General features: G+C 50.6%; 120 protein-coding genes, 2 tRNA genes and 1 other RNA gene (2 of these 123 running past the window's edge). 51 read left to right on the top strand and 72 right to left on the bottom strand.

Annotated features, from left to right (window positions below):
* The 5 genes from AR333_RS02280 to AR333_RS02260 all read right to left on the bottom strand — a co-directional run.
* Window positions 1-522, bottom strand: partial view of a GTP pyrophosphokinase family protein gene (locus tag AR333_RS02280; protein WP_068773725.1) — the 5' portion only. Its footprint begins 282 nt before the window's first position; only the first 522 of its 804 coding nucleotides appear in the window; the start codon lies at window positions 520-522; its stop codon lies beyond the left edge, outside the window.
* A 21-nt stretch (window positions 523-543) separates the two neighbouring features.
* Window positions 544-1644, bottom strand: a complete 1101-nt coding sequence (locus tag AR333_RS02275) for a quinone-dependent dihydroorotate dehydrogenase (RefSeq protein WP_068773724.1) — start codon at window positions 1642-1644, stop codon at window positions 544-546.
* 530 nt (window positions 1645-2174) lie between these two features.
* Window positions 2175-3689: a L,D-transpeptidase gene (locus tag AR333_RS02270; RefSeq protein ID WP_068773723.1), complete on the bottom strand. Its 1515-nt coding sequence runs from the start codon at window positions 3687-3689 to the stop codon at window positions 2175-2177.
* Window positions 3690-3913: 224 nt separating this feature from the next.
* The gene (locus AR333_RS02265; RefSeq protein ID WP_068773722.1) at window positions 3914-4156 is read right to left on the bottom strand and encodes a ferredoxin; all 243 of its coding nucleotides are present in this window, start codon (window positions 4154-4156) and stop codon (window positions 3914-3916) included.
* Window positions 4157-4307: 151 nt separating this feature from the next.
* Window positions 4308-5633 (bottom strand): DNA polymerase IV, encoded by a 1326-nt coding sequence (locus AR333_RS02260; protein ID WP_068773721.1) that lies wholly within the window; start codon window positions 5631-5633, stop codon window positions 4308-4310.
* Window positions 5634-5829: 196 nt separating this feature from the next.
* Between AR333_RS02260 and cimA the strand changes: the two genes are divergently transcribed.
* The gene (gene cimA, locus AR333_RS02255) at window positions 5830-7446 is read left to right on the top strand and encodes a citramalate synthase (RefSeq protein WP_068773720.1); all 1617 of its coding nucleotides are present in this window, start codon (window positions 5830-5832) and stop codon (window positions 7444-7446) included.
* A gap of 99 nt (window positions 7447-7545) precedes the next feature.
* Here cimA and AR333_RS02250 read toward each other — a convergent pair whose 3' ends face one another.
* Window positions 7546-8082, bottom strand: a complete 537-nt coding sequence (locus AR333_RS02250) for a TlpA disulfide reductase family protein (protein WP_068773719.1) — start codon at window positions 8080-8082, stop codon at window positions 7546-7548.
* 176 nt (window positions 8083-8258) lie between these two features.
* Between AR333_RS02250 and AR333_RS02245 the strand changes: the two genes are divergently transcribed.
* Together AR333_RS02245 and AR333_RS02240 are read left to right on the top strand one after the other, a co-directional pair.
* On the top strand, window positions 8259-9563 hold the full coding sequence (locus tag AR333_RS02245; protein ID WP_068773718.1) for an MFS transporter: 1305 nt from the start codon (window positions 8259-8261) through the stop codon (window positions 9561-9563).
* Between the two features lie 31 nt (window positions 9564-9594).
* A complete protein-coding gene (locus AR333_RS02240) occupies window positions 9595-10080 on the top strand; it encodes a M67 family metallopeptidase (protein ID WP_084783464.1) in 486 nt (161 codons plus the stop codon).
* A gap of 109 nt (window positions 10081-10189) precedes the next feature.
* Here AR333_RS02240 and AR333_RS02235 read toward each other — a convergent pair whose 3' ends face one another.
* From AR333_RS02235 to AR333_RS02225, 3 genes are all read right to left on the bottom strand, one after another.
* Complete coding sequence (locus tag AR333_RS02235) at window positions 10190-10921, bottom strand: exonuclease domain-containing protein (protein WP_068773716.1); 732 nt, start codon at window positions 10919-10921, stop codon at window positions 10190-10192.
* A 64-nt stretch (window positions 10922-10985) separates the two neighbouring features.
* Window positions 10986-12080, bottom strand: coding sequence for a DUF294 nucleotidyltransferase-like domain-containing protein (locus tag AR333_RS02230; RefSeq protein WP_068773715.1), 1095 nt, complete (start codon window positions 12078-12080; stop codon window positions 10986-10988).
* 40 nt (window positions 12081-12120) lie between these two features.
* A complete protein-coding gene (locus tag AR333_RS02225; protein ID WP_068773714.1) occupies window positions 12121-13557 on the bottom strand; it encodes an ammonium transporter in 1437 nt (478 codons plus the stop codon).
* Between the two features lie 324 nt (window positions 13558-13881).
* Here AR333_RS02225 and AR333_RS02220 point away from each other — a divergent pair, with 324 nt between their 5' ends.
* Both AR333_RS02220 and AR333_RS02215 read left to right on the top strand, forming a co-directional pair.
* Window positions 13882-14313 carry a MerR family transcriptional regulator gene (locus AR333_RS02220; protein WP_068773713.1) on the top strand — a complete coding sequence of 144 codons (432 nt, stop codon included), beginning with the start codon at window positions 13882-13884 and terminating at the stop codon, window positions 14311-14313.
* Between the two features lie 40 nt (window positions 14314-14353).
* Window positions 14354-15040 (top strand): zinc metallopeptidase, encoded by a 687-nt coding sequence (locus tag AR333_RS02215; protein ID WP_068773712.1) that lies wholly within the window; start codon window positions 14354-14356, stop codon window positions 15038-15040.
* A gap of 84 nt (window positions 15041-15124) precedes the next feature.
* Here AR333_RS02215 and AR333_RS02210 read toward each other — a convergent pair whose 3' ends face one another.
* Window positions 15125-16021: a LysR family transcriptional regulator gene (locus AR333_RS02210; protein ID WP_068773711.1), complete on the bottom strand. Its 897-nt coding sequence runs from the start codon at window positions 16019-16021 to the stop codon at window positions 15125-15127.
* A 190-nt stretch (window positions 16022-16211) separates the two neighbouring features.
* Between AR333_RS02210 and tpx the strand changes: the two genes are divergently transcribed.
* A complete protein-coding gene (tpx, locus tag AR333_RS02205; RefSeq protein ID WP_068773710.1) occupies window positions 16212-16730 on the top strand; it encodes a thiol peroxidase in 519 nt (172 codons plus the stop codon).
* A gap of 89 nt (window positions 16731-16819) precedes the next feature.
* Here the strand turns inward: tpx and AR333_RS02200 are convergent, their stop codons facing one another.
* The 4 genes from AR333_RS02200 to AR333_RS02185 all read right to left on the bottom strand — a co-directional run bounded on the left by AR333_RS02200 (window position 16820) and on the right by AR333_RS02185 (window position 19456).
* A complete protein-coding gene (locus AR333_RS02200; RefSeq protein ID WP_068775092.1) occupies window positions 16820-17230 on the bottom strand; it encodes a DUF1499 domain-containing protein in 411 nt (136 codons plus the stop codon).
* Between the two features lie 274 nt (window positions 17231-17504).
* A complete protein-coding gene (fsa, locus tag AR333_RS02195) occupies window positions 17505-18161 on the bottom strand; it encodes a fructose-6-phosphate aldolase (RefSeq protein ID WP_068773709.1) in 657 nt (218 codons plus the stop codon).
* Between the two features lie 206 nt (window positions 18162-18367).
* A non-coding RNA gene (gene ssrS / locus AR333_RS02190) (6S RNA) lies at window positions 18368-18547 on the bottom strand.
* A gap of 108 nt (window positions 18548-18655) precedes the next feature.
* Entirely contained in the window at window positions 18656-19456 is an 801-nt protein-coding gene (locus AR333_RS02185; RefSeq protein ID WP_068773708.1) for a YesL family protein, read from the bottom strand.
* Window positions 19457-19598: 142 nt separating this feature from the next.
* Between AR333_RS02185 and AR333_RS24105 the strand changes: the two genes are divergently transcribed.
* On the top strand, window positions 19599-19691 hold the full coding sequence (locus AR333_RS24105; RefSeq protein ID WP_084783462.1) for a sporulation protein YjcZ: 93 nt from the start codon (window positions 19599-19601) through the stop codon (window positions 19689-19691).
* 116 nt (window positions 19692-19807) lie between these two features.
* On the opposite strand, the gene AR333_RS02180 is transcribed toward AR333_RS24105, so the two are convergent.
* Window positions 19808-21436, bottom strand: coding sequence for a DEAD/DEAH box helicase (locus AR333_RS02180; protein ID WP_068773707.1), 1629 nt, complete (start codon window positions 21434-21436; stop codon window positions 19808-19810).
* 304 nt (window positions 21437-21740) lie between these two features.
* Between AR333_RS02180 and AR333_RS02175 the strand changes: the two genes are divergently transcribed.
* Together AR333_RS02175 and AR333_RS02170 are read left to right on the top strand one after the other, a co-directional pair.
* The gene (locus AR333_RS02175) at window positions 21741-22274 is read left to right on the top strand and encodes a DUF4178 domain-containing protein (protein WP_068773706.1); all 534 of its coding nucleotides are present in this window, start codon (window positions 21741-21743) and stop codon (window positions 22272-22274) included.
* A gap of 110 nt (window positions 22275-22384) precedes the next feature.
* Entirely contained in the window at window positions 22385-23077 is a 693-nt protein-coding gene (locus AR333_RS02170; protein WP_068773705.1) for a DUF4247 domain-containing protein, read from the top strand.
* Between the two features lie 141 nt (window positions 23078-23218).
* Here AR333_RS02170 and AR333_RS02165 read toward each other — a convergent pair whose 3' ends face one another.
* A complete protein-coding gene (locus tag AR333_RS02165; RefSeq protein ID WP_301336116.1) occupies window positions 23219-24373 on the bottom strand; it encodes an MFS transporter in 1155 nt (384 codons plus the stop codon).
* 265 nt (window positions 24374-24638) lie between these two features.
* On the opposite strand from AR333_RS02165, the gene AR333_RS02160 reads away from it, so the two are divergent.
* The 5 genes from AR333_RS02160 to AR333_RS02140 all read left to right on the top strand — a co-directional run bounded on the left by AR333_RS02160 (window position 24639) and on the right by AR333_RS02140 (window position 28103).
* Window positions 24639-25067, top strand: a complete 429-nt coding sequence (locus AR333_RS02160) for a DUF2188 domain-containing protein (RefSeq protein WP_068773703.1) — start codon at window positions 24639-24641, stop codon at window positions 25065-25067.
* A gap of 159 nt (window positions 25068-25226) precedes the next feature.
* Window positions 25227-26048 (top strand): YitT family protein, encoded by an 822-nt coding sequence (locus tag AR333_RS02155; RefSeq protein WP_068773702.1) that lies wholly within the window; start codon window positions 25227-25229, stop codon window positions 26046-26048.
* A 151-nt stretch (window positions 26049-26199) separates the two neighbouring features.
* Entirely contained in the window at window positions 26200-26394 is a 195-nt protein-coding gene (locus AR333_RS02150) for a hypothetical protein (protein WP_084783458.1), read from the top strand.
* Between the two features lie 164 nt (window positions 26395-26558).
* Window positions 26559-26774, top strand: a complete 216-nt coding sequence (gene tatA / locus AR333_RS02145; protein ID WP_068773700.1) for a twin-arginine translocase TatA/TatE family subunit — start codon at window positions 26559-26561, stop codon at window positions 26772-26774.
* A 147-nt stretch (window positions 26775-26921) separates the two neighbouring features.
* The gene (locus AR333_RS02140) at window positions 26922-28103 is read left to right on the top strand and encodes a putative glycoside hydrolase (protein WP_068775091.1); all 1182 of its coding nucleotides are present in this window, start codon (window positions 26922-26924) and stop codon (window positions 28101-28103) included.
* A gap of 183 nt (window positions 28104-28286) precedes the next feature.
* Here AR333_RS02140 and AR333_RS02135 read toward each other — a convergent pair whose 3' ends face one another.
* Window positions 28287-29183, bottom strand: coding sequence for an aldo/keto reductase (locus tag AR333_RS02135; protein ID WP_068773699.1), 897 nt, complete (start codon window positions 29181-29183; stop codon window positions 28287-28289).
* A gap of 108 nt (window positions 29184-29291) precedes the next feature.
* Complete coding sequence (locus AR333_RS02130) at window positions 29292-29504, bottom strand: DUF3906 family protein (RefSeq protein WP_068773698.1); 213 nt, start codon at window positions 29502-29504, stop codon at window positions 29292-29294.
* 158 nt (window positions 29505-29662) lie between these two features.
* Between AR333_RS02130 and AR333_RS02125 the strand changes: the two genes are divergently transcribed.
* Entirely contained in the window at window positions 29663-30619 is a 957-nt protein-coding gene (locus AR333_RS02125) for a D-2-hydroxyacid dehydrogenase (protein ID WP_068773697.1), read from the top strand.
* Window positions 30620-30786: 167 nt separating this feature from the next.
* Here the strand turns inward: AR333_RS02125 and pfkA are convergent, their stop codons facing one another.
* From pfkA to AR333_RS02105, 4 genes are all read right to left on the bottom strand, one after another.
* Window positions 30787-31752: a 6-phosphofructokinase gene (pfkA, locus tag AR333_RS02120; protein ID WP_068773696.1), complete on the bottom strand. Its 966-nt coding sequence runs from the start codon at window positions 31750-31752 to the stop codon at window positions 30787-30789.
* 61 nt (window positions 31753-31813) lie between these two features.
* Complete coding sequence (locus tag AR333_RS02115; protein ID WP_084783557.1) at window positions 31814-32839, bottom strand: tetraprenyl-beta-curcumene synthase family protein; 1026 nt, start codon at window positions 32837-32839, stop codon at window positions 31814-31816.
* Between the two features lie 37 nt (window positions 32840-32876).
* The gene (locus tag AR333_RS02110) at window positions 32877-33515 is read right to left on the bottom strand and encodes a hypothetical protein (protein WP_068773695.1); all 639 of its coding nucleotides are present in this window, start codon (window positions 33513-33515) and stop codon (window positions 32877-32879) included.
* Between the two features lie 164 nt (window positions 33516-33679).
* On the bottom strand, window positions 33680-33994 hold the full coding sequence (locus AR333_RS02105; RefSeq protein ID WP_068773694.1) for a hypothetical protein: 315 nt from the start codon (window positions 33992-33994) through the stop codon (window positions 33680-33682).
* Window positions 33995-34362: 368 nt separating this feature from the next.
* Here AR333_RS02105 and AR333_RS02100 point away from each other — a divergent pair, with 368 nt between their 5' ends.
* The 6 genes from AR333_RS02100 to AR333_RS02075 all read left to right on the top strand — a co-directional run bounded on the left by AR333_RS02100 (window position 34363) and on the right by AR333_RS02075 (window position 40559).
* Entirely contained in the window at window positions 34363-35556 is a 1194-nt protein-coding gene (locus AR333_RS02100) for an MFS transporter (RefSeq protein WP_068773693.1), read from the top strand.
* The gene (locus tag AR333_RS02095; RefSeq protein WP_068773692.1) at window positions 35549-36307 is read left to right on the top strand and encodes an ABC transporter ATP-binding protein; all 759 of its coding nucleotides are present in this window, start codon (window positions 35549-35551) and stop codon (window positions 36305-36307) included. The genes AR333_RS02100 and AR333_RS02095 overlap by 8 nt, the downstream gene beginning before the upstream one ends.
* Window positions 36304-37710, top strand: coding sequence for an ABC transporter permease (locus tag AR333_RS02090; protein ID WP_068773691.1), 1407 nt, complete (start codon window positions 36304-36306; stop codon window positions 37708-37710). Before AR333_RS02095 ends, AR333_RS02090 begins: the two co-directional genes overlap by 4 nt.
* Before the next feature lie 17 nt (window positions 37711-37727).
* Window positions 37728-38822, top strand: a complete 1095-nt coding sequence (locus AR333_RS02085; RefSeq protein ID WP_068773690.1) for an efflux RND transporter periplasmic adaptor subunit — start codon at window positions 37728-37730, stop codon at window positions 38820-38822.
* Window positions 38823-38969: 147 nt separating this feature from the next.
* Window positions 38970-39614 carry a nitroreductase family protein gene (locus AR333_RS02080; RefSeq protein ID WP_068773689.1) on the top strand — a complete coding sequence of 215 codons (645 nt, stop codon included), beginning with the start codon at window positions 38970-38972 and terminating at the stop codon, window positions 39612-39614.
* A gap of 108 nt (window positions 39615-39722) precedes the next feature.
* A complete protein-coding gene (locus tag AR333_RS02075; RefSeq protein ID WP_068773688.1) occupies window positions 39723-40559 on the top strand; it encodes a GNAT family N-acetyltransferase in 837 nt (278 codons plus the stop codon).
* Between the two features lie 285 nt (window positions 40560-40844).
* Here AR333_RS02075 and AR333_RS02070 read toward each other — a convergent pair whose 3' ends face one another.
* Window positions 40845-43079: an MMPL family transporter gene (locus AR333_RS02070; protein WP_068773687.1), complete on the bottom strand. Its 2235-nt coding sequence runs from the start codon at window positions 43077-43079 to the stop codon at window positions 40845-40847.
* Window positions 43080-43399: 320 nt separating this feature from the next.
* On the opposite strand from AR333_RS02070, the gene AR333_RS02065 reads away from it, so the two are divergent.
* Both AR333_RS02065 and AR333_RS02060 read left to right on the top strand, forming a co-directional pair.
* Window positions 43400-44041, top strand: a complete 642-nt coding sequence (locus tag AR333_RS02065) for a TetR/AcrR family transcriptional regulator (protein ID WP_068773686.1) — start codon at window positions 43400-43402, stop codon at window positions 44039-44041.
* A gap of 63 nt (window positions 44042-44104) precedes the next feature.
* Complete coding sequence (locus AR333_RS02060) at window positions 44105-44659, top strand: hypothetical protein (RefSeq protein WP_068773685.1); 555 nt, start codon at window positions 44105-44107, stop codon at window positions 44657-44659.
* Window positions 44660-44716: 57 nt separating this feature from the next.
* On the opposite strand, the gene AR333_RS02055 is transcribed toward AR333_RS02060, so the two are convergent.
* The 3 genes from AR333_RS02055 to AR333_RS02045 form a co-directional block, all read right to left on the bottom strand.
* Window positions 44717-45460, bottom strand: a complete 744-nt coding sequence (locus AR333_RS02055) for a YebC/PmpR family DNA-binding transcriptional regulator (RefSeq protein ID WP_084783556.1) — start codon at window positions 45458-45460, stop codon at window positions 44717-44719.
* A 138-nt stretch (window positions 45461-45598) separates the two neighbouring features.
* On the bottom strand, window positions 45599-45796 hold the full coding sequence (locus AR333_RS02050; protein WP_068609986.1) for a cold shock domain-containing protein: 198 nt from the start codon (window positions 45794-45796) through the stop codon (window positions 45599-45601).
* A gap of 70 nt (window positions 45797-45866) precedes the next feature.
* On the bottom strand, window positions 45867-46601 hold the full coding sequence (locus AR333_RS02045; protein ID WP_068773683.1) for a class I SAM-dependent methyltransferase: 735 nt from the start codon (window positions 46599-46601) through the stop codon (window positions 45867-45869).
* A gap of 251 nt (window positions 46602-46852) precedes the next feature.
* Between AR333_RS02045 and AR333_RS02040 the strand changes: the two genes are divergently transcribed.
* The 5 genes from AR333_RS02040 to AR333_RS02020 all read left to right on the top strand — a co-directional run bounded on the left by AR333_RS02040 (window position 46853) and on the right by AR333_RS02020 (window position 51102).
* Window positions 46853-47095, top strand: a complete 243-nt coding sequence (locus tag AR333_RS02040; RefSeq protein WP_068773682.1) for a hypothetical protein — start codon at window positions 46853-46855, stop codon at window positions 47093-47095.
* 312 nt (window positions 47096-47407) lie between these two features.
* Window positions 47408-48232, top strand: a complete 825-nt coding sequence (locus tag AR333_RS02035; protein WP_068773681.1) for a TerC family protein — start codon at window positions 47408-47410, stop codon at window positions 48230-48232.
* 170 nt (window positions 48233-48402) lie between these two features.
* A complete protein-coding gene (locus AR333_RS02030) occupies window positions 48403-48594 on the top strand; it encodes a hypothetical protein (protein ID WP_068773680.1) in 192 nt (63 codons plus the stop codon).
* Between the two features lie 222 nt (window positions 48595-48816).
* The gene (gene pepF / locus AR333_RS02025; RefSeq protein WP_172798817.1) at window positions 48817-50607 is read left to right on the top strand and encodes an oligoendopeptidase F; all 1791 of its coding nucleotides are present in this window, start codon (window positions 48817-48819) and stop codon (window positions 50605-50607) included.
* 84 nt (window positions 50608-50691) lie between these two features.
* Window positions 50692-51102: a lipopolysaccharide assembly LapA domain-containing protein gene (locus tag AR333_RS02020; protein WP_068773678.1), complete on the top strand. Its 411-nt coding sequence runs from the start codon at window positions 50692-50694 to the stop codon at window positions 51100-51102.
* Window positions 51103-51267: 165 nt separating this feature from the next.
* Here the strand turns inward: AR333_RS02020 and AR333_RS02015 are convergent, their stop codons facing one another.
* From AR333_RS02015 to AR333_RS02005, 3 genes are all read right to left on the bottom strand, one after another.
* Window positions 51268-51756 (bottom strand): cation:proton antiporter regulatory subunit, encoded by a 489-nt coding sequence (locus tag AR333_RS02015; protein ID WP_068773677.1) that lies wholly within the window; start codon window positions 51754-51756, stop codon window positions 51268-51270.
* Window positions 51757-51772: 16 nt separating this feature from the next.
* A complete protein-coding gene (locus AR333_RS02010; protein ID WP_068773676.1) occupies window positions 51773-52993 on the bottom strand; it encodes a cation:proton antiporter in 1221 nt (406 codons plus the stop codon).
* Between the two features lie 322 nt (window positions 52994-53315).
* Window positions 53316-54155, bottom strand: coding sequence for a DUF92 domain-containing protein (locus tag AR333_RS02005; RefSeq protein WP_068773675.1), 840 nt, complete (start codon window positions 54153-54155; stop codon window positions 53316-53318).
* 126 nt (window positions 54156-54281) lie between these two features.
* Between AR333_RS02005 and AR333_RS02000 the strand changes: the two genes are divergently transcribed.
* Complete coding sequence (locus AR333_RS02000) at window positions 54282-54638, top strand: hypothetical protein (RefSeq protein WP_068773674.1); 357 nt, start codon at window positions 54282-54284, stop codon at window positions 54636-54638.
* Between the two features lie 145 nt (window positions 54639-54783).
* On the opposite strand, the gene AR333_RS01995 is transcribed toward AR333_RS02000, so the two are convergent.
* The 3 genes from AR333_RS01995 to AR333_RS24100 form a co-directional block, all read right to left on the bottom strand.
* Window positions 54784-56067 (bottom strand): CapA family protein, encoded by a 1284-nt coding sequence (locus AR333_RS01995; protein ID WP_068773673.1) that lies wholly within the window; start codon window positions 56065-56067, stop codon window positions 54784-54786.
* 47 nt (window positions 56068-56114) lie between these two features.
* Window positions 56115-56741, bottom strand: coding sequence for a fumarylacetoacetate hydrolase family protein (locus AR333_RS01990; RefSeq protein ID WP_068773672.1), 627 nt, complete (start codon window positions 56739-56741; stop codon window positions 56115-56117).
* Window positions 56742-56901: 160 nt separating this feature from the next.
* Window positions 56902-57978, bottom strand: coding sequence for a spore coat protein (locus AR333_RS24100; protein WP_084783456.1), 1077 nt, complete (start codon window positions 57976-57978; stop codon window positions 56902-56904).
* A gap of 238 nt (window positions 57979-58216) precedes the next feature.
* Between AR333_RS24100 and AR333_RS01980 the strand changes: the two genes are divergently transcribed.
* Window positions 58217-59434, top strand: coding sequence for an MFS transporter (locus tag AR333_RS01980; protein ID WP_068773671.1), 1218 nt, complete (start codon window positions 58217-58219; stop codon window positions 59432-59434).
* A gap of 120 nt (window positions 59435-59554) precedes the next feature.
* On the opposite strand, the gene AR333_RS01975 is transcribed toward AR333_RS01980, so the two are convergent.
* Window positions 59555-60277 (bottom strand): O-methyltransferase, encoded by a 723-nt coding sequence (locus AR333_RS01975; protein WP_084783454.1) that lies wholly within the window; start codon window positions 60275-60277, stop codon window positions 59555-59557.
* A gap of 262 nt (window positions 60278-60539) precedes the next feature.
* On the opposite strand from AR333_RS01975, the gene AR333_RS01970 reads away from it, so the two are divergent.
* The gene (locus tag AR333_RS01970) at window positions 60540-61700 is read left to right on the top strand and encodes a class I SAM-dependent RNA methyltransferase (RefSeq protein WP_068773670.1); all 1161 of its coding nucleotides are present in this window, start codon (window positions 60540-60542) and stop codon (window positions 61698-61700) included.
* Between the two features lie 208 nt (window positions 61701-61908).
* Entirely contained in the window at window positions 61909-62163 is a 255-nt protein-coding gene (locus tag AR333_RS01965) for a hypothetical protein (protein ID WP_068773669.1), read from the top strand.
* 204 nt (window positions 62164-62367) lie between these two features.
* Here the strand turns inward: AR333_RS01965 and AR333_RS01960 are convergent, their stop codons facing one another.
* On the bottom strand, window positions 62368-63594 hold the full coding sequence (locus AR333_RS01960; protein WP_068773668.1) for an MFS transporter: 1227 nt from the start codon (window positions 63592-63594) through the stop codon (window positions 62368-62370).
* Between the two features lie 191 nt (window positions 63595-63785).
* Window positions 63786-64760, bottom strand: a complete 975-nt coding sequence (locus AR333_RS01955) for a GNAT family N-acetyltransferase (RefSeq protein ID WP_068773667.1) — start codon at window positions 64758-64760, stop codon at window positions 63786-63788.
* Window positions 64761-64958: 198 nt separating this feature from the next.
* On the opposite strand from AR333_RS01955, the gene AR333_RS01950 reads away from it, so the two are divergent.
* Window positions 64959-65885: a TIGR01777 family oxidoreductase gene (locus tag AR333_RS01950; RefSeq protein WP_068773666.1), complete on the top strand. Its 927-nt coding sequence runs from the start codon at window positions 64959-64961 to the stop codon at window positions 65883-65885.
* Window positions 65886-65925: 40 nt separating this feature from the next.
* On the opposite strand, the gene AR333_RS01945 is transcribed toward AR333_RS01950, so the two are convergent.
* Together AR333_RS01945 and AR333_RS01940 are read right to left on the bottom strand one after the other, a co-directional pair.
* Window positions 65926-66150 (bottom strand): DUF1450 domain-containing protein, encoded by a 225-nt coding sequence (locus AR333_RS01945; RefSeq protein ID WP_068773665.1) that lies wholly within the window; start codon window positions 66148-66150, stop codon window positions 65926-65928.
* Window positions 66150-66452, bottom strand: a complete 303-nt coding sequence (locus AR333_RS01940; protein ID WP_068773664.1) for a heme biosynthesis protein HemY — start codon at window positions 66450-66452, stop codon at window positions 66150-66152. Before AR333_RS01940 ends, AR333_RS01945 begins: the two co-directional genes overlap by 1 nt.
* Before the next feature lie 319 nt (window positions 66453-66771).
* Here AR333_RS01940 and map point away from each other — a divergent pair, with 319 nt between their 5' ends.
* The 5 genes from map (at window position 66772) to AR333_RS01920 (ending at window position 70308) form a co-directional block, all read left to right on the top strand.
* Complete coding sequence (gene map / locus AR333_RS01935) at window positions 66772-67518, top strand: type I methionyl aminopeptidase (protein WP_068773663.1); 747 nt, start codon at window positions 66772-66774, stop codon at window positions 67516-67518.
* Window positions 67519-67549: 31 nt separating this feature from the next.
* Window positions 67550-68656, top strand: coding sequence for a sporulation integral membrane protein YtvI (gene ytvI / locus AR333_RS01930; protein WP_068773662.1), 1107 nt, complete (start codon window positions 67550-67552; stop codon window positions 68654-68656).
* Window positions 68657-68799: 143 nt separating this feature from the next.
* Window positions 68800-69351: a signal peptidase I gene (lepB, locus tag AR333_RS01925; RefSeq protein WP_068773661.1), complete on the top strand. Its 552-nt coding sequence runs from the start codon at window positions 68800-68802 to the stop codon at window positions 69349-69351.
* 224 nt (window positions 69352-69575) lie between these two features.
* Window positions 69576-69752, top strand: coding sequence for a hypothetical protein (locus AR333_RS24880; RefSeq protein ID WP_166541796.1), 177 nt, complete (start codon window positions 69576-69578; stop codon window positions 69750-69752).
* Window positions 69753-70113: 361 nt separating this feature from the next.
* Window positions 70114-70308 carry a hypothetical protein gene (locus AR333_RS01920; RefSeq protein WP_068773660.1) on the top strand — a complete coding sequence of 65 codons (195 nt, stop codon included), beginning with the start codon at window positions 70114-70116 and terminating at the stop codon, window positions 70306-70308.
* A gap of 219 nt (window positions 70309-70527) precedes the next feature.
* Here AR333_RS01920 and AR333_RS01915 read toward each other — a convergent pair whose 3' ends face one another.
* From AR333_RS01915 to AR333_RS25250, 6 genes are all read right to left on the bottom strand, one after another.
* Window positions 70528-70767: a hypothetical protein gene (locus AR333_RS01915; RefSeq protein WP_172798816.1), complete on the bottom strand. Its 240-nt coding sequence runs from the start codon at window positions 70765-70767 to the stop codon at window positions 70528-70530.
* 337 nt (window positions 70768-71104) lie between these two features.
* The gene (locus AR333_RS01910; RefSeq protein WP_068773658.1) at window positions 71105-71599 is read right to left on the bottom strand and encodes a hypothetical protein; all 495 of its coding nucleotides are present in this window, start codon (window positions 71597-71599) and stop codon (window positions 71105-71107) included.
* A gap of 489 nt (window positions 71600-72088) precedes the next feature.
* Window positions 72089-72298, bottom strand: coding sequence for a hypothetical protein (locus tag AR333_RS01905; protein ID WP_068773657.1), 210 nt, complete (start codon window positions 72296-72298; stop codon window positions 72089-72091).
* 102 nt (window positions 72299-72400) lie between these two features.
* The gene (locus tag AR333_RS01900; RefSeq protein ID WP_068773656.1) at window positions 72401-73609 is read right to left on the bottom strand and encodes a M14 family metallopeptidase; all 1209 of its coding nucleotides are present in this window, start codon (window positions 73607-73609) and stop codon (window positions 72401-72403) included.
* A 208-nt stretch (window positions 73610-73817) separates the two neighbouring features.
* The gene (gene racE / locus AR333_RS01895; RefSeq protein ID WP_068773655.1) at window positions 73818-74627 is read right to left on the bottom strand and encodes a glutamate racemase; all 810 of its coding nucleotides are present in this window, start codon (window positions 74625-74627) and stop codon (window positions 73818-73820) included.
* A gap of 239 nt (window positions 74628-74866) precedes the next feature.
* Window positions 74867-75523 carry a polysaccharide deacetylase family protein gene (locus AR333_RS25250; protein ID WP_253735695.1) on the bottom strand — a complete coding sequence of 219 codons (657 nt, stop codon included), beginning with the start codon at window positions 75521-75523 and terminating at the stop codon, window positions 74867-74869.
* A 19-nt stretch (window positions 75524-75542) separates the two neighbouring features.
* On the opposite strand from AR333_RS25250, the gene AR333_RS25245 reads away from it, so the two are divergent.
* Window positions 75543-75923: a hypothetical protein gene (locus AR333_RS25245; protein WP_253735694.1), complete on the top strand. Its 381-nt coding sequence runs from the start codon at window positions 75543-75545 to the stop codon at window positions 75921-75923.
* Between the two features lie 226 nt (window positions 75924-76149).
* Here the strand turns inward: AR333_RS25245 and AR333_RS01885 are convergent, their stop codons facing one another.
* From AR333_RS01885 to AR333_RS01865, 4 genes are all read right to left on the bottom strand, one after another.
* Window positions 76150-76584 carry a disulfide oxidoreductase gene (locus AR333_RS01885; RefSeq protein ID WP_068773653.1) on the bottom strand — a complete coding sequence of 145 codons (435 nt, stop codon included), beginning with the start codon at window positions 76582-76584 and terminating at the stop codon, window positions 76150-76152.
* Window positions 76585-77243: 659 nt separating this feature from the next.
* Entirely contained in the window at window positions 77244-78545 is a 1302-nt protein-coding gene (locus tag AR333_RS01875) for an ABC transporter substrate-binding protein (protein WP_068773651.1), read from the bottom strand.
* Window positions 78546-78652: 107 nt separating this feature from the next.
* Window positions 78653-79486 carry a carbohydrate ABC transporter permease gene (locus AR333_RS01870; protein WP_068773650.1) on the bottom strand — a complete coding sequence of 278 codons (834 nt, stop codon included), beginning with the start codon at window positions 79484-79486 and terminating at the stop codon, window positions 78653-78655.
* A complete protein-coding gene (locus AR333_RS01865) occupies window positions 79483-80367 on the bottom strand; it encodes a carbohydrate ABC transporter permease (RefSeq protein WP_068773649.1) in 885 nt (294 codons plus the stop codon). Before AR333_RS01865 ends, AR333_RS01870 begins: the two co-directional genes overlap by 4 nt.
* Window positions 80368-80580: 213 nt before the next feature.
* On the opposite strand from AR333_RS01865, the gene AR333_RS01860 reads away from it, so the two are divergent.
* Both AR333_RS01860 and AR333_RS01855 read left to right on the top strand, forming a co-directional pair.
* Entirely contained in the window at window positions 80581-82404 is a 1824-nt protein-coding gene (locus tag AR333_RS01860) for a sensor histidine kinase (protein ID WP_068773648.1), read from the top strand.
* Window positions 82401-84029: a response regulator gene (locus tag AR333_RS01855; protein ID WP_068773647.1), complete on the top strand. Its 1629-nt coding sequence runs from the start codon at window positions 82401-82403 to the stop codon at window positions 84027-84029. The genes AR333_RS01860 and AR333_RS01855 overlap by 4 nt, the downstream gene beginning before the upstream one ends.
* A 147-nt stretch (window positions 84030-84176) precedes the next feature.
* On the opposite strand, the gene AR333_RS01850 is transcribed toward AR333_RS01855, so the two are convergent.
* The 4 genes from AR333_RS01850 to selD form a co-directional block, all read right to left on the bottom strand.
* A complete protein-coding gene (locus AR333_RS01850; protein ID WP_068773646.1) occupies window positions 84177-84518 on the bottom strand; it encodes a YtxH domain-containing protein in 342 nt (113 codons plus the stop codon).
* A gap of 95 nt (window positions 84519-84613) precedes the next feature.
* Window positions 84614-85075, bottom strand: coding sequence for a DUF948 domain-containing protein (locus AR333_RS01845; protein ID WP_068773645.1), 462 nt, complete (start codon window positions 85073-85075; stop codon window positions 84614-84616).
* 207 nt (window positions 85076-85282) lie between these two features.
* Window positions 85283-86359, bottom strand: a complete 1077-nt coding sequence (mnmH, locus tag AR333_RS01840; protein ID WP_068773644.1) for a tRNA 2-selenouridine(34) synthase MnmH — start codon at window positions 86357-86359, stop codon at window positions 85283-85285.
* 87 nt (window positions 86360-86446) lie between these two features.
* Window positions 86447-87508, bottom strand: a complete 1062-nt coding sequence (gene selD / locus AR333_RS01835) for a selenide, water dikinase SelD (RefSeq protein WP_068773643.1) — start codon at window positions 87506-87508, stop codon at window positions 86447-86449.
* A 198-nt stretch (window positions 87509-87706) separates the two neighbouring features.
* On the opposite strand from selD, the gene AR333_RS01830 reads away from it, so the two are divergent.
* Both AR333_RS01830 and AR333_RS01825 read left to right on the top strand, forming a co-directional pair.
* On the top strand, window positions 87707-88366 hold the full coding sequence (locus AR333_RS01830) for a bifunctional 4-hydroxy-2-oxoglutarate aldolase/2-dehydro-3-deoxy-phosphogluconate aldolase (RefSeq protein WP_068773642.1): 660 nt from the start codon (window positions 87707-87709) through the stop codon (window positions 88364-88366).
* Window positions 88354-89163: an MBL fold metallo-hydrolase gene (locus tag AR333_RS01825; RefSeq protein WP_068773641.1), complete on the top strand. Its 810-nt coding sequence runs from the start codon at window positions 88354-88356 to the stop codon at window positions 89161-89163. The genes AR333_RS01830 and AR333_RS01825 overlap by 13 nt, the downstream gene beginning before the upstream one ends.
* Before the next feature lie 214 nt (window positions 89164-89377).
* Here the strand turns inward: AR333_RS01825 and AR333_RS01820 are convergent, their stop codons facing one another.
* The 4 genes from AR333_RS01820 to AR333_RS01810 form a co-directional block, all read right to left on the bottom strand.
* Window positions 89378-90010, bottom strand: a complete 633-nt coding sequence (locus tag AR333_RS01820) for a metalloregulator ArsR/SmtB family transcription factor (protein WP_068773640.1) — start codon at window positions 90008-90010, stop codon at window positions 89378-89380.
* A 111-nt stretch (window positions 90011-90121) separates the two neighbouring features.
* Window positions 90122-90553: a DUF86 domain-containing protein gene (locus AR333_RS01815; RefSeq protein WP_068773639.1), complete on the bottom strand. Its 432-nt coding sequence runs from the start codon at window positions 90551-90553 to the stop codon at window positions 90122-90124.
* Window positions 90554-90558: 5 nt separating this feature from the next.
* Window positions 90559-90732, bottom strand: a complete 174-nt coding sequence (locus tag AR333_RS24875) for a hypothetical protein (protein WP_172798772.1) — start codon at window positions 90730-90732, stop codon at window positions 90559-90561.
* A gap of 126 nt (window positions 90733-90858) precedes the next feature.
* Window positions 90859-91545, bottom strand: coding sequence for a lipopolysaccharide assembly protein LapB (locus AR333_RS01810; protein WP_253735693.1), 687 nt, complete (start codon window positions 91543-91545; stop codon window positions 90859-90861).
* A gap of 205 nt (window positions 91546-91750) precedes the next feature.
* Here AR333_RS01810 and AR333_RS01805 point away from each other — a divergent pair, with 205 nt between their 5' ends.
* Window positions 91751-92047: a hypothetical protein gene (locus AR333_RS01805; RefSeq protein ID WP_068773638.1), complete on the top strand. Its 297-nt coding sequence runs from the start codon at window positions 91751-91753 to the stop codon at window positions 92045-92047.
* 100 nt (window positions 92048-92147) lie between these two features.
* On the opposite strand, the gene AR333_RS01800 is transcribed toward AR333_RS01805, so the two are convergent.
* The 3 genes from AR333_RS01800 to AR333_RS01790 all read right to left on the bottom strand — a co-directional run bounded on the left by AR333_RS01800 (window position 92148) and on the right by AR333_RS01790 (window position 93628).
* Window positions 92148-92582 (bottom strand): hypothetical protein, encoded by a 435-nt coding sequence (locus AR333_RS01800; protein ID WP_068773637.1) that lies wholly within the window; start codon window positions 92580-92582, stop codon window positions 92148-92150.
* A gap of 159 nt (window positions 92583-92741) precedes the next feature.
* Entirely contained in the window at window positions 92742-93248 is a 507-nt protein-coding gene (locus AR333_RS01795; RefSeq protein ID WP_068773636.1) for a VanZ family protein, read from the bottom strand.
* Window positions 93249-93292: 44 nt separating this feature from the next.
* On the bottom strand, window positions 93293-93628 hold the full coding sequence (locus AR333_RS01790; protein WP_068773635.1) for a hypothetical protein: 336 nt from the start codon (window positions 93626-93628) through the stop codon (window positions 93293-93295).
* A gap of 205 nt (window positions 93629-93833) precedes the next feature.
* Between AR333_RS01790 and AR333_RS01785 the strand changes: the two genes are divergently transcribed.
* The 3 genes from AR333_RS01785 (at window position 93834) to AR333_RS01775 (ending at window position 94636) form a co-directional block, all read left to right on the top strand.
* Window positions 93834-93909, top strand: a tRNA-Ala gene (locus AR333_RS01785).
* 60 nt (window positions 93910-93969) lie between these two features.
* Window positions 93970-94053: transfer RNA gene (locus AR333_RS01780), tRNA-Leu, on the top strand.
* A gap of 130 nt (window positions 94054-94183) precedes the next feature.
* Window positions 94184-94636: a DUF441 domain-containing protein gene (locus tag AR333_RS01775; protein ID WP_068773634.1), complete on the top strand. Its 453-nt coding sequence runs from the start codon at window positions 94184-94186 to the stop codon at window positions 94634-94636.
* A 119-nt stretch (window positions 94637-94755) separates the two neighbouring features.
* Here the strand turns inward: AR333_RS01775 and AR333_RS25240 are convergent, their stop codons facing one another.
* A complete protein-coding gene (locus AR333_RS25240) occupies window positions 94756-95325 on the bottom strand; it encodes a YuzF family protein (protein WP_156430809.1) in 570 nt (189 codons plus the stop codon).
* Between the two features lie 144 nt (window positions 95326-95469).
* Window positions 95470-95955 (bottom strand): transcriptional regulator NrdR, encoded by a 486-nt coding sequence (gene nrdR, locus AR333_RS01765; protein WP_068773633.1) that lies wholly within the window; start codon window positions 95953-95955, stop codon window positions 95470-95472.
* A gap of 119 nt (window positions 95956-96074) precedes the next feature.
* Between nrdR and AR333_RS01760 the strand changes: the two genes are divergently transcribed.
* Window positions 96075-96308: an alpha/beta-type small acid-soluble spore protein gene (locus tag AR333_RS01760; protein ID WP_068773632.1), complete on the top strand. Its 234-nt coding sequence runs from the start codon at window positions 96075-96077 to the stop codon at window positions 96306-96308.
* 83 nt (window positions 96309-96391) lie between these two features.
* Here AR333_RS01760 and AR333_RS01755 read toward each other — a convergent pair whose 3' ends face one another.
* The 5 genes from AR333_RS01755 to polA all read right to left on the bottom strand — a co-directional run bounded on the left by AR333_RS01755 (window position 96392) and on the right by polA (window position 102105).
* The gene (locus tag AR333_RS01755) at window positions 96392-96976 is read right to left on the bottom strand and encodes a lytic transglycosylase domain-containing protein (RefSeq protein ID WP_068773631.1); all 585 of its coding nucleotides are present in this window, start codon (window positions 96974-96976) and stop codon (window positions 96392-96394) included.
* Window positions 96973-97569: a dephospho-CoA kinase gene (coaE, locus tag AR333_RS01750; protein ID WP_068773630.1), complete on the bottom strand. Its 597-nt coding sequence runs from the start codon at window positions 97567-97569 to the stop codon at window positions 96973-96975. Before coaE ends, AR333_RS01755 begins: the two co-directional genes overlap by 4 nt.
* A gap of 99 nt (window positions 97570-97668) precedes the next feature.
* Entirely contained in the window at window positions 97669-98442 is a 774-nt protein-coding gene (locus AR333_RS01745; RefSeq protein ID WP_068773629.1) for an MntP/YtaF family protein, read from the bottom strand.
* A gap of 63 nt (window positions 98443-98505) precedes the next feature.
* Window positions 98506-99366, bottom strand: a complete 861-nt coding sequence (gene mutM, locus AR333_RS01740; protein ID WP_068773628.1) for a DNA-formamidopyrimidine glycosylase — start codon at window positions 99364-99366, stop codon at window positions 98506-98508.
* Between the two features lie 33 nt (window positions 99367-99399).
* Window positions 99400-102105, bottom strand: a complete 2706-nt coding sequence (polA, locus tag AR333_RS01735; RefSeq protein WP_068773627.1) for a DNA polymerase I — start codon at window positions 102103-102105, stop codon at window positions 99400-99402.
* 179 nt (window positions 102106-102284) lie between these two features.
* Between polA and AR333_RS01730 the strand changes: the two genes are divergently transcribed.
* Window positions 102285-103034: an HAD family hydrolase gene (locus AR333_RS01730; protein WP_068773626.1), complete on the top strand. Its 750-nt coding sequence runs from the start codon at window positions 102285-102287 to the stop codon at window positions 103032-103034.
* 164 nt (window positions 103035-103198) lie between these two features.
* Here AR333_RS01730 and phoU read toward each other — a convergent pair whose 3' ends face one another.
* The 5 genes from phoU to AR333_RS01705 form a co-directional block, all read right to left on the bottom strand.
* A complete protein-coding gene (phoU, locus tag AR333_RS01725) occupies window positions 103199-103858 on the bottom strand; it encodes a phosphate signaling complex protein PhoU (RefSeq protein WP_068773625.1) in 660 nt (219 codons plus the stop codon).
* Window positions 103859-103880: 22 nt separating this feature from the next.
* Window positions 103881-104663: a phosphate ABC transporter ATP-binding protein PstB gene (gene pstB / locus AR333_RS01720; protein WP_068773624.1), complete on the bottom strand. Its 783-nt coding sequence runs from the start codon at window positions 104661-104663 to the stop codon at window positions 103881-103883.
* Between the two features lie 3 nt (window positions 104664-104666).
* The gene (pstA, locus tag AR333_RS01715) at window positions 104667-105524 is read right to left on the bottom strand and encodes a phosphate ABC transporter permease PstA (protein ID WP_068773623.1); all 858 of its coding nucleotides are present in this window, start codon (window positions 105522-105524) and stop codon (window positions 104667-104669) included.
* A complete protein-coding gene (gene pstC, locus AR333_RS01710) occupies window positions 105521-106468 on the bottom strand; it encodes a phosphate ABC transporter permease subunit PstC (protein ID WP_068773622.1) in 948 nt (315 codons plus the stop codon). Before pstC ends, pstA begins: the two co-directional genes overlap by 4 nt.
* Window positions 106469-106659: 191 nt before the next feature.
* Window positions 106660-107550, bottom strand: a complete 891-nt coding sequence (locus AR333_RS01705) for a phosphate ABC transporter substrate-binding protein (RefSeq protein ID WP_068773621.1) — start codon at window positions 107548-107550, stop codon at window positions 106660-106662.
* Between the two features lie 265 nt (window positions 107551-107815).
* Here AR333_RS01705 and AR333_RS01700 point away from each other — a divergent pair, with 265 nt between their 5' ends.
* Together AR333_RS01700 and AR333_RS01695 are read left to right on the top strand one after the other, a co-directional pair.
* Window positions 107816-109543, top strand: a complete 1728-nt coding sequence (locus tag AR333_RS01700) for a methyl-accepting chemotaxis protein (RefSeq protein ID WP_068773620.1) — start codon at window positions 107816-107818, stop codon at window positions 109541-109543.
* Between the two features lie 403 nt (window positions 109544-109946).
* Entirely contained in the window at window positions 109947-111818 is a 1872-nt protein-coding gene (locus AR333_RS01695; RefSeq protein ID WP_084783452.1) for a glycosyl hydrolase family 18 protein, read from the top strand.
* An 89-nt stretch (window positions 111819-111907) separates the two neighbouring features.
* Here AR333_RS01695 and AR333_RS01690 read toward each other — a convergent pair whose 3' ends face one another.
* Both AR333_RS01690 and AR333_RS01685 read right to left on the bottom strand, forming a co-directional pair.
* Complete coding sequence (locus AR333_RS01690; protein WP_068773619.1) at window positions 111908-113242, bottom strand: ABC transporter substrate-binding protein; 1335 nt, start codon at window positions 113240-113242, stop codon at window positions 111908-111910.
* A 24-nt stretch (window positions 113243-113266) separates the two neighbouring features.
* Window positions 113267-114455: the final stretch of an EAL domain-containing protein gene (locus tag AR333_RS01685; protein WP_253735692.1), read on the bottom strand. The gene runs 1493 nt beyond the window's last position; the window shows 1189 of its 2682 coding nt (coding positions 1494-2682); the start codon falls outside the window, past its right edge; its stop codon occupies window positions 113267-113269.

Below are 114455 nucleotides of genomic sequence, written 5' to 3'. Positions count from 1 at the left end.
CCGGATCCGGACTTCATCAGGCAGCATACTTTCCTTGTATTTATAATTTAAAGAATGCTCGATCGTTGCCCAGAAATTCATCGCCAGTGTTCGCAGCTGAATCTCGGCAAGCACCTTTTTCATACCAAGCGACGTTTGTACCGGATACTCAATAATGATATGGAAGCTCCGGTAGCCGCTTTCCTTCTTATTGGCGACATAATCCTTCTCATATAAGACGGTCATATCTTTACGCTGATGTATCAGCTCACGGAGTGTTTCAATATCTTCCACAAACTGGCACATGATGCGGATTCCCGCGATATCTTCGATACCGGTCTCCAAATCGTCCATAGACACATTTAATTTTTTGGCTTTTTCGAGGATGCTGGAAATTTTCTTAACGCGTCCGGTAACGAACTCAATAGGGGAATACTCTTCCCTGTTTTTCAGTTCCGCCCGTAACGTTTTGAATTTGATTTTGAGTTCTTCTGCGGTTTGTTCATAAGGAAACAAAAACTTCTTCCAATCTCTTCCATCCATTCAAACTGCCTCCACTTCCAGTCAAGATCGATGATCTGCTCCGATTGCCTGGGAAATATGGGTATAGCCATCCTTTTTAAGCAAAGCTAGCAGACCTTCATTCAGCTTTTTCAAAATCCCCGGCCCTTCATAAATAAGCGCGGTATAGATTTCAACGAGACTGGCTCCCGCTTTTATTTTGTCATAAGCGTCCTGGGCAGTGAAAATTCCGCCGGAGCCAATGATCGGCAGCTTCCCTCCGGTCATTGCATACACACGCGAAATCAGCTCTGTAGAGCGGATTGTAAGCGGACGTCCGCTAAGCCCCCCGGCTTGATCACGGTTCGGATGGCTAAGTCCATCCCGGCTAAGCGTGGTATTCGAAATAATAATACCCGATACGCCGCTGGCCTCGATTACGGATATCGTGCTTTGAAGTTCGATATCCGTAAGATCCGGCGCAATCTTAACAAGAACAGGTTTCGGGGAACCTCCATGCTCCTGATGCTGGGCGTTCATCTCGCCTACGACAGCGTCAAGCAGCCGCTGCAAATCATTGCCATGCTGCAAATTACGCAGATCCGGTGTATTCGGTGAACTGATATTGACGACAAAAAAATCGCCATGGCTATACAGCGTGCGGATACACGAGCGGTAATCTTCTTCAGCATGCTCGTTGGGAGTCACTTTATTTTTACCGATATTGACGGCCACAGGGATGGGCGTACTCTTGAGTTTGCCAAGACTGTCCGCCATTGCTTGCGCCCCCAGGTTATTGAACCCCATACGGTTGATCAGTGCATCGTCCTCAGGAAGGCGGAAAAGCCTCGGTTTATCATTGCCGGATTGGGGTTTGGGCGTAACCGTGCCCACTTCCATGAAACCGAAGCCCATCTGTGAAAATCCGGCAACGGCAACTCCATTCTTGTCCAATCCCGCAGCAAGACCAACCGGGCTCGGGAAGGACAGATTCCACAAACTCATCTGCAGCTCCGCCGCCTTGCGTACACCCCAAACTGCCTGAATGCAGGATGGAAGTCCGGGGACCTTTGAAGCAAATTCAAGACCGTGGACAGTCAGGTGATGCGCCTTCTCCGGATCCATGCGAAACAAGACCGGCTTGGCAATCGATTTATATACCATGCAGTCGACACTCCGTTCCTCTTAACTCTCATTTGTCAGTTTATCCTGTTCCCCGTTATATTGCAAAATATTTTGGATTGAGAACGATTCCAATCGCATGAAATTATATACCCCTGTGCAGCTTGTTTTATCGCGTGCTTTGAACTTCTTTCTTCTAGCCCTACGGTTTGAAAACTGTGCTGCATAAGCAATCATGCGGATACTACTGGTCGGAGACGGCTGAATGGTTGAGCTGTTATCCTGTAATTGCGGAACGGTTCCGCTGGAGTATAAGACACAAATCAAGACTTTCCTGTGTCCAGCTAAAGCAGACTAGTACCGAACGGAACTAATCACTTCACACAGCCTGTCGGGATTCCCCAAGCACATCCCATAACATCCATTAACAGGACCAGGAGAAGGGGAGCCCGGACCTTTGTTAATCTCCTATTATTCACGGCCGTCAAAAAGACCACCCGGCATACATCCCGGGAGGCCGTCAAACCTGTTACCGTTATTTCTTTCCAGGTCCGGTCACAAGACCGAACCGGTTAATTCAACCAGCGGTATATTTTGCCGGGATTCTTCTCTTGAACTTCAGCAGGAAGCTTAAAGGGCGCTTGGGGCGGGATCGAGCCTCCGGCAGAATTATTCCCCGGGCCCGATGAACCGGGTCCATTCGTAAGCCCTTTGGGAAGCAGCCCGCTCCCGATAGTTACTTTCGTCCCGAGAGGCACCATATCAAATAGTTCCTCAACCTCCGCCTGCCCCATTCTGACACATCCCAGAGACTGATCTTTGCCGATAGAAGCAAGACGGCCGGTTCCGTGGATCGCATAATTCGTTCCCGAGAGCACCATGCCCCGGGTCCCGAACTCTCCCTGTGATTTGCCTTTGGGATCGCGCACCTTCTCCGAGATAGCGAACTCTCCCTCCGGCGTCCGAATCCCTCCCAGCCCGACCTTGTAGCTGCGGACTATCGTCTCTCCGCTTACAAGCGCCATCCGGTGCGTGCTCTTGTCGATAATGATCCGCATCGGCTCCTGCAGCGCAGGGTCCGGGGAGGAAGCTGCCGCCGCAGCCCCGGAGCCGCCCGCGGGCGCATCTCCAGGCGCGCTGCTGCCAGCCGCGCCCCGCAGACCGCCCGGCGCTTCAGCCTGCTTCCTCACATGCGGGAACATCTCCCGCATATACGGCGTCATCCCGGACAGCACATTGTCCGGATAGGGCCGCAGCAGCTCCTCCGGGCTCTGCGGGACCTTGCCGCGGGTCTCGCGGTAAGCCTCCACAGCAGAGCGCAGCACGAGGAGCTGCTCCTGCCTCTGCCGCCAAGCATCGACCGGGCCCGCCAGCCGGGCCGGGTCGTCCGGTTTGCAGGCGCAGGTGGCGGCATCATAGTAGGAGATGCCTGCCGGCTGTCCCGGCTCGCCGCTCCTTACGGAGAGGAGCGGCTGCAGCGGAAGGTGCCAGGCGAGCCACCTGCCGCCGGGCCCTTCCAGACTCTTCGCCGACAGAAGTGCGGCCTCCCCGCCGCCTTTCCTGTCGCGCAGCAGCATCCGCTCGAGCGCTCCTGCGCTTTCGAGCGGATTACCTTCGCCTGCGGCCGCCAAGTAAGCACGCAGCGTGCCTTCGCCTGCGGCCGGCTCCGCTGCCGCTAATGCAGCGCCGGCCGGAAGGGAACTTGCTGCGCGCCGGTCCGGATCCAGGCCGGCGATGGTCGGCCACAGCGCCAAGAGCAGCAGAATCAGTCCGGTACGGGCCATTCTATGGCGGCGCCGGCGCTTTGCGGCCGCAATCAGCTGCGGCGGCCACGATGCCGCCGGATCCAGCGCTGACCAGTCGACGGCGATTTTCTTTTTCTCGAACGCTTCGAAAATTTCTCCCGACTGTCCGAAACAGTACGCGGCCTTCCCGTGCTCCCCGCGGGATGAATATTCTCTTCCAAGCAAATACCAGGCCATCCGCTGGTCACGATGCTCGCGAATATAATCTTTCAAATAGGAGCGGTCGTCAATCGGATTATGACGCAGGAACTCTGCGAGCTTCTCATCCGGTTTTCCCTTCATTCCCTCACCCCTCTCGGGTTTCCGCTTTCTTTCCCTATTTATCGGCAGAATGAAGTTGTTCGTTTAATCGGACCTGTATTTCGGGGATTTAAACGGCTGTCCTGTCCCCCTTTTCTTTTCTCTTTAAATGGAGAATTATGCCCCCTCTATAAAAAAAGCCTTGCTTCCTAATTGGAAACAAGGCTTCTAAGATCTTACTCGATAACTGCCAGCATGCCGGCTATTTATCCGTTCATATTAAAAGGAGTATCTGCCACTTTAATTGAATCCGTCGGGCAGCCATCCTGAGCATCCTGCAAATCGTCATAGAGCTCGTCCGGGATTACCGTTACTCCGTGATTGCCGTCGCCTTCATAGATAACTTCCGCAATCCCGTCATCGTCATAGTCATAAATGTCAGGTGCAGTTGCGCCACAAGCACCGCACGCAATGCAAGTGTCTTTCTCCACCCATGTATACTTAGCCATCGTGATTCCTCCTCATAATATCCTCCATTGTCCACTATAATATAAAGCCGGTTAAACATCAACGCGTCACAGGGGTTAAAAACCAGGCACAGCACGTGTTTCCGGCGTCCGGACGAATTATTCCGAGTATTTCCCCGGGTTTTCAGTGTTTTTAATCGCCTGATTCATTTCGGAAGCTTTCGCCATCCGGATCCCTCTCCAGAGAAGTCCCCCTTCTTTTGCGATTTCGCAGCAGAGCCGAAGGATCATCACCGATCATACCCGCCGTTACAACCGCATCTTCACCGAACTTATCCCGGAGTGCATCCATAATTTCGCTAAGTTTGTTCTTCTTCGGCTGCGCTTCGTAGCTGAACAAATCCAGCTGGATCGCAGCCTCTTCCTTCGGCGCAAGATTCTGGGCCGTCACGCCAAGCAGACGGATCGGCTTGCCTAAGGTCCATTGGCGGTCAAATAGTTCGCAGGAAGCGCGGTGGATGTCATCGTGCTGATCGGTCGGTACAGGCAGGGTGACGCTGCGCGTAATGGTTTTCATATCCGGATCGCGGATCGTAATCTGTACCGTAGAAGCCACCAGCTTCTGATGCCTCAGGCGTCTTCCTACCTGATCCGATAAATTCAGAAACACCCGGGCTATCTCCCGGCGCTCCGTATAATTATAGGGCAGCGTCGTCGTATGACCGACAGATTTGTTCGGCTCACGCTCGGGATTCACCTCCGAATGACTTATGCCATTGGCCGCTTGCTTCATCGCAGGACCGCTTATGCCGAAAGTTTTCTGCAGCAGGTCGTGATCTGCACCCGCAAGCTGGCCAATCGTACGAATTTGCAGCTTAAGGAGCTTATCGGCCGTTTTCTTGCCTATCCCGTACAGCTCCCCGCATGGCCTGTCCCATAACACCGAAGGGACATCCCGGAGTCTGAGAACGAACAAACCGTTAGGCTTCTTCATATCCGAGGCCATTTTGGCAAGCAGTTTGTTAGGCGCAACGCCTACCGAGCATGGAAGACCCAGCTCTTCTCTGATCCGCATCTGGATTTCAGATGCAATTTCAAGGGGGGTTCCGAACTGTTTGGAACCTGTAATATCTACAAAACATTCATCTATCGACATGGTTTCAACCATTGGAGAATAATCATAAACAATGCGGCGGAATCCGCGTGAATATTGCCGGTACATATCAAAATCAGGTTTGATCAGGATGAGCTCTGGACACAGCTTTACTGCTTCCCGTACAAGCATGCCGGTACGGACGCCGCGTGCTCTGGCAGGATAGGAAGAGGTGACGATAATGCCTTTACGCTGTTCGACACTTCCGGAAACGGCTATCGCCTTGCCGCGGTACAGCTCCGGCTCCGCGACTTCGTGCACCGAGCAATAAAAGGCATTCATATCGATATGAAGAATAACCCGGCCTTTTTTCGGATAACTCTCCTGCACATTCACACTCTTCCCCTCCTCCCGCAAGCGCAGCATCCGCTTGGCGCTTCTTCCTCCAGCTGCTGCTATCTACATTCAGTCTATCTGCCGGACGAGGAGGAATCAAGACGCGAAGTGACGTTTAAATTTGCGAAAACTCCTTCTACACCCGTAATATTATGGTATAATCGTGAATCATACATTCGCATAAATGAACAGACTATAGCCACATGTTTAGAGGGGGATCACCGAAATGTCCGATTCAATCAAAATCTTCGACACCACGCTTCGTGACGGCACCCAGGGTGAAGGAATCAGCCTGTCCGTTGAAGACAAGCTCAAAATTGCCCAGAAGCTTGACGAGCTGGGTGTTCATTATATTGAAGGCGGCTGGCCGGGCAGCAACGGCAAAGATATTGAATTTTTCAATCGCGTCCAGGAATTAAACCTGAAACATGCGAAAGTGACCGCCTTCGGCAGCACACGACGCAAGAACACGCGTGCGGAAGATGACGTCAACTTGAACACGCTTGTTGAATCGGGCGTCAAGGTCGCGACCATTTTCGGCAAGTCGTGGGATTTTCATGTTCACGAAGCTATCCAGACCACCCTCGAGGAAAACCTGGAGATGATTTTCGACTCTGTCCGGTTTCTCAAAAACAAAGGACTGGAAGTCATTTATGACGGCGAGCATTTTTTTGACGGTTACAAGAACAATCCAGAATATGCCTTGCAGACCATCCGCAAAGCCGAAGCTGCAGGTGCCGATTGGATCGTGCTCTGTGACACGAACGGCGGGTCCATGCCCGAAGAGGTTACTTCTATAGTAAGTGAAGTGAAGAAGCATATTTCCGTTCCGCTGGGCATTCACGCCCATAACGACTGTGAACTTGCCGTAGCCAACTCTCTGGCAGCAGTCCGTGCGGGAGCGCGCCAGGTTCAAGGCACGATTAACGGGTACGGTGAGCGTTGCGGCAATGTCAACTTGTGTTCGGTCATTCCCAACCTGCAATTGAAACTGAATTACTCCTGCGTATCCGAAGCGCAGTTGGAATCGTTATCGTCTGTCGCACGCTATGTCGGTGAAATCGCTAACATCTCCATGCCGATGAACCAGCCTTATGTCGGAAGCGCCGCTTTTGCACATAAAGGAGGCATTCATGTCTCAGCCATTCTCAAGCATGCCAGCACATACGAGCATATTATTCCGGAGAAAGTCGGGAACAAGCAGCGTGTCCTGGTATCCGAACTTGCCGGACAGAGCAACCTTGTCTCCAAGGCTGCAGAGCTTGGTCTGGCTTTTGACCAGCAGGACGGCAGATCGCGTGAAATTATTTCCCGGATTAAAAATCTGGAGCATGAAGGTTATCAGTTTGAAGGTGCGGACGCATCCCTTGAGCTTCTTATGCGTGAAGCAGCCGGAGACAGCATCGAACCTTTTGTCCTCGAATCTTTTAAGATTTTCGTGGAGAAATCCGCAGACCGCCCGGTAAGCTCGGAAGCCTTCGTCAAAGTCAGCGTAAAAGGCCAGACGATGTATACGGCCGCGGAAGGCGATGGCCCGGTTAACGCACTGGATAATGCGCTCCGTAAAGCGCTCATTCCTTTCTATCCGGACCTGCTTGCCATGCATTTGTCCGATTACAAAGTCCGTGTTCTGGACGACAAAGGCGCCACGGCTTCCAAAGTCCGTGTTCTCATCGAATCGCGTAATTTCGAGTCCGAATGGAATACGGTCGGCGTTTCTTCCAACATCATCGAAGCCAGCTGGTTCGCGCTTGTCGACAGCTTCCGCTATGCTTTAATCGGCAAGTCTTCTCTGGAGAATACGGCTTCCGATACGCGTCCGGTCGGATTGATTAATCACTGACCGGTCCCCCTTACAAAGCAAAAACCATAAAAAGCCGCACGCCTCAGTTAGTTTGACTCACTGCAGGACGTGCGGCTTTTTTTAAATGTGTGGTTTCACTCATTTGTCGCGAATTAAATCCTTGATTTTCTTTTCCCATTCTTCTTTAGGCAGCACGTTAACCATCTCCCGGACCACTCCATCCTTACCCACTAAGAAACTTGTCGGAACGACCATGAATTTATAGGAGGCGGTCACATCCCCGGGTGCATCAAGCAGAACAGGGAAGTTAATTCCATATTCCTTGGCAAAGTCCCTCGCGCTCTTTTCGCTATCCTGGCTTGTAATGTTAATCGCCACCAAGTCGACTTTGTCTCCGTATTTCCCGTAAAGTTCGATCAGATCAGGAACTTCGGCTTTACAGGGGCCACACCAGGATGCCCAGAAATTCAAAATAACGGGCTTGCTCCGTTCTCCGCCGAATTGATAGGGTTTGCCCTCGAGATCCGGCAGTGTAAAAGACGGGGATATCATCCCGGGCCGTGGACCCACCTTAGCAGGAGCAGCTGTCTCCTTATTGTCTGACTTCCCATTCTGCACGAAGGCAGCAACAGCCAGCAAAACAACAATCGCCACAATAACTGCGTTACGCTTCACTTCCAGCCCTCTTTTCTTCTAGTTCCAATTTATTTTATCACAGGAGCACAAATAAATTCATATGCCATTAGTATCGCCAAATTTGCCGGATTCCAACATTATGTACTTCCCGCGGCCGTATGAACTTCAACAACCGGGTAAACCTACTCTTACCAAGCAGAAGAGAGGTCGTCCTCATGGAGAAAACAAAAGCCCGCAGGCTGAATATAGTTTTTGAAAGTGAAATTGAAGCAGAGGAAACGGAGCAGACCGGTCACAAATCGGATGCCGGTTCCAAAAAAAACAAGTCCAAAGGACATGTATGGGAGTTTATTGCCATTGCCACCGTCCCCCTTGTTCTGGTGCTGGGGAACTCGATGCTGGTTCCGATTCTTCCGGATCTGGAGAAGCAGCTTGCTATCACCAAATTCCAGAGCAGCCTGGTTATTACACTGTTTTCCATCACAGCAGGTCTTGTAATTCCTATTTCCGGTTATTTGTCAGACCGCTTCACCCGCAAAAGCATTATCATTCCTTCCTTAATTATATACGGGGCAGCCGGAATTCTAGCCGGATTTGGAGCGGTATGGAAATCCTACACGATCCTGATCATCGCCCGGGGCATTCAAGGAATCGGGGCCGCGGGTACGGCCCCCATCGCAATGGCTTTAGTCGGAGATATGTTTAAAGGGGCTACCGAAAGCAAAGCCCTTGGGTTGACGGAGGCTTCCAACGGATTCGGCAAAGTCGTCAGTCCGATTTTCGGCGCCTTACTGGCCCTGCTGGTCTGGTATGCTCCTTTCTTTGCGCTTCCCGTCTTCTGCCTCCTTTCCCTTCTGGCTATGATGTTCCTGATCAAAGAACCAGAAGCCAAGAAAAAGCCGCCCAAGCTGAAGGAATATCTGCATAAGATCGGCTCCATTCTAAAAGAAAAGGGACGTTGGCTGATCACTTCATTCTTCGCGGGGTCATTGGCCCTCTTTATTTTGTTTGGCGTGCTTTTTTATTTATCCAACATTCTGGAAGAAGCCCCGTACCACATTGATGGGGTGAGAAAAGGTTTTGTACTCGCGATTCCGTTGCTGGGAATGGTTGTCACTTCCTATACGACCGGTGCGCTTATCAAAAAGAACGGTACACTCATGCGGTGGCTGATCAATGTAGGCCTTCTGATCATGACGCTTTCTCTTGCTTCCACTATATTCGCTTTCGATAAATTGTATCTGTTCATCGGACTGCTGACCTTGAGCGCTATCGGTACCGGGCTGCTCCTCCCGTGCTTGAATACCATGATTACGGGATCTGTCGAAAAAAGTGAGCGCGGGATGATTACCTCTATCTATAACAGTTTGCGGTTTATCGGTGTAGCATTCGGTCCTCCTATCTTCGGATGGCTGATGGATATTTCGGACCGGATGATCTTCATTACAGTCGCTTCACTCGCCGGGATAACTCTGGCCTTTGTCTTCTTCCTGGTAAAGCCCAAAGGCGAAATCAGTTGAGCCGGAATCCCGATTCCGGTATACTGGGCGCATGATCATTCGAGTAAACACAGACATATACAAGACGTGGATGGATAATTTCAAGAATTACCTTCCTGAAGAGGCATGCGGATTTATATATGGCTTTTGGGACGAAGGGGACATAATTGTCTCTTCTTTCGTCTGGGTGCCCAATGTCGCAGACGATCCGGAGCAATCGTTTCTAATGGACCCTCTGGACATTATGCGCTTGCTGGAAGACCCTGCACCAGAATCTGGAGCGTTCATTTCCAGGCATCCCAAGAAATCTTCCATCATCGGCATGTTTCATTCCCATCCTGGCCCTCCTGTCCCATCCAGAGAAGATTTGAATGGAATCCTGCTCTGGCCGCAGCTTGCGACGTATTGGATTGTTTCCTGCCCTTCCGGCAGAGAACCGGACATAGCCGTCTATGCCGTCCCTAATCTCCTCACAGGTGCTTTAACTGGAGAACCATTATGCACGATCCCCTTGTCTTTCGATTCTGAGCAGGTATGAAGTTCAATCCGAGCGACAGCAGCATGACAAAAAAACAGGTTACTGACGGCATCTGTTCGTCGCAACCTGTTTTTTATACGGAAATGGTCCCGGTGCTGCATTCGCATGACTAGGCTTTGCTCAATAAATTGTACAAATCGCCCAGCGTATCTACGTCCATTTCTCTGATTTCTCCGAGCAGCTTCTGCCAGAGAACCGCCGTCATCTTCGCATCATCCAAAGCGTGATGCCTGCGCAGCACGGGAATATCGTACTTCTTCAGTAAAGTATCCAGGGAATACTCCCTACTTCCCGGTATCAGCCACTTAGCCACCATCATCGAATCAATAACACGGTGCGTCAGACTTGTCTTGGATGTTTTCCACAAAGCTGCATTAAGGAAAGCCTTATCATGCGCAGATCCGTGCGCCAGCAAAACGCGCGCACCTACAAATTCGAAGAATTCTCTAAGAACTACGATCAACTCTGGGGCCTGATCCGTCTCTACTGCGGTGATTCCGGTCAGCTTCTCGATATGTTCGGGTATTCCCCGGTTCGGGTTTACCAGGCTGTAAAAACTCTTCCCCTCCATCTCGGCACCGGTCATTGACACGGCACCGAACGATAAGATCTCATCCCCCCCTGTTGAAGTGAAGCCTGTCGTTTCGAGGTCAAATACAACGAGCGGCAAATTGTGCAGAGGCGTATCCAGGAGCGAGTGCTTACGCTGATCTTTGAGCAGTTGCCGGATGAAGGCCATCTGCTGCGCGTTCCGCGGATTGAACATAGAGGTAATCGCCGGAGTGATGCCGCCCATCTTATACAACCGCCACATGCCTACGTCCGGACGCATCTCCTTCATCGCTCTACTCCTTCCGCCGGCCGTTTAATGTCCGTTTTTTTCATGATAACTGGAAGCGCCCGATTCAAGGTTTGTTTGGCGGATATGCGGATATGCGGACCCGCTGGACAACCTTCTTCTGAAGCTGCCTGACAAAACGGAAATCACGCCTAAGCTCCAGCCTGCAGGCTTTGGTTAATTTCTCAGCCGGCATTACGCCGTTGGCATTGAAATGCCCATTCTTATGGGTGAAAGGCGTGGCTAATCTAAACTCCATCGCTTTCTCAAAAACATCCCGGCAGATAGCTCCAAACTCATCCGGCAGCACCTTTTTCTTCACAAGTTCCTCTATTCGCATAAGCGTTGCACTCTCTGCAATGCCGCTTTCCAGCGCAAGCAACCGGACCGCATTAACAAGCGGGATATAGAGCCCGTATTTAATATCGACCCCTCCGGCAGCTTCACCGTATCTCTCAGTAACGATTCTCCCGAGCAGACCCAGCGGGACCTTGTGATGCAGCGTATTAGCCATAAGCGGAAGCAGCAGTTCCGGGTTATGCTGAATTCTGTTGTTGAAGTGAAGTTTAATGTCATCTGCCAGCTGCGGATTGCCGCTGATCGCCCTCATGTCGGAGGCGATAAGCAGGTAGCGTACATTCTCCCATACCGGCTCGGCAAACCACCCGTCCAGCAGTCGCTTCCAGCCCGTTAAACTATGCCTCCACAGGGCTTGATCAGCGAGCACCTTGCCCCTGCAGGGCGGATATCCGGCTAATTCCAGCCCCTGCCGGATTAAGGACGCCAGCTTGCTGTAGTACAGCGCAGCCGAATCCTCCATACCCGGGGCCGGATCGGCATACACAAGCCCGTTATCCTGATCGCTCCACGGTGTCTGTTCGCTCCTGCCGGCACTGCCTACCAGGATAAAGGCATAAGGCAGCGGAGGCTCCCCGCCTCCCTCCGCAACCAGCCTGCGCTCCGCCATCTTCACAGTGCGGCTGATCAGCATATCGTGAACAATATTCAAATGATGGTACAACTCTGCAGCCGGTTTGCTTGACTGCTCCGAACTGAAAAGCTCCTGCATCTTCTCGCGAAGCGCTCTAAGATCATCTGAAGCTGCCGCGCATGCAATCTCTAGTCGCAGCTCTTCCCAGCCGGAGCTTGTTATCGCTCCCATGGCAGCATCTCCTTACTCACAAGAGTTCCTTCATTTCAGGTTATGAAGACGCCGGTACAGAACGGTTATCCGTTTTGTCTGCCTTCTGGCGGGCATCTGACGTCTCCTCTGTACTGTGCTTCAATTGCTCCGGGTATCCATACGTACCATGTTCAGACAGATCCAGACCCATAATCTCTTCTTCTTCGGTAACACGAAGACCTACGGTTTTATTAATCAGGGTAAGAACAATATAGGAAAGAATGAGAACGAAGATCAATGCACCGGCGACTCCGATAAATTGAACCCACAGCTGATGGAGTCCGCCTCCATAGAACAGGCCTGCTCCGCCTACACCAACTGTCTTGGCCAGCTCAGGAGTCGCAAAGAATCCGGTTGCCAGCGTACCCCAAATCCCTGCAACACCATGTACGGAAAAAGCATAAACGGGATCATCGATGCCGCGTTTCTCGAACCAGATTGCCGTAAAGAAAGTTATGATTCCGGCAATAGCGCCGATTGCGATCGCACCGAGCGGCGTTACGAATGCGCAGGAAGCGGTAATCGCCACAAAAGCGGCTAGAACCCCGTTTAGCATACTTGGAATGTCGGATTTGCCGAAGTAAATCCAGGAGATGACCATTGCTGCCACTGCGCCCGCAGCGGCTGCCAAATTTGTATTCAGTGCGATGAATCCGAAGAAACCGTCCCCCATGGCGCTTAACGTGCTGCCGGGGTTGAAGCCGAACCAGCCGATCCAGATAATGATAACACCCAGCACGGAGTAGACTTGATTATGGCCCGGAATTTTATTAGGGGAACCGTCCTTATTGTATTTACCGATACGCGGCTTCAATAAAATCGTAGCTACCAATGCAGCAGTTGCCCCTTGGAGATGTACGACTGTGGAGCCGGCGAAATCCTGCATACCGATTTTGGATAACCAGCCGCCGCCCCACACCCAGTGCGCAACAATCGGATAAATTACGATAGTGAACAACACACCGAAGATGAAATAAACCGGCAGCTTAGCACGTTCTGCGAAACCGCCCCAAGCGATCGCAAGGGAAACCCCTACAAATGAAAGCTGGAATAAGAACTTTATCGCGATTGGTACATCAGATGCGCTCAAAGACGTGAAAGCTTCCGCATGGACACCGTCCATAAAAAATCCCGTTAAACCAAACAAATTATTGCTGAACAGACCGGAACCATCCCCGAAAGCGAGGCCGAAACCAAAAGCCCAAAAAGCTAAAGCACAGATACCAAAAGTCAAAATTGTTTTTCCTGCCACGTGACCCGCATTCTTCATTCGCGTTGAACCAGCCTCCAGCAGAGCGAAACCGGCTTGCATGAAGATAACCAGCATCGCGGCAATCAATACCCACACTGAATTTATAGCCGCTTGTAATTGCTCATTCGTTGCAGGCTCTGCAAACGCGAGCGTTGGAAAAAGGATAGCGAAAACTCCCAATCCGATCATCGTTTTTTTAATCATGATTACCCACTCCTTTTATGTTATGTTTTCTAACACCGTTGTTTATTATTGTCATTATACGCGAACGTTTTAGGATATGACAATAGGAAATATTCATTTTTTTATCATTTATGTAATGAAACCTAACATATAATCATAACTATTATCTTTTCTCTTTGAAAAACGAGGTTTAACAAACTCATTCGACGCTTTTCCTCCCCGCATTTTTTATCCTGATTTAGGTAAAAGCATCACGTTTGACTGTATGGTTTGTGATCGGGTATCATTAGGCTAAAGGCACGAATGAGCGTACATTACAGTAAAGGAGAGAGAACCGATGGGGATATGAAGCTTTATAAAATCGGTGAATTGTCCCGGATTGCCGGCGTAAGCCCGCGCACAATTGATTACTATACGAAGTTAGGTCTCCTGCATCCCGAGAAACGATCGGACAATAATTATCGCTTTTATTCCGATGAAACCTTGCTTCGACTTAAACGTATTGAAGATATGAAAAAAGAGAAGTATACGTTAGAAGAAATCCGTACCACGATGCTTATGCTGGATAAAGCTGCTCATAATGATCAGGTCACGGATAAACTGACGAATTATCAGGTATTGCTCGGACAACTGCAGCGTGAAATTAAGGAGCTCGATCCTATGATTCAGCAGCTTAAGCCGAATCAGCTAAAGAAGATTTACAACTTGATCACGCAGCCGACAGCAGCTTGTGCCGAGGCGCTTCTGTACCTGCTGGGCAAAGGTCCATTTACGTAACTATCTAGATTAACACGTTAATATTGGAGGTCTGCTATCTATGTTTTTTCATCCTATGGACTTTTTAATTATTATTGCCTTCGGCTTATCGATGTGGGCATCCTTCAGGGTCCGGGGCACTTTCAACAAATGGTCCGCCGTACCCGTTATGTCGGGCATGACAGGATACGAGGCTGCTAGACGCATGCTGGATGCCGAAGGTTTATATGATATTCCCGTCGAACCGACTCCAGGCACTCTGACAGATCACTACGATCCGATTTCCAAAACAGTCAGATTGTCAGAACCCGTCTATTACGAAAGCACCATTTCTGCCGTTTCGGTTGCTTGTCACGAAGTAGGACACGCGATCCAGCATAAAGTATCCTATCCGATGCTGGTGGCTCGCCACAAGATGTTCCCTGTCGTGAACATCGCCTCGGGTATTGCTCCTATTCTCCTGATCGCAGGCTTCATCTTCCAGCAGATTCCTTCCTTGCTGCTGCTGGGTATCGTTTTCTTCTCCGCCGCAGTATTGTTCCAGCTGGTTACTCTGCCAGTGGAATTCAATGCCAGCAACCGCGCTAGAGAATTGATGATAGCCGGCGGATTCATTACGAATGAAGAAGAAACCGGAGTTGCCAAAGTTCTTAATGCAGCCGCACTCACTTATGTAGCAGCCGCTTTGATTTCCTTGCTGGAACTCATCAAGTACATTATGATTTTCACCGGACGTTCGGACGACTAACATATTCGGATGATCCGCCGGACCATCGCAAAAAAAGCTTTCGCGCCTTGTGGCACGAAAGCTTTTTTACATCCCAATCCCCGTCTAATCCGCCCGATTTGGTTTGAATTCAAGCAGAAATTGTCTAAAGATATCCGTCACTTGGGGCAATTTCTCGCCTTTACGCCTTATAACGCCCACCGTTCTGGTTACTTTGGGGTCCATAATTTTCACCACAGCAGGCTCGATTAACGTACTGTACCGGAGTGCAAGCTCCGGAAGAAGACTAACCCCCATACCGGCAGCCACGAGCCCGCGAATCGTATCCGTTTCGTCGCCCTCGAATTCAATCCTGGGCACGAACCCCGCTTGCTGGCAGGCGTTCATCACTATCGGCCGCAAGGAATACTGCTCTCCGAATAGGACGAACGGCTCCTCCCTGAGCTGTTCCAGCCGGATACTCACTGATTCGGCCAAGGGATGGCTCGGCGGCAGAACAGCAAATAACTCTTCCGTCAGCATCACCTCTCCCTTCACATGCTCATGTGATTCCGGGCAAGGCGAAATAATGGCAAGATCAATGACACCGTCCATCACATCCCGGATCAGGCTGGTGTAGGTCCCCTGTCTCAACCGGAACCTCACGTTCGGATGGTCTTGCCTGAAACATGAAATAAAGGAAGGGAGAATGGACATCGAGACACTGTGCGGGAAGCCTATACGGATTTCCCCCGCCTCCGGGTCCAAAAATTCCTGAATTTCGATGACAGCCCGGTCCAGATCGTTCAAAATATCCTCTGTCCGGCTCAAGAAGAGCCGTCCGGCAGAGGTCAACTGCAAGTTACGACCCTTCTGCACAAAAAGCTGGACGCCAAGCTCTTCTTCAAGCTGACGGATCTGCCTGCTGACGGCAGATTGAGCTACGTGAAGCTCTTCGGCGGCTTGAGTCATATGTTGCTTTCTGGCCACTTTTATAAAATACTGCAGTTGTCTTAGCTCCACGTTTTCCTCCGTTCTATCGTCATCCTGCCACCATCTATTATAGAGTTCTTTTTCATGGCGTAGAACCGTATTTCATTACTGCCAGGTTCCTCCGTACAACCCATTGGACAATCCCGGGAACAGCGCGTTATAATAAAGATTGTTGGAAATTGCCAACCCAATTAGGTTGAATCGATAAGGAGGAGTACATATGTCACAAGAACGCACGGGTATTGCCACTCTTAAGGGGAATCCCATTACGCTCGTCGGTCCGGAACTTAAAGTCGGGGACACGGCACCTGATTTCAAATTAAACAAAGACCTTATGACTGAAGCTTCTCTTTCGGATTATGCCGGAAAAGTAAAACTCATTAGCGTCGTGCCTTCGATCGACACGGGTGTATGTGATGCACAGACCCGCCGCTTTAACGAAGAAGCAGCCAAGCTCGGGGATAATGTCGTAGTTTTGACGATCAGCGCGGACTTGCCTTTTGCACAAAGCCGCTGGTGCGGAGCTGCCGGTATCGATAAAGTCGTTCTGCTTTCGGATTACAAATCGAATTCATTCGGCCAAGCTTACGGCGTACAAATCAAAGAGCTTCAGCTGGATATGCGCTCTATTTTCGTAATCGATGCTAACGACAAAATCCAGTACGTGGAATATCTTCAGGAAATGACGAACCATCCGAATTATGAAGCAGCTTTGGATGCTGTTCACAAACTCGTTTAATCATTAGACTGAGAATTCTTGCATGATAAGGAAACAGCAGAGGAATCAGATTCCTCTGCTGTTTTTTATTGGTGCAGACTACTGACAGCCTAACGGCTTAGTTTGTAGGCCGCGAGTTTCTTGTCCAATTGTTTATAAATATCGAGAATGGTCCGGTAGTTGGAACCCAGGTCCCCTAAGTTCCCTCGAGAAGCGGAATAGATATCCACGGCGCTTGTTGTCGGATTAACCTCGAACAAAGTAATCGTAATATCCTGCGTACGACCAAGTGCAGTACGCTTTTCCACTACAATTTCACCCACATTTTTAACTTCGTGCAGAAGTTTGTAGCCAGGTGTTTTCTTGATCATCCCGACGGTTTCTTCCCACATTTCATTCTTGGAAATTTTGTAGTAACGGGTCTTAAGTTCCGGATCTTTGGCTTTCTCACCGGTCGTCTCAAAACTGCGAAGCAAACCGATCAACGTTCGTTTCAAAGTCTTTCCCCCTTCATGAAGCATATCCTGAATGCATGCTTGCCAAACCACACTAAAAACAATCTTACCATTCTTTATCATGAAGAAAAAGAGGAGAACCCGAAAAACGGGGATATTTCCCCAATTTCAGTCCTCTCACCACCATATCTGCATGGAAGCGCGGTATAGTTCAGTAATTCTAATATACAAATAAAACTCATCAGACCTGCAGTGATAGAAAAAAAGCCTCTCTACAGAGAGGCCGGTATCGTTTTATACGCCTAATTCTAACGCGCTGGAACACGGTCAGAAGATCAGATCAGAAGATTTGCTGGTTAGCGCTTTCCCAGTCCTTCATAAAGCGCTCAACGCCCGCATCCGTAAGAGGGTGCTTCATCATGGATTCGATCACTTTAAACGGAACCGTAGCGATGTGTGATCCGAGCAATGCCGCCTCGATCACATGTGTCGAATGTCTTACACTTGCCGCGATAATTTCGGTAGGCAGCTCGTGAATGGAGATAATCTGGCTGACCTCTTCAATGAGATTCATCCCTACCTGGTTGATGTCATCTAAGCGGCCGATAAAAGGTGATACATAAGTAGCGCCTGCACGCGCGGCCAGAAGAGCCTGTGTAGAGCTGAATACCAGGGTCACGTTGGTTTTGATTCCTTGACTGCTGAAGCGTTTGGTGGCCTTGAGTCCATCCGCAGTCATCGGTACTTTAATGACGATGCCACTGCCGATTTTGGCCAGCTTCTCTCCCTGTTTGACCATTCCTTCCACATCCGAAGCCACAACTTCAGCGGAGATCGGCATATCGCCTACAATATCAACAATTTCCTTCAGTGTGTCAAAAAAGTCACGGCCTTCTTTCGCGATCAGAGAAGGATTCGTCGTAATTCCCGAAATAACTCCCAGCTCGTGCGCTTCCTTAATCTCATTTACATTGGCTGTATCAAGAAACAGTTTCATACACACTCCACCACTTTCGGCACAATTTTTTTATTTTCTTTTCTATGTAGATCGGGCTTTCACTTTTTTAACATATCACAAACCCAAAACGATTTCAAAAGCACACAAGCTTTATCAAATTCGATAAAGCCTCGACACCTGCTCGACAACACAAAAAAACAGCTGAGCACTATTGTGCAAGCTGCTTCCTTCCTTAAACATAAAAAAGAACCCCCGCGTATGCCGTACAGTTTTAAGTTTCAAACCTGCACTAGCAGGTGGGTGACCGCAAAAGCACATTTGAAGTCCCTTTTCGGGGGCATGTCAGCCGTGCTTCGATGTTGATCTCCCTAGAAACCGTCATTGGTTTAAAACAATAAAAACCGCAACGCACATCGCAGGATGTTCTCTGTTTTTCTTATTATAAGACAATCCGCGTTCCGTTTCAACTGGAATCGACTGCCTGTCGTGTAATTAGGTCTAACAGCTTAGCAGAAGCTCAGATGCTGCTGAATCTAGTTGCTTTTATCACCATTTTTCGACGCGTTTGTATCTCCATCAAGTTCTAAAGTTTCGCTCTCCGCTGCTTCTTCTTCCGCCTTTTCCCTCTCCGCTTCCTCCATCGCTTCCTGCTTTTGCTTTATTTTATCAAAGCTGCGGTTGAACTGCCAGAAAGTAAAAGCGGCGCCGATGCTGCCGGCGAAGAAAACAAGCAGAAAAGTAAACTTAAAGCTCACTATAAGAATCGCCAGGTTCCCGACGATAGTCGATATACTTCTAACGGGATTGCCGATTGTAAGCAGGAACGAATTCTTTACCACCTGAAACGTCTTCATATGAAGATGTGTCATAATACAGAAAAGGTTAAAGAATGCACCTACCATCACAATGCCCATCGCAATAAACATATAGGACAAGAGGACAAGCATGTTGTCTAAGTTCGAATAAAACCGGTAACTTACGAACAGCAGAATCCCGATCAGAACGAATAGAATTCCTGCTACAAGACTCTGAACAAAGTTCTCTTTGTAACCTTTAAAAAAGGTTTTGAAAAGCGGCACATCTTCATCCCCGGTCACCCATTTGCGAGCAACCGTATACATAGCAGCCGTAGCCGGGAATAGTGTAAACGGTGCCACTGCCGCCATAGGAAAAATAGACTGTATCAGCATATTCACGTCACCTGACATCAGCCCCGTTAATGCAAAAAAGAAAAACGGAATGCTGCATATTATCCACAGCACATTGATGGCGGACAGCCTCATTACCCATTCAGAAATTCTGTAAAAACCGCCCATTAAACCTCGATATTCCAAACTCTTGTCCCCCTCTGGTGGTGTTAATCTCTATTATAGCCTATTTTTATAGCCATAGGTAGCCGCCCTTTCGTTTCGTTGCCATCGTCATATCTTAATAAGGCAAGAAGGATTCCCATTCATCTGAAGGAGGAGATTGTTCATGTCACAAGTTCCGGGTGTCTGGACTTCCACTGGGGCCATTCTGGTACTGTTCATCCTGCTGGTTATCATTACGCGTTCGTTCCTTTACTAATCCGCCAGCCTTTTATATGCCGTTAGAGCATTAGATCGCAGATCGTCAAATAAAATCGAATCTCCCACAAAAAAAAGACGATCCCTGTACAGGGATCGTCTTTGTTCATGTTCCTCTTATGCGTTGCTGTCGTCGCTGCGACGACTGCTGCTGCTGCTGGAACGGTCTTTGTTATAGTCAGAACCTGTGCTGCGGGATCCGCCGGATCCGCCGCCATAACGGCTGCCGCCGTCACGGTCACGATAGTCGCGTCCGCCGTCTCTTCCGCGGGAAGAGGAAGACGAACTTCCGTAGCGGGATCCGCCGCCGCTGGAACCGCCAGAGCGGTTATAGCCGCCGCCAGAGCGTCCGTCGCTTCTGCGGTCGCTGCCATAGCTGAACTTACGTCCAGAGCTGCGTACGTCAACACGACGCTTCTTGGCACGTATAGGATCTTCCGGAGTCAGCTCAACGTTAACTTCTTTCTTCTCGCCGCCAGTCAGAAGCTGAAGGGCTGCGGACAGAAGGTTAACGGAGTCATACTCTTCGAGCAATTGGATGGCTACGCCCTTGAATTCAAGGTGCTTCTCTTCTTGAAGCAGGTTGATCAAGCGCTCTGCCGTTACCTTTTGCTTGCCTTCCATAGCTTCTGCCGGACTTGGCATTGGCTTCTTAGGAATTTTGTGGCGGGTTACTTTCTCGATAAAATGCAGGTGGTCGATCTCACGAGGAGTAACGAACGTCCATGCTGTACCTTCTTTACCAGCACGGCCGGTACGGCCGATACGGTGAACGTAGCTCTCTGGATCCTGCGGAAGGTCAAAGTTCACTACGTGGGTAACGCCCGATACGTCGAGACCACGAGCCGCTACGTCTGTAGCTACGAGCACGTCAATGCTGCCGTCGCGGAACTTGCGCATAACGTTGTCGCGCTGATTCTGGGACAGGTCGCCGTGAAGGCCTTCAGCTGCATAGCCGCGCTTCTGGAGAGCTTCTGCAAGCTCATCGACCCGGCGCTTCGTACGTCCGAATACGATAGCAAGCTCCGGTGCTTCCATATCGATCAGACGGCTGAGAGCTTCAAATTTCTGCTTCTCATGTACTTCAACATACGCCTGGTCAATCAGCGGCGCGCTGACGTGCTTAGGGATTACGGAAACATGCTGCGGGTTCGTCAGGAACTGTTGAGCCAGCTTCTGGATGTTCGGAGGCATTGTAGCTGAGAAAAGCATCGTGTGACGCTCAGCAGGTACAAGGCTCAGGATAGATTGGATATCATCCATGAAGCCCATATCAAGCATTTCATCCGCTTCGTCCAGAACTACGGTTTGAACGGCTTCAAGCTTGATGGTCTTGCGGTTGATGTGGTCAAGAAGACGGCCCGGCGTACCGATAATAATTTGCGGCTTCTTCTTAAGCGCGCGAATTTGTTTGCCGATATCTTGTCCGCCGTAGATCGGCAGGGAGCGAATACCTTTAAAGCGGCCCAGTTTGGCTACTTCTTCCGCTACCTGAATGGCCAGCTCACGAGTCGGGCACATAATTAGTGCTACGATCTTATCTTCGCTTGGCTCGATCTTGCTGACGAGCGGAATACCGAAAGCGGCCGTTTTACCTGTACCGGTCTGTGCTTGGCCGATCAGATCGTGTCCTTCCATCGCGAGTGGAATCGTCTTCTCCTGAATGGGAGTCGATTCTTCAAAGCCCATCTCTGTGATCGCTTTGATTACTTTTGCATCTAAATCAAATTCTGAAAAATTTTTCAATCCGTTCATTCTCCTTTTATCCGATGAAGATCTCTCTTCTTTTCTTATACCCTTAAGCACGACTTTTCTTAACTGACATCCGTTCACCGTGCGGAAACCCTAATCCGAAATTGCTTGTTTTCTGATTCATAGAGCCGCCCTTAAGAATATCTTGAATAGTATAACATATTTCGCTCAACGTTTTCCAGTGACTATTTACTCATGAAGCAAAACTCAAGTTCGAAGGCCCTCGAAACCATCAACAGTTTCCATCGTATATAATGGACATAAGAACCTCAGATTAAACGTAAGGGAGCATCCATTCATGTCTATATTTAAACGTGTCGGCAACATCATGCGAAGCAACAAAACCGTCGAGCCCGTCAAACAGACGAATCCCCTGGAGGATTCGCGGGTAGGAGATATCGTCAATGTGGATTTAGAAGAATATGTCGTTTCGGGTAAAGTCATTTATTTCGACCGCGGATTTGCACCGCACCGCTATGCTTATTATCTTCAAAGCGGCAAAGAAATCCGCTGCCTGCTCGTCGAGAAGGGACGTACCTATGAATGCTTTTTGTGTGAATTTATGGAGGGGGCGCTGGATGACCCCAACGATGTCCCCTCCCGCCTTGAATTAGACGGCGAAGCCACGTTTGAACTGGAGAATTACCGGAGCGATGTCAGTCGCGCTGAAGGGAATACCGATTTCCGCAGCGGGGACGACATCATGATCTGGCGGTATTTCGGTCCCGATGACCGCTATTTCTTCCTGCAGTGGCAGGATGGCAAGTTTGTCGCCATGCAAGGCAGCCGCACGCCGGCTTCCCAGGTCAAGTTCATGAAGGGAAGTCTGTAACCGGCTGCATTGAGCGGCGGGCTGCCTCCTGCGGCGGCAGGTCTGTCCGGACAAACGTTGGCCTGAACCGTAGTTCGTAAGTCCCTACCGTTTCAGGAGGTGCCGCCGCATTGAACAGATGGACATCCCGAATAGCCTGCCTGCTCGTGCTCGCTTTGCTTGCGGGCTGTGTTAACCCCAGATCGGATCAAGTACAGCAGCACTATCCGCTTATCAGCGCCGAAGGCAGCGGCAGTAATTTATCGAAGGTCTATCTGGCTGAGAACACCAGTGTGCAGGAAGCCGCGCAGGAGTTAGCGGCGCAGGAGTCTCCGAAAGAAATGAGTCAACCCTCGGAAGATCAGATGTTTCTGATCTATGGGGACAGGGTGGTAAACCTGCAGCGCGATGAGAAGAACAGCGTCAACACACTAATTCAGATTGATTCCATTGGTTATGCCCGTGAGCATTACAGTCCGTCTTTTCTGCAGACCTTCCTGACCGTCGCCATGCTTCAGTCGGTATTCGGCGGAGGCTGGATCAATCAGCGGAGAGCGGATGATTACCGGGGTTACCGGTCCACCCCCCAATATCAGAGAGCTCCCGGCACCAATCCCGGGGCAGGTAAAACCAAGCCGCCCGTTACCTCGGAGCGCGAGGGCTCCTTCCGCAGCCCCGGCAGTTCCTCCGGGAACACCGGCGGAATTAACCGCGGGAGCGATTCCAGCAACCGGCGTTATGACGGGTCGACCCGTATCCGACCCGGCACCGGCAAGAAGCCCGGGACAAGCGGCCGAGCCGGTTCTTTTAGAAGACGCCGGTAGCTGCTTTATTTCAGTGGCACCCTCATCGTACTTAAAAAAGCGCCCGCAGCTAACTGCTGTAGGCGCTTTTTCGTACCATCGGGATGATGATCTCTCTTCTCAATATGTTCCAAAAGCGGCTTATCTTCTGATTCAGTCTACTTAGACCTGCCTCTCCGAATCTTGTGGACCTTCCTGGTCAGGCGGGACTCTCGTCACCACGGCCCCTCCGATCAAGAATACTCCGCTTAACAGAAAAACAGACAAGAGACCGGCTGCAGCTCCCACCGTCCCGAATAGCAGCGGAGCTACAAGCTGGGAAAGCCGGTTAGAGGCAATACGCATTCCCAGGACCTCTCCGGTCCTGTTCTTAGGAGATGCATTGTAGATCGTAGTCATGGACAAAGGCTGACCGCAGCCGAGTCCGAAGCCCATACAAGCGCTTAACAACATGAAGACAGCCAGGTGATCAGCAAAAGGCAGCAGCAGGAAGGAGGCACCTGCGGTCATGACCGATCCGAACAGCACAGCCTCCCTTCCTGCTAAAGCAGTCAGCTTTACCAGAAAGAAGCGTACCGCCACCATGGCAAGTCCCTGCACGGCGATGACCCAGCCGATTTCTGACTCTTGGAGTCCTGCCCCGACAGCCAGCAGAGGAAAGTAAGCGACGAAAACGTCACGGGAATAGAGCACCAAAGCGCTCGAAGCGAGAGCTTTACGCAGAATGGGCTGCCTCAGCAGCTTGAATGCTGCGAAGGGCTCAGCCCGCTTCTCTCCCTCCGTCTTAAGACTTCGGATGATGACCGGAATAAAACCCGATAGTACCGCCGGGACTAATCCGGCCATTGCGGCTGTCAAGAACACCACGGCGTAAGAAAAATCCTCGGCAAGATAACCGCCTGCGATAGGGCCGATAAAACCTCCGGCAGCAACAACCATACTGAACGTACTGAAGTAGCGGTCACGATTTTCTTTGCTTGCCGAATTCCCCAGAACATTTTGTAAAGAGATGTTGATAAAAATATGAGAAATTCCTACCAGTAATTGGGACACATACAGTGCAGGGATAGCCGGAAAAAGGAATGGAAGCAACAGTCCTGCTATTGTCCCGCTTATTCCCGCCATCACGGGTATCCTATCTCCGATGCGGTCAGCGATTTTTCCTGCATGAATGGCAAATAATAGAGGAAGAAAAGCATAAGCAGCCGTAAGCGTACCGATGCGGAATGCATCTGCACCCAAATCCACCGCATACAGCGCAAGAATGGGCCGGGTCATATTCAGCATAATTTGAAAAAATAAGGAAATGAGACAAATAATCCAGTGAATGATCGGCCTTCTCCCCCATCTGACATCTGATCCTTTACAGAATTATATCTATTATTGTAAACGGAGCCCTTTAGACAGGTAAAATACTTTTTGTCCGGCTCAGACCGGCACAGGAAGAACGGAGCCCGCTTGGGGACCGTCCCCGTTGTAGCTCCCAAACATAACATTGCGCTGCTGCTTAACGGATTTCGATAAAGGGTAAGGAAATACCGGCACGCAATAAAACTCGTAAAACCGAGAGGAGGAATTTATCATGCCTTGGAGAAAGGGAGATTACCCGCCTTCCATGAAAAACCTGTCCTCCCGCGTGCGCGATAAAGCTATTGAAATCGCCAACGCTCTTTTGGACGACGGGTATGAAGAAGGCCGCGCCATAGCCATTGCAACCGCGAAAGCCGAGGAATGGGCTGAGAATCACCCGGATCACGAACACTCAGAGCAAGCAGCCAAAGACAACTCATCTTCGAGCCGGGCATCCGCCAAGAAATCATCCCCCGTGCATGTCGTTCCGGACGGTGACGGCTGGGCCGTTAAAGAAGAGGGTGACAACAAACCCCGCTTTGAAGCAGACACGAAAGCGGAAGCTGTCGATAAAGCTAATCAGCTCGCTTCCGACCGTAATACAAGTGCTGTTATCCACCGCAAGGACGGAACCGTTCAAGAATCCCACAACTACTCTTAAATATCCTCTTATGAGCAATCGGACGAAGCAATGGAATCACAAATAAATTCCGACCGAGTCTTCGTCCGATCTTTTTATTATCCCATGGTCAATTTCTCTTGATGTTTATGCAGGATGAGTGGTACTTTTAATCTGCATACTACTTCCTGAGGTGATCTTGTGGACAAAAAAGCGATCTCATCTGCCGTCGTGATAGCAGGCGCGGCATTAATCGCATTCGGCTTTAATATGTTTCTTATTCCCCACGAGCTGCTAAGCGGGGGTGTCTCGGGGATTGCTATGCTGATCGGCTATCTGACCAGCTTGAACATCTCGATTCTCTACTTTGTCCTGAATCTCCCTTTGATCATATGGGGACTTGTCGTAATCGGCCGTCGCTTTATTATTATCAGTGTCGGTTCTGTCATTGCGACAACCTGGTTCATGCAAATTATCCCCGTTCGGGAGCTAGTCCAGGAGCCTATTCTGGGCGCAGTTTTCGGCGGCGTGCTTGTCGGTGTCGGAGCTGGAATAACCATGCGTACCGGAGGCTCGACAGGCGGTTTTGATATTGTCGGCTCCATCCTGACCCGCAAACGCGATTTTCCGCTGGGACAAATCTTGTTTATCCTGAACGGCGGGGTGATCTTTATTCTCGGTTACTTTAAAAACAACTGGGACCTTGCTCTGTTCTCGATGCTGTCCATCTACATTGCGGGTAAAATGATTGATACGATTCACATCCGACATATTAAAGTGACCGCTTTTATCGTCACCAAGCAGAAGGAAGCCATGCTTAAGAAACTGCTCACTGTCCCCCGGGGCGTTACGGTCATCCGTACAGAGGGGGCCTATACAAGCCAGGAGCAGGATCTTCTAATGACCGTTACAACACGCTATGAATTGGTCGAGCTTAAGAAAATGATCAAAGAAGCGGATCCCAAAGCATTCGTCAACATTGTGGAGACGGTAGGTGTGCTCGGTGAATTCCGGCGCCTGTAGGGCCGAACATTATTGTTATACAGAGGTTTCCTCCACGAAGTGCCAATGCGCGGCTGTGAACTTTATGATATACTTCTAGAGAGTCGTCTCATTAACATGGTTTACGTATAATTTCCGCTAGTTTCTTCATCAGATCCAGACAGGAAGGATGATGGAAATGGAAACCGTTAAACTGTCCGATATCGTAAAGACTTATACGCCTGAGCTTTATACCTTTTTGACGCGAACCGAACTCAATTCCGAAATCGTCCTTATGAATGGTATCGATTCACTTGACCAAGAGGATGTTATCGAAATTGTACAGTACAGCATAAAAGAAAACCGCCGCAACGCTTTCCTCCACTAGGAGGAAAGCGTTTTTTGCTGCATTGCTGATTCCCAAATTCATGAATACGCTATGTTCACAAAAAAGTAGCAAATAAACTAGATTGCCTCTTAATTCCATGTTATGATAGGACCACGATAAATAACCGGGTAGACACGCCTGTATTGAATTGGAGGTGTACGTTAGTGGGTGCTTTCTCTCCATGGCATATCTTGCTGATTGCCGTTGTGGCTCTACTGCTCTTCGGACCAAGCAAATTGCCCGAACTCGGACGCGGCTTCGGCCGGATGTTCAGAGAATTCAAGGATGCTACGAATGGTCTTGCTTCTGATGAACCAAGCCAGCCTGCAGCGCCGCGCAAAGAAATCAATTCTTCCGTTGAAGAAGAAACACGGAAATAACTTTATACACAAAGACTTGGTTCCGCCGGAGCCGGGTCTTTTTTTTATTCCGGTAAAGATTGAGAAATATTCTGCTTCACCCCTACTCGAGGAGGGTAATTTTACATTTATGGCAACATGACAAATTTCGCAAAGGGAGAGAGCAGCATGAACGTAATTTTGGCAGCTATGATGCTGCTGTGGGGAAGTATATCCGGGACTGGTCCCGATCCTGCTTTAGAATCAATTGCCAAAGCCGTCGTTACTAACACCAAGAGCACTGCCGCAGCCCCAGGCACTGACAAACCTGATGGAGGTCTCGCCCCTGTCAACAAGAAGGATCCGCAGCCCGATGCGCCTAAGGTCAAAGGAATTTATCTGACCGCACACAGCGCAGGCGGAAGCAAGCTTGATTCGCTTCTTCAACTGCTCGACGAAACTGAGCTGAATTCCATGGTGATTGATGTAAAGGATGACTGGGGCCAAGTCACCTACGATACCGGCAATGCGGAACTGGCGGCCAAAGGCACAACCAAAAAATTGATCCGCGACATGCCCGCTCTGATGGAGAAGCTTAAGCAGCATGATGTGTATCCTATTGCACGGATCGTAGTTTTCAAAGATACGATGCTTGCCAACAACAAACCGGAATTATCTTTCCTTAATCCCAACGGGACCGTGTGGTCCAACGGCAAAAAAACACCGGAGAGTTTCGTCAATCCTTATGAAAAAGAAGTGTGGGACTACAACATTGCGGTTGCCAAAGAAGCGGCAAAGGCAGGCTTCAAAGAAATTCAATTCGATTACGTCCGTTTCCCGGAAGGATTCGAGAAACGCGCCGATACCCTCAAGTATGACAAAGACGACCGGACCCGCATTCAGGCCGTTTCTGAATTTGCCCAATACGCGCATGAACAGCTTACACCGCTGGGTGTCCGCATCTCGGTCGATATATTCGGATATGCGGTTTCTGTACCAGCAGCAGAAGGAATCGGACAAGATTTCCAGGCGATCTCACAGAACGTCGATGTGATCAGCCCCATGATCTACCCGAGCCATTATACAAATGGCTGGTATGGTGTCGATGTTCCGGATGCCAATCCCTATGCAACGATCAGCGGAGCCATGAAGGATACGAACAAGAAGCTTCAGCCGCTTAAAGAGCAGAAGACAGCCCCTGTGGTCCGTCCCTGGATTCAAGATTTTACCGCCTCATGGGTAAAGGGGCACATCCGATACGGAGCCAAACAAATGCAGGATCAATACCGGGCGCTGAAAGAAAACGGGACCGAAGAATTCCTGCTGTGGAATGCAGCTAACAACTACACCAGAGGCGTTGATTACAAGTAAGGCAGCAAGAATATACATACAACAGGAAGAGCCAGGCAGAGGACGCACCTCTTAGCCTGGCTCTTCTATGCGGATAGAAAGAATAAACTTCTATCGGTGTCTCATTGCCGCTGCCCTGCGCCGGTCCGTCCCGGTTCGAGCGGACCCCTCGCTCCCGCAGCAGGGCGTTAGGATCGACCGGAGCTAAACCTGCCCGGGCCATTGCCCTGCCGATGCTTCCTGCCACCGGCCTCGGATCTCTGCGATGGCCTCCATCGGCAGCGCGCCTTGAGAGACCAGCCGGGCGTTCTCTTCCCACCGGCCGGGACGGGTCGTACCCACGATCGCCGTCTGCACCCCCGGTACCGACAAAGTGAAGCGCAGCGCTGTCCCGATAGATTCCGGAAGCGGCGCATTCAGGAAGTGATACCGCAGCCGCCGCAGCCGCTCCCAGTATTCCTGGTGGTAGGCCGCTTCGGGCCTATTCCCCGTACGCCATGCGGCATTGGCGATCGGACGCTTTGCAATGACGCCCATACCGCGCCGGACCGCTTCCGGAATCGTCCGTTCAATCGCCTCTTGATCGGCAATGTTAAGCGACGTCTGAAGCGTATCGAACAGGCCGGTCTGCACAGCGTATTGCGCGGCCGCTCCATCGGCACTGCAGCCGATAAACCGGGCTTTGCCCTGCTCCTTGAATTTCTGCAGCAGGGAAATTACTTCGCCTCTTCTCAGCAGATCCTCCGGACAATTGTGGAGCTGCAGTAAATCGACATAGTCTGTGTTCAGTCGCTTCAAGCTTCTCTCCAAGCTGTGCTCCATCATACCAAGGTCCCAGTTGTCTTCTTCAAAGCCCTGGTTATGGCCGATCTTGGTGAACAAATAAAAATCATTCCTGCGGTGCGAAACAGCCTTCCCGATTCGTTCTTCGGAATACTGGTAGCATTCTCCGGTATCAATGACATTCAGGCCCGCATCGAGCGCTCCGTTGAGCAGAGCATCGACTGTCTGCTGCTCCACCTGTTCCTGGCCGATTTCGGCTCCGCCGAATCCGAGTATACTGACTTTCATTCCTGTTGATCCGAGTATCCTCTGTTTCATCCGGATCGCCCCCTCCCTTGAATCCCAGCTGTTTAAGAAACCTAGATTCAATTATCAAGTCGATTCAGCAATTATCCTGTATGTATACTTAAGCGCCTTCGAACAATCTTAGCCGGATACGCTAGTCTCGACCACGTAACCTGCTCCGCTATTCAGACGCTTCTTCTCCACGATTGCGGCTTCTTTTACTTCCGGAGCTACGGTAAAGTGCCGGATTAAATGACCTTCCACAGCCTCAAATGCTTTCTCGTCCGAGTCGGCAGCTACGATCAAATAGCTTAAACCTTCTTGTAATTCCATTTCTATTTTATATAAAAACATGTTATTTCCTCCCCAATCCGCTTTCTTGACGGTTCTTTTTATAAGATTCCTTTTATGTTACCAAAATGTGGGGTGTTTGCCTAGTTAGACTCTGACTTCGCTGGCGTTTTCTTTCTCACACACATTCCTTTACAATGAAGAAAAGGAGGCTGATTGTGTTGCTGAATGTTACGGCTTTAACGAAAATGGACGTGTCTTATCTAACGGAGAACCTTCCTTCCGATTTGGCTGGCAGAGTAAACCTCCAGACCTTCCAGACGGCTGAAGAAGCAGGCCTTGCTCTAGAGAACACCGAAGTATTGATTACGACGGGAAAATTTGACGAGGATTGGCTCCCCCTTCTCCCCAAGCTCCGCTGGGTGCAGACGTTGTCTGCGGGTGTGGACAAGCTGCCTTTACAAGAATTCGATGAGCGCCAAGTAACAGTAACCAACATGAGCGGCGTACATGCCATCCAGATGAGTGAATATGCACTCTCGGTTATGCTGGGTTGGGTACGGCATGCGAAGGCCTTTTACGACAGTCAGCGAAATAAGGTTTGGAACCACAAGCTGATTACGGGCGAGCTCCATGGCCAGACTTTGGGAATCATCGGTACGGGCAGCATCGGTACGGAAGTAGCCCGCAAAGCGAAAGCGTTCGATATGCGCATCCTAGGCTACAGCCGCTCCGGCAGCCTCAAGCCGCATTTTGACGAAATCAGAAGCGGTGACGCCGGGCTGGAATCCCTTCTCCGCGAATCTGATTTTGTGCTTCTTCTCGTACCCGGCACAAAGGAGACGGCCCGCCTGTTAAGTGCCGAGCAGTTCGCCATAATGAAGCAATCCGCATACCTCATCAATATGGCCCGGGGAAGCGTCGTTGATGAAGCTGATCTGATTCAGGCTCTCCAAAACGGAGATATCGCGGGTGCCGCACTCGATGTATTTGAGCAGGAACCTTTGCCTGCTACTTCTGCGCTCTGGGAGATGGAGCAGGTTACGATGACGCCTCATATATCCGGGGACACTCCTCAATATGTAGAGCGCTCCGCAGAGATCGTGTATCCGAACTTGCGCCGGTTCCTGGCCAATGAGCCGCTGCTCAATCTGGTCGACCTGCGCTTGGGCTACTAAAACTCTTGCTCCGTCCAAATACTCTCCAAATACGAAAAGCCTTCTTTTCCTCAGCTGTCCGGGACAGATTGGGAAAGAAGGCTTTTTATATGCAGCAGACTTTATTAAGAATAATCAATTAGGATAGCTGCCTATCGATCTTAATGTCAGCTGTTGTGCAGAAAATACTATTGGGACAACCGGAGTGCGAGATTGTAAAGCTCCATGTTAAAGGGACGCTTCGTGTTCACGACAAGATCAATGTCGGTGGCAACAAGCTCACCTTTGACAACACCCACGGATTTGCCCGAGTCGCCTTCAATCAGCTTGCGCACCGCAAAGTCGCCGAGACGGCTTGCAAGAATACGGTCGGAATGAGTCGGAGTGCCTCCACGCTGAATATGTCCGAGTACCGTTACACGCGCATCAATTCCGTTGTGTTCCATGATCTGGCGGGCAATGTCATCCCCTTTGCCGGCGCCTTCTGCAACCAGAATAATACTGTGGCGCTTGCCGTGTGCAAAATTGTCACTCATACGGGTAGCGATTTCGTTCACATCATACGTAACTTCCGGTACGAGGATCGTTTCCGCTCCGCTGGCAAGGCCGGAGTAAAGAGCGATTTCGCCGCAGTGGCGGCCCATCACTTCAACAACGGACGAACGCTCGTGCGAAGTCATCGTATCCCGGAGCTTGTTGATTGCATCTACCACGATAGACACAGCCGTATCGAAGCCGATGGTGAAATCGGTGAACGGAATGTCATTGTCAATCGTTCCCGGCAGACACATCGTCTTAATACCGAGCTTGTTGAGCTTGTTGGCGCCTTGGTAGGAACCGTCCCCGCCGATCACGACCAAGCCGTCGATCCCATGGGCACGCAAGTTATCTGCTCCCTGCTGCTGCCCTTCCGGTGTCATGAACTCCTTGGAACGGGCTGTCTGCAGAATAGTTCCCCCGCGCTGGATGATATCTCCGACGCTTCTGAGGTCCATTTCGGTAATATCATTATTAATCAGTCCCTGATAGCCGCGCTGAACCCCATACACTCTAACACCATAATAAAGCGCGCTGCGCACAACGGCGCGGACGGCCGCGTTCATTCCTTGGGAATCGCCACCGCTTGTTAATACTGCAATTGATTTAACTGTCATGTAACTTCCTCCTTGCTTGCCTGTGAGCAATAGTAAAAGCATAAACCAAACTTTATTAGAATCAAGAGGTTCTGCGGATCCATAAGCTGTTGACCCAGAAGAACAATCTGCTGATTGTACTGTCTTTCATTAGCTGGCGGGAGATTTGCCGCACCTGCTTCTGATTCTTTACTTTGGGGTCGGATAAGTACAGCGCGAGCAGTCCCTCGATAATCATCCGGTGAAAAGAAGCATCCTCCAGACGGGAAGTCCTCTCCCTCGCCTGCTGGGCAGCGAAGGCGATACGCTGAACGGTCCGGTCCATATCGGGGTAATAACTGCAAAAGTTCAAGTCCCCGCCGATCCGGTCCTCTTCCTGATCAATTAAGTAATCAAGCAGAATATGAAGACCGCAAACATAAGGAAAATAAGCTGATCTGATTCCCTTTACACGTTCCTCTGTAAGAGAAAGATCCGACGCAGCAACGAACAACATAAACATACCCAGTGTAGAGCCGGTTGCTGCTGCGAACTCGTTCCAGCACAGCTCGGGATACCCCGCGCTGTGCACTTCCCACCACTGGAGCAAGGCCTGTTCCCTTAGTTCCGGGTGAATATGTTTATGTACCTGAAGGTCGCAGTAAAGAGAAACTAGCGAGCGGATATCCGTCTCTACCATCCCGTAAGACGGCAACTCGGCAATACAAGCCTGGCAGTTCTTCACAAGATCCGCCAGATATTGATTGTCATCCCGCTGGCTGCGATACGCGTAGTAGTTATGCAGCGGAGCTTCGGGATCAACGGCATCAAGCATCGCCTGATGGAGACTCCGAAAATCTTCCGGGTCCTGCGAGGTGCTGCGGTCGCATAGATTATCCAGATAATCGCTGATAGTCTGAAAGGAAACAATAAGCGAAATCAGCACACGCCGCATCGGCAAATTGGCCACAGCATAAATTGCGCCGCCCTGACAGTGAAATTGTTTGCTTGTTATGCTTGCTGTCGCCTGCATTCTCAATTCTTCATCGGGAATTTCCCGGACTTTACTCCGCCAACCTTCCAACTCTTTCCTTACACCTGGAAGCACATACTTATATATGCGGTACATTAAGCTAAGCGGGCCCCGTGGCATATCCAAGGAAAAGTTAATTGGCAGATTCAGCGAGTTCAAGCAATTCTCCTCCGTAGCACTGACGATAGCAGTATGCGAGCAGCAATTTTATTTCAAGGTATTGAATATGGGTCAGCCAAGTATCAATCTCCGGATTCTGCAGCAGCGTAACCTGTAGTTCGATCACATCCGTAAACACAGAAGAATTCCATTCCGGTGAAGTCAGGAGCACATCAAGTTTGGCCTTCATCGCTTCATGATCCAGGTCATTCAGGGTAGGTTGCTCTTCAAGATAAGAACGGACTTCTGTCATCAGTACCGTGTGTATGGGATGATTGCCTACATCTTGCAGCCAGTGCTTGGCGTTGCTGTAATCTCCCTCCATCCGGTGCATAAGACCGTGCCAGTAACTGCCCGTGTCGTTTGTAATGTCCTGAGAAATCTCATGACTATTGTCCAGGCTTTCATTCAGCAGATACAGTCCGGCCTTAAGTGCCAATGCGTAGGGTTCCTTATCTGGGTCATTTCCGCTTAATGCGGAAACCTGGAGTTTGCCGATACGGACATCGATGAGCGAATCCCATTCCTCAATGGGATAGAGCGACGGCCGTCTTTCGAGCAGAGGTTTGGCGATCAGCCTGATCCATGATGGTTTCTCTTCTTCTGGTGGCACCTCAAGCACTCCTTCCTGCGGCTCTGACCTGGCGCTTCAGATCAAATCTCTTTTTTTCTTTCTATCTTACCAGAATTACAATCGTTTTACACCTTGCGGTTGCAAGGACATCCGTCTCACAGCCGCACCTTCCCGCAGGTGGACAGACACTGCGGTTCGCTATATCATCCGTGGCGTTTGCTCTCCACATTCTGATGGGTGCGAAACCACAAGTGCAGATCATTAATCGTACTCGCTAAATCAGCGATTTCATAGTTGAGGGCGCAAGATGTCGGGAAATCGTCCTCAACATTCAATTTATTTTGTTTGGCGATGATGAATCCTTCCAGCTGTTTGATCCGTTCCGGAATTGTCCCGCGTATGGTTTCCCACTTCAGAAGGATAGCCCCTCTCTCTTCCAATGAGAAGTCTTCCCACTCTTGATCGAATTCGGGCAGAGGGATCCCCAGTCGCTTATCATGTACAAAACGGCAGGTCACAAGAACACCCCTTCCAGCATTTCCGAATACCGCAACATGTAACCTTCCCTCTAATTTATCATGAGCAGCCGTGACGTTTCCACTACAAGTTGTCGGTAATCTTTGGAGTGGACCGTTACATCTATCCTACTTCAATCCAGGCAGGCTGACTAGGAAAGATATCATGGTTTTATACCCGGATTCGTCCATATAATTGGATAATGAAAGGAAAAAGAGAAATACACTCCTTCCACCTGCCTCATACACCCGTATGCTTAATTGCACGCGTCTTAACCCTTCATTATACTAGCACTAGCAGAAGGACGCCCCTTAAGCGGCGTCTTTTCTTTTTGAACGCTTTTATATGAAGACAGAATGGGTGGATATAGTTGAAAACACAGCAAGATTTCGTCCTGCGCGGATTTACCTTTTCCTATTATATGATGATGGCTCTGATCGCTTCGTTCTTCCCGCTCTACTTCGACTCACGCGGTTATACCAGGGAACAGATCGGTCTGCTGTACTCGATCGGCCCGATGATTAGTATTTTTGCGAATCTGATCTGGGGTTTTGCCAGCGATAAACTGCAGAAAATCAAACCGATCCTCATTACCTTGTATATCGGACAACTTGTATTTGCTCTGTCGATGTTCCGTACCGACTCTTTTACGATGCTTTATATTCTGATGGCCGGCTTTTATTTTTTCCAGCAGCCCGGACAATCTCTCAACGACAGCCAGCTTCTCCTGTATTCCAGGCATACGGGCAAAAGCTACGCTTCCTTCCGGGTTTTCGGTTCCATCGGGTTTGCTTTCTCCGCTTTATTTTTCGGAATGCTATTCAAAGAAACTAATATCAGTCTGCTTTCGTCTATTACTATAGCGGTTATTATGACCGGGTTACTATTCTCTCTCGGGATTGTGGACACAAGAGGAGCGCAAAGCAAAATCGACTTCAAAGGGATAGGAAAGGTGCTGGCCGCTCCGCGTCTGCTCATCTTTCTGCTGCTTATCCTGATTATGTCGATCTCCCACCGGTTCAACGACGGATTCCTTGCCCTGCATATGCGTGAAATGGGCGCATCCGACATGACGGTCGGCGTCGCTATGATGGTCTCGGCACTTAGTGAAATACCGGTGCTGTTCTTCCTCGGGAAGTACGGGCACAGGTACAAAGAACTGCCGCTTCTGGCTGTAGCCGGGTTTATGTATGCAATCCGGTTCCTGATTGTCAGCCTCTCCGATCAAACCGCCTGGGTCATGGTTGCCCAAATGATGCACAGCGTCACATTCGGCGTGTTCCTTGTCACTGCGCTGCGCTACCTGACGCGGGTAATACCCGACCAATACCGGGCTTCGGGACAAGCGATATTCGCTATCACCTGGTCCAGCATCGCAGGAATCGTCAGCGGAAGATTCGGAGGATACCTATTTGCAGATTACGGCAGCAAAACGCTGTACTTGATCGGATCGGCGCTCGCCTTAACGGCTGCGGCAGGATTTCTTGTGTTCCACGCCCGGCTCAATGCCCTAGAAGCCAGATTAACTGCAATTCCAAATTCAAAGGAGGATTCGCATGCTTGAGGTAAGCGGGCTTTCGCATACCTTTCAAAGCGGTACGGAACAGTCTCACGTCCTCGTAGACATTAACTTTACCGTTAACAAAGGAGAGATCGTAGCCCTGCTCGGAAGTTCCGGCTCCGGTAAATCAACCCTGCTGAACCTGATGGCCGGTCTCATGAAGCCGACTACAGGCAGTATTCTGATTGCCGGGCAGCCGATAGAGCGCATGAGCGAGAATAAGCTCGCTGAGTTCAGGCGCCATCATATCGGATTTATTTTTCAGTCATACGAATTGATCTCACACCTGACGGTCCGGGAAAATGTAGAGCTTCCGCTCGTGTTCCAGGGAATCAAGCCAAGCGAACGTAAGGACCGCGCCAAAGCCCTGCTGGCCCAGGTCGGCCTTGCGGAGAAGACGGAATTGTTCCCTTCCCAGCTCTCCGGAGGGCAGCAGCAGCGGGTCAGTATAGCCCGCTCGCTGATTACCCGTCCCGCCATCGTCTTCGCTGACGAGCCGACAGGCAATCTGGACACTAAGACTGAATCGGAAATTATCGATTTACTGCTGAATTTGAACCGTACGCTCGAAATTACCTTTATCATTGTGACGCATGAGCGCGAAGTAGCGGGCCGGACGCAGCGAGTTATCCAGCTGCGGGACGGTAAGCTCGTGGAAGAGAACGAAGAAGGCGTCACTTATGCCGATGAGAGCGCTGCTGCGGCTGAAGCCGCCTCTTACGCAAATGTTCAAGCTGGAGGTGATACCCGGTGAAACTGCGTGATTACATGCGCCTCAGCTGGGATCAGCTCAACCGGCGTAAAGTTGTAACGGCTTTGTGCGCACTGGGCATATCAATCGGTTCGGCAGCCATCATAGTCGCTCTGGCCGTTGGAGAATCGGCCGCCTATTACACAGACAAAGAAATGAAATCTTTCCTCAAGACCGATGAGATTACGATCCGCAACGAAGAAAATAATCAGGGCCAGGCAGCAGGGGGCGATTCTCAAGGTTCCGCCGGTGCGTCTTCCACTGCCGCTTCCCCGAATGCTATTACAAATCAGAAGCTGGACCTCATCCGGGGACTGCCTCATGTAAAAGCAGTCGCCAGCTTCCAGCGGATGGGACATTATTATTTCACCTTAGATGACGGAAAAACCGGTAATTTCGAACTCATTGCCACGGACCTCGATACACTCGTTAAATTCGGAAACGAATTCCAGCAGGGCGGACCTTCGGACGTCGAGAATACCATCATCATTTCTCCCGGGGCTGCCATGGGACTTTTCGATGAACAGGGTGAGAAAAACAGGCGCAAGCAAATGCAGCAGAATCCGAATGATCAGGAAATGTGGAAAGCCATGCGGGAATTGGAGAAAATCCCGACCCCTCTTTATCAGAAACAAATCAGCGTCATGCAAGAGCACCCGGCTAATACAGCAAAACAGCAGACACAAATACCTGTTCGCGTAACCGGTGTCCTTAAGAAACCGGACGGCATGTCCAGTGACAGGGTGATGTATTACAAACAGGCCTATATCTCTCATGCGCTGGCCAAAAAAATCCGGGAGGCTTCCCAAGCATCGGGACAAACTCCTGACGGCAAACCTGTTTCTATGCAGGAATCTTATTCAGAAGTACTTGTGAAAGTGGATCAGACATCCAATTTGGAGGCTGTCGAGAAGCAAATCCAGAAACTCAGGCTGAACACACAAAACAATCTCCATCAAGAAGAACGCATGGAAGGCCAGTTCGTCATTATGCGGATCGTATTCCTTGGAATCGGACTTTTTATTCTCTTTATTGCCTCCATCTCCATTGTCGTAGCGATGACGATGTCAACCTACCAGCGCCGGCGGCAGATCGGGATTATGAAAGTACTTGGTGCAAATCTTGCCCAGATTCGTAACATGTTCATCGTCGAATCCGCTCTGCTCGGACTGCTCGGCGGATTGCTCGGAATCCTGTTGTCCTATTGGGTGGTCTGGGGAATTAACGCCATCCTGTTTATGACAGGGCAGATCCAGCCCGGGGAGAACAACCAAATCTTATTCATCTCTTCCTGGATTCTTCCGACCGGCATGTTCTTTGCCATTATGACAGGCGTCTTGTCTGGAATATATCCCGCAGTTAAGGCGTCCCGCACGGACGCGCTAACCGCAATCAAACGCGAATAGGAGTGAAAATCGTCACGATGAAGAAAAAAATATGGGCTCTGATTGCGGCTGTCGTCGTAATCGGTATTAGTGTATTCCTCTACATACAGAGCAACCCCAAAGGGGGACCTTCACCTGGAGATTTAACCGGAGACATGGGTAACCTTTCATTCAAGGCAGTGAGTGAAGAATTGGTCGGGTCCATCGAAGTGAAGGGGAAATCCTCTTATGAGAAAGAAACATGGGTGCATGCCCCTTTCAGTGGAGATATCGTCAAATGGAATGTCAGCGAGGGCACCCAGGTTAAAAAAGGCGATTCTCTATTCGTCCTGGATAGCTCTTCGATTGACAATGAAATCGCTCAAATGCAGGCCAATCTCAAGAAACAAGACCTGGAGGCTCAGCTTGCCAAATTCCAGGAAAATGCGGGATCAGCTCCTGCAGGCTCAGATCCGGCCGGTATGACCGAGGGTGAAGCCAAGAAACGCTATGCGGATGCAGAAAGCGCCAAAATTCAGGCTCAATTGAACACAATGAACCGTGAAACCGCCCAGAATCAATTAAACGAAAAGCAGAAGATGCTGGCAAAAGCGAACTTCCGTGCTCCTGAAGCAGGAATTTTCCTGTTCGAAGATTCAGCCAAAGTCCCGCAAGCTCTACAGGCAAATGACCGGATCGGTAAAATTGTTGATCTGTCCAAGCTTGAGCTTCTCTGCTACGTTGGAGAATTTGATGTTTTTCAAATTAAGGCCGGAATGCCGGTTACCGTCAAAATAGATGCTCTGCCTGGAGTAACTCTCAAAGGTGCCGTCAAGCAAGTATCCAAATTCGCCAAAACAAGCAGCGATGCCAACCCCGCCTCGTCCGCACAGTTTGAAGTCGTTGTGTCTCTTGAAGCTAACGAAAAACTGATCGCAGGTCTCAGCCTGACCGGAACCATTGAGACTTCCCGTAAAGCGCAAGCGCTCGTGGTTCCGACCATCGCGGTACAGCGGGATAAAGAGAACCATTTCGTCATGCTCGATACGGGCAGCGGAGTGGAACGCAGAGATATCACGATCGGAATGGAAACGGCCGAGAAAACAGAAGTATTAAGCGGACTGAACGAAGGAGATACTGTAGTACTCCAATAAGCAAAATCGGATTAGCGTCTTCTGTACAAACCGATCTGTCTCTTTGCAAACCGCTTGAATTCATCTATAATTGTGAGAAGATACTAGCACCTAGTCTTAATTCTTACAAACCCGACTCATTCAAGTGGAAAGTAGGGACTGAACCCGATGAATTATGAGGATTTTAAAACCGTCATGCTTGGAAGACGCAGTATTCGCAAGTTTACAGACGAAGAGGTTTCCGTAGAGGATGTCAGAGAATTAATCGACTGCGCGCGCTTTGCTCCAAGCGATACGAATTCACAGACCTGGAAATTTATCGCTGTAATGAACCGGGATACAATCAAAGCTATTGAAGAGGCTACATGGGACGAGCTTCACAAACGTGCCGCCGCCGCCGAAGAGCGCGGACTCGCACGTGAAGGCAAGCTGCTCGTTAAATCTTTCGGTCCCTATGCCACCGCCTTCTCCGATGCTCCCGTTGTCATCGTTTGCTTAGCCACGCCGTATGAATCCAAGTTCCGTGAACGGATATTCGATCCGATCGGGTTTGTGGAGGAGGCTGTCTGGGCGGAAGAAGGGATCAAAAGCTCCTGCCTCGCTTCCCAGAACCTGATGCTTGCCGCTCACGCGCGCGGTCTTGCGACTTGTCCCATGACAGGACCCGTTCTGCTTGCCCAGCATCGCCTCCGCGAGATTCTGCCGATTCCGGATGAGGCGCAAATCAACATGGTGATTGCCCTGGGTCATCCTAAGGAACGTCCCGGCAAATTATCCCGCAAAGAAATCGATGAGATTCTGGATATCGTATAGCAAAATTCAAGTAATAGCTGCCTCCCCTATTCCAATCCGGAAACCGGGAGGCTTTATTTTGGAACAAAGAATCAATTGATCAGCAAGCAGAAGAAATGAGGATGCAAGATGAAATTCCCCTTAGTCACCCAATCCTTAGCGGAGGGCCTGGAATTGGCAGAAATCCGCTTTGTCACCTCGAGAATTCAAGGAATCCGTGAACGCGAAGGCAACCCGATGGGAGCGGAGATCGCCCGATTCGGCGGAGCCACGGCCTATTATGTCCGGCAGATGCCTTGGCCGATTTTTAATACAGTAAAGGGATTGGGACCGGATGATCTGGACCAGCTGGACCCGCTTCTAGCCTTCTATAAGCAGCGTGGACGAGCCTGCACCTTCGAACTAATTCCCGGAAAAACGAACGCCACGGTAACCCGCGCTCTGGCTGAGAGAGGATACTTTCAGGACGGGTTCCATTCTTGCTTGTACGGTGTCCCCGAGGCTATAGCGCCCGTACTGCCTCCTCACATCCATATTGAGCTTATCACCCGCAGAGAGCAGTTCGGATTGTACGGCGCCTTGCACTGCTCAGGTACAGGGATGGACCCTGGCGGCACGCAGCACTTTATCGACAACAATATCGTGCTCTTCGACCGCCCCGGCTGGCGCTTCTTCCTTGGTTATGTCGACGGGCACCCGGCAGGTGTAAGTGTCATGCATATCGACGGTGAAGTCGCTTCTTGTACGCTCGCGGCTACTCTGCCCGAATTCAGAGGCCGCGGCCTGCAGACGGCCATGCTTCAGACGCGGATGCACGTAGCGGCTAAAGCCGGGTGCCGTATCGTGGCAGCTCAAGCAGGCTTCGGCTCAACGAGCCAGAACAATATGGAACGCCTGGGTATGCGGCTCGCCTACACGCGCGCCACCTGGAGCCAGCTGGCACCTCAGGACAGCCACTCAGAATAGCGGCTTACGGAAGCCCACCCCCGGGCCCAAAAGAAAGCGGATGTAGTCATACTCCGAAACGCTTCTTAGTCAATGTTCCCGATAATCATCCAAGCGTGCAGCCTCTCTTTGCGTCTCTTCCTCCTGTTTCGTAAATTTCCGGCCTTCCTTTGGCGGCAAAAAAAATCCCCTCCCGGCCGACAGTGTCCTTAAACCCCATAATAATATGGCGGTTTGTTCACTGTCTTTCCGTGAGGGGATACTACCAACGGCCAATGCCGCTGCTTTCTTGTTTTGTTCTTATCGTCAGCGTCCCTCTTCCGCAGCAGCGGCAGGCCCTTCGGGCTTCGCAGGCCAGAAGGCTGCTTTACCCAGCAAGAGTGTAATCGTCGGCACGAGGAAAGGCCGCACGATAAAGGTGTCGAGCAGAACTCCGACTGCGCAAATAACTCCGAATTGTACAAGTACCTGGATCGGCAGTACAGACAACACAGCGAACGTTCCTGCCAGAATAAGTCCGGCGGAAGTAATCACGCTGCTCGTCGTGCTGACTCCGATCCGAATAGCTTCTTTTAGCGGATGCTTCTTGCTTGCCTTCCAGATGCCTGAAACCATGAAGATATTATAATCTTCTCCAAGCGCCACCAGGAAAACGAACGCATACAGCGGAATCAAGCCTTGGATAGCATCCGTCCCGAAGAACGTATTCAAGATCAGCCAGCCTGCGCCGAGTGCCGAGAAGTAAGACAACAGAACGGTGGCCATCAAATATATCGTAGCTACAATAGAGCGAAGATAAACCAGAAGCAGTAGTGCAATAATACTGATCACGATCGGAATGACGACCTTCGTATCCCGCCCTGTTATTTGCTCCGTATCGTACTGTTCAGCGGTTTGTCCCGAAATCCACACGCGCGACCCCGGATCTGAAATCCCAGCATCCTTAAGAACAGCTTCGGAAGCCGCGTACATGTCCGGGATATGTCCAATGGATTCGTTCGAGAACGGATCTTCTTTCAGCAGCACTTCATAAGCGACGATATCCGGTGTAGTCTTTCCCTTCACGGGTTCCGAGACCGACTCTACATACGGAAGCTGCTTAAGCGCAGCCGCAGCATCGACGGCTTTGCCTTCCGTATCCACCATCACTTTCACGGGCGCTAGCGAGCCGGGAGAATAATGATCCGACAGGAGCTTAAACCCTTCACGCGAAGGCATCGTTTCCGGGAAAGAAGCAAGCAGGTTGTACGTGTATTTGATCTGGGTAGAGAAGCCCGCCAGCACGATCAGCAGAATCAGGCTTGCTGTCAGAATCGTTTTGGGCTTGGTGACGACCAGTCGGCCCAGCAGCTCGCTCAAACGCCCTACGGCATGCTGTTCTTTAACCGGCCTGCCTCTTTTGGCTTCTTTCTCCGCTCTCATTTCAGGGGTCAGGGGAGCGAACGGATAGAAAGATTTGCGCCCAAGGATACCTAGAATGGCAGGAACAAGTGTTATGCTGGCCAGTACCATAATAAAAATCGCCAGGCTGAACGGGATCGCAAAGCGGTGATTAGATCCGTACCGGGCAAATATCAGCGCCAGCATGGATACAATAACAGTCAGCCCGCTCATACCGATCGCTCCGCCTGAACCGAATAGAGCCTCTTTAACCGCCTGATGCTTACTTTTTTGTTCAAGCAGGGCGGTGCGGTAGCGTGCCGCAAAGAATAAACAGTAGTCTGTACCGGCGCCGAATAGCAGCACTGTCATAATGGAGATCGTCTGGGCATCCACCACAATCCAGCCGAGCTCGGCCATTTTGCCCAGTATCGGTGAAATAACCCCGTAAGCGAATCCGACACCGACAAGTGGAACGATAGCCATAACCGGGGAGCGATACAGCAGAATCAGCAGTACCAGGACGAGTACAACCGTTGCCATAAGCAGCGAGAAGTCGGCACCTTTGAACAGACCGGTGGCATCAATGCCTATTCCGACCGGACCGGTTACACGGGCTATCAGCCCATCTGAATTCAGTTCCTTAACCGCAAAGGGATCGCTGCCGATCACAGATGCGGATAGTTCGCTCAGCTTCTGCGTGCTCTCCTTCAGCTTATCGGAGTCTGCTCCAGCATCGAATGTAATGGGAAGAACGATAGAAGTCCCATCTTCGCTGACCGACTGCTTCAAAGCTTGCAGAGGCATTTTGTGATAGGGAGGCACTGCCGTCTGCTGCGGCAGCGGCTGCTCCGTCAACTGACCGGCGATTTTCTGCAGAGCGGACAAATCGCTATCGCTCAGACCTGCCTGCCGGTAGAACACAACAAGCGCAGGGTTACCGCCGCTGCCCGGAAATTGTTCCTTTTGAAGCTGCGCCGCCTTTACAGATAATGAATCGGACGGCAGCTGGTCTGCTGCATTGTTCTCCTGGCTGTTTACTCCGGGAAAGACCAGCGTGAGCAGGACGGTCACAAGAATCCAGGCCGCAACCGTGACCCATTTGCTTCTGGGCCCTGCGACACGGGATACAATTCCTTCTACAAAGGATGGACTTTTCATACGACACGCGCTCCTTTAATCTTCAATGTATAAGCCCGGCTGATATCTGATCATGACATCTTAACTGGCTTTTGTTATAATTATATATACTGGTTAGTTAATTAATCAACCTTAAATTTTTTCGCACTTTAATTCCGCTTCCTTCTGCGGTTCTCCGGGTTCATTCGCACCGTTTCTACAAGCATTACCAGCAGCTCTGTCTATCACCTCCTTCAGCTTTAAAGTGCAAATTGCGAGCATCCTTTCAGGTCCATTGTTCGCCTATGTTATACTATTTTATAATGAGGATCAGATTACCTGTGTGAAAGGAAGCAATGCAAATGGATCCAAACTCCCGCAGACCACCTGGAAGACCGCGTTCTAATGAACAGGGAGCTCCTGTCTCCGACCGTATCCTTTATGTCGCCATGCATGAATTTATTCGTCTTGGCTATGATGCCGTGTCGATGGACGATATTGCCAAAGCTTGCGGCGTGACCAAAGCGTCCATCTATTACTATTATCCGTCCAAAGCCGTGCTGCTTACACAGTCCACGATCCGCCTTATGAATGTCGTGCGCACAGCCACTTTGAACATTCTTCAGAAGCCTCTTCCGCTCCGCCAGCGGCTGACTGAAGTAACCGTCAATCATCTCAAGGCAACGACGAGCTTCGAATTCGAAGGCTTTATGAATAAAATTGAAGCGGTATTAACACCCGAACAGAACGAAGAGATGCGTAAAGCGGAACATCGCCTGCTGGAAGCACTTGCCGACGCATTCGAGGAGGCAGCCCGTCAAGGTGAAATCTGCTGCACAGATTCATGGCTGGCCGCACGTTCCTATATGGCTCTCCTGATGATCGGACACAGTAAGCAGCCTGACGGCTCTTTTACCTACCCCGACAAAACTCAAGCAGCTGTTAAAATTATCGACATGTTGTGGAACGGAATCGGAAGTGCACCCCCCATAATTAGAAAATAATTACTTTATAGACCCGCATGCAGTATACTATTCCGTGAAGGAGTGATTATACTGCTGGTTCAAATGAAATCTTCTTTATTTCATTCTTTACACGCTGGTGAGCTCAGTCAAGCCTGCTTTAAACCGCTGATTGAGACGTACAAGAAAGAGCGGACGGCCGGACAAGATTTTACCGGAACGTACGCTAAGCTGTCCAAGGGGCAGCAGGCCTTATTCATGTTTTACGTCCATACGAATCATGCCGCTAAGTCGTTGTCCGATTTTTATTGGTGGTCCGCGTATTTTTATGCAAAAGGGACCGAATGGCAGGGAATTAAATGGAGTTTGCGGTTTTTCGGCGAGGATTCGCTGCACTCCGTTCTTCAAGACCTGGAGAATCTCCTCATTGAAACAGCTCATCCTGTAAGTCTGGAAACGTTCAGCCTGGCCAAGGATCATCTCGACTGCCATCCCGCTCTGCTCGCTTCCGTGAAGCCTGTTCATGCCAAGTATCGTGACAGGATTCCCCTGGCGGTCGAACAGGTTGAACGCTATATATACCTTAACCCCGGCGAATTTGTCGACTTGGAGCAGGAAAACCTCTATGAACCTAAACCTGACAGCTCTGTAGCTTATTAAAAAAAGAGCCAGCCGGCATATACCGGCTGGCTCTCTATTATAGATAGACGAAGAATCTTACCCGATCTTCTCCATCTCTTCATCACTGATCTCAAAGTTCGCATACACATCTTGGACATCATCGTTATCCTGGAAAGACTCCATCATTTTCATCAGCTTCTGGGCATTCTCACCCTCAACTGCAATGGTGTTCTGCGGAAGCCAAGATACGGATGCCGCCGTGAACTCAATACCCTGGTCCTCGAGCGCATTCTTTACCTGCTCAAGCTCATGCGGATGAGTCAAAATCTCCACGTGATCCTCATAGGCGACAAAATCTTCCGCACCCGCTTCAACAGCCTGCATCATCAGCTCGTCCTCATCAATCGGATCTTCGCCGCGCTCAATCGTGAGTACGCCCTTCTCATCGAACATATAGGATACACAGCCGGATTCACCCATATTCCCACCGCGTTTGTTGAAAATAGAACGGACATCCGCCGCAGTCCGGTTGCGGTTATCCGTCAGGGATTTAACCATAATCGCTACACCGCCGGGACCGTAACCTTCATAGATGATCTGTTCAAAATCATCGCCGTCTTGTTCGCCTACCGCCTTCTTAATAGCTCGTTCGATATTGTCGTTAGGCATTTGAACCTGCCGCGCATTGGCAATTGCCGTCTTGAGGGCGAAGTTAGCGTCCGGGTTCGGACCGCCCTGTCTGGCTGCCACGAAAATCTCCCGGCCCAGTTTAACGAACTGGTTGTTTTTCTGCTGATCCGCTTTTCCTTTGCGGTCTTTGAAAAGCTTAAACTTCATAATAGTAACGCTCCTAACGATTAAGAATGTACTCTTAAGTTTACACGAATCCACGCAAAAAAGACAGTTCCCAATCTTGCGATCGGGAGCTGTCTCGGTTTGCTATGACACTATTTATAAGAAGGTGGTTATCCCTGGATCTTATAACTTGGTGACGTTAGCTGCTTGAGGACCGCGGTTACCATCCGTGATCTCGAATTCTACTTCTTGGCCTTCGTCAAGAGTTTTGAATCCATCGCCTTGAATAGCGGAAAAATGTACAAATACGTCTTCGCCGCCTTCTACTGAGATGAAGCCATAGCCCTTCTCTGCGTTAAACCATTTAACTGTACCTTTCAAGTGAACAACCTCCTAAATGTATCGCCATCTTTGGCGAATATGGATATTATATCATCCTTTGTCTGCCAGTTCAACTATTTGAAACCCCTTTCGCAGCAAGTTTGCGGAGGGCCAAATAGTCATATGAACCGGGGATAAATGCCAATTTTGTCGGGCGGAATTCAGCCGAAATTCCTTTCATACCAAGCTGTTCAATCAGAGCCGGCAGGTGTTCATAACGGCTGCCGTCAAAAGCCAGCAGCGGATAAATCCGTACCTCTCCCCCTGCCCGGCATAGGCGTAAAAGCTCTTCCAAAGCCTGCTTATGAAACTCCTGATCAAACTGCTCTGCATACAAAAACAGGAAGTGGCTGCACAGGATTAAATCAAAGGAATCCTTCTCGTAGGGCAGTGCCGGCAGAGAGGCGGCTGTATATCTATTCAGGCGGCTATTTGTTCTGTAATGAGTCAAAAACACTTCGAATGATTGCTCACGAATTGCCCGCAGCTGCTCCGGTCCCCCGTACAAATCCCAGTTAAACAGATGCTGCCGTTCCGTGAGCTTCGCAACGAACTTGCCGATTTCATCCCGGCCCCGTTCTTCAAGCCCCGCTGCATCCTCGCTATACAAAGGATCAGCGGCATACGCATCAATGCCTCTTCGGACAGCTTCCGCGGTAAATGAAGAAGCTCCCGCTCCGGTGTCGAGAATCTTCCGCCCCACGAGATGTTCTTCCCGCAAGTCAAACATATGCAGGTACTCGCTGAAGTTGCGGCAAGTCATCGCCACCCCGGACTGTTCATAAAACCTTACTTTTTTTTGCATAGCAAACACTCTCCTCATCTCAGCTAAGCTTTCCTCGGCTTTGTCCTGACCACCCATGTACTCAACATGAATCGGCCTTTTCAATATCCACACTTTTCCAGTAAAGGATATTGAAAGGATTCTACCACCTTATCGGCCGGATGGCTAGTGAAATTTTACTGGCCTTATGCTAAAGTAAGATCGGAACAGTTGGGGCATTCTTACCTTTACATTCGTCCCTTCATCTTTTAATAGCTAAAGGAGAATTTCTCATGTCACACGCGATAAAAAAGCATGTTATCTTCAAAAAAGACAAATGGAACATGATTACGGTAGAAGTAAACGGCTCCCGCCTGATCCTTCGTGAAATATCAGATCAATGGGGCGAGGACACACACACATTCATGAGTCGGCCCGCTTTGATGAAATGGGCCAATGACCGTTTCCCCAAGGACAAGTACGAAGGTACGGAAGAAGAATATAACACCTTGATGGAAGCTTTCCGCAGCGTTTAAAAAATCAGGCTAGTCAGTTACTTGACGCCATGACAAAATGCGCGTTATACTGATCTCACAGAAAACTGAATGTTCGGGACGCTCAAAGGGGAGTAGCTGCCACAGTAAAGTCGTCAGTTCGGGTTAATAGCCCCGGCTTTATTGGCAACGTAACGTTGTTAGCAAGACCTTTGCCAGCATGACTGGTGAAGGTTTTTTCCTTTGTGAAAATGCCTTTACCGAAATTCGGTAGGGCATTTTTAGTTTCTGACCGAATCAGAAGTCCCTGTCTTGCAAAACATACTTTTAAGTTGAAGGAGTGAACCTACTATCATGGACTGGTTATCAGCAGCAACATTAATCACCTTGCTCAACATCATCGTAATCGACTTGGTCCTAGCGGGTGATAATGCCATCGTCATCGGTATGGCCGCCAAGAATGTTCCCAAGAACCTGCAGAAGCGGGTTATCCTATGGGGTACCGCGGGTGCGGTAGGGATTCGTGTCGTAGCCACGGTACTCGTGGTATATCTTCTCCAGATCCCAGGCCTTCTCTTCGTCGGGGGTTTGATGCTCATCTGGATTGCCGTCAAATTACTGACCGATAAGAACGATCATGCGAACATCCAGGCAAAGAATACAGTCGGTGCGGCGATCACGACGATTATCGTAGCTGACGCAGCAATGGGTATCGATAACGTGATTGCAATTGCCGGTGCGGCTCACGGACATATCGGTCTAGTAATCATCGGACTTCTCATTTCGGTGCCGATTATCGTATGGGGGAGCACACTATTCATTAAAGTGGTCGACCGCTTCCCTATCGTGATGTATATCGGTTCCGGTGTACTGGCTTTCACGGCAGCGAAAATGCTCACCGAAGAGAAATTTATTATGCACGACTATTTCGTCGCTAATCCGATCGTTAAATGGCTCTTCGTCGCCGTCATTGTTGTGGGCGTCCTGGTAACAGGCTATGTCGTTAAGCTGTCGGGCTATTCGGTCAAGATTAACGACCGCGGCCAGCTTACCCTGCCCAAACAATTGGGTCACGAGGCTAACATCGCTCCTGAAGACAGCTTCAAGGTTCAAGCCGATTCGAATGGCCGTCTTGTCCTGGTCAAAGTCGGCAGCGATCCGACAAAGTCTGTTGGCTGATCTCATTCTCCCTAACAACCTAGCATCACCGAGCCCGCCCCTTTCGCGGAAAGGATGGCGGGTTTTCTTGTTAGGTTCCGCCCTTCAAACAGGAAATCACGGTTTCAAAACCGAATACATAACAGCAGACTTTTGCGAATTCAACGATTAAACAGGGGGTGATAACGGGTATGAGTTTTTTTAATGATGTGCTTCTGTTTGTGATTGCAGGCTTCGCACTGGCCTGTATCGTGCTTCTCTCCCGCAGCCGGCTGCCCGATCATATGAAAAGGCCAATGGCTATTTTTGCGCTGATCATGGTGCTATGTTCGTTCTCTCTTGTCGTCATCTCCTTGTTCAAGCTCGGAAGTACGGGACAATAAAGCCGAATTTACTTCACAAACGCATTCCCCTATAATGATAATTAGCTTGCTGATCGGCCATACTAGGATGAGATTCCCTCCGGGGAAAATCCGTCCGGGAGCGTGATCTCTATGCGTTTCATACCGATCCTTGCTTTAGCCGGACTGCTTGCGTCTACGCTGGTTCCCGGCAGCGGCGCACATTCGGCCCCCAATCCGAAATCATCTGTCAGGAGGGTTCCGATGAACCGAATTCCCGTTCGTAAAGACGTACCGGCTGAACACCGCTGGAATTTACAAGATCTTTTTGCGAGTCAAGAGACTTGGAATAAGGAATACAACGAAACGAAAGAATCACTCGGTAAAATCAAGCAGTATATGGGTAAACTGAGCGACGCTTCAACGGTAAAACAATGCTTTGAGCTTGAAGACGACATTTCTTTACATACCGAAAGACTTTACGTGTATTCAAACATGAAGCATCATGAAGACATGACGGACCCGGAGTACCAGGCTTTGTCAGATAAGGCGCAGAAGCTCAGTGTCGAAGTCAGCCAAGCGTTGTCCTTCATCTCTCCTGAGATCCTGAGCCTCTCTGACGATCAGTTGAAATCCCTGGTAAGCAGTCCCGAACTGAAACCGTATAAATCCACGCTGGAAGAAATGATCCGGCAGAAGCCGCATGTCCTATCCAAGGACGAGGAAGCGCTTCTTGCGATGGCCGGCAATATGTCAGGCGCTCCGAGCAACATTTTCGGAATGATTAACAATGCTGACATGAAGTTCCCCAAGGTCAAGAACGAGAACGGCGAGGAAACAGAGCTGACACACGGAAGCTACATCCAGTTCCTCGAAAGCAGGGACCGCAAAGTTCGCGAGCAGGCCTTTAAAGCGGTCTATGAGACCTATTCGAAACAGAAGAATACCATAGCGGCTACTCTTTCATCGAACATCAACAAGAACCTGTTCTATTCGCAGGCGCGTAAATATCCGTCCGTGCTGGAAATGTCTTTGTTCGGAGACAATATCAAGCCGGAAGTCTATACGAATCTGATCGATACGATTCACGAGTCGCTTCCACTGCTTCAGCGTTACATGAAGCTTCGTAAGAAATTGCTCAAATTAGACGAACTCCACATGTATGACCTGTTCGTCCCGCTTGTCGACGATCTTCAAATGAAAATTACGTATGATGAAGCGAAAGAAACCATCAAGGAAAGCCTTGCACCGCTGGGTCAGACTTATGTGAACATTCTGGAAGACGGCTACAAGAACGGCTGGATCGACATTTATGAGAACCAGAACAAGCGCAGCGGAGCTTACAGCTGGGGTGCCTACGGTACGCATCCTTACGTGCTGCTGAATCATAAAGACAACCTGAACAGCATGTTTACATTAGCCCATGAAATGGGTCATGCCATTCACTCTTACCTCTCTGATGAGAACCAGCCTTATCGCGATGCCCAGTACACCATTTTCCTGGCTGAAGTAGCTTCGACGCTAAACGAGGCTCTCCTGATGGATCACCTGCTCAAAAACACGGATGATCCTAAAAAGAAGCTTTACCTCCTGACTTATTACGCGGATCAGTTCCGTACGACGGTGTTCCGTCAGACCATGTTCGCTGAATTCGAGAAAATCACCCATGAGAAAATGGAACAGGGCGAATCGTTGACCGCTCAGGAATTCAGCAAAATTTATTATGATTTAAACACTCTCTATCATGGTAAAGAGATGATAGTGGATCAAGACATCGAAATGGAGTGGGCGCGCATCCCCCATTTCTATAACAGTTTCTATGTCTATAAATATGCGACCGGCTTCTCAGCGGCTACAAGCTTCTCCAAGCAGATCCTGGACGAAGGCCAGCCTGCGGTCGAACGCTACCTGGGCTTCCTGAAGAGCGGTGGAAGCGACTATTCCATTAATATTCTAAAAAAAGCCGGTGTGGATATGTCCTCTCCAGAACCGATTAAGCAGGCTATGAGCGTGTTCTCCTCACTGCTGGATCAAATGGAAGAGCTGACAAAGTAACCTGCACCGGGTTAACCTTCAGCAGAAAGGGCCGGTGACATGTCACGGCCCTTTCTTGACTTAAGGGAAAGGAGTGATTTGCCCATGAAATCAGGCCGTGTTCAATGGCTGTCCATCGGGGCCTTGCTATTCGCCCTGCTGACCACTGTATTCGCTGTGGTTAATATGGACCGTGTCCGCGTCAACTTTCTATTCGTCGAAACCAACGCCCCTCTCATACTTGTTATCGTGATTTCCACTGTATTAGGCGGACTTATTGTAGGTTTATTCGGAATTCTGCGCCAAGTGCAGATGAGTAAAGAGATTCGTGAATTAAGAAAAAAGCTCGGAGCTTCTCCGTCATCTCCGGGCACAAGTACAAGTCTGGAGTCTTCGTCCACACCGTTATCTTCAACTTCGGCTCTAGATCGTGATGATCAGCTGCCTCCTAAGGATGACGATACGCCGAGCAAACGGTTCGGCAGCCGCAGAGATTCCGGAGCCGGTGACGTCTAGGCCAGCCCTGATAACCGCGCAGCAAAAAGCCGATCCCGCAGCCGGGATCGGCTTTTTGCTATTCATTCTGCATGTAAAGCGGGTATAGCCGCCATCCGCGTTAAAGAATATTTCACCACGGACATGCGACTTGCGGCAGGGGTTGAAACAACTGCGCTTGCCCATTCAGCCGTGCAGCAGAAGCTCTTTCAGCAGTTTAATTTGCTTTCTTTCACCAGCCATTACGACCGTCATATCCGCCGAGATAATATCATCGGGGCCCGGTGTGATTTTCTGGTTTTTCTTCTCCACAAGTGCAAGGATGGTTGCCCCGGTTCTCTCCCGGACCTGAAGCTCCGCGATGGATTTCCCGACGCTTATAAAGTGGGGTTCGATTCTGCTCCACTCGATAATCAGATTTTCCAGGGATACTTCAATGGTTTCCAGTGCCGTTGGTTTGTACGTCATTCCTCCTATAATTGCTGCGACCTGACGCGCTTCCTCATCTTCCATGGTCACCATCGAGATGCTTTCGTCCGGATTATCATCTTCAAAATGATACACTTCTCTTCTGCCGTCGTTATGAACGACAATAACCATTTTGTCTCCGGAGCTCGTGATCACCTGATACTTCTTCCCGATACCCGGCAGATCCGATTCTTTTATAATACTCATTGTGAGAACCTCCCCATCATTTTCCGTTCATTTTCACTTTTTCTTTCGGCTTGCTCCATTTAAACATTTTGTTCATGACGTTATATATGTGTTTCGACTCTTTCGTTAATAAAGGCCCGACAATCGCTAAGATCAACACGTAAAGAGCTGAGAAAGGCTTTAAAATCGGAAGTAATCCGGCTGATATTCCCAGATTCGCTACAATAATAGTAAATTCTCCTCTGGCCATGATCGTGAGACCGATATTCGTAGAGGCCTTATGAGATAATCCGGCGCTGCGACCGGCAATCATCCCCGATACAATATTCGCGATTATCGTCAGCACTGCTGCACCTATAGCGAGCCATGCTGCATTCCCCAGCGTCAGCGGATCAATACTCAGACCGAAACTGAAGAAGAAAACGGCACCGAAGAAATCTCGAAACGGGACAACCAGATGTTCAATCCTTTTGCTATGTACAGTTTCGGATAAGGCAAGACCAAACAACAGGGCGCCAATCGCTTCAGCCACATGCAGAGTCTCGGAGAATCCCGCAATAAAGAATAAAGAAGCAAACACCACGATGATAAAGATTTCATTCGATTTGATATTTAAAAGCTTGTTCAAAATCTTGGTGCCTTTTCTGGCGATGATGAAAAACAAAATCATATAGCCGATGGAGATACCGACCGAGAGAATCGTCCCTCCCACCGATGTAGCCCCGCCAAGCAGCAACCCGGACATAATAGATAAGAATACAGCCAGGAAAATATCATCGAATAAGATCATTCCTAGGATGAGTTCGGTTTCATTGTTTCCTGTACGTTTTAGATCAACCAGCACTTTCGCTACAATTGCACTGGAAGAGACAGCCAGCATCCCCGCTGTAATTAACGTTTCATACAAAGGAAAGCCGATCAGAAAGCCATAAGCAAGTCCGATAGAGAAATTCAGAAGAACATACACGCTTCCGCCAACCACAATATTGCGGCCCGATTTAATTAGTTTGGGAACAGAGAATTCTAGCCCTAGATAGAAAAGGAGAAACAAGACCCCTATGCGTCCCAGAAAATCAATCATATCTTGACTTTCTATAAATTTCAAATCAATTATTCCGAGTGTTGGCGCATGAGGGCCAACAAGCATCCCCAGTATGATCAGAAAGGGAATGATTGAAAATTTCAGTTTACTGGCAAGCACAGAAGCAATGGCGACTAATAGCAGCGCCGTTCCTACTTCAAATATCATATGATCCATACAACGTCAATTCCTCCTCATCTTTAATTTGAGACCGCCCTTATTAAACCCTAACATAGATTGCAGACCATTCCAAACGTGAGAACGAGAAATTCATAAAAACGTGCTTATTTTGACCGTTTTTCTCAGATTTATGCCATGATATGACCAAATGAGGCTTTTTTTGAAGAAAATCAAAATTGACAGTACATTTTGTATGCAGAATGTTTATACAATGAGCGGGCAGAGCCAAGACAATCGGCAACAATGCCAAAAAAGCCACATACCGAATAACCGAACCCGGTTACCAGGTTCGGTTATTCGGTATGTGCGGCGGCCTGCCTTACAGCCAGCCCGCCAAGAGGGCAGCGCCGGCTGCAGCTGCTCCGCCGACGAGCGAACCGATGACGTTCACGGCGTCGTTCGTCATCCAGCCCCAGCCCCGCAGCGGCTCAGCCTCTGCGCCGCAATGCGTGCGGCGCTCAATCTCGCGGCCGCAGACGCGGCAACGGTACATCGCCTGCCACTTCGCGCCGATTACGGAATCGGCCAGTGAACCGGCGATCCCGCCTGCGAGCCCTGCCGCGATCAGCGGCAGCAGCATCTCCAGCGGGTGCGGTCCCGCCGCCGCAAGTCCGGCGCCGCTGCCGAGGCGCCCGAACCCCCAGGCGGCTGCGCCGATGAATAGTCCGCCTGCGCATGTCGCCAGCAGGCCCAGAGCCGTGACGCCGCCGGAAGTCCCTGCGGCCACCTTGCGGCCGGTCAGAATCGACCGCGGCGCAGTCCGGCTCAGCCCGCCGATTTCGGTGGCCCAGGTGTCAGCCGTTACAGCGGCCATTACACCGACGAAGGCGGCCCACCATGCAGGGTGAGGGAAGAGTGCTCCCCCGATGCACAGCAGCATGCCAAGCCCGCCGTTGGCAAATACTTGGCCGGCATCACGGTTTCCGCTTTTGGCATAGCCCGATTCTATGGCAGCTTTGCGCTTTTGTTTGTATTTCGACAGCATCGAAGAGGATAAGAAGAACGCAATCAGCGTACCGAACCAGGCGGCTGTCCCCAGTGAATACAGAACGGTCCCTACCACAATGGCAGCTGCGGCCCCAGAAGCCGTCAATGATTTCTTGTCGTAAGCGGCACCCGCTATCAATACGCTCCCTAATAAGCCGATCCAAACATCCATCCGTCTTCCTCCCTCCCCTTTTTTCTAATGATAGCACAGAACCGGTACGGTTTCGTTTTCTGCGCTGAGGGTAATGATAGATGTAAGGCTGACAGAAATAAACGTGACTCGAGGGGAGATTTTGAAATGGATACTAACCATAACAACCCGGCTAATAATAGCAACGAGACAAATCCGGTTACGGAAGAAAATACGCACAACCCTATTACCAATCAAAAGAACAACATTCCTAAACAATATGAGAACGAAGATTTAGAAACGGTGCGGGAGCACGAAAAGCATGATGCCCGGCAGGACTCTGCCAAACGCGACATCAATGAAGTCATGAATGGGTCCATGGCGGGCGATATGGCTGAAATCAAGCAGCTCGGCAAAGACATGGAAGCCATGAAGACCAATGAGGATTTGACCGAGGAAGGACTTCTGCCAGATCCGATCCAGCAAGAACAGGAAGAAGATGCGGAGAGAAAGGCCCGTCGCTAACCCTGTTCGGACTGGGAACTAACTGTATAAAGCCAAACACACCCCCTTAGGAGGTGTGTTTTCTAATTTTCTTTAGAACATTCTACTGAAAGCGGAGGTCAGGTTACAGAGACTCGGCTTATTTTCCGAGATATGCAGCTTCCGCTTATTTTGCCGGTTCAATAGCTGTTCCGCGCAGCCGGACACCATAAGAGATAGACTGCAGGAAGCTCAGCTGCTTCTGGTCATAGGCGGCATCCCGCTTAATAATCTGGTCCTTCTGGATATAATAAGGATTAAAATCTGCTGTAATGATGCCATCCTTTAGTTTGAGTTTAAGCAGACCTGTATCCGCTTTGGCATCTTTGACATAATCGGGAAACAGAAAATTCCCGATCGAATACGCAATCAGCTTGCCTTTATAATACTCGAAGCCCTGAAGCACATGCACATGACTGCCTATGATGCCGTCCGCGCCCGCATCGATCATTTCTTTGGCAAAAGTCCGTTGCCACTCTTCCGGTTTATGATTCTTCTCGATACCCCAGTGCATATAGACAAACAAATAATCGCAATCCTTCTGTTCCCGTTTGATCACGGGTAGAACAGCAGATTTGTCATACGCTTGGGCAATGCCGGGTTTATCCGGGCCCGCAAACCAGTCAGGAGTCGGGATGAATCTGGAAAAAGCGAGATATTTAACCGTTGCCCCGTTAATTTTGACTGTCTTGGCTTTATATGCTTCTTCCGAGTTACGTCCTCCGCCTACATAAGGCAGCCCGGTCTGTTTTAAATTGTCGAGCGTATCGAGGAATCCTTGACGTCCGAAATCCAGCACATGATTGTTGGCGATCGATACCAGATCGAAGCCTGCGTTCTTGAGACCTCTGAGCGAAACGGGATCGGACTTGAAGTTATAAAGCTGATTCGTGTCTTTCTCAGCCGCATTCGTAACGGAAGTCTCCAGGTTAACGAACGCATAATCAGCCTTGGATACTTCCTGCTTCACAAACTGAAAGGGATAATCCGGCCCCATCTTCTTGATCGTTTCTTTGACTGACCAGTCCATCAGGGCATCGCCCGCAAAAATCAGGTCGATCGGCTCATGTGGCGCAATCTGTTTGGGTGCGGCCGTCTCTGATTTAGGCGTTGATTTCGGCTTGGGCGTTGGTGTACTTGCAGCTGTGGCTTGCGGCTCCTTCTTCTCCGGTGCAGGCTCTGATCCTTTGCCGGAAGGAGATGCTGCCGGTACCGGAGATGGCGGCTGCAGCGGCTCCGCAGAAGCAGACACGGGATCTGCAGGGCTGACGGACGGTGACGGAGCGGCGGATTCTACCCCTTCGGCTGATAATGACGGGAAGATTCTATCTTTGGCATAATAAAGTCCCGTCATCAGAAGAACAGCAGAGATCATAGAAAGCAGCAAAATTCGGACCTCGCGCTTCTTCATAATCCGGCTCCGGGTCTAACGCCTTGACGTATCATCTGCAGCTCCACCTATATCTGAACCGTGCAGCGGCCGAATACTTCCTGGCCCCACGTCAGTTCAAACACATCGCCGTCCGCGCAAGCGCCCACTCCGGCTGGAGTGCCTGTATAAATCAGATCTCCCGCTCCCAGACCATAATTGGAACCGATATAGTCGATAATCGTCTGGAGAGAGAAAATCATGTCGCGGATGTTGCCGGTCTGAACGGTTTCTCCATTGCGTACGGTATGGAAATTAGTTGATTCCAGTGATTTCGCACCCGGGAAAGCACGCAGCTCCGTCAGAGCCGCCGAGTTACGGAATCCTTTGGCAGCCAGCCAGGGATGACCTTTCTTTTTCAACTCGCTTTGTACATCACGCAGAGTAAAATCGAGGCCAAGTCCAAAGCTGTCCACAAGCTCATCTACGGTCAAGCCGGGTTTATAGTCCTTGGCAAGGTGCAGCACAAGCTCACCTTCGTAATGAATTTCACCGCGGCTCTGCGGAAGCGCGAGCCTATCTTCGTTCATGCGCGCAAGCGCATGAGTCGGTTTAGTAAAGATCATCGGCTCTTCCGGTACGGCATTTCCGAGCTCGGCGGCATGCAGCTTGTAATTGCGTCCTACGCAGTAGATGTTACGGGTATTGGCTGTCATCGGTCAAATCCACTCCTAAATCCGATTAGGGCGCAAATGGAAAAAAGGCCCTTCTGCGATTATAAACGTTCCGCAGCAGGGCCTCAAGGCGTTTGGGCTCATTTGAATATTTTTAACAAGGAAGTACATCACCAGCTGCTCTTACAAGCATAGTAAGAAATCAGTGGGATTTATATACGTCCGGGTTTCCGCTCTCTTCCCGGCTTCTGACCCTCTCTGCGTTCATCTGCCCCCTTGTACCATAGGAGTCAGAAGCATACAGGTGCGCATTAGAGTCCGAGAAGGCCCGTTGTGTGTTGCCCTGGTACTCTTGTTCGTTGTTATTCACACCGCCGGACGGTGAAGAATACGATCCTCTGTAGTCAACCTGCGGGTAGGACGAAGTGCCGATGCGGGAGCTGTCCCCCTGGTTGTGTCCCCCATCTCTATGGGAGGCGTTGTAGGAGGGCGCCGGCTGCTCCGGCGTCCGGTAGGCGGGCGTCTGCGTGTAAGAGCCGGAGTCTGCGTAGGAATGTGTATATCCGCGATTGTCATAAGGCGACCCCGCCTGATGTGCGGAAGACAAACCACCGTTATCCGGTCTACCAGACTGTGCCTGACTCCCGTACCCGCTGCCGGAAGAGGCTGCAAATCCGGCGCCCTGTCCATGGAGAGAATCGGAAGTTGCCGGTGCATAACCATTTCCCGGCTGCTCATTCACAGCTTGAAATGTGTGCAGGTAAGTCTTCGCGGTATGATCATGCATGGTCGGCACCTGGTATTGTCCCTGGGCATTCAGGAACAAGAATACCTCATAGGCATGATCGGCCGCTGCCACGGCAAAAGTCAGCAGCATCCGGCGGATGTTCGGATCGGCGCATTCCAGGGCGGCAGCCATCTGATTGCGGGAACTGTTTTTATGGCAGCAAAGCACAGCTGTCAAGATTTGTTCATCTCCCAGCGTACCGTCGGTACGCGGCGACTGCTGAGCCGGATGGCGGAGCCCATAGGCGATATCCTGGACAGGCACCGCCGGCGGCTGCCCATAGGCGTGCGGCTGTCCGGCTGCACTGTAATCATGCGTATAGGCTACCAGTTCGTTGTAATGCTGGATAGCAGAATAGAGATGCTGCTGAACGAGGGCACCCACCTGCGGGTGACTCGACATTCCGGCATACAGTGAAAAATGCTGGATCATGTTCATTTTCTCAGTTAGTATCTCGTGTACTTCGACAGTTTCATGGGCTCCAAACGGCATGGAGATCAGCTCCTTCACATGACCTTATGCAACTATATTTCCCTCTTAAATGGAATTTTATGCATAGTCGAGTGTGAGCTTCATCCGGTTCCCCCTTTAACTTGTATTCAATACGGCCGGCAAACCTAGTTCGTTGCTTAAGGAGAAATTTTCTTTTTTTGTGATATAATAAAAGGGATGAATTCCGCGGACGGATTTTTGATGACAGAAATTATACGCAGCAGGAATGAGGGATAGCATGATCAATTGGAAAGTTAATCTGGCTGTCCTGTGGATCGGACAGTTTTTTGTAATGGCCGGCATGACTATGATCATGCCCTTTCTGCCTTTATATTTGAAGGAAATGGGTCTTCAGGATGCGCAAGAAATCGCAACGTGGACCGGCATCATTTTTGCAGGCAACTTTGTGACCTCCTTTCTTTTTCAGCCGTTCTGGGGAGGTATGGCGGACCGCTATGGCCGTAAAGTAATGCTCCTCCGTTCGGGGTTCGGAATGGCCATAGTGATGACGACCATGGGCTTCGCACATGCCCCATGGGTTCTCCTGGTGCTCAGGCTCGTCAACGGAACCATCTCGGGCTATGCGCCCGCTGCCGTTGCGCTCATGTCCACGAACACGCCTCGCGATAAAATCGGATTCGCCATGGGCACTCTTCAGTCAGGCGCAGTAGCCGGTACCATTTTGGGACCGCTTATCGGCGGCCTTTTAGCTGAACTTATTGGGTTCCGTTATATTTTTTATGTGACCGGAGCTATGCTTTTTATCGCTACCGTAGTAACGATGCTGCTGGTCAAAGAAAAATTCAATGTCGAGGAAGCGAAGAAACGGCCCAAAGTGTCTGTCATGCAGGGATATCGGGATCTGCGGCCGATCCGCCAGCTTATTGCCCTTTACTCGATTACATTCGTTATTCAATTCTCGATCCAGTCCTCTATGCCGCTTATGGCTCTATTCGTAGAAGAACTGCATGGAACGGGTGAGCTCCTGGCTTTCTACGCGGGTATGGTAGGTTCCATCACCGGGTTCTCCAACATGGCCGCGGCCCCGCTGCTCGGTAAATTGTCCGACAAGATCGGCCCGCAGCGTATTCTGATCTTCTCGCTGGCCGGAGCGGCAATCTTCTTCATCCCGCAGGCATTCGTACAGAATGTCTGGCAGCTTATGGCTGCGCGCTTCTGCCTCGGAATCTTTATCGGAGGTCTGCTTCCGACCGTCAATTCCCTGATCCGGACGTATACGCCCGTAGGCATGGAGAGCCGTTCATACAGTTTCAATACGAGTGCCTTGTCCCTTGGCAACATGCTCGGGCCTGTTACCGGCGGTATGCTGTCGGGATTCCTTAACATCCGCCAGCTCTTCCTGTTCGCCGCTTTCATGCTGGCGGTCAATGCGGTGTGGTCCTACCGCACCCTGATGAAATCACCTTCGAATCCGTCCATCAAACCCGGTGAATGAGGAATTGTAAACCAACAGCGGGGAGAATTAAGCCGGACCCCGACTCAAAGAGGCGATTATTTCCCACTCAAGCATGGCGGGAAATAATCGCCTCTTCGTAATTACAGCCGCTTTTACGGATCAGCGCACCCTTGCAATCGCAAGCCCGTCATATGCAGGCAGCATCGTGCTCTCAAGCCGGGGGTCCGATGCAAACTGCCGGTTGAACTGCCGCATAGCTTCAACTGATTTCTTCTTCACAGCCGGATCGACGGTACGGCCTCTCATCAGAATATTATCGCCGACAATCAGCGCGCCCGGGTTAGCCAGCCCGATCGCATACTCCAGATAATTCGGGTAATTGACCTTGTCCGCATCAATGAAGAACAGGTCAAACTTGGCACCCTCCGAGCGCAGTGCCTCCAGACTCTCGGCAGCATTCCCGATCCGGTAGCCGATGAAGGAACCGAATCCGGCTGCCTGCACGTTAAGCCGGGCCGTCTCAGCGAAGGCCTCGTTGATTTCAAGCGACAGGACTTGACCTCCCTCACTCAGCCCTCTGGCCAGGCAGATTGCACTGTAGCCCCCCAATGCGCCGATTTCCAGCACCTTGCTCGCTCCGATCATCCTCACCATCATCGTGAGCAGCCGGCCATAGCCGGGAGCTACGGAAATCTCCGGCATATTATTCGCGCGAATGGACGCGTTGACCAGCTCTAGCGCTTCATCCTCCGGGTATAACCGTTCTAAGTAGGTTTCCGGATTAAGATCATCTGCCGCAACTGCGCCTTGGGACGGCGAAGAGCCATCCGCCCTCAAGCCCGCTTCTTCTCCGGGAGTTGTTGATTGTTGTTTGTCGGTCATGCAGATGTCCTCTTTTCTGGCAATTGCCCCGCCTGACTACGGCGGGGATTCCTTTTTATCCCTGACTCTTTTATAATCGGTTCTATCGAATTTGTACATATAAACGGCCCGCCTGAATCAGTGACGTCATTGTAAACCAAAAAACGCTTCCGTTCAACCGCTGCAAACCGGGATCTAATTCACATAAGTCCGATTTGTCACCTGCCTCTCTTTCCCCTATACTTAGAAATTACACGGACACCACCGGAAAGGAACTGAAAGCATGGCTAAACTGGATCTGATTGCCACATGTCCAATGGGACTTGAAGCGATCGTCGCAAGAGAAATACGTGAGCTCGGATACGAAGACGTCACCGTAGAGAATGGCCGGGTTACATTTACAGGAGACGAGCTGGCGGTATGCAGGGCCAATTTATGGCTCCGTACGGCCGACCGCATCCTGATCAAAATGGGACAGTTTGAAGCCCGCACATTCGATGAGCTTTTTGAAGGCACCAAGGCGCTGGACTGGCCGGACTGGATTCCGGGAGACGGGGAATTCCCCGTAGAAGGACGGTCCCACAAATCCCAGCTGTCGAGCGTACCTGCCTGCCAGGGGATTGTAAAGAAAGCTATCGTCGAGAAAATGAAAGAACGTTATCATACCGATTGGTTTCATGAGGATGGCCCGCTCTATGTCATCGAGGTATCCCTGCTTAACGATATAGCCACCCTTACTCTTGATACAACCGGCCCTAGTCTTCATAAAAGAGGCTACCGCAAGCTCGTAACGGAGGCGCCGCTCAAAGAAACGATGGCGGCTGCCATGATCAATCTCAGCCGATGGCGCCCGGAAAGGCCCCTATACGATCCGTTCTGCGGTTCCGGTACGATCCTGATCGAAGCAGCTATGATCGGTTGGAACATTGCACCCGGTCTGCGGCGCTCTTTCCCCTCCGAAGCTTGGGATGCCATCGGTGAAGACCGCTGGGAACAGGCACGCGAGGAAGCTTATGATTCCTTGCAGGATGACAAGCCCCTTGAGATCGCCGGTTCCGATATTGATCCGAAGGCGATCGAAGTCGCCCAGGCGGCAGCTAAAGCGGCCGGATTGGCTAACGAGCTGAAATTCTATGTAGAGCCGGTAGTCAAAGCCCGCCCGCGCGGCGATTACGGCTGTCTGATTACGAACCCGCCCTATGGCGAGCGGCTGGGAGATCAGAAGGAAGTGGAGCGCGCCCTGCGGCAGCTCGGCAACCTCTCCGCTTCCATTCCGACCTGGAGTACATTCGTGCTGAGCCCCAGCAAGCAGCTGGAGCATAATTTCAACCGTTCCGCGGATAAGCGCCGCAAGCTGTTTAACGGACGGATCGAATGCCAGCTGTATCAATATTTCGGCCCTCTGCCGCCTAGAAACGTGAATAAAGAGCCTTCTGACCAGTAGCCTGTAATATCAGCTAGCGGAGCAGCCTCCTTAACAGGTCCTATACAATGGACCTAGTTTAAGGGGGCTTTTTTAGATAGAGGGACCCTAATCAGGCATTTGAAGCTGAAATTTGATAAATTTTTGATAAAATCTTCCCATTTTCAGTTGGGTATGGTACTATTTACATAGGAAATACTACCCATACTATTAACTAGGGGGAACCATTATGCAAGGGTTTCTGGCACTCTTCTCATTCACCGTTTCCATTCTTATGTTTGCTGTCTTCGTCTATTCCAACAACAACCCATCCAAGGTTCCGTTCCTCCAGCGTCCGCTGGTGCGTAAATCCGCAGCGCTCCTTTCCGTGCTCGCTTTTGTCGCAGCTATTACCGTCAGCCCTAAATCCGATGCAGGGATGCACACAAACGCGGATAGAAGCTCCATTACAAGCGCTCCGTTAGATTCGGATCGCGCCAAGTAGACAGCTCGTATTTTCCCAGCACATTAAGGCAGCCGTAAGTCTTCCGTTTCTTTTTCTGCCGGGTTATAGATCTGTCTTCTGTTTATAGAGAAGAAATAACAACATCCCACACCACTTGAAGAAGCGGTATGGGATGTTTTTTGAGCTTGTACCGAAACTTGAGAAGTCTTTCTCATTTGTAGACATGTAGAGAATCACTATTCATCAGAGGGCTTGATTCCGGCTGAGATCTGATTCCGTCCTTCTTGCAAGCAGCAGGCTCCCTCTCCAATAGAGCAAAGAGCTGGACATCGTAACCACGGCCATAACGAGGAACATGGAACCTCCCATTGAAGCGAGCAGAATGCCGCCGACCCAAGGCCCTATGAAATGGCCGAGGCTGGTCAGCGTCTGAGCTCCGAAGTACGTGCCCCTCATATGCTCGGGAGCGATCCGGTCCATTAGCATCGTAGCGGCCGGGAAGTTCAAGGTTTCGCCGACAGTGAACACAACCATAGAGGCAAGGAGCAGCATCCAGTGATCCGATAAAGCAAACCCTACATCCCCGAGTGCAAAAAGAACGTTGCCAAGTACGATAGAGAGAAGAGGGGATCTATTCTCTGTTAATCTGGCAAGCGGCAGTTGAAGCACAATTACGGTGAGAGCGTTGACGCTCATCATAGCGGCAAAGAGCTTCACCCCGTCCGCGAAGCTTTCGTTAATGTACTGCGATAAGGTAATCGCCATCTGGGAGTAACCGATCGCTCCGATCATGCCGCCAAGCAGCTGGTAGCGGAGCGTCATATCTTTGCGTACGACGTGCCAGGCAGCTGAGAACGTAATCCGCTCTTTCACCTCTGCTGCGACGTGCTTGATTCTGAATTTGTTCATCATCGTCCAGAGGAATACCGCATAGGCGAGGTAAACAAATCCGGTAATGAGGAAAGGGAGGGACCCTTTAATCATTCCGAAATACGCGCCCATCAGCGGACCGACCGCTACTCCTATGTTGATGGCCAGATAACGCAGCGAGTATACGCGCAGCCGTTTGTCTTTCTCCGTCAAATCCGCCATAAGGGCCTGCGAAACAGGCTCATAGAAAGAGCGGCATAACCCGCTGATGAGATTCAGCAATAGGAACAAGAACGGGTGCGAGACGAGTGAAAATCCGATAAACACGGCTCCCCAGGTGAACAGCGCTCCCTGCATCACCGCCTTGCGCCCAATACGGTCGGACAGGGTGCCTCCGATAAACCCGCCGACAGTTCCAGCCAGTGAGCTGGCACCGATAACAAGCCCGATCATACCCTTGCTCATGGACGTGGTATCAACCAGATAGAGGGCAAGAAACGGCATACTCATTGAAGATGCGGCCCGTGCCATCACGGTACCAAACAGCAAGGTATGCACAATCGGATGATACGAAGATAGAAAATGCCGAATCCGGTTCAAGTGTAGTGGTTCTCCTTTCTGTCAGCATCCAACCGGCAGGTCCAATCTCCTTTACCTTCGGTCAATAAAAGTTTATTGGAGTCATTATACACGAAATTTCATTCGCCACCTACAAAAAAAAATCCACACAACATCTTGTGTGGATTTGGTGATTTCTACCTTACTGGTCTTCCCGGGTCCTGGAACTTCACTTATAGAGACTGAGTCATCCATACCAATTCGTGGGTCGTCACAAATCCCGCCTGCTTCAGCAAATGAACCAGATGCTCTCCGCTGGACCGAAGATGAGATACATTCCTGGCCAGCCCCAGATCCTGACCCGCTGGGTTGGCATATACGGCCTGCAAAAGCAGAGTCAGGATGCTGCGTTCATCCTCAGCGGAAGGCGCAGCTTCACACTGGTACAATACGATGCCTGTCTGGCGGCCATCTGCATTAAATGTGCGCTTGTATAGGGCATAACCTGCCGGTTGTCCGTCCGAGAGCACTATCACCGACTCTCCTGCGGTCAGGCTCGCCCAACTGCCCTGCCACGCCTCTGCCGCTGGATAGAAAGGCAGCTTGGCTGCATCACGGGCGGTACCCCGCCGAAGCGTGTAGACTCGGCCGTTCCGTTCTAAAGATCCTGCAGGCGGATGTCCTTGCTCTTCCCAGGCCCGGTCGCCGAATATGCCATAAGGAGCAGTTCCCGCCGGAGTCTGGACTTCCGGTACACTCGTATTCGCATTGCTACCGAATTTCATCTGAAGCAGAACTTCCCGTGTACGGTAACCCAGCGATTCATACAACCGGATTGCTCCTGTATTCTCCCGGAAAGCTTCGATCGTTGAAACCGAGACACCCTCCTGCCTGTATATTTCCAGGGAGGCTTCCAGCAGTCGGCTGCCGACCCTCTGACCACGGTACGAAGGAATCACGGCCGTACCTCCGTTCCACGAAACAAGCCGATCCCCCGCCTTCCGAATCCCATTAAGAAGAAATCCGACCGGTCTATCCCCCTCACAAGCGATCAGGGAATGATCGGCAGAAAGCCCCTCGTTCACGAAGCGGCTTAAGTACGCATCCGCACTTAACTTCATCGGGACATAATAATCGCCGAATCCTTCATTCCATACTTCCACTGCCTGATGTACCGAGCAGTCACGCAACCTTTTTAACACAAGCATCGTCTCATCCCCCGCTCTTCAACCCTGTTTGTCCTTGTATTGTATCATATCGTCTATTCCGCCCTGAATCCGGTTCATGGAATGACGGCAAGATGACGTCAAGGTGCGCCTCTGCGAGTAAAAAAACGGGTAGGGTTTGTGGAAAAAAACGGTTGCGCATATAATAGATATATACAGGTATGGAAGGTGGGACGACACATGAGAATTGCGATCAGCGGAGGAACCGGCTTTATCGGTGGACATCTTATCTCGTATTTCACACAAAGACAAGACGAGCTCATTCTCATATCCCGGTCTGATCCGGGTAAGTCGCTCCCTGGCGTCCGTACGATTACCTGGTCCGAAATCGAACAGGACCCGCATAGCCTTGAAGGTTTGGACGCCTGGATTAATCTGGCCGGTGCTTCTATTAATCAGCGGTGGAGCGAAACCGCCAAACGGCAAATTCTCGCCTCGCGGTTGAAAACGACTGCAGCCGTGGCGAACGCTGTCAGCGCACTGCACAACAAGCCTCCGGTCGTTATTAACGCATCCGGGATGTCTATTTACGGCACTTCGGAAACCGATACATATGATGAATTCAGCCCTCCGCGGCTGACTGATTTTCTGGCTGAAGTCGTCGAACAGTGGGAGGAAGCGGCTGATCGCATCGCGGCGGCACGAGTCGTCAAAGTCCGTGTCGGCATCGTGCTCGGCACGGATGGAGGCGCCTTCCCCAAAATGGCTTTGCCCTATAAGCTGGGGGTAGGCGGCCCGATCGGAAGCGGCAATCAGTGGATGTCTTGGATCCACATAGACGACATGGTCCGGTTAATCGATACCTGCATCCGCAACGATGAGATCGAAGGGCCCGTTAATGCAACGGCCCCGAATCCCGTACGCAACCGCGAATTTGGAGAGGTGCTCGCCGGTGTCCTGCACCGTCCGAACCTCTTCCGCGTCCCTTCCTGGGTCATGAAAGGATTGTTCGGTGAATTATCTGTCCTGCTTCTGGAAGGACAACGGGTACTTCCCCGAAAGCTGCTGGAACATGAATTCCAATTCACCTACCCGGCACTGGAAGAAGCCCTCCTGGATTTGACAGGCAAGCCCGGCCGCAGCGGCCCTCCCCCATCTCCTCAATAAAACGAAAAGCGGCCCGGACATTCGTCCGGGCCACTTTTCATTATTTAAGATGCTTCTTGGCTAATTCGATAGCTTCGTCTTCAGAAGGAGCCTTTATGTAACGCCCGTTTACGAATACAAAAGCGTAACGCTTGCAGGGTCCGCAATAAGACTTGCAGCCGATCTTAATCTCTTCTTCCGAAGAAACCAGCTTTTTTAGTTTGGAAACCGCGGACTTCACTTGCATATGCCTGCATTTCTCACAAATACGGATATCGTTAGCCATTAATGGTCTCCGTGGTTACCTTTGCTCGGATTCGTAATCATGAATCCTTCTTGAGGCATATAGAAATAATCAATACGGATTCCGTCGAGCAGAGGCTCATTCTTATCCAGCAGTACATCGATTTCTTTATCGGTCTTGACGACAACGTCGTTGTCCGTCTGTGTATCAAGTCCTAACGCGTAGTGAGCATGATCTCCATGATTATGACTGATTTGAACACGGACAAGAAGACCTGCGTTCTCTTCTTTCTCCAGTTCCATTTTCAAAACTTTTGCTGCGTTGCGAGTAATTTTGACGTTCATAGTCACATCTCCTGAAAAGTATAAATTCTTTTAATCTATATTGTAAAGAAACCGCCGCCTGAAATCAACATTAACACTCCAAGGCGTACAGGAAGAGCCTGATTATACTGATTAGGAAGCTGCAATTTCGCAAAAAAGAAACCGCCGCCCCATTTGAAATTTGTCTCATTATTTTATACTATTAGTGGTAGACTTTATTTGACAGGTAACAGATTATGTCTTCGGAACAGCACACTTTTGCACAGAAAAGAAACTAGAAGCTGCCGAAAAGTCATAGGTTTAAATAGACATTCAAATCGGCAGAGGAGATGTGATGAGTATGGTAACCATCAAAACTAAAGACGAAATCAACAAAATGCATGCCGCGGGCAAGCTGCTGGCCGCATGCCACCGGGAAATCGCTACAATGATCCGCCCGGGCATTACCACTTGGGAGATTGACCAGTTCGCCGAAGAGTTTATGCTTAAGAACGGTGCAACACCTGAACAAAAGGGGTACAACGGCTATCCCTATGCCACTTGCGCCTCCGTCAATGACGTCATTTGCCATGGTTTCCCTAAGAAAGAACCTCTTAACAACGGGGATATCGTAACCATCGACATGGTCGTCAATCTGGACGGCTGGCTGGCCGATTCGGCCTGGTCCTATGCCGTCGGCACGGTTACGGAGGAAGCCGGCAATCTGCTCAAAGATACCAAGGAGTCGCTCTACAAAGGGATCGAGCAGGCGGTCGTCGGCAACCGGATCGGCGACATTGCCCATGCTATTCAAGCATTTGCCGAAGCCAAGGGCTATTCTGTGGTCCGCGATTTCACCGGTCACGGAATTGGACAGAAGATGCATGAGGAGCCTCAGGTGCCTCACTACGGGCCTGCGGGACGCGGCACACGGCTCAAAGAAGGCATGGTGCTGACGATCGAGCCGATGCTGAACACGGGCATGTATTTTGCCACCGTAGATCTTGACGGATGGACAGCGCGCACGGTGGACGGCAGCTTATCCGCTCAATATGAGCACACGCTCGCGATTACAAGTGACGGGCCATTGATTCTGACAGCCCAATAGGCAGCGTTCAAATCGGATACGGAGGAATGCTATGATCTCGTTCTACAAACGGTACTACAAGACCATCTTAGATATCGCACTTATTGTGCTGACGGTCTTCCTGTTTATGAAACTGTTCAGTTTCATGTACCGTATAGCGACGCCCATCTTCTGGGCGTTCGTCATCTTCATGATGATCGAACCGCTGGCCCGCTTCCTGAACCGGAAAGGCCTCAAGAAAATGCTGGCTACAACGATATCTACCCTGCTCTTCATTTTAATTGTCCTTGCCGTATTTACAGGAGCCGGTTATCTGTTCACAACCCAACTGGATAATTTACTGAGCGTTCTGCCTAAATACACCCAGCTTCTGCAAGAACAAATTACAAAACGGACCGCTGATCTTCAGAACAGTATTGCGGCATTACCTCCGGATGTGATCGATAAAACAAGGGAAATCGCCAATCAAATGGCAGCCAAGGCGACTAACTTTGCTACAAATTTCCTGCAGACGCTGCTCCATTTCTTGACGACGGGGATTACGGGTCTGGTGTCTTCATTCTCCAGCATGATGATCAATTTCGTAGCCGGCATCATTCTGGCGTTCTTCCTGAGTCTCGAAATTAACTGGTGGAAACGGACCGCAAGGGAAAAAACGCCTAAGACATTCGTAAAAGCGTATGATTTCCTAAGAGTAAACGTAATTAAAGGAATTGTATCTTATTTAAAATCTCAAGCCATTCTAATTTCCATTACCTTCGTGATGATTCTGGTTTCACTTATGATTCTCGGTGTGAATAACGCATTCACGATCGCGCTGCTGGCTGCTTTCTTCGATGTGCTGCCGCTGCTTGGCGTATCCGCGCTATTCGTGCCGTGGATAGCCTATCACTTTATTGCCGGAAGTACGGTAACAGCGATCTGGCTTACGGTTATTCTAGGTGTCACCGTACTTGTGAGACAAATACTGGAGCCCAAAATTACCGGGGAATCTCTTGGCGTCTCCGCGTTTACAATGCTATCCTTCATGATCATATCATTATCTCTATTCGGTGTAGCCGGAGTCATCCTTTCCCCTATCCTGATCATTCTCATCAAAGCTCTCTACGATCAAGGGTATTTGCGTAAATGGATCCGCTCACCCGAGAACGAATACTAGCACAAGCAAGAAGCCGGCTGGGCCTCTTGCCCGGCTCAGGCCAGCCCGATATCCGGAGCTGGCCTTTTTTTGTGCAGGCCATATGGATCGTGATATACTACAAAAGTGAGAGTGATTGTTAAAAATGGGAGGCATGTACCAATATGAACAAAGTCGCAAAAGAAATCGGAGGCTGGGCATTGTCGCTTGGAATGGCCTTTGCTATTGCCCTATTGATCGGTATTTTCGGAATTCAGCCCACCAAGGTGCTTGGACATTCCATGGACCCGACACTAGCCGATAATCAACGCATTTATGTGTCCAAGCTATCTCATACGCTGGGGCGCGAGCCGGATTACGGGGACATCGTGATTATCGACAGCCGTGTACAGCGGGAGCGTACGCTCAAAGACGACATTCTGGAGCACCCGTTCTTCACACTGCTCAGCGGAGAAATCGACGATAACTTGTATGTGAAAAGAGTCATCGGTAAAGCGGGCGACACACTGGAATTCAAGAATAACAAGGTGTACCGCAACGGCGAGCCGCTGGAAGAACCTTACGTGAACGGAGTTATGAGCTATCAATCCGCAGAAACCGTCATCGTTCCGGGCGGACACGTTTTTGTGATGGGAGACAACCGGAACAATTCTAAAGACAGCCGCGATATCGGTCCCGTGCCGCTTGACCATGTGCTGGGAATTAAAATCAACTGAACGCCCTCATAACCTATACACAAGAAACGGAGCCACAGATAATGTCTGCACGGCTCTATTTTTTATTCACAAAACGGTCACAACCTATTGTATGACCTCACATGATATGTTATATTAAAAGGGCGATAGAATAAGGGTTTCACGTTAATACCCTGCAAGAATTCATAGCTTCCGACATACCGATAGTCGCACCCCTACCTTACCTAATAAGAGGAGTGAAGAACATGAATTCCAATCTTCAAATACCGCAAGGCGAGGAAACCATCCTCATTGAAATGACCGTGAAAGAAGCGATGGCGCTTTCCGGCGAGAAATTCCATTCCAATCATCAAGTAGAGACTGAAGCGGTCAAAAAGGTGAAGAAGAGCCTGGAAGATCGTTTGTTAACCCGGTTCTCATAAGACCGCACGGATCATAAGCAAGACCTTGAAAAGGGCCTAGTCCCCTCCTCAAGGTCTTTTTTGCATGCTCCAGCTCTTCCCTGGAGGAGGCGAACAGTCTGCAGCAGGCACAGGCAAACCGGTGCGAGAGCGAATTCCGGTCCGCGGCAATTTTGAATAGAAACCAGCGCCGACACCATACTAAGAAACGTAATGAACAACCTATCCGGATGACGAGGGGGTGAACTCACATGTCTCACAAGCAGCAGGGTCATGGCCGTCAGAATACAACCACCCGCACCTCTGACCGTAAAAACAGCAGCGGCAAAGGAAAATGATAGGCGTTTGTACGCTCAATACCACTTTGCTGGGAGGTTTGGGAATGATTGAAAACCTGGAAAGCAGTTATGACTGCGCCAACGCCGGCCTGGATTTGCATCAGCTTAAAGAAGAATTACAAGATCTGAGAATTAGCACGGCGTCTGACTCAACGGAGGACAAGGAAAAAGTAAACCGGATCGAAAATCAAATATCTTTTATTGAAAACAAATGCTCCATTCATAACGGTCAACATTGATCTTTTAACTCCATAAGAATTCCTGAATTTATCCGGTAATCTTCCGCTTCTGCCCTTTGGAAAATACGGGATAGCAAAACAAACGCCTGACTCCCGGCTGTACTGAGGGTCAGGCGTTTGGAATTAATTTAAGGACGACGCGATTAAGGCAGTTGAATTCACCCAAGTTCTAACGCGCTATCCTTGATAAGTTAGAGGACCGACTAACCCCCCTATTCCTTAGGCCTGCGGATATTTATTCTCCATCCATTTGGTAAAGGCATTGGTCAGGAACATGGTAACGGCTATATCATCAATGGGCATAAACGGAAGAACGTCCGGCAGAACCCAATAAAGCAGCACCGGGACCAAATACAGCAGCTTGCTCGTAAGCGGAACTCCAGGCGACATAAGCAGTCTGCCCGCCCGTTTAAATAAATGACTCCAATGCCGCAGGGACAGCAGTTTTTTCAAGGGAATCCCTCCTTCGGGACGGATATACGATCTGATCTCTTTCGGCTCGAACCGGATACAGCTTTAACTTCAACTTTCGTGCATCCGTACCTGCCGCTACTTCATACGTAACAAAGCCGGCTCCGTTTCAACCGAAATGAATCTCTATCTCGGCTGAGGGATGAACTTGACAGGCCTCTTGTATCTTTACCCGAATACGGCTGTAAAAAACAAAGCACCCGCATGCATGCGGGTGCTCCGGTAATCATTTGTAGACGATCAACTGCCGCGCAGAAAAAAGTCTAAGTTGATTGGGACAGTCGGGTATTTCTGCCGGGTCATTCAGAGAGGAATCTCCCCGTTCCTATTCTCCGTTATACGTGTTAGTATCCGACTCGCCAAAACGAAGAGTCAGATCAATATTAGCGGGCACATTGCGGACTTTTAAGAAAAGACTAAGTCTCTCCAGAATCTGAGCGACCTCCTCAGCCGGGTAAGTTCCATTGACGTTGTAGCGGAACGTATCCGATACAGGTATAGAAGGAGCAGATACGGACGGACGGTTGCCCTCTTGCATAGGATCCGGCATCCGGCGCATATCCATAGATTCTACCTGACGCTCCATAGGGCGTCCCTGCGGACGATAATTCGTAAAACCCATAAACTTGTTCGAAGTTCTGACTGTATCATTATAAATGTTGAGCTTCTTCAGAATCGTATAATAGGTTGCCGCATTGTTAAGTTTCCACGCTGCAGTAATTTCACCTACAGAGTAATCTTCTTTCCATTGATTAATCAAACGTACTTGTTCTTCACGTTCTAGCTCTTTGAACTGGTCGAGTGGCAAAATTCCGGACATATTATTCCTCCTAGTGAGTTTTTTTTCTACTCTAATCATAAAACAAATCTTAATAAACTTCAAAATGTTATATGTATGTCGGTATACATTCTATTTTACCATTAAAATGCAATTTCATACAGATAAATGTCAGTTGTAATTTCTTCCTTTTTGCCGGTCTGTAATTTGTCTATAAATGTAAGGTCAGGCCCTGACTGGATCTTCTGATCCACACACTCTCTCCACCCTTCCTTAAAACTGTAAATTCTGAACTCTCTTAAAAAAAATAAATAATATTCTTAGTTTCGCTTGATCTTGTCGGTTATATTCTTCATTATTTACAGCTTATACTTATTGTTTCGTAACACTTTCTCTGTTTCAGGAGGTCCCTCTCTTTATTATTACATTAAAATGTTAAATTTCTATTTAAGACAGTAAAAAGCCCGGACTCTTATGTGAGTCCCGGGCTTTTTCGTACCCCTTCTCAGGAACAACCGGCGAGAAAGAAATTTACGTTACTTTTCTCCTTGTCAGAATACACGGCACTCCCTTGCCCAAAGAACCGGGTTGGGACATACGTTCCATGTACCTGATTCCCCTGAGACACTGCTGTTTGCATACCGCACAGATAGATGATTCCACGATTCTCATTGTGTACTGCTCTCTGCCCGATGGTAAATCCTTTTTCTTCTTGCCTGGTTTGCCGCCCTTGCCCGCCATAACGAATCCCTCCCCCATCAACTGATTTAGTATATGGGGAAGGGCCCGCCTCAGATTGGACGTTTGTCACGACACATTCGCCAGGGAACCGGCCGGGGTCGATTACAAAGGTAAGGTCAGTGCCTTCACTAGCAGCCGGGCTGTTTCTTCATACAGATAAGGAAATTGGCTGAGAGGAAGCGGATTCAATCCCATACCCGACTCAATGGTAAACCCTGGCCGCCTGAACTCCTGGATAAACCAGTCCTTATACCCCGCATCGCTTCCACTCAGCTTCACGCTCTTATAGCCGCTTGCAAGCGACAGCTGCAGGGCGATAAACTCAGCATCCTCCGGTTCGTAATCCCTGTAATTCCAGTAAATCTCGCGGCCCTGGGTATGAAGAGCCACGACACAAGCAAAATTACGGCTGCGCGTGAAGGAGGCGATAGCCTGCGCTTCAGGTTCAGTCAAGGGGCCCTCGCCGGTATAATCGCGCGGACCCGGTCCTGCCACTGCGCGGCGCTCCCGTTCGTCTTCCCAATGTGCCGGGAATTGGTCGTTCAAGTCAACGCCGTTCACGTTAGCCTTCCACCGGCGGAAATCAAAGGAACCTCCGTTCCACTCGTAAAGCTGCTCGCACCTGGGGTGGGCGGGGTATATACCGCCCAGCACGAGCTCCACCCCGTCCGGATTGACCATCGGCACCACCCATAAGCTCGTCTCGCTCAGCAGCTTCCGTGCACTAACCCCCCACAGTGTCCCATCCCCGTCAATAGCCCCGGCATATTCCTCCAGAAACTTCATTGCCAGCAGGGAAGTCATCCACTCATTGGCATGAAAGGATGCATTCACATGTATTTCTCTCGGACCGCCGCCGATGCGCACAGCAGGGATTTTACGGCCTAACACGCTGGTTCCAATGCAAACCTCCTTCAGAAAAGGATACCGTTCCTTCAGCTTATCCAAATCTGTCAGCAATTCTGAGTACCCGTATTCCTGATCCGTGCGGACGAGCGCCAAGCTTCCTGCGGGCGGCAAATCAATCGTAACGCCTGTTCTAAGATGTATGGTGTCCAGCCATGAATTTGCATCCTGCAGCTCCTGGACTGTCATACCAAACCGCTGAGATACCTTCTCCCAAGTATCGCCGGACTGCGTTATATATTGATGATCCAGCCGGGGTGGTATGAGGATAACCTGGCCGGGAACAACGTATTCATCCGGTGACAGTTGAGGATTGACAACGGTTAGAGAGAGCAGACTGACCGCATAGAACCTGGCAATTCGCTGCAGGGTCTCCCCTTCCTGGACAACATGCCGGAATGACAAATGCAAGCACCTCCTCAAGCTGCAGAGAAATTAGCGGACTTGAGGCCCCGTCCTGCCGCTTCCCTGCATCAAGTTGTGAGTATAAGTCTATGCGGCACGGCGGCGCTTCATGTCCCTGCCCATGCAGAAGAACCGGCGCTTCCCGCTAAGATCACTTGGATTCTCAGACGGGAAACCCGGTCCTGTTCTTTTGCTTATCGAGCACAGCTCATATAAAAGTCGGAACCTGCCAGACAACCAGCATTCCGGAAAGCTGTTCATGAAGCCATGATTCAGTTATTTTATGAAAAATTTCAGCATCTCCGCTGCAGAAAAATTGATGAACCGGAACTTCGTCCGCTGAAGCCAGCATCCCCTGGTGATATAGAATCGTACTGACTTCCCGTGCTGTTTCATCGGCAGAGGACAGCAGAGTAACATCCGGGCTGACAACCTCTGTAATCGCCTGGGTCAGGAATGGATAGTGGGTACAACCCAGAATTAAGCAATCTATCGGCTTATTAAGCAGAGGACTGAGAGATTCCCGGACAGTTTCCAGCGCTTCGGGAGAATTATAGATTCCCTGTTCCACCAGCGGTACAAGCTGCGGACAAGCCTGGGAATGCACCTGAATGGTAGGCGAAATCGTTTTGAGCGCCAGTTCGTAAGCATTGCTCCGGATAGTGCCGTCGGTACCGATGACTCCGACTATGCCGCTGCGCGTCGATTTGATCGCAGCCCTTGCCCCCGGTGAAATAACGCCGAGTACCGGTATATCCAGCCGGTTGCGGATATCGTCCAGCGCCACTGCCGTCGCGGTATTGCATGCAATTACGATCATTTTAGGTTGAAATTGTATCAGATAATCCACAATCTGGTTTGTAAACAGCTTAACTTCTTCAGCGTCCCGGGGACCGTATGGAGTCCGCGCCGTATCGCCGAAATAAATGATTTTCTCCTGTGGAAGCTGTCGCATTACTTCTTTTACAACGGTTAAACCTCCAACGCCGGAGTCTAGGATGGCTATCGCTTGCTGCACACATACACGCTTCCTTTGCCAGTGAATTGGTTACTCTTCAATACACTCCTAAATACATGGATAGAATATGATCTCCAATGCCGGAATGTACCTAGGTATCATACCAAATTTCAAGCCTGGTGCCAACGAAAGCAGCTTCAGCGGATAATGCTGCCCGCAGCTGAATCCTAGGAATGGCGCGGCAAAGAGGCGCATGGCAGGGCATATATCCAGCAGACCGATCATGAAAAACGGGCGGCTTACGGCTTGATTTCATTAACCAGGCCGAAGCTGTAACCCGCTTTCTTAATATCTTTCAAAATTCTGTCGAGCGCCTCTATATTCTCTTTGGAGCCTTGATGCATGAGAATGACATTACCCGGATGCAGGTTGCCCATTATATCATTATAAGGATCTTCCGCCCCATTCTTACGAGGCTCCCAATCCCTCATGGCTGTCGACCAGAACACGGACGTGTAACCCATATCCGACACCAGATTCAACAGATGCGGGCTGTATTTGCCGTAAGGAAAACGGAAGTAGTTCGTCACTTTCTGTCCGGTCACATTTTTATACAAATTCTCAAAATCCGTTATTTCTTTGCGGACCTGTTCATCCGTCAATGTATTCATATCCCGGTGGGTCATCGTATGATTGGCGACAAGGTGCCCGTCAGCCAGTAATTGACGAATAAAATCCGGGTATTTCTTGACGTTGCTTCCCAGAATGAAAAAGCTCGCCTTGACCTGATTATCTTTCAAAGTCTTCAGAAGCTTCGCGGTATCTCCCATATCCCCGCCGTTATCAATCGTCAGGTACACTTTCTTGCCTTGACCGACCCAGACGGCCTTCTGCTTATCCGTAAACGATTTGGTTTCACCCGGAAAACCCGGCACCTGGCCGGTCGCTTTCTTCATGTAATACCACGAGAGCGCCTTGCGGGCTCCCTTTATCTGGCTTGGAGGTGATTTATCCGGTTCTTTTCCGTCGGGAGAAGCGGTTGGTTTCGTTGTCGGCTTGGCCGAAGGAGCTGGGGACGGCTTGACCGATGGTGATGGCGATAAGGATGGCGCAGGGGTGCTGGCAGGAGGAGCCGGTTTCAATGAGGGCTCCGTGCTTGACTGTGCCGTTGACATTGGCTCAGGTGCTGTGGTCCCTGCCGCAGATGGGCTGGAAGTCGTTGATTGGACGGTAGTATTCCCTGAATCCTTACCTGGAGCAGTGTCGGAACAGCCGGCAGCAATAGAAACCGCAAGCAGAAGAACTGCCGATGCGGAAGCGGTCTTATTCATTGAAATCACCCTAGTTTCCCTGTAATATGTGTCCCGCTTCCATATTTCGACATGAACCCGGGAAATCCCTGTTTATTTATGTAAAAACAAGAAAATAAACTCCCTATCCCGGCGTCATCCCTACGGCATTTAATCTCTAAAAAAGGCTGCGGCGGAATCGGATTGACACGGGCGGGTGATTGCTTTGAACACACAAAAAAAGCGCCCTGAAATTCTTATCGAATTCAGGACACTTCGGTCAGCTGACAAGCTTATCTTTCCTTGCGCATTTGCGCCCATAAAAGGCCCAGTATAATCGTAATCAGGGTAAAAGCGGTGAAGGCCAGCAGCGGGATCGTGATAAACCCTAACCAGTTTATATAATCCTGGTCGCAGGGAACCATGCCGCACTTGGCCGCTCCTTCTTTAAACAGCGACGTTTTCTGCATCAGATAGTGGTACAGGGAAATCCCCATACCCCATACGGAAAATGGCAGCGCATAAAGCACCTGTTTGTTGTCTTTGCGTGCGGCGGCGATTCCGAGAATCAGAACCAGCGGGTACATCAGTATGCGCTGATACCAGCAAAGCTTGCAAGGCGCATACTCCAGAATTTCGGAGAAATACAGGCTGCCGATGGTAGCAACCAGGGAGACCGCCCAGGCCATATGGAGGGCGTTATTTTTGATAAATGAGTTCGATTTCAATGGAATACTGCTCCTCTCTTGGGGTCAAGCATGAACTTGTATTATTATAATCAAAAGAATTGCCGGAAGTCCACGGTAAGCGTACGAACCTGTTCTTCCCCCTGTACTTCCTGCAAGGGAGAATATCCGATCGTGAATAAATTCCCCCCTCATCCTGCCCTCCGACCGAATCCCGTCGGAACGATTCATCTTCCGGATCGGGCTAATCCGGTGCTACCTTCATACGCATGTAGCAGATCCTCCTCCTGTACGCGCTTACAAGAGAAGATTGCCGAAACCTCCGGAAAAAGTTTTAGAGCGGTTAGCACCGCATCTTCTTTGGCTGCCCGCAACTTCTTCCTGCTGCCGCACGCAAGTTCAGGGCATGTCAAGCAAGGTTACACGCCTGTCGGAATAGAGGCTCTTACCTCTCAGAGCAGCGGTTCACCTATGGATAAATGCCAGCCAGACAACCGATGGTCAGCCCCGGCAGCCTCCATTCTGGATGAATTGCAATTTCTGTTAGAACTAGCATAATTATCTTACAAAATCTGAGCAGATTCAAGACTAATTCCGACAAAAAAACACCACCCGGAAGGCATGCGGATCACCAATGGTTGATCCAATCCTTCTGCAGGTGGTGTTTTGCTATTAATCATATAGTGATGAACCTTATACCGTTATTTCTTCAGGCTATCCCAAGTCTTCTGGAATTCGGTAAGCATCTGGTCTTTGTTGACCTGTTTGCCTACATAGCCCTGCATAATATCACCGAACTTCTTGGAAGTCGCTTCACCGCTAGGGAATTTAAACCAGTTCCAGGAAAGAATTTTGTCTTCTTTAACATATTTCATAATGTCAGCTGCCAGCGGTCCTACTACTTTCTCGTCAACCGGAATGGTTTTGACTGCCGGGATGAATTTGAATTCGTTGGTGATGTATTTCTTGCCCATATCGGAATTCACGAGCCAGTTCAGGAACTTCTTCGCTTCTTCCTTATTCGCGGAATTCTTGTTTACCACCCAGTTGTTCGGCACGCCTACAAGCAGTTTATCGGAAGCTGCCGCATCGTCAGAGATCGGCATTGGCAGGAAACCGATGTTGATGTTCGGGTTGGTTTTGGAAATTTGAACTTGTGTCCAGTTCCCCTGCTGCGTCATAGCCGCTTTACCGGTCGCAAACTCCGTTACCTGCGTGTTGTAGTCGGTTTGCAGCGGATTTTTGTTGCCGTATTTCAGTGTCAGGTCGAACAGTTTCACCCAGTTGTCGAATGCCGCGTTGCCGGGAATTTTGGCTGCACCCGCATTGAGATCTTTAATAAACTTGTCAGGGTCTGCCTGGTTAGCAAACGGTACGTTGACGAAGTGGTTGCCGAGTACCCACCACTCGCCGTAGCCGTTGACGAATGGAGTAATGTTCTTGGCTTGAAGCTTCTTGGCCGCTTCTTCCAACTGCGTGATTGTTTTTGGTAATTCTGTAATACCGGCCTGCTGGAACAGATCTTTATTGTAAATGTAGCCGTAGCCTTCAAGACCGATCGGCATGCCGTAGATTTTACCGTCTTTGGTCATCGGATCGCCGGCACCTTGTGCCAGATCCTTCACCCAAGGCTGGTCGGACAAGTCTTCGAGGTGCTCCTGCCATACTTCCATATCCGCATTACCGCCGTTGTTGAAAATATCCGGTTTATCGTCGGAGTTGAACTTGGCTTTCAGCGCAGCGCCGTAATCCGCACCGCCGCCTACCGTCTGAACTTCGATTTTGACGCCTGTTTCTTTCTCATATTCCGCAATCAATTTCGTAAGTGCTTCAGCAATCTCTACTTTAAACTGGAACATTTTCAGCTTGACGGTCTTCTTATCTCCGCCGTCTGCCGTTGAACCAGGAGTAGTCCCCGCATCTTTATCACCGCAACCTGCAAGAAGTCCCCCAACAAGTGCTGTCGTTAATCCAAGTGCAAGCCATTTTCTATTTCGGGTCATTTCTAATAACCTCCCTTTTCTTATGCAAAACGAATCTGTTTCTTAAGAATGCTTTATGCGTAAACCCCGGATAACCGGGGGAACCGCCACTTGCTTGCAGCTTATGCTCAGCCTTTGACCGAGCCCGCTGTAATGCCTTCAATAATGTGCTTCTGAAGAATAAGGAAGAATACGATAATCGGCAGGACACCGAGTGTCAGAGCCGCCATGGCCAGATCCCACTGTTTCGTATACTGTCCGAAGAATGCGTATGTGGCAAGCGGGATAGTCTGGAGCTTCATGTCCGTCAGAATGAGCGATGGAAGCAGATAATCGTTCCAGATCCACAAGCTGTTCAGAAGAATCACCGTAACTGCAATCGGTTTAAGCAGCGGGAAAACGATTCGCCAGAAGATGCTGAACCAGCTGCAGCCATCCACCGTGGCGGATTCTTCGATTTCTTTGGGAATACTTTTGATAAAACCATGAAACAGGAAGACGTTAAGGGAAACTCCAAACCCGAAGTAACAGATAACGAGTCCCAGTCTGCTGTCCATCAATCCGAATTCATTGGCCACCTTCACAAGCGGGATCATAATGGATTGGAACGGAATTACCATGGCCGCTACGAATATGAGAAACAGCAGATTGTTCAATTTCGACGGCTTGCGTACGAACCGGTAAGCGGCCATGGAAGAGAAAAGGACCAATCCGATGTTCGAGAGAACCGTAATAATAAGAGAGTTACCCATGACTCGCGGAAAATTAATAATATCGATGACACGCGAGTAATTGTCCAGACTAAACATTTTGGGCAGTGAAGCCGTATTTTGCAGAAGCTCGCCAAACGGTTTGAATGAGTTAACCACTACAAAGTAAAAGGGTACCAGGAATAAAATACCCAGAATTATCGTTAAAGCTTCTAGTATAAAAGTACTGGTTCTGTATTTGCTCCCGCTCATGACTCCACCTCCTTCTTCTTGGTGATGCTTACTTGGATGAGGGAAATCAAAGCGACTACGAAGAAGAATACCAGCGCTTTAGCTGTACCCAGACCTAACCGGTTGTTCCGGAATGCCTCCTGATAAATATTCAAGGCTACCGATTCGGTTGAATTGAACGGTCCGCCTTTGGTCAAGGACAAGTTCAGATCGAACATTTTGAAAGCCCAGGAGATCGACAAGAACAGACAGACGGTAAATGCGGGCATAATGAGCGGGATCGTGACACTGCGGAGCAGCTGCCATTTGCCGGCGCCGTCAATTTTGGCGGCTTCAAACAAATCACGCGGCACGTTAGCAAGCGCGGCAATATAAATGACCATCAAGTAACCCGCGCCCTGCCATACCGAGACAATGACGATTCCCCAGAAGGCAGTAGGCGCATCGCCCAGCCAAGGAAGATTGAAGAAGGACCAGCCGGTCATCTCTCCGATCGACGCGAAGCCTTTGACGAAGATAAACTGCCAGATAAAGCCGAGCAGCAGTCCGCCGATCACGTTCGGCATGAAAAACACGGTCCGAAGAATATTTCTTGTTTTAAAAGCTTGAGTAAGCAGCAGAGCCAGTATAAACCCGACCGCGTTCGTTAAAATAATCATGGCTACCGAGAAACGGATCGTAAACCAGAAAGCATTGCGGAAATCCGCATCATCGAAAAGAATTCGCTTGAAATTATCCAATCCTATAAATTTGACCCCGTTACTGACTCCATTCCACTCGGTTAACGAGTAGTACAGACTCATAATGAAGGGAACCGCAACAATCAGCGTAAAAAACAACAGTGCGGGCCCTACAAACACCCATTGTTGAAGCCAATCATGTTTCTTGGAACGTGCCGACATGAATTCCCTCCCCCTTCCCAACATGCAATCGCTTTCATATGAGGGTTTTTTCGTTATATGGCTATTGTAAATCAACCGGAATTACGAAAACACTTCTTCAATTGCTCCCTTGGTGGACTATTTTGCGCACCCCGCGACAAACCATAACCTGCGTGTACATTTTGACCGCTCCCGTGTTACTCTCTATTTATGCTCATTAAAGGAGGGGTTGCGATGCGTTCGAGGCTGCGGAATAAACTGATCGCATTCATCTTAGCGGCGACCATTCTGCCGATTGCGACTTCCATTCTTGTCTCGCATCTCTATACGAAGACCAATCTGGAAGAGAAGGCAATCCGAGATAATCTTAATTTGATCCACCAAGGAAAACTGAACCTGGAGACTTATTTGAAAAGCATGGAACAGAACCTGAAACTTCTGTATCACAATGCTAAATTAATGGAGATACTCGAAAACCGTGTGGAACAGAACTTCTCCGAGCCTCGCTTGTTCCTGACCGAGCAGGAGATTCTCCGTTCGATGCAGACCATTATCTATGCTTCACCGGATGTCCGGCAAGTGTACCTATATGTAGAGCAGGTTCAGAAATCTTACCTGCTTTCGGATAACCGGCTTGTCCGGACCGATCAGGGAATAGGGCCGTTTAAACCGGATCTCCAACAAGGAGAAAGCAAGATTTTTCCGCCACATATTCCTTCTACGTACGGAAAATACTTTTTTAATTATGCGACAGCGGACGTTTTCACTTACCAGGCTGCGCTATATAATGTAGTGGACAACATTCCACTCGGATCGATGTCGATTGATTTTTCTCCCGATACCATCGCAAATATAAGCAGCGAGCTCTACTCACAGGGAAGCGAAGAGCTCTTTATCGTCGGAACCGGCGGGGAGATTATGTTCCAAGCCCACCCGGATCCCATAGACGGCCAAAAAGCGCGCGCACCCTGGCTCAGTGAACTGAGAACCGCCGCTGCGGATTCCCAGCGCGGCTATTTCCGCTCCAAGGACAGCACCTTTAACGGGATTCACATCTATGAAACCATAGATGCTCCCGGTGGACCCTGGCTGCTCGTCAAAGGGATACCGGACTCGGTCCTATATGAGAGCCAGCGCGAACTAACCGGTATCAATACGCTAGTCGGCATCATCTTTCTGGGTTTGGCTACCCTGGTGACGATTTTCTTGTCGTTCCGCCTGACGGCTCCGATCTCTGCTCTGATCGGCTATATGAACAAAATCGAATCCGGCAATATGAACGTGGATATCCGTGTCAAGGCCGACGATGAGCTCGGTATTCTTGCGCGCCGGTTCCGCTCCATGATGCATACGATCAACGAACTGATTTTAAGGGAATATAAGCTGGAAGTCGCGAATAAAACTAATGAGCTCAAGGCTTTGCAAGCGCAGATCAATCCGCACTTCATTAATAACGCTCTTCAGTCGATCGCTGCCCGTTCTCTTCAGAAAGGAGACCGTGAAGTTTATTCCCTTATCTCCTCGCTGGGCAAAATGATGCGCTACAGTATGAAAACCGAGGAGACGATTGTGCCGCTTAAAAGCGAATGGGATTACGCCCGCTCGTACATCAAGCTTCAGAAGCAGCGCTTCCGAGATCAATTCGAGTGTGACATGCAGCTGGACCCGGGACTTGAAGGCATTCTCATTCCTAAAATGATCATTCAGCCATTAGTCGAAAATTATTTCAAACATGGCTTCGACGGTGCCCGCAGCGACAATGAGGTGCTTGTCCGGTGCTTCGCTTCTCCCGGCCGGGATGTCCTGCATATTGATGTGACCGACAACGGGTTCGGCATCGGGGAGACGGAGCTTACCGAGCTCCAGGAAAGTCTTGTAAACAGCGTGGCTGAGATGAGTACTCCGGGCAGTCACATCGGGCTGGTGAACGTTCTGTCCCGCCTCAAGCTCTATTACCGGGAACAGTCCCGGATGGAAGTGCAGCGCAGTGATTCAGGCGGCTTCCACGTGCGAATAACGATCCCGATTATGCAGGAAGAGGTGGAGGCTAAGTTATGAAGGCGCTCATTATTGATGACGAAGCCCATGTCCGGGAAACCATCCGGCTGCTCGTAGACTGGGACCGCTTCGGCATTACCGAGGTTTATGAAGCCGCCTCAGGCGAGGAAGGCATCGAGCTTCTCCAGCAGGAGAAGCCCGGCCTGGTCTTCACGGACATCATGATGCCCGGCATGACCGGTCTGGATGTGCTCAGCCGGATTGCGGAAAGCGGCATCCGCAGTAAAGCGATAGTCATTAGCGGTTATGACGACTTCACCTATGTGCGAAGCGCTCTGCAATTCGGCAGCTTTGATTACCTGCTTAAGCCCATCGACGAGGAAGAACTGGAGGACGCCGTGCGTAAAGCCGTGGCAGCCTGGCTGGATGAGGAGAACGAACGCTCGGAGCGGCTTCAGTCCGAGACCAAAGCCAATCTGTACCGGCCTATGCTCGCAGACAAGAGCTTCGTCCAGCTCCTGCTGGACCCGGATCAGTACCCGATGCATGCCGCTACCCTGCAGAGGGAATTCGGCATCGGCAGCGATCAGAAGCAGGTGCTTGCAGCCGTGGTCTCTCTGCAGACGCTGGATACGAGATTACAGGCCAAATTCGCCAGCGCGATGGATCTGCTGCTCTTTGCCGTAACGAACATATGCAGCGAATTTATGAGCAAGGAAAATCTCGGCTTGGCTTTCCGCCACTGGCACCGTCACGAGGCGGTTCTCTTATTCTTCGACCGGTTCGAGAAGGCTGGCGCCATGCTGGAGCAGATCAACGAGGGGCTGTACGCCGCTCTGCGCGGCCAATTTCATCTCGGCTACGGAACGGTCCAACCGTTCCCTTCCGGCATCCAGCGTACCTTCCATGAGGCAGAGACAGCCCTTCAGCTGCGCAATATGCGGGATCAGACCGCCTATCTCCACCCATACGAACTGCGTAAGCAGGCCGCTCATATGCTGCAGGCTCCGCTTGCGGCCTATGAGGACCGGCTTGTCTTAGCGGTCCGTATGAACGACCTTGTGCAGATCGGGCGCAGTCTGGAGGATTGGGAAAGCCAGGCCAGTAAGCATCCTTACCTTCACATCCGCCAACTGGAGATGTGGTGGCAGGAATTCACGCTCATGCACAGCCGGCTGCTGCTGGAGAACGAAGTTGACGACGAGGGCGAAGAATTGCTGAGCGAAGCGGATGACTTGTCCTTCAGACTGCCGCTCAATGATCTGGGTCAGCCGGATCTGACCATCTGGACGAAACGGATGGAGCGGATTCTCACGGAAATCGCTGGATTCCTTCTTCGCGGGGACCGGAATCCTGTCATGCGCAGCATCGAGAAATATATCCGGCTGCACTACCGGGAGCAGATTCCTCTGGAGAAACTGTCCGAAACCTTCCACCTGAGTCCAAGTCATATTTCGCGCTCGTTCAAAACAGAATTCGGTGAAACTCTCACCGACTACGTGACCCGCCTTCGGATCAACAAAGCGAAGCTGCTGCTCGCCGATCCCGAGCTTAAGATCACTTCGATAGCAGAAGCTGTAGGCTATCAGGATGAGAAGTACTTCAGCCGTGCTTTTAAGAAGCTTGAGGGCGTATCACCCAATATGTTCCGTAAGCAGCACCTTGCTGCCCCGTTATCGAAATGATCTTGACGGGATGCAGTCAAGCTTTTGCAACTCATTCTTCTTGAGTGCCATTCTTATTCCTGACTTCTTAAAAATTCATGCTTAAAAACCTTCAAAACCACTGGGAAAGTGGAATTGAAGGTTTTTTTAATAGCACGTATAAAGTTATCACTTCCCTACAATGACAAGATCCTGGGCCGCTTCCGAAGCAGCAATTTCCTCGTCGATCAGTTTGCCTGCATCCGTACAGCCGCGGTCTCTCCAGGACCGGACTTCAGCCGTGACGCTCGCCGTCGCTTCCTTTGCCTTATCAACCAGATCGGACGTTTTCTCTCCTACCGTACGGGCAATTTCCTGCGTCTTCTCCGATACTTGAGCTGCCTGCTGCGCAATGTCCGCTCTGAGTTCTTTGCCTGATTTGGGCGCAAATAACAACGCCGTGACCGCGCCCACTACACTACCGAATACCGCTCCGTAAATCAGATCTTTCCCTCTTGTTGTTTTGGCCATCCTGCATCGCTCCTTTTTTAGGATCATTCTCCATATTCTCGTCCCCTGCCAGTGCCCGGCTTCTTACGCATAGTCCGGCCTCGTCTGCTCCCGGACTACTCTGCTCCGCTCCCAGACAAGTGCTCTTTGGACCGGCTGCTCTGCCAGCGTCTCCAGAGCCCGATACCGGCCGCCCCCCACTCCGCAGCATCTGCGATCCGGTTCTGCCGAGTATGTACGGCTTGCTGCACCTGCAGAACCGAATCGACCAGGAGCGCGGAGGCCTTGCCGATGGCATCCGCTCCCTCATCAAGCGTGCGGCTGACCTTATCCACTGCGGAGAACGCTTCCTGAACCGTCTTCACCCGCTCCGCTGCAGCCTCGGTCAACTCGCGCGCCGAGGCGATCAGCGCTGCCGCTTGCTCTGCCGTCTCCTCCAGCCGGTGCCGGGACTGCAGCACGGCGGATTCCATCCGTTCCAGCGATTGGCGTAAGGCCTGGAGCGTAACAATCGTCTGCCAGACCAGCAGCGAGAAAGCGATGACCGCGCCGGCTGCGGACATTTCGATCCACGTCATATAAGCGGACACCTCCGAATGTCATGTTCTTGGAGCATTGGATCAGCGGCGGCTTAACGCCCCGGTTAGACGAATGCCCAGGGAATAATACAGTATAAGCAGGAACGCCTATTTTTGACACAGATTCCTGCAAAAAATACTTGCTCTAACGCAGAAACACCCGCCCGCCGCTCAAAAAGCGGTGGTGCGGGTGCTGCAAGGGGACGCTTATTCTGCTGAAAGTAAAGCGGCTTTAGGTTCAGGGCGGTATTCAGGGAAGCGCTTCTGCAGTTCCTCTACAATAAGCCTGAAAGCCTGCTCCTCATCCCCCGCTTTGAGCATAACCGTTTCCTGCGTATAACTTTGCGCGGCATGCTCATATCTGGGATCATAATAATTTTCAAGCATCAGCTCGACTGCTTTACCGAATTCATCCGCTGCCAGATAACGGCTGATATCGGCCGCAATAGGGGAATGAATCCGTTTCTCAATAAGACCGAATGCGTCGACGCATTCTTCTTTGTGAAGCTGTGGCTCGTAATCTTCTACAATGTGACGGACTCTTTCCGCAATCGGGATATCAATAAAGAGCGGTATTCCCTGCTCCTTCGCTTGATAGAGAAACTCGGGCATAACGGCTTTGCCGACCCGCTTACTCTCCGCCTCAATAAGGACAAACGGCTGTGCGTTCACTTCCTGAAGCTTATGAATCAGATGAGATTCGAATGCTTTCTGGTTGTTCGGCTTCAGCCCGATCTGCCCGAAGATCGATCCCCGGTGCTGCGCCATTTTCTCCAAATCTATGACAGGATAACCCGCTTCATCCAGCCTCTGGAGCAGGTGCGTTTTGCCGGTGCCGGTCGGGCCCCCAATGACTACACAGACTGGTTTGAAATCAAAAATCCCAAGCTGCTCCACCGTCCATTTGCGGTAGGAACGGATTCCGCCCTGAAGCCGGTACACCTGCATCCCCATCAAGGAGGTTACCGTAGCCGCCGTCTTGCTCCGCATGCCGCCTCTCCAGCAGAATACGGCTTTCTGGCCCGGAATTTCCTCGAACTGCTTCATGAATGCGGGCAGCTTGGCGGAGAAGATCTCCAGCCCTCTCTCTTTGGCGGCCTGGACACTGATTTGCTTGTAAATCGTTCCGACTTCCTTACGCTCTTCATTATTAAAAACCGGTATATTCATGCTGCCCGGGACCGTGAATTCTCCGAATTCCCCTTCCGAGCGAACGTCGATAAGCTGAATACCCCGCTGCTCCTGAAGTTCTAGCAGCTGTTCTACGGTTATGTCTCGAAACATATGTCTTACACTCCTTCTGTAACAAAAAGACGATGGCCGCCAAGGCACAAGCCCGGCCGCGCAGATGAACAACGGGCCAAACCCGTTCTAGCGGATGCTCTGCTCCACCATGATGTGTCCGGGATGCTCATCGGTCGTCTCGCCGATTACAGCCGCTTCAACGCCCGCTTCGATAAGCTTCGCCAGAAGCTGGTCTGCATCCTCAGCGGCTGCCGAAATGAGCAGCCCGCCCGAAGTTACCGCATCGCACAGCATCCACTGACCGATCTGGTCGATCGAAGCATCGAATGTAACACTCCCTTCGAGATGCGCGAAGTTGTTCTTGGTGCCGCCCGGTACGAATCCGGCTTCGGCTAATTCACGGACACGCGGCAGGAAAGGAACCTGCTCGGCACCAATCCGGACCCCCACACCGCTTCCTTTGGCAACCTCGGAAGCGTGCCCGAGCAAGCCGAAGCCGGTCACGTCGGTGCATGCGTGAACCTCAAAGCCGTCCATCACTTCGGCTGCTGTTTTGTTCAGCGTAGACATGACCGTCGTGACGCGGTTCACTTCTTCTTCGCTAAGCTGATCCTTCTTAATCGATGTCGTCAAGATGCCGACTCCGATCGGTTTCGTCAGGATCAGCTTATCTCCGGGCTTCGAGCCGGCGTTCGTGCGGACGCGGTCCGGGTGGATAAGACCCGTAACAGCCAGGCCGAACTTAGGCTCATTGTCATCGATGGAATGTCCGCCGACCAGCGTGGCTCCGGCTTCCTGTACCTTGTCGGCTGCGCCGCGCAGAATATCGGCGAGCACTTGTTTGTCCAGGGTTTTGATCGGAAAAGCCACAATGTTCAGGACGGTCAGCGGTTTGCCGCCCATCGCATAAATATCACTGATTGCATTCGCCGCAGCAACTTGCCCGAAAGAATACGGGTCATCCACAATCGGAGTAAAGAAATCGACGGTCTGGACCAGCGCCAGCTCATCATTCAGTTTATATACACCCGCATCGTCACTGGTATCCAGTCCGACAAGCAAATTCGGGTTAGGGACCGGTGCCGGAATACTGCGCAGCACCTGGCTCAAATCGGCCGGGCCGATTTTACAGCCGCAGCCCCCTTTGCTCGAAAGCGAAGTTAATTTAATCCGTTCTGTTTCTTTCACGGGTTTCACCTTTTTCTCGCATAGTTTTTTTGCTGACTCTCTCTATTGTAACCGATGAGGGCATATTCTTAAAATAGCTTGGGTGTCCTCACAGAAGCCGTTGACCTCATGACTCTGCCCTGCCAGTTGTGATAACATAAACAATAGAATCCCGCATGCCCGCGGGCTAAATGAACCTTGGAAAGTGAAGTGAGCTCAATGAATCGCGAGCAAGGACTCCAGGAATTGGAGCGCACCCGAATAATTGCCATCCTCCGGGGCGTCAAACCGGACGCTATCACACGGACAGCGGAAGCGCTCCTCGCAGGCGGCGTTACTGTCATGGAAGTAACGCTGAATACGAAGGGCGCACTCGATATGATCCGCGAACTTCAGCACTCCGTCGGGAGCCGCATGTATATCGGTGCAGGTACTGTACTCGATGTCCAGGATGCGAATGATGCACTGGATGCCGGAGCTGCCTTCCTCGTCACCCCGAATACGGACGAAGAGGTCATCCGCCTCGCCGTGCAGCGGAACATCCCGGTATTCCCCGGTGCGATGACACCGACGGAAATTGTGAAAGCCTGGAAAGCCGGTGCCCACGCGGTTAAAATTTTCCCGAGCACGGGCCTGGGCCTCCCCTACATACGCGAGTTAATGGGACCGCTGAATGCCGTACCGATGGTCGCCGTGGGCGGAGTAACGGCCCGTAACGTCGCGGACTTTCTCGGGGCAGGGTGCTGCGCCGTCGGGATCGGCAGCTCCATTTGCAAGCTGGACGATATCGAAGCCGGGCGGTATGACCTCATCACCGAGAACGCGCGGGCATTCACTTCCGCCATTACGAACTGGAGAGTAGCCGCATGGAATCGCTGACTTTCCTCGGCACCGGCGACTCCCTGGGTGTTCCGCGCGTCTACTGCGACTGCGCCGTATGCACCGAAGCACGCTGCACAGGCGTAAACCGCCGGCTGCGTTCCTCGGTGCTGCTGCACACCAGCGGCGAGCGGCTGCTGATCGACTGCGGCCCGTCTTGGGGCACGCAGATGGAGCAGACGGGGCTTCGCGATCTGCGGCATGTGCTGATCACCCATGCCCACTACGACCATATCGGCGGGCTCCCCGAATATGCGGACCTCTGCCGCTGGCTGAAGATCCGCGGCACCATCTACGCCGCTGCGGAAGTGATCGAGCGGCTGAGGGCTATTTTCCCGTGGATCGAACGCAACGTCAACTATGAAGCAGTCGATGACGGCTTTGCGTTCCACAGCTGGAACATCCGGCTGTGGAAAGTTGCCCACGGAGCCAACGGCACTTCGTTTGCGCTGCGCTTTGACCGGAGTGAAAGGGCTCTCTGCGGCAAGTACAGCTTCGTCTATTGTCCCGATTCCATTGATCTGAGTGCGCAAGAAAAAGCACCTATGAACGGAGTTCAACTGCTTGTGCTCGGTACAAGCTTCTATAAGGAAGAGGGCGGAGGACGTTCGGTCTATGACGTAACAGAGGCTCTCGAACTCATCCGGGAAGCGGGGCCGGGCCGGACTCTATTCACCCACCTGTCTCACGGCATTGATCTTCTCCATGATTATGGACTGCCGGAAGGCTGCAGGTTTGCCCAGGCGGGTATGAAGGTAAAGTTGGAGGATTATGAAACCGGGCAAGACAGGTCATGATACACAGCCAATTCTCCTCCTAAAAAGCACCCGGGAGCCATGTTTCAAATGGCTTTCGGGTGCTTGCCGTTGTATAAAGAAGCAGGGCCGCGCTTAAGAAGCCTCCACCGCCGCCATATAAAAAGCCAACCCATCGTCCGGATGGACGGGATTGGCCTTCAAGCTCTTGAAGCTCAACCTGTTGTCATTACGCAGCAGAAGATGTCGTATAAAGTCAGCCGCCGGAATGGATCCGGTAAACGCACTTGGTTCCTCCTTTGGCCAGACACTCGGTCCTTTCAACCGGAACGCCAAGCAGCTTACGGAACAAATTCAGTTCACAACGGCAAGCCGTTGAGTATTGGTCTGCAACCTGCGAGATAGGGCAGTTATGTTCATTGAGAATCATTTGACCATTCTCCGCCTGTTCCAGGCTGACCATATACCCATTCTCGTTCTGAATGCGGGCCAGTTCCTCCACTTTCTCCGGGAGGGACTTACCCTTCATACGCAGGCCGTACCTCTCTGCCAGTTTATCTTCCCGGCGTTCAAAAAGCCTGTTCAGCTTCTCCTCGCCTTCTTCTGCTACCAATTCTTCCAATATATCTAGCGTAAGCGTATGATATTTCTTGGGAAATAATTCATCTGCCTGTTTGGACAGTGAATACATATGCAAAGGCCGGCCCATAGCTTGCCGAACCAATTCGGATTGAATCAATCCGTCTCGATCAAGCGTATTTAAATGACGTCGTACCGCCATCTCCGTAATGCCAAGTTCCTTGGCCAAAACGCCGACGCTAAGCGGACCTTGAGTCCGAAGCAGAGACATAACTACTTTACGGGTGGACGGCTCTGTGTCGCGGTTCATGAGAATCACCTGCCTGATGCCTGGATATTCTCATTGTATCGTAACATCTCTCATAAGTAAATTATGATACATTCATGTTTAGAAAACTTAGTAAGTATCTGGACAGCCGGATCAGATTAATTCTTTACGGATAAAGACGTCCACAGACTCTTTGAAAACCGGCAAAATGCGAGGCAATTCGCCAAGCAGCGGATGTTTGCCGTCTCTTGTGTAAGAATCGTATTCCTGAACCAGCGGCCTGCGCAATTTTACCAATTCAAGAAGGGTACTCATTATCTCATCCGAGAATACACGCTCGCCTCCCAGAATTTCGACAATGTCCTCATAACTGCTTGCATCTCTCATCATAAAACCGTCAATCAGCAAACTTCCGACATCCGTAACAGTCTCGATTGCAAGGTGGAGAACTCTTTCTTGGGCAAAATAAGTGATAATTTTAGGACTGCCCTTCTCAAATTCACTATCCAATTCCTCACAAGCCTGAATAAGCTGGGGAATAAAGGCTAGTCTCCGGTTAATTTGATCTACATTCACATAATACATGGCGGCTATTTGCGCCTCCTTTTCTTACTCCATTTCGTCCAGATCAGCATGCCGACAAACATAAGAACGACAATGCCGACGAGAAGGACACTTTGCATCAAGTATTCCATGCTCAGTTTCTTCTCTTCCGCACCTTCTGCGGCTGCTGCAATATACATAAGATTCATCCGTTTATTCAAGACCTTTCTTCTCGGCTGAGTGCCGCTTCTTAACTACGTTTAAGTGTAGTCCCAGGCACCCATGCCGTCAAGTAGAGGAGTTTTTCTTCCCATGTCTTCATAGTAATCGTGTGTACGCACTCGTACTTATTTGAACCGGGCCAGAATGGCCCATCTCCGCTGTTTGCGTCTGCTGTACTTTGGAAGGCTGCGGTATACTTCCAGCGATTCACGAAAAGCCGCTTTTGCCTCGGGCTCTCGATTCAGTTTCTTATATAACAGTCCCAGCCTATAATAAGCCTCAACGGATGAGGATTGTTCTTGTCGAAAACGCTCCAGCCATTCCACAGCCTTGTGCGGGTCTTTGTGCGCGAATGCTTCACCAAGCTGGAGATACGGATCTCCGAATCTGACCCGGGGATTAATTTGCAGTGCTTTGTCCATGTATGACTGACCCTCATCCAGCTCTCCGAGCTTCAGCAGACAAAGTCCGATTTCATAAGCCACGTCCGCGGATTCTTCCATAACCGGTTCCACTTCCCGCAGATAGCTGAGCGCATCCCTGTACTTTCCTGATTCCATTAAGGATCTGGCGAGATCCAGTTTGGATGAAGCGTGATGAGGATTTGCGCGGAGCTCTTGTTTTAAACGCGAAATACGCCTCAAGCGCTTGATGGGACGCATCAGACTGGGCGACAGACCGATAAATCGGCGGTCAATTACATATAGAATGACAAGCAGAATCAGCAGAGCCAGTATGGGGCTTCTTGTGATGTATAATAGAAAAGAAAACAAGAACACTTTACCCAACAAACGAATCTCTCCTTCCAACATGACCTTACGCATCCTATGGTACCATAATTTCCCGTGAATCTCACTGAGCTTTTGTGGCACTGTCCCGTGTGACAGCCTTGTGACATTAAGCTGTCGGTTCCGTTTTTTTCTAGAGGCGGAAGTGAGTTTTCCCGCTGTATTTAGTATAATGAGATTCAGTAGTTACAAACTGTACGTACCAAGTTGGAAAGGGCTGCTGCCAGTCATGAACGAAGAGCAAGCACGTAAGTGGAGCCATACCAGAAGGAAAGGCCCCGGCCGGTTTGTCGCTTTGCATTACGCCTTACCCGCCAGTTTTATTCTAACCGCCTTGGTTACACTCCTGGAATTTGTAGGAAACGGCGAGCTTATTCCGATCTGGCTGCCGATCCGGATTATCGTATTTGGATTTGTCGGCTTTTTTATCGGAATGTTTCAATTCCAGTCCAAAGACAAAAAGTACTTGGAAGCTGCACCGGGATTCGGACTTCCTATCGCTTTTGAAACCAAGCACTCTCGTTAACAAGCCTTGTCCGGTACACATCCCGGCACACCAAAAAAGATCGCTTCTATCGTCCAAGACGAAGCAGCGATCTTTTTTGGTGTGCGATGTTCTGCTTCTACTATATAAGCAGTGAGGATTCGCCGGACTCGCCGGACTCGCCGGCAACATCTGAAGGCGCTCCTTCAAAACCCGATTGCAGCTCATGCTTGACGTCTCCATATTCAAGCAATTGCCTCTTAAATTGTTCTCTTTGCTCCTCAGTCCCTATACCGGCAGCCGCAAACAGCTCTGCCGAAATTTCCTTGTAAGCACTTGGCTCATTATTATTATACCAGTCAAAGGAATGATCCCCTTCGCTGCGGTAAATATCGCCGATGACCAAGTTACCTTCATCCCGTCCTGCAGCGGCGGCTGTGTATAAGGATGAAGAAGACTGCTGAATCTTGGCCATAAGAGGCTGCTGAAAGCCCTCCAGGGCAAATTCAACATCCGCAACCTTTATTCCGGCTTCATTTGTCACTTTGAGCACTTTAGCATGTCTGATTTTGTTCATAGCTGCCTCCCAATCGTTAACATCACTTGCCTGTAGTATGCCCGATTGGAGGGCTATTATTGCGGTGTGATCCGTGCCGGACAAAGGGATCAATTTTAACGGCAAAGTCATCGCTTCACCGACCTAAGAAGACCGTCTGCAAAGTCTGGCCTTCAGCAGTCAGGTTCTGCCCCGCCTGCGGAGGAGCCTCACCGCACTGTACACGATCACGACCAGCAGGATGCCGAGCGAATCCACGCCAACATCTATAGCATGTCCTGTGCGGTTGGGTACGAAGGACTGATGCCACTCATCCGAAGCCGCGTAGAGAACAGATAAGGCGCTTGCAAGCAGCACAGTTCTCAGATAAGGGAGCCTGCGGGCAAGAAACATGCGGATAAACAAAAACACAAGAATGCCGAACTCAGCCATATGAGCGCCCTTACGGATGAAAAATTCAACAAAATCATAAGGCTCACGCCATGTAACCAGCCCGCCGTCATAAGTGAATTCTACCTGCGGCACCCATTTCACGATAACCTCTTCAGGTATCAGATCACGGAAAAAAGGGCGCATATCCTGATCCTGGTAGGACTCGGCTGATTTAACAAAAATAACGATCATCCAGCAGATAGCGGCGGCAAGCCACCACCAGTAAGCACGAGATCTTGTTTTTCCCGCCAACATCTAATTTAAAATCTCCTTCCCTGGTCCCATTGTTTCAGACTCATTCAGGAATCGCCATATTCTTCCTCATAGGTCTTCTTTCTGGCTTTGACCGGGCCTTCGGCTTTTTTCCGCATGCTGAGCAGTGCAAAGAAATCAATAATAATCACATTCACATACCCGAGTAAATAGAACATGTTGTAGAAGAGCACTTTGTAAGAATCATCCGTAACCTTCGCCCACCATACACATACGAAAACAGTCATCAGAGTATTGAATAAGGTGGAAATTCCGAAGGATAACCACAATTTTTTGGTACGCTGCATCAGTACAAAGCCCATAAGGAGCGTAATTCCGAATGCAAGAAGCGTAAACAGCCAATACAGAGCATTGCTCGACAAAATGTATCCACTCCTGCCCATTTCCTATTCCCCGCGGGGAACGCATGATTTCTATAAGGTTAGCATGAAAAGAGGCCCTGATACAAGAAACGCAGGGCGATCGTTTGCGGCAAAAATCGTACTTTTTTCATCCGAACAACTTAAAAAAATTTAGACTTGCGTTCTTTTTACGATCTATGTATAATACAAATCACGGGACTTTTGAGGGGCCATAGCTCAGCTGGGAGAGCGCATCGCTGGCAGCGATGAGGTCAGGGGTTCGATCCCCCTTGGCTCCACCATAATCCTACTGCTCTCATACACTCTGATCTTCGGATCATGTCAAGTATAGCAGTGACCGTGCGGTCGTGGCGGAATTGGCAGACGCGCTAGATTCAGGTTCTAGTGGTGTAACAGCCGTGGAGGTTCGAGTCCTCTCGACCGCATTCAAGCCGAAGACCTTAATCCATCAATTGGGTTAAGGTCTTTTTGTTTATTCCGGCCCAAGTCGGGCATATAGGAATGTAGAGAATACCCGGTATAAGAATAACTACCCTATCGAAGGAGCAGATGATAATGACTCAGGTGGATACGACTTCTCTTCTCTTGCTCGGTTTGGTGCTGCTCGGGCTGCTCAGCAGCAATGCCACGGTTACGATCGCCATGCTGGTTCTGCTGCTGCTGAGGGTCATGAATGTGCATCAAGCTTTTCCGTTTCTCGAAAAGTATGGGCTGACTGCCGGAGTCATCATCCTGACTATCGGGGTGATGACTCCGATCGCAAGCGGCAAACTGTCGGTACCGTTGATCATGCAGTCCTTTCTTCACTGGAAAACCTTACTCGCCGTTGGAGTCGGTATGGCAGTAGCTTATCTGGGCGGCCGCGGCGCAACCCTCATGACTCATCAGCCCAACGTAGTTGCCGGACTGCTCATCGGAACGGTACTGGGGGTTGCCTTGTTCCGCGGGGTTCCGGTCGGTCCTCTAATCGCGGCAGGCCTGCTGTCGCTGTTAATCGGCAAAGGCTAGGTCAGAGAGCATCCGGAATGTAATCATTCCAGGGAAGAGGGAAACCAAGGACAAGAAAAAAAACCATCGGATAGCCAGCCGATGGATAGCCCGGATAGCAGCACTTTCCCTGATCCAGTTTATTCCGGCATTACCCAGATGATCTGTGCCGTACGAATAAAGAACTGTTTGCCGTCTTCCTGCACGACGATATGATCAGGCTTAACTTGGGCAAGCTTCCCCCGGTTGCTGCCCCTTACGGTTTCCACCACGATGCCTTTGCCTATCAGAGTCTGAAGGGCCGCATACACATAAGGATCAATACTAAATACCGGCTGCGGAATAACCGGAGCCCCTCCGGCATTGGGCGGGCCGGCTAACTCTCCACCCGGGATTCCGGAACTTCCTGTGCTTGGCGGATAAGAACCCACCGCGATTCCGCCCGAAATAGGCTGGCCTTGAGCACCCGGCTGCGCCCCGGGATTCAGCAGATCACCGTCCTGCGGAAAGCCTCCGGGCCATGGAGAACCCGTTTGCAGACCCCCAGGAAATAGCGGATTGACTTGCGGACCTCTGATCCTATGACTCTGCAGCTGCTCATATCCTTGCAGCAAATGCCCCGGCTGGCCTGAGTCCGGATAGGGATAAACGGATTGTCCCGCCCCCCAACCTGCGGGCTCATACTGCCCCCTGTGATCTCGAATAGCCAATTCTAACGCCTCCCCTTTTGTTCTCACCCTCAATCCTATGCGAAGCAGGATCAATTAAGACTGAATTAAGGCTGGCAACATCAGGACACTTGCCTGCGGATAACAAGAGAACCGGCTGCATGCAGCCGGTTCTTTCTTTGGGGGTTATGTATCTGTATTTAACGCGTTATTCAAATTCGTTTTCCCTAAGATCTGTTCCAATTCCTTGAGGAACATATTAATATCTTTAAACTGCCGGTACACAGACGCAAACCGGATATACGCTACCTCATCAACCGGATACAGCTGTTCCATGACGAGTTCACCGATCCGCATACTGTCCACTTCCGCATGGGCCATATTCCTTACGTTCATCTCGACTACAGATACGATTTGCTCCAGCCGGTCGACGGACACCGGTCTCTTCTCACAAGCTCTGATTAATCCCCGGAGAATCTTATCTCGGTTGAACTCCTCACGGCTTCCATCTTTTTTGATCACAATAAGAGGGGTTTCCTCGACCATTTCGAAGGTGGTGAACCGCCGCTGGCACTTCTCACATTCCCGCCGGCGGCGGATGGATTTATTATCGTTAGCTGAACGTGAATCCAGTACCTTGGTTCCGTTATGTTCGCAGAACGGACATTTCATCTCTCTTCACTCTCCTTCCTATTCAAGGTCTTTGTCTTTTTCATTCCCATAAGTTGCTTGTTATCAAGCGCCCGAAAAAGCACATAATACATTTACAAACGACAAGGAGGTGAACAGACATGGGTGCAGGACAATCTCGCGGCAGCAACGTTTTGGTGGTTCCCCAAGCTAATCAAGCTTTGGATCAACTGAAATATGAAGTAGCACAAGAGCTTGGGATCGCCATCCCACAAGACGGTTACTACGGTAACATGGCTACTCGTGACACAGGTGCGATCGGAGGACACATTACTCGCCGCCTTGTGCAAATCGCTGAGCAACAACTGGCAGGCCAATCCGGCCAATCCCGTTAATTTTCATTGCGGGCAATGCTAGTCAAACACAGGAGTACCGGTTCAGGCGGCGGCTAACAACGCCGGCTTGTCCGGTGCTTTTCTTATTGTACAAAGGTGCCTTTGTTATATTCATCGTCATAAAGCTCCGTAAATTTCTTCTGATAAAACAGCACGCGCTGCACATAATGACGGGTTTCCCCGAATGGAATATTCTCGATAGTACTCTCAGTTCCATCCCAAACACCGTTATTCTTCCACTTGTTCACGTTTCCCTGCCCGGCATTGTAGGCCGCAATGGAATATAGCCAATTGCCTTTGTACTGCTTATTCAGCCAAGCCAGATACCAGGAACCGAACTGGATGTTACGGGCGGGATCACGGAAATCCGCTTGACCTTGACCGGAATCCGAAGTCTCCCGAATCCATTCGGCTGTTTCGGGCATGAGCTGCATAATTCCATAGGCGCCTTTCTTGGATTCCCGGTTCGGCTTGAAGTTGGATTCCACCTTAATAATAGCGGCAATAAGAAAAGGATCAACTTTAAACTCCGCGGCATTCTGCTGGATTTCCTCCCTGTAATGGATAGGGTATATTTTTTGTCCGATATAAGTGCCGTTACTGAACAGAAAAAGCACGAAAACGAGCAGCAGCAGAGCGAACACCCGTTTTTTGCGAAACAACCTCATAGCAGTCCCCTATTCAGCATATAAAGTTCCACCTGCTTGTCCGTCTCCTCAATTGCTCCCGAATTATCGATGAGAATGTCTGCAAGTTCCTTTTTACGCTCAATGGGCCATTGCGCCTCAAGCCGGGCTTCCGCCTGCTCTACCGTCAATGTGTCTCTGGCCATAAGCCGCTTCAGTTGAACCTCTCTGGGTACGTATACGACCATGACATGCGAGAACATGCCTTCTAGCCCGGACTCATAAAGAAGAGGAACGTCGACGACCACCAGCTTATCCGGAAAGTCACGTTCGGACGCCTCCATCCTTTCTTTCATTAAACTCCGGATGGAGGGGTGAAGGAGACTTTCCAGTTTCCGTCGTGCTTCTTCACTGCGGAAAACATATTCCCCCAGCTTCTTGCGGTGAAGCGAGCCGTCCGGAAGCAGGATATCTTGTCCGAAATGAGCAGCCACTTCCGCCAATACAGGGCTGCCGGGCTCCACTACTTCACGCGCAATTCGGTCCGCGTCAATCAGAATCGCCCCGCGGCGGACAAGCATGGCCGAAACCGTGCTTTTGCCGCAGGCGATCCCTCCCGTTAGTCCTATATTCATTGCACTCGACTCCTACATGGATTGTTACTGCCTTCCGTATGAGGGAAGGCTTATGTTCAAGGATTTGGATAAGATACATGACCTGCAAGAACCAGGTCTCTATGACCACAGCTTCAAGATTCCCATCAGGATCAGCACGCATCCCGGCAGAACCGATACGGAACGCACCCAGCTTTTACCGGAATAACGGAAACCGATGCTAAGTCCAAGAGCAATAAAGATTCCGCTTGCCAGCGCAATAACGGCTGAGGTCAATAGGGGCGTATAGCCGATTAAGGCGGCACCTATGCCTGCACCGAACGCATCAAGCGATAGAGCGACACCCAGCAGGGTAGCTTCATAGGAAGAGATGTTGCCCGAGCGGTCCACATCCGCCGCCGAAGGTGTGCGTAGAATCTGAATAACCAGTCCCAGACGTTTAATCTCAATCGAGAGCATCTTATGGGCAGGAGAATACACAGAAGCAGAAGTGCTCTCCGTAACCGTTTCACCCGGATGTTCAAGAGGCATTCCGGCCTGCTGAGGCTCCTGTGTTTCCGCAGCTGCATGAACGGCATGCCCGGACAGCAAAGCCACGCCTTCTTCGGCCTCTTCCTGACCTTGTTTCTGGGTGAGGAACTGATACAGCGCCCAGATACCTATTCCGACCAGGATCAGGGCCCCGGCGATGCGGGCATAATCTGGCGATAAATAGACAGACAGCCACACCCCGGCGTTCATGGATAAATAAATGATAATACCCGAGCACAGCGATATGATTGCAATGGATAACAGAGGAATGCGGATTTTACGCAATCCGTACATCATCCCGACTCCAAAGCCGTCCAAACTGACGGCCAGAGCCAGGATCAACAGAGAAAAAACGGTAAGCACACTGATCCCCTCCTGCCTTCATGCTCTACTCCCCATCATATGGAAGGGCAGGAGGAGATGTGCCTAGTTTTGCTTAGGGGACGAAGGGCGGGTACGCTTAAGCGGCTGGCACTTCCAGCAGTAATGGGTACCTCTGCCGCCCACGACCGTCTTATCAATTAATGTGCCGCAATTTACACAAGGCATTCCGCTGCGGCCGTATATTCTGAGCTGATGCTGAAAGCTTCCGCTCTCGCCCTGCCCGTTCACATACGACTTAACCGATGAACCCCCGGCTTCTACGGAATTGCGGAGTGTCACGATAATGGCATCATGCAGCCTCTCCAGCTCCGGCCGGGTCAGCCCGGATGATTCTCTTTCAGGATGAATGCCTGCCAGGAACAGGGCCTCGTCTACATAAATATTCCCTATCCCGACGATGTATGCCTGGTTCAGCAGCAGCGGTTTGATCTTCACTTTGCGTTTGCCTACCGCGCTGCGGAAAGCTTCAAGGGTAAAGGACTCGTCCAGCGGCTCGATCCCCAGCCTCTGAAGCGGGGGTGAGACCAGATCTTCACCGCTGGCGAATAAATGCATCGTGCCGAACTGGCGCACGTCCCGGTACCTGAGCTCCGTTCCGTCCGTAAAATGGAACACGACGTGCGTATGAGTATCCTCAGGGTCACCCGCTTTATAGAGTCCGTACCGGCCTTCCATCCTAAGATGGGACACCAGCACGCCCTCCGATAAGATGAAACGTAGGAACTTCCCCCTGCGCTCCACCCCGGCTATCGTTTGTCCCCGCAGCAGCTCGGCGAACTGCTCCGGCTCCTGCGGCTTCTGGATGATCCGCTTGAGACGGACTTCCACTTCTTCAATGGTCTTACCGGCAACCAGACGCCCTAATGTCCGTTTGACCGTTTCAACCTCCGGCAGTTCCGGCATGCTGTTCACCTCTTCTGCTGCTGTTAAGCAATTTTATTTGGTTTCATACCAGTTAAAGCCATCGTTAACTTCTGCAAGCAGCGGGACATCGAGCTTCAGTGCCCCTTCCATCACTTCAGGAACCAGACGGCGCATAACCTCAAGCTCATCAGGCGGAACCTCAAAAATCAGTTCATCATGTACTTGCAGCAGCATGCGGCTCTTAAGGCCCTCACGCTTAAGTCTTTCATCCATCTGAACCATAGCAAGTTTGATGATATCGGCTGCGGTTCCCTGAATAGGCGTGTTCATGGCCGTTCTTTCGGCAAAAGAACGCAGATTGAAATTCGATGCCGTAATTTCAGGCAAATATCTGCGGCGGTTCAGCAAGGTGGTCACGTAGCCCTTCTCCCGCGCCTCTTTCACAATATCGTCCATATATTGTCTGACGCCTTGGAAGACGGCAAAATACTGCTCGATAAACTGTGACGCTTCTTTACGGGTAATAGACAGGTTCTGCGACAAACCGTAGTCACTAATTCCGTATACGATCCCGAAGTTAACGGCTTTGGCGGAGCGGCGCATATTGGAATCCACCTCGGACTCCGCCACCCCGAAGACGTCCATGGCGGTTTTGGTGTGAATGTCCATGTTATTCGTAAAAGCTTCTTTGAGGTTGGCATCCCCGGATATATGGGCAAGAACACGCAGTTCGATTTGTGAGTAATCCGCCGCCAGAATCGACCAGCCCGGCTCCGAAGGAACGAATACCTTGCGGATTTTGCGGCCCTCCTCCAGACGGATCGGAATATTCTGCAGGTTCGGATACTGGCTGCTGAGTCTTCCCGTAGCCGCAATGGTCTGTCTGTAGTAAGTATGAACTTTGCCCGTCTCCTGACGCACTTCCTTCAGCAGTCCTTCCACATAAGTGGACTGAAGCTTAGCGAGCTGACGGTAGTGAAGTATGCCTTTAACAATATCATGATAAGGCGCCAGCTTCTCCAGCACTTCAGCATCCGTGGAATATCCGGTTTTCGTTTTCTTCTGCACAGGCAGCTGCAGCTTCTCGAACAGCACTTCGCCAAGCTGCTTGGGTGAATTAATATTGAATTCAAAACCGGCATGCCGGTAAATTTCACTCATGGTCCGGTCAATCTGAACGGCCAGCTCGTCTCCAAGCTGTTTCAGAGCCCCCTTGTCCACCTTGATGCCGCGAAGCTCCATGTCGGCAAGAACACCCGAGAGCGGCAGCTCCAGCTCGTAATACAGCTGGAGCATTTCAACCTCCTGCAGCCGCTCGTGAAGTTCGGCATGAAGCCGCTCGATGCGGTCCGCCTTCTGGCAGACGTGCGCAGCAAGCACCTCGGTCTCGGGCAGCCTGAACTTGGCGCCTTTGCCGAAGACCGCTTCGTCCGGTGCAACAGAAGGCACGCCGTACTTGTCCGCCATGCCGCTGAGCGTGAGCGATGTCTCTGTCGGATCGAGCAGATACGCGGCAAGCATCACATCGAACGTCACGCCAGACAGCGTAATCCCGCTCCAGGCGAGAGCCAGCTCCGCGCGGTGGCGGTCCCACGTGCTTTTCTCCGCGCTGCCGTCAGCCAGCCAGTCGCGCAGCGGCTGCGCCTCTGGAGCGGTGAGAACGGATGCGGGGACATAGTATCCCGCATCCGCCGTGCGAAGAGCCGCTCCGATGATCACAGCCGTGTGGGCGTTGTCCCCGGCGGCTTCGACATGGATTGCCCGCACATCCGGGAGTGCAGCTAAGAGCTCACCGATGTTGTCCTCCGATATGAGGCGGACAACAAGCGGCTCTGCCTGCGGAGCATCGGCATCCTCTGCCGCATCGCCGGAGCCCGCGCCGGAGAAATCCATTTTCTCCAGCAGCGATTTAAATTCGAGCTTGCGGAACATAGCCGCCAGCTCAGGTCCTTGCACGCCCGAATAGGCGAGCGCGTTCCACTCGGTGTCCATCGGCACCTCGCGGAAAATCGTCGCGATCTCTTTACTCATGCGCGCTGAATCGGCATGATCGCGGATCTTCTCTTTCATCTTGCCCTTCATATCGTCTGCATGCTCCAGTACGGATTCTACGGAACCGTACTCATGCAGCAGCTTAAGCGCCGTCTTCTCCCCCACGCCAGGGATACCCGGAATATTATCAGAGGAATCCCCCATCAGCCCTTTGAGGTCGATAATTTGAGAAGGCGTGAGCCCGTATTTCTCCTGAATCTCTGCGGGATCGTACCGGTCCACCTCGCTGATTCCTTTGCGGGTGAGCGCCACGGTCACCTTATCCGATACCAGCTGCAGCATGTCTTTATCGCCGCTGACTACAAGCACCTCTTTGCCTTCCTCCTGCGCGGTGCGGGTCAGTGTACCGATAATATCGTCGGCCTCATAGCCTTCCAGCTCAAACTGACGGATACCAAAAGCCGGAAGAAGCTCCTTCAGCAGAGGGAACTGCTCGGAAAGTTCAGGAGGTGTTTTGGACCGGCCTCCTTTGTATTCGGAATAATCCTTATGCCTGAAGGTAACCTTCCCCGCATCAAAGGCAACAAGAAAATGCGTCGGCTTCTCCTCTTCTATGAGTCTGAGCAGCATCGTTGTAAATCCGTAAACGGCATTGGTATGCAGACCGGCCGCATTGCTTAGCAGCGGAAGGGCGTAGAAAGCCCTGCTGGCGATACTATTTCCATCTATAAGAATCAATTTTTCTTTTTCCACACTTACACCCCGATTTTGGACATATACGTTCATGATAGCACAGCCAGGACGAATATGAAAAAGTTTCAACCCGGTAATTTTTGCGCCGATGGCGCTCTGTCCGGGGTGATGTTCTCTGACTCAGGCACATAGACTGTTAATACGTTATAAAGCCGGCAATCCGTCTTTTTGGCTGCTTCAAGTTCCGGCTCAGCAGGAAAGGAGGACTGCAAATGAGTCCCTTTTTTTTCCCGGCTCCCAAGAAAATCATTTTCTTCGATATGAATAATACACTGGTGGACCGCAGGCAATGTTTTGATTCCGCATTCGCGGAAGTGCTTGGGGAATACACGGGAAGGTGGGAACAGGACGCCGGCCTCTTGACAGCGGATGATGCTTTGCAGATCTACAAGCAGGAGTGGCAGAAGCTGCGCAAACTGAGACCCCGCAATCAGCGGCCCAGTGAAGAAATGCGCACCGCCTGCCTGGAGAAAGCGCTGGAAACTTACCCGCTTCCTGTCAATGAGGCTTTTGCCCGGATCTTCTTTGAACAGGTAGAGGAAACAGAAGGCAGCTATGTCCGCTTGTTCCCGGGCGTTGAAGAGACTCTAGCAGCTTTGGGCGAGAGATATCAGCTTGCGATCATCAGCAACGGCAGCCGCAAGAGATTGGAACGGGATCTTACCCGTCTTAGGCTATCCTCATTTTTCCCTGAAAACCGCCGCTTTAGCTCGGTCCAGAATGGTCCGCGCAAACCTCATCCCGGCTTATACCGTACGGCACTGAAGGAAACCGGCATTAATCCGAGTCAAGGCGTCATGGTAGGCAACTCCTGGAAGAACGACATTATCGGCTCGACACGGTGCGGCCTGGATGCCGTCTGGATTTATCCTCCCCATCTGAAAAAGCTGTCACAGCGCCGGATCGGCCGCCAGAAGGTCGTTATCATCCGATCTGTCAAACAGCTGGTTCAAGTCTTGTAGCCAGCCGCCCCTTAGGGCGGTTTTTTCATTACATGAAAAAAAGGCCCCTGTAATAGGTCCTTCATCGACTTGCTCCCCGTGTATCCTCCTGCCCATACAAGAGCCGGCAACAAAAAGCGGTTCACCGCTCATTCCGGCAAACCGCTTCTCTTCATATAACACTGCTAGATGTTCAAATCTTTTCTTTTGCCGGTCACCATATAAATGACACTTTCCCCGATGTTGGTCACATGGTCTGCAACCCGCTCCAGGTAATGGGCCACCATAATCAGATGGGTAAGCTGCCGGTTGCGGGTGAAGTCTGCATTCATCATCCCGATCACATCCTGCATAATCCGGCTGAAAATTTTGTCCACCTCATCATCTCTTTCGGCTAAAGAAGTAGCCATATGCACATTCCGGTTTGTGTATGCCACCAGGCTCTCACGCAGCATTTCTTTGGAGATCTCCGCCATCTTCGGAATGTCGATCAATTCTTTAACAAGCGTTTCTCCAGACAGCCGGATTGTAATTTTCGCAATGTCTACCGCATGATCCGCAATCCGCTCCAAGTCCGTCGCAATACTGAGCGCCGTTCCGATGATGCGCAGGTCTCCGGCCATCGGCTGCTGCAAGGCGATAAGACGCAGGCACATTTCTTCTATACGCAAGGTCAGCTCGTCAATCGCATCGTCATCTTCCACTGTCCGCCGGGCAAGATCGGTATCAATACGCTTTAGGGCGTCAACCGCCTGATGGATGGAATTCTCGACCATCGAGCCCAGATCAAGCAGTTCATTCTGCAGGTCTTCAATAGATTGCTGAAAGTTCGTACGATTATTCATCCGGTTAAGGGCCCCCTTGTGATTATCCGAATCGGCCTGTGATGTAATCTTCGGTGCGCTGATCGTTCGGGTTTGTGAAAATCTTGTCGGTTTGATCGGTCTCTACGAGTATTCCATTCAGGAAGAACGAAGTGCGGTCCGATATACGCGCCGCCTGCTGCATATTGTGCGTCACGATAATGATGGTGTATTTCTCTTTGAGCGTCTGCGTCAGTTCCTCGACTTTCAAAGTAGAGATCGGATCAAGCGCAGAGGTGGGCTCATCCATCAGCAGCACTTCCGGTTCGACAGCAAGCAGCCTCGCAATACAAAGACGCTGCTGCTGGCCTCCCGACAGACCGAGCGCCGATTTCTTCAAGCGGTCTTTGACCTCATCCCACAAGGCTGCCTGCCGAAGACTGCGCTCGACAATCTCATCCAGTACGGCCCGGTTCTTCTGCCCGTGAATACGGGGGCCATAGGCGATATTATCGTAAATGCTCATCGGGAACGGATTCGGACGCTGGAACACCATGCCGACTCGTTTGCGCAAGGATACGATGTCGCTGTCGGGCGAATAAATGTTGATCCCGTCCACCAGGATGCTTCCGTTAATGCGCACACTGTCGATCAGGTCGTTCATCCGGTTAAGCGTGCGCAGGAAGGTGGATTTGCCGCAGCCTGAAGGTCCGATCAGTGCCGTCACGGAATTAGGCGCGATGTTTAGATCTATGCTGTGCAGGGCCTGGTTTTCACCATAAAACAAGTCCAGTCCTTCTACTTGTATTTTCGTGTCGGTCTGAATATTCATCGCAGGAGCAGCCATCGTTTATTTTCCCCCCGTTAGTCTTTTTTGGATAATACGGCTCGGTATGCCGATAAGCAGATTAAAGATCAAGACAACGATAAGCAGCAGCGCGGCGCTTCCCTCCGCGATCTGCTTCGCATCCGGTACGATCGCTTCGGCCTGGATGTACCACAAGTGAGTGGAGAGCGTCTCCCCCATCGCCATCGGGTTAAAGTCAGGCGTATGCCTCGACACGGACAAGCCCGAAGTGTAGATCAGAATGGCGGACTCGCCGAGCGCGCGGCCGGCGACGAGTGTAATACCGGTTATGAGAGACGGGAGTGCAGACGGAATCAAGATTTTACGAATCGCCTGCCATTTCGTAGAGCCCAGAGCCAGACTCGCTTCCCAGTAGGATTCCGGCACCGTACGGATCGATTCTTCCGTCACACGGACCAGAACAGGCAAATTCAGAAGCGCCAGGGCAAGGGAACCGCTCAGAATGGAAATTTTAAAATTCATCAAATCAACAAATAACAGAAAGCCGAACAGACCGAACACGATCGACGGAACGGAGGATAAGGTTTCGACCGACATCCGGACCAATTCTGTAAAGCGTGATTTCTTGGCGTAAACAGCGAGATAAATACCGGCTCCCAGACCGATTGGAAGTGAAAATAATAGCGACAGGAATAAAATATAGAAGGAATTGAAGAGCTGCGGGCCAACCCCGCCTCCGGCCACAATATCCTCGGGATCTCCGGTTATGAAATCCCAGCTGAGATGCGGCAGCCCGGCTCCCAGAATCCGGATCAGAAACCATGCCAGGATAAGCAGAATGAAGATTCCTGTGATCCAGAAAAAAATCGTCGCCAGACGGTCGGTCGTTTTACTGTTCATTTCACTTCACTCCTTCTGGACACGACACGGATAATCACGATCAAGAGCATCGAAATGATGAGCAGGACAAAGGCCATCATATAAAGGGCATTGTTCCACGTGGTTCCATAACTTGTATTGCCCATATCTTTGACAATGGCAGTCGTCAGCACGGTTGTCGAATCTATCAGGGATTTGGGCATTTGCGGCGAGTTGCCGATGACCATAAAGACGGCCATAGTTTCTCCGATTGCCCGGCCGATTCCAAGCACGACCCCGGTAAGAATGCCGGGTCTTGCGGCCGGAAGCAGCACCCGCCAGATCGTCTGCCAGCGTGTTGCCCCCAGAGCCAGCGATGCTTCCTCCAGCCTTGGCGGCAGGGCGCGGATAGCATCCTCCGAGATGGAGAGAATGGTCGGCAGAATCATGATCGCCAGGATGATACCGGCAGGCAGAATTCCGTAGCCGGTTCCACCGACCAGCTTGCCGATAAACGGAACGATAACCGTAAGGCCGATTAGGCCGTATACGACGGAAGGGATGCCCACGAACAGGTCCGTTGCAGGACGCATGATCTCGCGCATCCATTTCGGCGCGATTTTGGCCATAAAGACGGCTCCGGCAACTGCGAGCGGCACGGAAAGCACAATGGCCAGCAGTGTCAGCAGAAGTGTGCTGAACAGAAACGGAAACGCTCCGAATTTGTTCTCACTCGGCGTCCAGTCGGTGGAAAAGAAGAATTCCATAGGACTGACGCCGCTAAAAGTGCGCAGCCCCTGAATACCGACGAACATGATGATCGAAAATATGACAATCGAAACGAGCACGGCGCTGCCGATGAATAGAAATCTCATCAAGCCATCCTGGCGTTTTTGCAGCTTCATCCAGCGTGATGGCTTTGGCGGACCTGAGCCGCTGTGCTTCTGCTCCTGTGTAGCCGCTGTTTGCTGCGGGTAAGTATCCAAGCGGGAAGCCCCCTTCAATCATTTGCGTATTCTGGCGGGTGAGTACAAAGTACTAGCACGTTCTCTTTTATGATAGGCTTCATTTGTAAATACGGCATTAAGCTTTTGTAAAGGCAATGTAAAACTTCCGCACAAAAAAAGATGCCCCGAAGTTTACTAAGCTTCAGGACATCCGGGGAAGGGCGTAATCATTATTTTTTCAGAAGATCAGCTGGAAGGAATTTCAGTTCTTCCACTTTCTTACCCTGGAATTCCGGGCTCATTACAAAATCGATAAAAGCTTTAGTCGCGCCCGTAGGCTCGCCTTTGGTGTACATACGCTCCGTACCGTACAGCTTATAAGTACCATTCTTGATGGTTTCTTTGGAGAAGGCGACATTGTCGAACTTCACTGCTTTGACGGTGTCATCGAGATAAGGGGTGTCGATGTAACCGATGGAACCCGATTGGGTGCCGACAGCAGTCTTAACCGCGCCCGTACTTTCCTGAACAACGCCTTCTTTAGTAAACTCTGTGTTATCGAGAACGATTTCTTTCACTAATTTGCGTGAACCGGAGCTGTCAGGACGATGGATCACGACGATTTTAGCATCCTTGCCGCCAACTTCCTTCCAGTTCGTAACTTTGCCCGTAAAGATGTCGGCAGCCTGCTGCTTCGTCAGGTTCTCAATGCCTACATCGGGATTTGTAATCAGTGCAAAAGGAGCTATCGCTACGACATGCTCTTTCAGGTTCTTGTCTTTGTACTCGTCGCCTGCAGCCACATCCGAGTTACCGATATTCGAAATGCCGTCGGCTACGTCTTTCAAGCCTTTACCTGAACCGCCTGCAGTCGGGTTAATGGTGACTTTAGCATGTTTATCCATGAACATTTTGGCCGCTTCTTTCACGAGAGGAAGCATAGCGCTGGAGCCGGAAGCCGTTACCGTACCTGATATTTCAGTGGTTTCGCCGCCGCTCTTACCGCCGTTGGCCGAGTTATTCGTTTCTCCGTCTGTTTTACCGCAGCCTGCAAGAACCCCTAAGCTAAGCATGGCAACGAGTGCGAGTGATAAACCTTTTTTCGGCATGAACTTGAACATGTTATACATGTCCTCCTTTACGTGATCTTTCTTTGTTTTGTGTTTCTTAGACTATCGTAACAAGCGAATGTAAACTCCGATTCCTCTCTACGTTAAATTCATGTAAAACTTTCATCGCTAGCTGCAAAACTCGTTTCGCGTGCTATTTTACCCTCCCTTTACACAATTCATCATTCTCTCTAATACGAAAGTCATATATTGAAGGGGACCAAATACCTATATATGGATATTGGATCTCTCAACAATTGACTATCGGAGGATGAACATGCGGAATTACTTCTATTTAAGAACCATGAAACAAAAATTAATTACAGCTTTTACTGTACTGATCCTGCTGTTTGTCATCCTGGCAGCTTTTCAAGTTCATCAAATCCGCGAGATTCAGACTAAAATTTCTTTGCAGAATGACCGGATCGCCAAGAAAACGGCAGCCCTGGAGCTCAAAGAGACCGCTCAGGAACTAAGTATAATCGCTTCCGGGCTCCAGCTCTCCAAGGACCCTGCTTATATACAGCGGTATCAAGAGATACGGGCCGCCTACAACCGTCTGCTGGAGCAGGTGGCTGCTGCCGAAAGCCGTAAAGAACAGATAGAGTGGCGCAGCGAGCTTATTGTAGCTTCTTCGGACTATCTTACAAATTTTGATTTGGCTGCCAAGCTTATTCAGGAAAAATCTGTAAGCCCCAGGGAACTGGAGCTTAGCATGATTCACTTCTATGGTGAGGGACAGAAGCTCAGGCAGATCATCTTCTCGCATGTGGACCAGTTCTACAGTGCTTATTCCCAAGAAGCGCAGACTGCTGTAGATGAATCGGCGGCGGTCATCCGCCAGACGATACGGATTACAGCCGCAGCAGCCTTGGTGGCACTGCTGATCGCTTCCGCTACGGCCCTTCTCATCATCCGCTCTTATCTGCTTCCTATCCGCAAGCTCCAGGAAGCTGTCGAGCGGATCGCCGCCGGCGACCTGCGCCATGCCATCGGAAGCCTCGCGCCCGATGAGCTGGGCCAGCTCAGCCGCAGCTTCGACCGGATGACCGCGGAGGTGCGCGGCATGCTGGAGAAGACGCGCCGCATTGCCTCCACTCTGAACGGACAATCCGAGGTCTTCCGGCGCGTATCGACGGACACGGCTGCGGCTAACAGGGACATCGTTCAAGCGATGTCCGTGATCGCGCAGGGCGCTGCCGAGCAGGCTGCGGAATCCGAGCATGCCTCGGGTGCCGTCACCCTGCTCGAAGGGGAGACGCGGGAGATCGCCGAATATGCGGCGGTCATGCATCAGGCAAGCCAAGAGGCGGCCGAGGCCACGGTACGCGGGGCAGAGTCCGTTGCCTCGCTTCAGCGGGCCAGCGAAGATTCCAGGCGTGTCCTGGAGCAGGTGCATGCCTCGATGTCCTCGCTTGCCGCCGACTCCCGGCAGACGAGCGCGATCCTTGGCGCGATCACCGAGATCGCGTCACAGACCCACCTGCTGGCGCTGAATGCCGCCATCGAGGCCGCAACCGCAGGCGAGCACGGCCGCGGCTTCGCGGTCATCGCCTCGGAAGTGCGCCTGCTCGCGCAGCAGTCCAGTGACGAGGCCCGCCGGGCCGCCGGTACCATCGCCTCGGTTGAGAGGCGCATGAGTGAGCTGCAGGCGGCCGTGACGGAAGCAGGGCATCTAGCCGGCGGGCAGGAGCTTGTCGTGAGCCGCACGCTCGGTTCTTTCACTGCCATCGAGGAATCGATGTCCGTTGTGACGAAGCAGATTTACTTCGTCAACGGGCGCATTGGTCAGTCCCTCACCAATAGTGCCGGACTTGCCCGGCATATCCGGCACGTAGCGGGGATCGCCGAGCAGACATCCGCCGGCGTGCAAGAAGTGACGACAGCCTCCGAAGAGAACGATTCGTCCATACGGAGTCTCTCCGCCCAGGCTGACAATATCCACGAGCTGGCTGCTCAGCTCTTCGCCGAAATCAGCAAATTCAAGATTCGGGAAACCCCTTAAATTTCCCCCAGATAGAATCAAATCGACCTCCGGAGTCAGAAGCCCGGCCCGGCATGCTGACTCCGGAGGCTGTTTTCAAGAGAAACTTCTCCCTCATCGTCTGATCTTATCCCTTTTGTTAGCGCTCTATTTACCGGATACTTAAATTGAATAACTTTTACAATTAAATGGAAGGAAACCCGGATGGTACGGAGAACAAGCCTTGCGATGGTAATCCGTTAAGGTGTTTGCTTCCCGACAGGACTTCTTCCTTAAGAAGGGTGGTGAATACCCGCAAGAGCAGCTCTTGTACGTCCAGGCGAAGCCGGACAGACAAAGAAGAGACTCTTGTACTTGGGAATGCTTTAAATTACCATTATTGGAAGCGCTATCATTTTACTATTATTGAGGAGGTAATCATGTAATGAGTTCCAAAACGCGACCAGCCTCACCGTCCAAAACACGGGTGAAGATCGTTCTTCGTGTGCTTTTGATCGTTTCCATTCTGCTGTCGCTGATTCTGCCGGCTTTGGGTTTGAACTCCAACCGGGCTTCCGCGGCTTCTCTGCCTGTAAACAAAAAAGTTATCGTCGGTTACTGGCACAATTTCGACAATGGTTCCGGCTTCATCAAGCTTCGGGACGTCTCACCGAAATTTGATGTCATCAATATATCCTTTGCCGAACCTACTGCCGGAGTGACCGGGGGAACGATCGGCTTTACTCCGTATAAGTATACAGAAGCCGAGTTCAAAGCCGATGTCGCTTATCTGCAAAGCCAGGGCAAGAAAGTCATCATTTCCATTGGCGGGGCGAACGGACAGGTTCAACTAGTGTCTGCCCAAGCCCGTACTAATTTTGTCAATTCCATGAAAAATATTATCTCGACCTACGGATTTGACGGTCTCGATATCGACTTCGAAGGCCACTCCCTCTATCTGAATTCAGGGGATTCCGATTTCCGCAATCCGACGACGCCTGTTATTACAAATCTGATCTCCGCGGTACGGGAACTGCATAACAGCTTCGGAGATTCCTTCATGCTGACCATGGCACCGGAGACTTTCTTCGTACAGCTCGGCTATTCGTTCTACGGCGGCACCTGCCTCAGCTGCGACACCCGCGCCGGAGCTTACCTGCCGGTTATCCACGGCCTGCGCGATATTCTCGACTGGCTCCAGGTGCAGCAGTATAATTCCGGCCCGATCACCGCACTTGACGACAAGTACTATACTATGGGCGCTGCTGATTTCCACGTAGCTATGATCGACATGCTGCTGACCGGCTTTCCGGTAGGAAAGAACGCCAATAATGTCTTCCCGGCTCTTCGTCCGGATCAGGTCGTGATGGGACTGCCGGCCAACGCTAATGCGGGGGGCGGCTTCACAACGGTTGCTGAAGTTCAGAAAGCGCTGAACTACTTAATGAAGGGAACTTCCTTCGGCGGACAGTACACCATGCGCAGTACGCCTCAGCCAGGACTCCGCGGCTTGATGACGTGGTCGATTAACTGGGACCAGTTCAATAATTTCGAGTTCTCTAATAACCATCGCACTTATTTGGACTCCTACGGAAGCGGAACCCCCGACACGCAGGCGCCTAGCGTACCGGCTTCCTTGCGCTCCTCTAATGTGACATCGAGCGGGGTTAAACTCGATTGGAATGCTTCTACAGATAATGTAGGTGTGACAGGATATGAGGTCTATCAGGGAAATACCAAGATCGCAACCGTCACCGGAACCAGTCATACCGTGACGGGACTGACAGCTAATACCGCCTATTCGTTCACAGTCAAAGCCAGAGATGCGGCAGGCAATGTCTCTGCGGCAGGACCTGCTTTGACCGTTACAACAGCCGGCAGCGGCGGCGGCCCGGACACAACCGCTCCTTCTGCACCCGGCAATGTACAAGTGACAGCCAAGTCCTCCAATTCTGTAAGCCTGAGCTGGACCGCTTCGGCGGATAACGTGGGCGTTACCGGCTACACCGTTTCTTACGGTTCAACCAGCGTGAATGCATCCGGCACAAGCGCTGTCATCACCGGATTAACTCCGTCTACGGCTTATACGTTTACCGTTAAAGCCAAAGATGCTGCCGGCAATGTATCCGCAGGCACGACCGTGCAGACAACAACGGATGCGCAAGCAGGCGGAGCGGCTCCATGGGCGGCAGGAGTGAGCTATAAACTCAATGACGAAGTAACTTATAACGGCAAGAGCTATCTTTGCCGCCAGCCGCACACTTCGTTATCCGGCTGGGAACCTGCCAATGTTCCGGCTCTCTGGAAGCTGAAGTAGACAGTTTTTGCCTACCTGGACACATGACAAGAAGCCCCCGCAAATTAAGCGGGGGCTTTGGTATGTCCGGCCGGTGCCGGTGTCTGTAATTAATTCTTGAAATTACCCAAAAGGATTTCTTTATCTCTTTGCACGGCTTTCTCAACCTCTGCCCGGGATTCTTCCACAATTTTTTGAGTATCTTTTTTGCGTTCGATTCCTTCGATGATTCCCTTCTGCCATACTTCCTGTGCTTTGTAATCAAGCGGAGTAATCGGGAATTCCTGTACTTTGGACATCAGTTCTTCATGCAGCGCATAAGCCTTTTGTCCTCCGAGAAACGGATTGGTGACCGCAAGTTCCTTGGCATTGCCGCGTGCCGGCAGATAGGCGGGCACCGCGCCGAATAACCCTTCCTTGCTTTGCTCGGTTACGGCAAACTCAATAAATTTCCAAGCCATCTCTTTGTTTTTGGCGTCCGATGGAAGAACAAAATTGGAGCTGTTCTGCCAGCCGTATAAACCGAACGGCAGCCGCGTTTCTCTCCACTTCCCTTCCGTCTCGGGAGCCCAGCTCTTTATCTGCGCCGCACCCCAGGTTCCCAGATACAACATCGCAAGATTTCCCTCCTGTACCGCCTTCACTCCTGCATCGGTCCAAATGTCCAGATGAGCCTCGAGTCCTTCATCATTGACCGTTTTGGCAATGCTCACCGCTTTGTAGAAGGTCTGGTTGCTGCGGATAAAATTCAGCTTGCGGTCGAACGTTCCCATAGTCTTCTCAAATAAAAGGAGCGTTTCGTTATCCCACTGGGTGAGGTAAATACCCGAACCCCTTAATTTCCTGGCCATATTCAGCCAGTTCGCCGGATCCTCCATATATATGGCCAGTTCTTCGGGCTCAGAAGGAAAACCGTGCTTTTCTAAGATATCCGCCCGGTAATAAGTAACGGTCGGGCCTGTCGCAAGCGGGAACGAAATCAGGCTTTTCCCGTCCGCCCCCATAGCGCTGTCCCATAGTGCGGGGCTAAATTCTTTGGCGTATTTGCCCGCTTGATAAGGTGCGTTAAGCAAATTCTCCAAACCTTCGATTGCCGTAAAATGTCCGAAATCCCCGCTGTCGACCATCATCACATCAGGAGGCGTTCCATCCGCAATGGCCTGCAAATAAGCGGATACATATTCGGAATAAGTAAACAATTTCGTTTTGATCTTCACATTTGGATTTAGTTCTTCAAACTTGGCAATTGCCGCTTCAAATCCGTTATAATGCGACCAGAGCGTAAGTTCGATATTCTCTGCCGGCTCCTCTTTGGGAGGGATTGTATTATGATTAACCTCCTGCCCTTCTTGGATTGCGGTTTGTTTGGCAAAAGGCGCACAACCCGCAGCTGCCACGATACATAGCAGCAAAACAATAGCAAGCCTTGTCAGCTTGGTAGTCATTCTTACCCCTCCTTCTATTACCCGCTAGACTGTTCTTGCAGCAGGCTTCTTCCAGTCGTCTTCCGAGCCAAGCAAAGCTGAGAATTCATCAGCCGGCAGAGGTCTGCTGAAATAATAGCCTTGCAGTTCATCACATTTGCACTGTTTCAGGTAGTTCATTTCATTTTTGGTTTCGACTCCCTCGGCGACTACGGTCATCCTCATGCTGTGGGCCAGATCAATAATGGCCTTCACGACTGCGGCCTTCTTGGGTTCATCGGCGATGTCATGAATAAAAGAGCGGTCCAGCTTTACATTGGAAATTGGAAGACGCTGCAGTTGACTGAGGGAAGAATAGCCCGTGCCGAAATCATCAATGGAAAGCTGTATGCCCATATCTCTGATCCGGGTAATAGTATCAATGACAGGATCTACATTCTTGATAAAGACGCCTTCGGTTATTTCCAGGTTCAAATATCTTTCATCCAATCCGGATTGTTCCAGCACCTGCTGGATCAGTTCCACGAGATGAGTCTGTGAAAAATGCAATCCGGATAAATTGACGGCCATCGGTATCTTCTGAAGTCCGGCATCCTGCCAGGCTTTATTCTGCCTGCACGCTTCCATCAGCACCCACTCATCGATTTTAAGAATAAGGCCGGAACTTTCTGCAAGCGGGATGAATTTATCAGGAGGAATACGGCCAAGTTCAGGATGCTCCCAGCGGACCAGAGCCTCGACTCCGCAAATCGCTCCTGTAAACGTATTCACTTTAGGCTGGTAGTGAAGAACCAGCTGATCTTTCTGCAGCGCTTCCCTCAGACCGTGGTCCAAAAGCATTTCCTCTTCAAACATGTCATTCAATTTCTTCTCGTAGAAGTGAAAACTGTTCCCACCCCGCGCTTTGGCAAAATACATGGCGATATCCGCGTTTTTGACGATCACATCCATACTGTCTCCGTCTCTTGGGAACATGCTGATGCCAATACTGACGGAGCTGTACAGTGACGAATTGAGCAGCCGGATAGGCTCCACCAGAGAGGCAAAAATCCGCTCAATGACTTCGCAGGCACGGACTTCATCCGCATCTTCCATCAGAATGACGAATTCGTCTCCGCCTATACGGAACAGTTTGCAGTTCTCTGTCAGGCTGGAGGCAAACCGCTCACTAATTTCTTTGAGAAGCAAATCCCCTACATCGTGCCCGAGGGTGTCGTTGATCTGCTTAAACCGG

Origin of the sequence: Paenibacillus sp. FJAT-26967 (genome assembly GCF_001541095.1) — a bacterium.
In the GTDB taxonomy this organism is placed as follows: Bacteria; Bacillota; Bacilli; order Paenibacillales; family NBRC-103111; genus Paenibacillus_F.
This window is presented reverse-complemented; position numbering and strand designations above follow the sequence as displayed.

Coding starts and splice junctions, on each gene's coding strand:
- AR333_RS02275 (WP_068773724.1), bottom strand. CDS start 1,644: ATGGTATATAAATCGATTGCCAAGCCGGTCTTGTTTCGCATGGATCCG.
- AR333_RS02270 (WP_068773723.1), bottom strand. CDS start 3,689: ATGAAGGGAAAACCGGATGAGAAGCTCGCAGAGTTCCTGCGTCATAAT.
- AR333_RS02265 (WP_068773722.1), bottom strand. CDS start 4,156: ATGGCTAAGTATACATGGGTGGAGAAAGACACTTGCATTGCGTGCGGT.
- AR333_RS02260 (WP_068773721.1), bottom strand. CDS start 5,633: ATGCTGCGCTTGCGGGAGGAGGGGAAGAGTGTGAATGTGCAGGAGAGT.
- cimA (WP_068773720.1), top strand. CDS start 5,830: ATGTCCGATTCAATCAAAATCTTCGACACCACGCTTCGTGACGGCACC.
- AR333_RS02245 (WP_068773718.1), top strand. CDS start 8,259: ATGGAGAAAACAAAAGCCCGCAGGCTGAATATAGTTTTTGAAAGTGAA.
- AR333_RS02240 (WP_084783464.1), top strand. CDS start 9,595: ATGATCATTCGAGTAAACACAGACATATACAAGACGTGGATGGATAAT.
- AR333_RS02235 (WP_068773716.1), bottom strand. CDS start 10,921: ATGAAGGAGATGCGTCCGGACGTAGGCATGTGGCGGTTGTATAAGATG.
- AR333_RS02230 (WP_068773715.1), bottom strand. CDS start 12,080: ATGGGAGCGATAACAAGCTCCGGCTGGGAAGAGCTGCGACTAGAGATT.
- AR333_RS02225 (WP_068773714.1), bottom strand. CDS start 13,557: ATGATTAAAAAAACGATGATCGGATTGGGAGTTTTCGCTATCCTTTTT.
- AR333_RS02220 (WP_068773713.1), top strand. CDS start 13,882: ATGAAGCTTTATAAAATCGGTGAATTGTCCCGGATTGCCGGCGTAAGC.
- AR333_RS02215 (WP_068773712.1), top strand. CDS start 14,354: ATGTTTTTTCATCCTATGGACTTTTTAATTATTATTGCCTTCGGCTTA.
- tpx (WP_068773710.1), top strand. CDS start 16,212: ATGTCACAAGAACGCACGGGTATTGCCACTCTTAAGGGGAATCCCATT.
- AR333_RS02200 (WP_068775092.1), bottom strand. CDS start 17,230: ATGCTTCATGAAGGGGGAAAGACTTTGAAACGAACGTTGATCGGTTTG.
- fsa (WP_068773709.1), bottom strand. CDS start 18,161: ATGAAACTGTTTCTTGATACAGCCAATGTAAATGAGATTAAGGAAGCG.
- AR333_RS24105 (WP_084783462.1), top strand. CDS start 19,599: ATGTCACAAGTTCCGGGTGTCTGGACTTCCACTGGGGCCATTCTGGTA.
- AR333_RS02175 (WP_068773706.1), top strand. CDS start 21,741: ATGTCTATATTTAAACGTGTCGGCAACATCATGCGAAGCAACAAAACC.
- AR333_RS02160 (WP_068773703.1), top strand. CDS start 24,639: ATGCCTTGGAGAAAGGGAGATTACCCGCCTTCCATGAAAAACCTGTCC.
- AR333_RS02150 (WP_084783458.1), top strand. CDS start 26,200: ATGGAAATGGAAACCGTTAAACTGTCCGATATCGTAAAGACTTATACG.
- AR333_RS02140 (WP_068775091.1), top strand. CDS start 26,922: ATGAACGTAATTTTGGCAGCTATGATGCTGCTGTGGGGAAGTATATCC.
- AR333_RS02135 (WP_068773699.1), bottom strand. CDS start 29,183: ATGAAACAGAGGATACTCGGATCAACAGGAATGAAAGTCAGTATACTC.
- AR333_RS02130 (WP_068773698.1), bottom strand. CDS start 29,504: ATGTTTTTATATAAAATAGAAATGGAATTACAAGAAGGTTTAAGCTAT.
- pfkA (WP_068773696.1), bottom strand. CDS start 31,752: ATGACAGTTAAATCAATTGCAGTATTAACAAGCGGTGGCGATTCCCAA.
- AR333_RS02115 (WP_084783557.1), bottom strand. CDS start 32,839: ATGTACCGCATATATAAGTATGTGCTTCCAGGTGTAAGGAAAGAGTTG.
- AR333_RS02095 (WP_068773692.1), top strand. CDS start 35,549: ATGCTTGAGGTAAGCGGGCTTTCGCATACCTTTCAAAGCGGTACGGAA.
- AR333_RS02085 (WP_068773690.1), top strand. CDS start 37,728: ATGAAGAAAAAAATATGGGCTCTGATTGCGGCTGTCGTCGTAATCGGT.
- AR333_RS02080 (WP_068773689.1), top strand. CDS start 38,970: ATGAATTATGAGGATTTTAAAACCGTCATGCTTGGAAGACGCAGTATT.
- AR333_RS02075 (WP_068773688.1), top strand. CDS start 39,723: ATGAAATTCCCCTTAGTCACCCAATCCTTAGCGGAGGGCCTGGAATTG.
- AR333_RS02070 (WP_068773687.1), bottom strand. CDS start 43,079: ATGAAAAGTCCATCCTTTGTAGAAGGAATTGTATCCCGTGTCGCAGGG.
- AR333_RS02065 (WP_068773686.1), top strand. CDS start 43,400: ATGGATCCAAACTCCCGCAGACCACCTGGAAGACCGCGTTCTAATGAA.
- AR333_RS02060 (WP_068773685.1), top strand. CDS start 44,105: ATGAAATCTTCTTTATTTCATTCTTTACACGCTGGTGAGCTCAGTCAA.
- AR333_RS02045 (WP_068773683.1), bottom strand. CDS start 46,601: ATGCAAAAAAAAGTAAGGTTTTATGAACAGTCCGGGGTGGCGATGACT.
- AR333_RS02040 (WP_068773682.1), top strand. CDS start 46,853: ATGTCACACGCGATAAAAAAGCATGTTATCTTCAAAAAAGACAAATGG.
- AR333_RS02035 (WP_068773681.1), top strand. CDS start 47,408: ATGGACTGGTTATCAGCAGCAACATTAATCACCTTGCTCAACATCATC.
- AR333_RS02030 (WP_068773680.1), top strand. CDS start 48,403: ATGAGTTTTTTTAATGATGTGCTTCTGTTTGTGATTGCAGGCTTCGCA.
- pepF (WP_172798817.1), top strand. CDS start 48,817: ATGAACCGAATTCCCGTTCGTAAAGACGTACCGGCTGAACACCGCTGG.
- AR333_RS02020 (WP_068773678.1), top strand. CDS start 50,692: ATGAAATCAGGCCGTGTTCAATGGCTGTCCATCGGGGCCTTGCTATTC.
- AR333_RS02015 (WP_068773677.1), bottom strand. CDS start 51,756: ATGAGTATTATAAAAGAATCGGATCTGCCGGGTATCGGGAAGAAGTAT.
- AR333_RS02010 (WP_068773676.1), bottom strand. CDS start 52,993: ATGGATCATATGATATTTGAAGTAGGAACGGCGCTGCTATTAGTCGCC.
- AR333_RS02005 (WP_068773675.1), bottom strand. CDS start 54,155: ATGGATGTTTGGATCGGCTTATTAGGGAGCGTATTGATAGCGGGTGCC.
- AR333_RS02000 (WP_068773674.1), top strand. CDS start 54,282: ATGGATACTAACCATAACAACCCGGCTAATAATAGCAACGAGACAAAT.
- AR333_RS01995 (WP_068773673.1), bottom strand. CDS start 56,067: ATGAAGAAGCGCGAGGTCCGAATTTTGCTGCTTTCTATGATCTCTGCT.
- AR333_RS01990 (WP_068773672.1), bottom strand. CDS start 56,741: ATGACAGCCAATACCCGTAACATCTACTGCGTAGGACGCAATTACAAG.
- AR333_RS24100 (WP_084783456.1), bottom strand. CDS start 57,978: ATGCCGTTTGGAGCCCATGAAACTGTCGAAGTACACGAGATACTAACT.
- AR333_RS01980 (WP_068773671.1), top strand. CDS start 58,217: ATGATCAATTGGAAAGTTAATCTGGCTGTCCTGTGGATCGGACAGTTT.
- AR333_RS01975 (WP_084783454.1), bottom strand. CDS start 60,277: ATGACCGACAAACAACAATCAACAACTCCCGGAGAAGAAGCGGGCTTG.
- AR333_RS01970 (WP_068773670.1), top strand. CDS start 60,540: ATGGCTAAACTGGATCTGATTGCCACATGTCCAATGGGACTTGAAGCG.
- AR333_RS01965 (WP_068773669.1), top strand. CDS start 61,909: ATGCAAGGGTTTCTGGCACTCTTCTCATTCACCGTTTCCATTCTTATG.
- AR333_RS01955 (WP_068773667.1), bottom strand. CDS start 64,760: ATGCTTGTGTTAAAAAGGTTGCGTGACTGCTCGGTACATCAGGCAGTG.
- AR333_RS01950 (WP_068773666.1), top strand. CDS start 64,959: ATGAGAATTGCGATCAGCGGAGGAACCGGCTTTATCGGTGGACATCTT.
- AR333_RS01945 (WP_068773665.1), bottom strand. CDS start 66,150: ATGGCTAACGATATCCGTATTTGTGAGAAATGCAGGCATATGCAAGTG.
- AR333_RS01940 (WP_068773664.1), bottom strand. CDS start 66,452: ATGAACGTCAAAATTACTCGCAACGCAGCAAAAGTTTTGAAAATGGAA.
- map (WP_068773663.1), top strand. CDS start 66,772: ATGGTAACCATCAAAACTAAAGACGAAATCAACAAAATGCATGCCGCG.
- ytvI (WP_068773662.1), top strand. CDS start 67,550: ATGATCTCGTTCTACAAACGGTACTACAAGACCATCTTAGATATCGCA.
- lepB (WP_068773661.1), top strand. CDS start 68,800: ATGAACAAAGTCGCAAAAGAAATCGGAGGCTGGGCATTGTCGCTTGGA.
- AR333_RS24880 (WP_166541796.1), top strand. CDS start 69,576: ATGAATTCCAATCTTCAAATACCGCAAGGCGAGGAAACCATCCTCATT.
- AR333_RS01920 (WP_068773660.1), top strand. CDS start 70,114: ATGATTGAAAACCTGGAAAGCAGTTATGACTGCGCCAACGCCGGCCTG.
- AR333_RS01910 (WP_068773658.1), bottom strand. CDS start 71,599: ATGTCCGGAATTTTGCCACTCGACCAGTTCAAAGAGCTAGAACGTGAA.
- AR333_RS01905 (WP_068773657.1), bottom strand. CDS start 72,298: ATGGCGGGCAAGGGCGGCAAACCAGGCAAGAAGAAAAAGGATTTACCA.
- AR333_RS25250 (WP_253735695.1), bottom strand. CDS start 75,523: ATGAAGAAAGCGACCGGCCAGGTGCCGGGTTTTCCGGGTGAAACCAAA.
- AR333_RS01875 (WP_068773651.1), bottom strand. CDS start 78,545: ATGACCCGAAATAGAAAATGGCTTGCACTTGGATTAACGACAGCACTT.
- AR333_RS01870 (WP_068773650.1), bottom strand. CDS start 79,486: ATGAGCGGGAGCAAATACAGAACCAGTACTTTTATACTAGAAGCTTTA.
- AR333_RS01865 (WP_068773649.1), bottom strand. CDS start 80,367: ATGTCGGCACGTTCCAAGAAACATGATTGGCTTCAACAATGGGTGTTT.
- AR333_RS01860 (WP_068773648.1), top strand. CDS start 80,581: ATGCGTTCGAGGCTGCGGAATAAACTGATCGCATTCATCTTAGCGGCG.
- AR333_RS01855 (WP_068773647.1), top strand. CDS start 82,401: ATGAAGGCGCTCATTATTGATGACGAAGCCCATGTCCGGGAAACCATC.
- AR333_RS01850 (WP_068773646.1), bottom strand. CDS start 84,518: ATGGCCAAAACAACAAGAGGGAAAGATCTGATTTACGGAGCGGTATTC.
- AR333_RS01845 (WP_068773645.1), bottom strand. CDS start 85,075: ATGACGTGGATCGAAATGTCCGCAGCCGGCGCGGTCATCGCTTTCTCG.
- mnmH (WP_068773644.1), bottom strand. CDS start 86,359: ATGTTTCGAGACATAACCGTAGAACAGCTGCTAGAACTTCAGGAGCAG.
- AR333_RS01830 (WP_068773642.1), top strand. CDS start 87,707: ATGAATCGCGAGCAAGGACTCCAGGAATTGGAGCGCACCCGAATAATT.
- AR333_RS01825 (WP_068773641.1), top strand. CDS start 88,354: ATGGAATCGCTGACTTTCCTCGGCACCGGCGACTCCCTGGGTGTTCCG.
- AR333_RS01820 (WP_068773640.1), bottom strand. CDS start 90,010: ATGAACCGCGACACAGAGCCGTCCACCCGTAAAGTAGTTATGTCTCTG.
- AR333_RS01815 (WP_068773639.1), bottom strand. CDS start 90,553: ATGTATTATGTGAATGTAGATCAAATTAACCGGAGACTAGCCTTTATT.
- AR333_RS01810 (WP_253735693.1), bottom strand. CDS start 91,545: ATGTTGGAAGGAGAGATTCGTTTGTTGGGTAAAGTGTTCTTGTTTTCT.
- AR333_RS01805 (WP_068773638.1), top strand. CDS start 91,751: ATGAACGAAGAGCAAGCACGTAAGTGGAGCCATACCAGAAGGAAAGGC.
- AR333_RS01800 (WP_068773637.1), bottom strand. CDS start 92,582: ATGAACAAAATCAGACATGCTAAAGTGCTCAAAGTGACAAATGAAGCC.
- AR333_RS01795 (WP_068773636.1), bottom strand. CDS start 93,248: ATGTTGGCGGGAAAAACAAGATCTCGTGCTTACTGGTGGTGGCTTGCC.
- AR333_RS01775 (WP_068773634.1), top strand. CDS start 94,184: ATGACTCAGGTGGATACGACTTCTCTTCTCTTGCTCGGTTTGGTGCTG.
- nrdR (WP_068773633.1), bottom strand. CDS start 95,955: ATGAAATGTCCGTTCTGCGAACATAACGGAACCAAGGTACTGGATTCA.
- AR333_RS01760 (WP_068773632.1), top strand. CDS start 96,075: ATGGGTGCAGGACAATCTCGCGGCAGCAACGTTTTGGTGGTTCCCCAA.
- AR333_RS01755 (WP_068773631.1), bottom strand. CDS start 96,976: ATGAGGTTGTTTCGCAAAAAACGGGTGTTCGCTCTGCTGCTGCTCGTT.
- coaE (WP_068773630.1), bottom strand. CDS start 97,569: ATGAATATAGGACTAACGGGAGGGATCGCCTGCGGCAAAAGCACGGTT.
- mutM (WP_068773628.1), bottom strand. CDS start 99,366: ATGCCGGAACTGCCGGAGGTTGAAACGGTCAAACGGACATTAGGGCGT.
- polA (WP_068773627.1), bottom strand. CDS start 102,105: ATGAACGTATATGTCCAAAATCGGGGTGTAAGTGTGGAAAAAGAAAAA.
- AR333_RS01730 (WP_068773626.1), top strand. CDS start 102,285: ATGAGTCCCTTTTTTTTCCCGGCTCCCAAGAAAATCATTTTCTTCGAT.
- phoU (WP_068773625.1), bottom strand. CDS start 103,858: ATGAATAATCGTACGAACTTTCAGCAATCTATTGAAGACCTGCAGAAT.
- pstB (WP_068773624.1), bottom strand. CDS start 104,663: ATGGCTGCTCCTGCGATGAATATTCAGACCGACACGAAAATACAAGTA.
- pstA (WP_068773623.1), bottom strand. CDS start 105,524: ATGAACAGTAAAACGACCGACCGTCTGGCGACGATTTTTTTCTGGATC.
- AR333_RS01705 (WP_068773621.1), bottom strand. CDS start 107,550: ATGTTCAAGTTCATGCCGAAAAAAGGTTTATCACTCGCACTCGTTGCC.
- AR333_RS01700 (WP_068773620.1), top strand. CDS start 107,816: ATGCGGAATTACTTCTATTTAAGAACCATGAAACAAAAATTAATTACA.
- AR333_RS01695 (WP_084783452.1), top strand. CDS start 109,947: ATGAGTTCCAAAACGCGACCAGCCTCACCGTCCAAAACACGGGTGAAG.
- AR333_RS01690 (WP_068773619.1), bottom strand. CDS start 113,242: ATGACTACCAAGCTGACAAGGCTTGCTATTGTTTTGCTGCTATGTATC.